Source organism: Olleya sp. AS48, assembly GCF_038900355.1.
In the GTDB taxonomy this organism is placed as follows: Bacteria; Bacteroidota; Bacteroidia; order Flavobacteriales; family Flavobacteriaceae; genus Olleya.
In genome coordinates this window covers 230,687-346,029 of the sequence record NZ_JBBMRD010000002.1, presented here as the reverse complement: position 1 = coordinate 346,029, position 115,343 = coordinate 230,687, and the positions used below count along the sequence as shown (strand labels likewise).

The window sequence follows — 115,343 nt, the reverse complement described above, 5'->3', positions numbered from 1 at the left end:
TCTTCTTTAAAACAAGAGGGAGAAACTATTGGTTTTGTGCCTACTATGGGAGCTTTACACCAAGGACATTTGTCATTGGTAAAGGAAGGATTGGCTAATAGCTCAAGGTTAGTTGTTAGTATTTTTGTTAACCCTACTCAATTTGATAATGCTGACGATTTAGCAAAATATCCACGAACTTTAGAGGACGATATTGCTCTTTTAAAGACCGTTTCTGACAAAATAATTGTGTATGCACCAACTGTAGATGATATTTATGATGGTAATACAAAAGCCCAACAATTTAGTTTTGATGGCTTGGAGTTTGAAATGGAAGGAAAATTTAGAGCTGGACATTTTGATGGTGTAGGTACTATTGTTAAACGATTATTTGAAATTGTAACACCTAATAACGCTTACTTTGGAGAGAAAGATTTCCAGCAATTGGCAATTATAAAAAAATTAGTAAGTAAATATCATCTGCCAGTAACAATTGTTGGTTGTGATATTTTTAGAGAAAGCTCAGGTTTAGCTATGAGTTCTAGAAATGTACGTTTAAAACCTGATTACAAACAAGCAGCACCTTTTATATACAAAACACTTAAAGAAGCTAAAGTTAAGTTTGGCACAAAAAGTGCTGATAAAACAACAAAGTGGGTTCAACAACAGTTTGATAAACATGAGTTATTGCAATTAGAATATTTTATTATAGCTGATGTTGACACTTTAAAAACCGTAAAAAGAAAAAATAAAACTAACACTTACAGAGCGTTTATTGCAGTTTATGCAGACGACATCAGATTAATAGATAATATCGCTCTAAATTAATTATCTTTGCCCTATGCAAATACAAGTAGTAAAATCTAAGATTCACAGAGTAAAAGTAACAGGAGCTGACCTAAATTATATAGGTAGTATAACCATTGACGAGGATTTAATGGACGCAGCAAATATTATTCAAGGTGAAAAAGTGCAAATTGTTAACAATAACAATGGTGCAAGACTAGAGACATATGCCATTCCTGGCCCAAGAAATAGTGGTGAAATCACATTAAATGGAGCTGCCTCAAGATTAGTTGCAAAAGACGACATCTTGATATTAATAACGTATGCGTTTATGGATATTGAAGAAGCTAAAGTATTTAAGCCTTCTTTAGTATTTCCTGACGAAGCGACCAACCTGTTAAAGTAAATGTCCAAAAGGCTTCTAATAAAAATATTAAAAATAACGCTCCCAATTTTATTGGGAGTTTTTTTAATATGGTATTCTCTATCGCAATTATCTTTTACGGATATAGTTCAGTTTGCTAAAAATGCAGATTATAAATACATTTTACTAGGTGTTTTTTTTGGCTTACTAAGTCATTTGTCTAGAGCCTATCGTTGGTTGTTAATGTTAGAACCTTTAGGTTATAAAATAAAATTAGGCAATAGTATAATGGCTGTATTTGCTACTTACTTAATTAATTACACAATCCCTAGAGCTGGAGAAGTAGCAAGAGCAACTATATTGACTAATTATGAAGGCGTCCCTTTTGAAAAAGGATTTGGTACAATAGTAGCAGAGCGTATAGCAGATATGATAGTCATGCTAGGTATAATAGCAATTACTTTGTTTTTGCAGTTTGACTTTATATATAGTTTTTTAGAGGATAAATTTGATTTTACTAAAATCCTAGTTGCAGGACTAATCTTAACTGTTTTAGCACTATTTTTTATTCTTTTTATAAAAAGAAGTCAGTCAAAAATAGCTTTAAAAATTAAAGGATTTGTAACTGGTTTGATTGAAGGGGCTCTTAGTATTTTTAAAATGAAAAAAAAGTGGGCCTTTATATTTCACACTTTATTTATTTGGACCATGTACGTGCTTATGTTTTATGTAACTACGCTAGCTTTTCCCGATTTAAACGCCATGCCATTTGGAGCTGTTTTAATAGGGTTTATTTTAGCAAGTTTTAGTATTGCAGCTACAAATGGAGGTATAGGGTCGTATCCAGAAGCTATTGTTATTGCTTTTACTTTATTTAATCTACCAGTGGACCCAAGTCGTGCATTTGGTTGGATTATGTGGAGCTCGCAAACAATTTTGGTTTTTGTCTTTGGAGGAATTTCGTTATTATACCTTCCCTTTTTTAACCGAAACAAATAATTTGTAACTTACACCCAAACTTAATCATCACACATCATGAAACATATTTTTTTTCTATTTGTAGGTTTATTTTTAACGTCTAACCTTAGCGCGCAAACTATATATAAAGAGCTTAACTCTGAAAGGCTAGGAGAAACTAGACAAATTAAAATCCAATTACCAAGAAACTACGATACATCAAGTAAAAAATATCCCGTTATATATGTTTTTGATGCAGATTACTTGTTTGAGCCTGTTGCAGGAAATGTGGACTATTATGCCTATTGGGAAGACATACCAGAAGCTATTGTTATCGGTGTTAATCAATACGGATTAAGAGAAAACGATTGTTATTATAGCGAACAAAACTCTCTGCCAATCGAAAGTGGTGCGGCCTTTTTTGAGTTTATTAGCATGGAGTTGGTTCCGTTTATAGATAAAACCTTCCGTACAGAAAACTTTAAAGTTGCTGTAGGACATGGTAAAACAGCAAATTTTATTAATTACTATCTGTTAAAAGGTATTCCTTTATTTCAATCTTATATTGTTTTAAGTCCAGAGTTAGCTCCAGATATGGCTAATTATTTAACAGAAGTATTTCCTAAACTAGAACAAAAAACGTTTTACTATTTAGCAAGTACTACCAATGATGCCTCAAATATTCATGAACAAACTGAAGCTTTGTCTAACGTATTAAAAGCAGTAGACAATAATAATGTTTTAAAAACATTTGAGACGTTTGATGGACCATCACACTATACCTTGCCCACTCACGCAATTCCTAAAGCATTAGAGAGTATCTTTTTAGTGTTTCAGCCAATTAGTAAAAAAGAGTACAAAGAAACAATTCTAAATCTAGAAGGCAATCCAGTGGATTACCTGACGGAAAAATACCAAATGATTGATGAGTTGTTTGGAATAGAAAAGCCAATTTTAATTAACGATTTTAAAGCAATTGAAGCAGCTATTAAAAAGAAAGAAAATTGGGAATATTTTGAAGATTTAGGAAAATTAGCTAGAAAAGAATATCCTGATACATTATTAGGAAATTATTATTTAGGACGCTTTTATGAAGAAACAGGAGAGCCTAAAAAAGCAATGAAAACATACCAGTCGGCTTATGTGCTATCAGAAATAGCAGGTATTACTAAAGATCACGTTTTAGAATTATCAGAACAGATTAAAGCAGATTTTGGATATTAACTTATGGCTAAAGTAAAAACTACCTTTTTTTGTCAAAATTGCGGTACGCAATATGCTAAATGGCAAGGACAATGTAATGCCTGTAAGGAGTGGAATACAATTGTTGAAGAGGTTGTGCAAAAACCAGAAAAAAGCGATTGGAAAACACCTACTAATAATACAAAACGAGCATCAAAACCATTAAGAATAAACGAAATTGATTCCTCTAAAGAAGCAAGATTAGATACGCTTGATGCGGAATTTAATCGTGTGTTGGGTGGTGGGATTGTACCAGGATCTTTAACGCTTTTGGGTGGAGAACCAGGTATTGGTAAAAGTACATTGTTACTTCAAATTTCATTAAAATTACCCTATAAAACCTTATACGTTTCTGGAGAAGAAAGTCAAAAGCAAATAAAAATGCGTGCCGAGCGTATAAACCCGGAAAACGAAAGTTGCTACATTCTTACTGAAACAAAAACACAAAATATTTTTAAGCAAATAGAAGCCTTAGAGCCAGATATTGTAATTATTGATTCTATTCAAACATTGCATTCTGATTATATAGAGTCCTCAAGTGGAAGTATCAGCCAGGTTAAAGAGTGTACGACAGAGCTTATTAAATTTGCTAAAGAAACCAATACACCAGTAATTTTGATTGGTCATATAACAAAAGATGGTAACATCGCTGGACCAAAAATATTAGAACACATGGTAGATACAGTGCTTCAGTTTGAAGGAGATCGTAACCATGTTTTTAGAATTTTACGTGCGCAAAAAAACCGATTCGGATCTACACACGAACTTGGAATATATGAAATGCAAGGTTCGGGATTAAGAGAGGTTTCCAATCCAAGCGAAATATTAATTTCAAAAAAAGATGACGAGTTGTCTGGTAACGCTATAGCAGCAACATTAGAAGGTATGCGTCCATTAATGATTGAGGTTCAGGCATTGGTTAGTACAGCAGTTTATGGTACGCCTCAACGTAGTGCAACTGGATTTAATGCTAAACGACTAAATATGTTGTTAGCAGTTTTAGAAAAACGTGCAGGCTTCAGGCTTGGCGCAAAGGATGTTTTTTTAAATATAACTGGAGGTATATCTGTGGATGATCCAGCAATAGATTTAGCAGTGGTAGCAGCAATATTATCCTCAAATGAGGACGAAGCTTTGCAAGCAAATTTTTGTTTTGCTGCAGAAGTTGGTTTATCTGGAGAAATCAGACCAGTACAGCGTGTGGAACAACGTATACTTGAGGCAGAAAAACTAGGTTTCTCCACTATTTTTGTGTCTAAATACAATAAAATTTCTTTAAAAAATACTGCAATTAAAATTCAATTAATCTCTAAAATTGAAGACTTGGTGGATTTGATAATTACTTAAGCTTCAATTGTAAATATAATTTTGAGATAGTTTTTTAATGAACAAAATAATGCTTTGTGTTTTTAAACGGATTAATATTACGTTCTAACGAAAATAAAAGGTAAATTGAAACCTACATATGATATTTGTCGTAGGTATCTTGCTTTACTGTAAATCCTTTCCCTCATAGCTTTTAAAAGAAAGTAAAATATATGCTATAAATCTATAAGTTAGTTTGTTATGAGTGTTTTTAAGGGTGAAAAAATATCGCTTTTATTTGATAAAATAGTTAGGTTGAAACACTTTTTAACTTGGTTATTTGTTTTTTATAGACAAAAACATTTTTCATACTAATTTATCTGAATTTTCTTTCAAACAACATTTTGATGTGCTCAATATCAATATATTATTCCTTAAACAAATGATTTTAAAACAAACTCTAGCAAATATTTGCTTAAAAGTAGTGGTGTTTATTTTGCTTTTAATCGGTAATCAAACGGTTAAAGCACAATGTATTCCTACAGGGATGCAATCATGGAGTTATTTTAATATTAGCAATGTGCAAATAAATGGAGATGGAGCAAGTCAACTAATTAATTTTTCAGGAGGTGATAATTCTGTATATAAAGATTTTACTTCTCAATCGGTAAATGTGACTGTCGGTAACACTTATAATGTGACTATTGATCATGTAAAGGAGACATGGGGAAATGTAAAAGTGAAAATGTGGATTGACTATGAGGGAAATGGAACTTATATAGAGGTTTATGATTCAGGTATAGCGGTAAATAATAATCTATCAACTTATACTACTAATGCATCTTTTACAGTAGATAATGTTTCGATTCCAGGGTCAGTTGTTTTAAGGGTTGCTGCAACGTACCATGGAGGAAGTATTACGGATGCCTGTACATTTATTGATAGAGCAGAGGTGGAAGATTACACATTAAATGTAACACCAATATCTGCTACACCAATTGCTGTAAATGAGGAATTGACTGTGACTAAAAACAGTACTGCTGGTTTGGATAATCAAGTAAATGTAGCTGCCAATGATTATATTGGAACTACAGGTGGTGACTCTGATGATTATGCTATATCTACATTGCCAAGTAATGGAGCGGTTTCAGAAATTTCGGATGGTACTTTCCAATATATTCCAAACGCTAATTTTTTAGGTGCAGATAGCTTTACTTATAATTTATGTAATAATATTAATCAATGTGTGCAAGGTACAGTATCTGTAACTGTCTTAAATAATTATTGTACACCATCAGGAGTAACAAATGGAATACGATACATTACTAATGTCACTTTACCAGGAGAAACCGTTACAATTGATAATGACTCAGGCGATGGAGGAGGTTACGAGGATTTTACTCATATTCCTGCTGCAGATTTATATTTAGGAAATAGTTATGACTTATCTATTTTAATAGATGGAAACACCACTTTAACTGCTAGTAATCATAGGTCTGGATGGGTCGCATTTATAGACTTTAATCAGGATGGTGTTTTTGATACAGGAAGTGAGAGGGTGTATCGTTCTGGTGGTAATACTGGAGGAGAGGAGTCTAATGTATCTTTTCCTTATGCTTCAAGGGAGTTTACTGTTCCTTTTACTGCAGTTCATGGTGCAACTACTATGCGTATTGGTATGAGACAATATTGGTCACCTGACAGTGGTTGCTCTACTGCTACAGTAATAGATTATGAAGATTATAAAGTCAATATAGGGTTAGATCCTAGTGCGCCTCAAGATATAACTGTAACAGGAAATAGTTCTGAAATTACAAATGGACAAACCCAAACTACGTATTCTAATTTTACCGACTTTGGAACTTATGATATTAATGGTGGTGCAAAAACAAGAGTTTTTGAAATAGTAAATAGTGGTTCTCAGCCCTTAGTTTTAGGAGCTGTTCCAGTCCAACTTCAAGCAGGTTCTAGTGCTGATTTTTCTATCTTAACACAGCCAGCAGCAGGAACAACACTTGCAGCGGGAGGCGTTGTATCTTTTTCAATTAGTTTTGATCCAAGTACTATAAATAATAATATTACAGCTGTCGTGTTGTTAAATAGTGACGATCCCGACGAGAACCCTTTTACATACGTAATTAAAGGGGATGGTCAAGAGTTGTATCCTGATACAGATGGAGATGGTGTGTCAAACAATATTGATATTGATGATGATAATGATGGTATAACTGATGGAGAAGAACAATTACAGTGTTTAATGTATAGTAATGCTTCTGTTGTTGAAACCGAATTTTTAAATGAAGATTTTGGATTTGGTTTAAATCGAGCAGCTATAAATGGAAATACAATTGGAGTAACTACTTCATATTGTTATGAAGATGGTGTTTCTGGATTATCTGCAGATGAGTGTGATGCAGATGTAAACCTAAATGATGGAGAGTACGTCGTACATTAGTCTGTCACAAATGGTGATGCGTTAAATAATAATGTCACTGCTACGGGAGAAAATATTGCAAATTTTGCTCATTATGCTTGGTATAAAGGAGAAGACCATACACCAGGAGATACAAACGGAAGGATGGCAATATTTAATGCAGCAACGGATCCAGGTGTTTTTTATGAAACAGCAATATCAGGGATTTTACCAAACGTACCTGTTAACTATAGTTTTTGGGCTATAAATATAGATAACGCAGATAATAGGTTTAGCTCAAGCGAGTTGCCTAGAATAAATCCAAACATCACAGTTAGGTTTTTATCATCTGATTACACAACAGAGTTAGCTTCATTTGATACTGGTGATATTACCAGATGTAATTCTGGAAATAGTTGTGTGGATTCTGTATGGAAAGAGTTTGGGACATCGATAATTATTAATCAATCAGAATTTGTTATTCAATTTATAAATAATTCACCTGGAGGTTTAGGTAACGATTTAGCTTTAGATGATATCAGAATAACGCAATCATTATGCGATTTAGATAACGATGGAGTAGCCGATGTTTTTGATTTAGATAATGATAATGATGGTATACCTAATATATATGAATTTGGAGCTTTTCCATTTGGTGGTGATTATGATAGAGATGGATTGGTTTTTTCTGGAGTTGCATGGTCAGATAGTAATGGTAATGGAATGCATGATGCATTTGAAGGCTTGACGGGTTTGGATACAGATGGAGATGGTACTCCAGATTATTTGGATTTAGATTCTGATAATGATTCTATTTTTGATGTTGTCGAAAATGATGGATTTGGCGACTTGGATATAGATGGAGATGGTATCGGAGATGGTAATGATGCTGGTACAGGTATAGCAAATGACGACTTTGATAATGATGGTCTTTTAGCATTAATAGATGGTAATGATAACGATGCGGACTCAGATGATCATGGAGCAGGATATAATGGATATAATTTTCCCGTAGATACTGATGGTGATGGTATTCCAGACTATTTAGATGTAGATAGTAATGATAATTTAGATGATATTTCAAATGGTAGTGATATTAGTAATACTATTTACTATTTTTTAGATGTGGATAACAATGGTGTTATAGATGGAAGCACTGATGCGGATAACGATGGTGTTTTGGATGCATTTGATTCTGATAATACACTATATGGGTCGCCAAGAGATATAGAAGATTCTTATAGTCTATATTTTGACGGTCGTAATGATTACGTTCAGGATAGTAATGTAATTTCAAGTGGAACTGCTTCATTAATGACTTGGATAAAATCAGAAGGAGATAATACGTTTAATTCAAATAGAATAGTGGCTGGCCAAAGTAATTTTTATTTAATGGTAAATGATTCCGATAATTCGGTTTCAGTTGTATTAAATGGTAATAATGTTTTAACCTCTACAGATATTGTCGAAGATGGTATATGGATGCATCTAGCAGTAACAATAAATGGGTCAGAAACAATTTTATATTTAAATGGTCAAGCTCAAGGTGATCCTGTAAATGTTGGAGTTATCAATGCGGATCCTTCTAACTTTACTATTGGTAGGTTGGCTAATTCAGATTCAAACTACTTCCATGGAGAAATTGACGAAGTCAGAGTTTTTGATGTAGCGCTCACAAAAGATGAGGTACAACGAACAGTATACCAAGAATTAAATGAAAACGAAAACTTTAATCAAGGAAAGATAATTCCTAAAAACATTTCCACAAATGATATAGGCAATAATCTAGTGCGCTATTATAAAATGGATGCTTACAAAGGTGACATCACAGATAATAAAGTAACACCAACAATAGATCAGTCAACAGGAGCTAAATTGTATAATATTAAAAATATTTATTTTCAAACAGCACCTTTACCTTATCAAACTAGTCAAGATGGATTGTGGACTACAGAAGCAAATTGGCAACATGGAGAGGTATGGGATATAAATGAAATAGCAAAAAATAAAGATTGGAGTATTGTTAAAATTAACAACAACATTTCTACTGCAACATCACATACTCTCTTAGGATTAATAATTCAGTCAGATAAAATATTTAACTTATCAGGTGATAATTATGTTGATAATTCATGGTATTTGGAGTTAAACGGTACCTTAGATCTTCCAGGTGATTCTCAATTAATACAATCTATTTCAAGTGATTTAGTGACAGGTTCTCAAGGTAAAATATTAAGACGACAAGAAGGGACAAATAATAAATATCGATACAACTATTGGGCGAGTCCAGTTGGAGCTTTAGGCGTGTCTTCCATCACAAATAATAATGGATTAACCTCTAACTTAAATAATACTCCGTTTACTTTAGATCTTTTAAAAGATGAATCTGGAGCAGCAATACCATTTACATCCAGTTATGACCAAGTAGGAAGCATAAGTACATATTGGACGCATACTTATCAAAATGGATATTCATATTATAATTGGTTAAATTTTGATGAAACAGATGTTATACCAACAGGATACGGTTACTCACAAAAAGGAGTAGGTGTAGGTACAACAGATTATCAATATTTATTTGAAGGAAAACCAAATAACGGAACAGTTGTTATTACTGCGTTAGATACAGGTGGTCCAGGTTCTATTGGTGGTTCGACAAGAACAATTTCGGTTTTAGGAAACCCATATCCTTCAGCATTAAATGTAACATCCTTTTTAGCAGATAATAGTAGCGTAATAAGTGGAGAGATTTATTTATGGGAACAATGGGCTGGAGATACACATATTTTAAATCAATATCAAGGAGGGTATGCAACTGTAAATAATCTGGCAGGTGTTAAAGCATATCAATTTATTGGATTAAATGGAGACTCAACTCAAAGTGGTGGTGGACCTGCAGAAGGTGTAAAAACACCAACTAAATTTTTACCAGTAGCTCAAGGTTTTGTAGTAGAAATTGTTAACGATGGTGATATTAAATTTTTAAACTCGCAACGTGTTTTTAAAACAGAAGCAACGGACGAAACAATATTTTTTAGACAAGTAGCATCCAATATTGAAGACGAAGCATCAAATACAGAAGATGTGATTAAAAAAATCAGATTGCAATTAACCACTTCTAATGGTTTGGGACGCGAAATAGTAATGGGTTTTAGTAGTGTAACAAGTGATGAATTTGACTATGGTTACGATGCAAAGGCATATGAGACTTTTAATAATGATTTATTAATGGTCTTAGAGGAAAATACTATGGTGCTTCAGGCGTATTCAGAGATTACATCAGATAAAGTAATTGACTTAACATTTAAAGCGGACGGTAATGGTATGTACAATATAAAAGCGACTCAATTTGTTGATTTTCCATTAGATCAGCCTGTTTTTTTATTAGATAATTTTACGGGTACTTATTATGACTTATCACAAGAGCAAGGTTATAATTTTACATCGCAGTCAGGTATATATACTAATAGATTTGATATTGTATTTCAAGGGTCAGAAACATTAAGTACAGACGGTTTTACTTTTAATAACGATTTTGGTATTTATTACAATTCAAACAGTAATAAATTGTTTGCAAAACAATCAAATCAAGATCTTAAGTCACTAACATTGTTTAATGCTTTAGGTCAGAAAATTTTTCAAATTCAAGATATCAAAGCTGAAGATTTGCAATCCGGTATTAGTCTAAAAAATGCTAGTACAGGTATGTATGTGGTAATATTAAAAACAGTTGAAGGTAAAATACTAAACAAAAAAATTATAATAGATTAATCTCACCACTCTTCCATAAAAACTAAAATGAAAAAAACTTTACAATTGATTGTTGTGCTTTTTGTGCTATCGCTTAAAGCTCAAGTTACTATGACGCCAAGTGCCACTGCAGTTACAGCAGGAGCTAACTGGACAACAACAAAAATAACAGCTAATAACGCGCTAAACTATCCTTGGGAAATAACTGTTGGACCTGATGGAGATTTATGGGTTACTGAGCGTGTTGGAGAAAAAATCTCAAGAATTAGCACAACAACAGCAACAAATACACCAATTACTATGTTAGATTTAAGTGCTAAAGTAACTTATTCTAAACAAGGAGGTTTAATGGGTATGGCAATACATCCAGATTTATATAATCCAATGGTGTCAATAAATAACTATGTTTTTGTATCATATACCTACAATGATGGTGGAGATTTAAAACTAAGGATAGCGCGATTAGTTTACAATAGTGTATCAGGAACTCTAACCGAGGATGTTGCGCTTTCTCCCAATGGAGCTATTTTGGAAGGTGTTCCAGCAAGTGGCGATCATAATTCTGGCAGATTAATTTTTGGGCCAGATAATAAGCTATATTATACCATAGGTGATCAAGGAGCAAATCAATTTGATTATGCTTGTAACCCTATTTTAGCACAAATTTTACCAACATCATCAACAGATTATGATAATTATCCAGGTAAAACGTTGCGAATTAATATTGATGGAAGTATTCCTAATGATAATCCAACTTTAAACGGAGTGAAAAGTCATGTCTATACCTATGGACATAGAAACGCTCAAGGAATTGTGTTTGCAGCAGATGGGACACTTTATGCTTCAGAGCATGGCGCTAAGGTAGATGACGAAATAAACATAATTAAATCTGGTAAAAATTATGGATGGCCTCAAATAGCAGGTTATTATGATAACATGGCATATACCTATTGTAATTGGTCCTCATTAAATGGGACTTGTAATGCTGGTGACTTTAGTGATCACAATTGTCCTGCAGGAGCAGAAACTGCAACAGAATTTGAATCTTATCCTACAAGTAATGATTTGCCAGTAGATTTTGAGCCACCAATCGGAACCTATGGTGGTACTGTAGCTACAGATCCTCCAGGAGGTTGGTTTACTTGGCCAAGTGTAGCTCCTTCAAGTATTGATATTCATGAAGCTAATACAATCCCTAATTGGGGAAGATCATTGTTAATTCCTACTTTAAAAAAAGGAACAATTTACAGAGCTAAATTAACTGCAAATGGAAGTGATATTATTGGTGATGATAACGTTGGGTCTATTGATGGTTATGAGGAATTTCATTCTTCAAACGATAGATATCGCGATATAGCAATTTCTCCAGATGGATTAACGATTTATGCTGTAACTGACAATGCAGGAGGGACCTCTGGTCCTTCATCTAATAGTGGTGTTTCAATATCTAATCCTGGAGTAATTATTAAAATTGAATATGTAGGGCCACAAATTACCAATGCACCTATTGCAAATTGTCAAGATATTACTATAGCATTAGATGCATTTGGACAAGCTACAATTACTCCAGCAGATATAGATAATGGGTCTACAAATGTGGATACTATGTTTATTAATCAGGATACATTTGATTGCTCACACATCGGAATACCTCAGGAGGTTTATTTAACAGTTATAAGTGCGGATGGAGGTGAAGATACTTGTGCTGCAATGGTCACTGTTAATAACACTTCAGAGCCTATAACAGCTCCTGTATTAGCGGATGTTTCTGGTTATTGTTTTGTTACAGCAATTGCACCAGTTTTAAACTATAATTGTGTGGATTACACTGGTGTTACATCAGATCCTACTAATTATACTTCAGAAGGTGCTTTTGTAGTGCAGTGGACATTTGATGCTGGATCAGAAGGAATTGTGGTTTCAAATCAAAATGTTATTGTAAACCCAATAGCCAATCCAGCTAATGTGATAGTGACAAGTGTTACTAATACTTCTGCGGAATTAGAATGGGATATTTTGCAAGGTACAACTTATCAAATTCGATATAGAGTTAGTGGCGCATCTGCATGGACAACTATAGCGTCCAACACAAATAGTGTTACATTAACCGGATTAGATTTTAATACTAATTATGAAGCACAAGTTAGGGCTGTTTGTGGAACAAGTTATTCCAATTATAGTAATCCATTAATAACATTTTCCACAACAGATATTACATATTGTGCATCACAGGGTGTTTCAAATGGTTATATTTCTAATGTTTCCATAAATGGTGAGAGTGCTACATTTATTAATAATTCATCATCAGGAAATTCATCATATACTAATTATACAGCTGTTTCACCTGTTACTTTAAAAGCTGATGGTGAGACTTCGTATTCGTTAAGTGTTAATACAAGTTTTAATGCTTCCGGAGTAGCTGTATGGATAGATTATAATCAAAACGGAAGTTTTAATGATGAAGGAGAAAAAGTTTGGGATGATGCAACTGGTATAACAGGTAATAGTCCAAGGGTTAATACATTTATCATACCTTTAAATACACCAAATGGTACTACAAGAATACGTATAGCTTCTAGGCAATATTGGACACCAAGCGTTAGTTGTGGAGACATTGTTGAAGCAGGTCAAGATTCAGAAGTAGAAGACTATATGGTCAATATTGTTGCGCCAACCTTATCTATTCAAAATTTTGATTTAGCTGTGTTTAGTGTTTATCCTAATCCTATTAAAGATGCGTTTTCTGTTAAACTATCAAATCTATCAAACAAAGAAACGCATGTAAAACTAATAGATTTACAAGGTCGAATAATTCAGCAAAAAATAATAAGTAAATCTCAAGATACAACTACATTTAATCAATTAAGTCAATTAAATAGTGGTGTCTATTTTATAACGATTGTGGAAGACAATAAAACTTTAGCTTCTAAAAAAATTATAAAAATTTAAATAATATTTTTTTATTAAACTCCAATGCATTTGCATTGGAGTTTTTTTATGCTCAATAATCAGAGTTTTAAACAGAATTCCTTAATTTCGCGACTCTATAACGAAATTAGAAAAAATGAGCGCAGGATTCACTGAATATAAAGGACTTAACTTACCAAACGTAGCAGAAGAAATTCTTAAATATTGGCAGGACAATAACATCTTTGAAAAAAGTGTAACAACTCGTGAAAACGCAGAGCCTTACGTGTTTTTTGAAGGACCACCTTCAGCTAACGGATTGCCAGGAGTACATCACGTTTTAGCACGAGCTATAAAAGATATTTTTCCACGTTACAAAACCATGAAAGGTTTTCAGGTTAAGCGTAAAGCTGGTTGGGATACTCACGGTTTACCAATAGAACTTGGTGTAGAGAAAGAACTGGGTATAACCAAAGAAGATATTGGTAAAACTATTTCGGTGGAAGACTATAATGCAGCCTGTCGTAAAGCGGTCATGCGTTATACTGATGTTTGGAACGACCTAACTCAAAAAATGGGATATTGGGTAGATATGGAAGATCCATATATCACCTACGAGCCTAAATATATGGAAACCGTTTGGTGGCTTTTAAAAGAGATTTACTCTAAAAAGTTAATGTACAAAGGGTATACTATTCAACCATATTCTCCAAAAGCAGGAACAGGTTTAAGCTCTCATGAGGTTAATCAACCTGGAGCATATCAAGATGTAACAGATACAACTATTGTTGCTCAGTTTAAAGCTATTGAAAGTACATTACCAGACTTTTTACAAAACGAAGGCGATATCCATTTTACAGCATGGACTACTACACCTTGGACATTGCCAAGTAATACAGCATTAACGGTTGGCCCAAAAATAGATTATGTTTTGGTGGAAACGTATAACCAATATACATTTAAGCCTATTAATGTAATTATGGCTAAGGCTTTAGTTGCTAAACAATTTGCAGGAAAATCGTTTAATCAAGTACAGACTAAACCAGAACTTTTAGACTATAAAGATGGTGATAAGCAAATCCCTTTTTATGTTGTAAAAGAATTTAAAGGAAAAGACCTTGTTGGTATCAAGTACGAACAATTATTACAATACGCATTACCAAATGATAATCCACAAGATGCCTTTAGAGTTATTGCTGGAGACTTTGTAACGACTGAAGATGGTACAGGTATCGTACATACAGCACCAACATTTGGAGCAGATGATGCCTTAGTAGCAAAACAAGCTTCACCAGAAATACCACCATTATTGGTAAAAGACGATAATGGAAACTTAGTGCCTCTTGTAGATTTACAAGGTAAGTTTAGACCAGAAATGGGAGAGTTTGGTGGTAAGTATGTTAAGAATGAATATTATAATGATGGCGAAGCTCCAGAACGATCAATAGATGTTGAGCTAGCGATTAAGTTAAAAGAAGAAAATAAAGCCTTTAAGGTTGAAAAATATAAGCACAGTTATCCACATTGCTGGCGTACAGATAAACCAATCCTATATTACCCATTAGATTCTTGGTTTATAAAAGTGACTGATGTTAAAGAAAAAATGGTAGCAAATAATGATACCATTAATTGGAAACCAAAATCAACAGGTACTGGACGTTTTGGTAATTGGTTAGCAAATGCAAACGATTGGAATTTATCTAGATCACGTTATTGGGGAATCCCTTTGCCAATCTGGAGAACAGAAGATGGTAAGGAAGAAATCTGTATTGGATCTGTTGAAGAGCTTAAGGCCGAAATGCAAAAAGCAGTTTCAGCTGGTGTTTTAGCTAAAGATATATTCGAAGATTTTGAGGTTGGAAACAATTCCGAAGAAAACTATGCTAAGCTAGATTTACATAAAAATATTGTAGATGGTATTGTATTAGTGTCACCTAGTGGACAGCCAATGCAACGTGAAAGCGACTTAATAGACGTTTGGTTTGATTCTGGATCAATGCCTTACGCACAATGGCATTATCCATTTGAAAACAAAGAAAAAATAGATAATAACGAAGCTTTTCCTGCAGATTTTATTGCAGAAGGAGTGGATCAAACTAGAGGTTGGTTTTATACCTTGCATGCAATTGCAACAATGGTATTTGACTCGGTTGCTTATAAAAACGTAGTGTCTAACGGATTAGTGTTAGATAAAAACGGACAAAAAATGTCTAAACGTTTAGGTAACGCAACAGATCCATTTGAAACTTTAGATACTTATGGAGCAGATGCAACACGCTGGTACATGATATCCAACGCAAATCCATGGGATAACTTAAAGTTTGATTTAGATGGTATTGAAGAAGTAAAACGTAAGTTTTTCGGTACACTTTACAACACTTATTCATTTTTTAGTTTATATACTAATTTAGATAAGTTTAGTTACGCTGAAGCGGAAATTCCATTAGCAGAGCGACCAGAATTGGATCGATGGATTTTATCAGAATTGCATACTTTAATTCAGAAAGTTGATGAGTATTATGCAGAATATGAACCAACCAAAGCTGCACGTGCTATTTCAGACTTTACACAGGATTATGTAAGTAACTGGTTTGTACGTTTAAGCAGAAGACGTTTCTGGAAAGGAGACTATCAAACAGATAAGATTTCGGCATATCAAACCTTGTACACTTGTATGGTTACCATAGCCAAGTTAGGAGCGCCAATTGCACCATTTTTTATGGATAAGCTGTATTTAGATTTAAACTCAGTAACCAATAAAGAGGCTTTTGAGAGTGTGCATTTAGCAGAGTTCCCTAAGTTTGACGCTAGTTATGTTGATAAATCATTAGAGCGTAAAATGGAAAATGCGCAAACCATCTCTTCTTTAGTGCTATCATTAAGAGCTAAAGAAAAAATAAAAGTGCGTCAACCGTTGCAAAAAATTATGATTCCGATAGATTCGGAACAACAAAAAGAAGAAATTCTAGCAGTTGCGGATTTAATTAAGCATGAGGTAAACATTAAGGAAATACAACTTTTAGAAGATGCATCAGATATATTAGTAAAACAAATCAAACCTAACTTTAAAACGTTAGGACCTCGTTTTGGTAAGGACATGAAAACTATCGCAGGAGCAATAAATAAAATGACTGCAGACGATATTAAAATTGTTGAACAAAAAGGAGAAATAGATGTTGATTGTAATGGAAAAATAGTTAAATTACAACGTGATGATGTCGAAATTACCTCTCAAGATATCGAAGGGTGGTTAGTTGCAAATGAAGGTAATATTACAGTAGCTTTAGACGTTACAATATCAGATGCTTTAAAAGAAGAAGGTATAGCTAGGGAGTTAGTAAACCGTATTCAAAATTTACGTAAAGACTCTGGATTTGAAGTAACAGATAAAATTAGTGTACAATTACAAGAAGATGTTAACATTACGCAAGCGGTAAAAACAAACTTAGATTATATTAAAGCGGAAACTTTAACTGATGATCTAAAAATTATTAATCAATTAAATAGTGGTATAGAAATTGCTTTTGATGACGTAAATACCAAACTGTTTATACAAAAAATTTAAAATTATGGCTTCAGATATTAATATTAGATACTCAGATAAAGAGTTAGCAGGATTTAAAGTGCTAATTCAAGATAAAATAAAACAAGCTAAACATGATTTAGAGCTCATTCAAAGTGCGTATATGAATGACCATAATAATGGTACAGATGATACGTCACCTACATTTAAAGCGTTTGACGAAGGAAGCGAAACAATGAGTAAAGAATCTAATTCAGCATTAGCGATTAGACAAGAAAAATTTATTCGTGATTTAAAAAATGCTTTAATCAGAATTGAAAACAAAACTTATGGTGTTTGTCGTGTAACTGGAAAGCTAATAAATGCCAAACGATTAGAATTAGTACCTCACGCAACATTAAGTATAGAGGCTAAAAATATGCAACAATAATAAAAGATATAGTCTTTAATTTTATAAACGCTTCAATATATTTTGAAGCGTTTTATATTTAAAATAGTTTGACCTTTTGAAACTTAAAACTACCATTTTATTACTATTAATAGCAATTACATCTGTATGTGCTCAAAAAAGTACTGAAAAAATATGGAATGCAGATGTGATTAATACAATAGTAATAGATGGAGAAAATGTGTTTAATATTACTGTTTCAAATAGTCCATCTAACACTATCTTATTAAAGGTGAAGATTGAAGGCGAACATGCTAATCAACTAGTAATGGTTGACAGTATTGTAAACAAGCAATTGTATATATCCTCATCATTTCAGCCATTATTTGTAAAAGACAACGACAAATTAAGTGCGCACAAGGTTATGTCCGTGGAGTATCAATTGTTGGTGCCCAAAAATATTAAATTAGAGATTAAAAGTAATATTGGATCTGTGGATTTGGTCGGGACGTATCCATCGGTTTTTATTGAATTAAATCAAGGGAATTGTAATCTTAAACAGTTTTTAGGAAATGCCTCCATTAATACAGTAAATGGTGATATTAATATAGAAACAGATCACGCAAAAGTAGAAGCTTTTACCAAAACAGGACAGATTACATTAACCCAATTTAAATTTTTAAAATATAATCTAAATTGTCATACTATTAATGGTGATATAAAGATTACTAAAACTGAAAAATAGCACTACTTTTGTTTAATTAGATTATGAATTTAAAAAAAGCCATAGCATTAATTTTTGTTATTTTACTTATTGATCAAATAAGTAAAATTTACGTAAAAACTCACTTTGTTTTAGGCGAAGATGTAACTGTTTTTAATTGGTTTAAAATTTATTTTATTGAAAATAGTGGAATGGCTTGGGGAACAAAACTAAGCGATATTTTACCATTTATGACTGATAGAACAGCAAAATTAAGCTTGACAGTATTTAGAGTTTTTGCTATTATTGGTATTGGATATTGGTTAGTTAATACTATTAAAAAGCAACAATCTAAAACTTTAATATTAGCATTAGTATTTATTTTTGCTGGTGCTTTAGGTAATATTTTAGACTCTGTGTTTTATGGTATTATGTTTGAAGACAGTATTAGTCAAGTTGCTTCTTTTTTACCTAGTCAAGGTTATGATAGTTTATTACATGGTAAGGTTGTAGATATGCTATACTTTCCGTTATGGAAAGGCTATTTACCTGAATGGATTCCTGGAATTGGTGGTGATTATTTTACGTTTTTTGAACCTGTATTTAATATTGCAGATGTTGCAATTAGTATTGGTTTTGGAATATTAATTTTCTTTAACGGAAAAGCATTTCCAAAAAACGAACAAGATTAAAATTTGTAAATCTTTTTTGGAGTTACGCAGTAATCCATAGGGATATCTCCATCAAAAACATCTTCAATTTCAGCTTCAGCTTCAAAAAAGGATAAGCCAACTTTAAGGGTGTTGGGTTTGCAAGACGCTAATAAATTATCATAAAATCCTTTACCATAACCTACACGATTTCCTTTTAAATCAAACGCTAAAAGCGGTAAAAATACGACGTCTATATTATGGTTTAAAATCTCAATGCCATCTATTGGCTCTGGGATATTATAATCACTTAGTTTTAATGTGGTAGCGTCTGTTAGTAAATAATTGGTTAATGTGTTGTTGGTAAAATTGCTTTTAGAAACAACTATGTTTTTATCCTTTCCTGATAAGATATTTAAAATATAATCGGTATTAACTTCATGTTGTGATGTGATAGTTAAAAATAAATGGTAAAAACTATAATCCCAAACAGGAAGGGTTAGTAACTGATTGGCAATAGTAATGCTTTGTGCTTCAATTTGATCTTGATTAAGTAAGCGTCTTAGTGATTTATATTTTTTTCGTAATTCAATCTTTTTCATCTTAAACTATTTTAAGACTTCTGTAGAGATATGAAACAATGCGTCACCTTGATAAACAATAGGTGATTGATTAATATTAATTATATATCCAGAGTGTTTTGCTTTAACAAAGTGATTAAATTTACCATAAGGATCTGTTATGTTTCCTATGTCATCACCTATTTTAACCTCTATACCAACTTTTATAGTTGCTTTAAACATACCAGAGTGTTTAGCACGCATCCAAGAGCTTTCGGTTATTTTAACACACTCTTTTTTAGGTTCTGTAACCTTAAATTGTCTGCGTAACATCCCAAAATGATTCATTATGCGTTTTGCACCATTAACACCTGTATTAGTAACCGTATTGTCTAAATCAAAAGATTTTCCACCTTCATAAAGTAAGATGGGTTTTCCTAATTTGTTGCACGCGTTTCTAAACGATTTATTAAGGTTTTTAGAATATAAAATAAATGGTGCTCCAAATATTTCGGCCATTACATCATCATCTTCGCTGCCTTTTTCAATACGTATTTGTGGTGCATTAAAACGATACGCACCTCCTGTATGAAAATCTACTATAAAATCTACATGTGGTACAACCTCATGTATCAACTCGTAAGCCACACGACTGGCTAATGACCCATTTTTTACTCCAGGAAACACACGGTTTAGATCACGACCATCAGGAAAAGCCCGAGCCATGTTTATAAAACCAAAAATGTTAAGTACTGGAATACAAATTGTGGTACCTATTTTAGGTTTATTTATCCCTTTAGAGATTAGTTGTCGTACAATTTCAATACCATTAATTTCGTCACCATGTATACCTGCTGTAAATAAAATAGTAGGACCAGGTTTTTTAGAGCGTTCTATAATAATAGGAACATCTACTGGAGTTCTTGTATGTAACTTAGCAACATTAAAACTGACCTCTGCACTTTGACCAGGTTTTATAGCTTCACCTAAAATTTCTAAAACGTCGTTTGTTTGCATCAATTATTTTTTGGTATTTCTTTCTATGTAATTAATAATGCTTTTAGCAATGTTTTTACCTGTAGCATTTTCAATACCTTCCAAACCAGGACTAGAGTTAACTTCTAGTAATAAAGGACCTCTGTCCGATTGTAGCATGTCAACACCACATACTGGTAGCTTCAATGCTTGTGACGCTTTCATTGCAACGCTTAATTCAGCTTCACTTAATTTAATAATTTGTGCATTTCCACCACGATGTAAATTAGATCTAAATTCACCTTCTTTACCTTGGCGTTTCATAGCTCCAACAACTTGACCGTCAACTACAAGTGCACGTAAATCAGCACCTTTAGCTTCTTTTATAAATTCTTGAACAATTACTCTAGCTTCCAAGCCATTAAAGGCTTCTAAAACAGATTCGGCAGCATTTTTGCTTTCTGCTAACACAACTCCTAAACCTTGTGTACCTTCTAGTAATTTAATAATTACTGGCACGCCACCTACATGTTCTATAACTTCTTCAACGTCTCTAGAGTAGTTTGTAAAAACCGTTTTTGGCATTCCAATTCCGGCTTTACTTAATCTTTGTAAACTTTTAAGCTTATCTCTAGATCTTAAAATAGCTTCAGAAGATGCTGTTGTAAAAACATTCATCATTTCAAATTGCCTTACCACAGCGCAACCATAAAAAGTTATTGAAGCACCAATACGTGGTATAATAGCATCTACATAATCTAAATAACGATCTTTGTAGTAGATGGTTGGTTTTTCTTTTTCAATAATAATATCACATTTTAAAGGATCTATTATTTCTATTTTGTGGCCTCTATTTTCGCCTTCTTCAACTAAACGGTCTGTGGAGTATAAGTTAGCGTTTCTAGATAAAATTACAATGTTCATTTATTTATTATAGTTAAAGGATTGGTTTTGTATATCGACATCTACTAAAAATTTTCGTTTTAAAAACTGTCTACCAATTAAAACCGGAAATCTCATATCGTCTCTTGTGCTTAAAGTTAAGTTAATCTTGTATGTTTTACCAAAAAAAACAACATCTGTTTTTATTTTATAACGGTTTTCTACAAAACCATTGCTGCTTTTTACATCAGTAAAAGTGTAATCTTTAAAAACTTTAGTTTTACTATTAAAATTAGGATGACCTTTGCTGTAAAATGTGCAATGTAAGCCATCTTCTTTAACTTCTACCAGAGAGCAGTGTATTGCAGACGTGTAAGCACCTGTATCTATTTTGCAGTCTATTTCAAAAAGATCTAACACTGGAAAGTTAATTTTGTCTGTTCTTCCTATGGTTTTTTTTGTCATTTGTAAAGTTTAAAAAGAGGTGCAAGGTACTAAATAACTAAGCGTGATTAATTTATTTTTAGGTTAAAATTTAGGCGATAAAGGTTAAGTTGTTTTTAAATAATTACCTTTGAATAACTATCAATTTTCTTCGATTTTAAAGTGTAAGATGAGTCAAACTTCTTTAGATGTACAACTTAAAACCCTTCCAGAATCACCTGGAGTTTATCAGTATTTTGATACAGAAGGTACAATAATATACATTGGTAAAGCAAAAAATTTAAAGAAGAGAGTAAGTTCGTATTTTACAAAAACTCACGAAAATGGTAAAACTAGAGTTTTAGTAAAACGTATTGCTAACATTAAACACATTGTTGTACAGACAGAAACAGATGCGCTTTTATTAGAAAACAACCTAATTAAAAAACATAGACCACGTTATAATGTTTTACTAAAAGACGATAAAAGCTACCCATGGATTTGTATTAAAAAAGAGCGTTTTCCAAGAGTATTTAGTACAAGACGCTATATAAAAGATGGAAGCGAATATTTTGGACCTTACACCAATATTAAAACGGTTTATACCTTATTAGATTTAATTAAAGGCTTGTATCAAATTAGAACATGTAATTATGATTTGGCTGAAAGCAAAATCGAGTCAGGAAAATATAAAGTATGCCTAGAGTATCATTTAGGGAACTGTAAAGGACCTTGCGAAGGTTATGAGGATGAGGAAAGTTATAACCAAAACATAAAGGCAATTAGAGAAATTTTAAAAGGAAATTTTAAAGAGTCTTTAGGCGAATTTAAAGCCCAAATGAGCCAATATGCGCAAGACATGCAATTTGAAGAAGCTCAAAAAATTAAAGAAAAAATTCAGGTTCTAGAAAACTATCAAGCCAAATCTACTATTGTAAATCCTAAGATTAGCAATGTGGATGTGTTTTCGATAGTTAGTGATGCAGGTCATGGCTATATTAACTTTTTGCAATTATCATATGGGTCAATTATTAGGTCACATACTTTAGAGATTAAAAAGAAGTTAGACGAAACTGATAAAACCTTACTAGAATTAGCAATTGTAGAAATCCGAGCACGTTTTAACTCAAGGTCTAAAGAAGTTTACGTACCTTTTAAAGTAGATTTAGGTCAAGATATAAAAGTAACTATTCCACAATTAGGAGATAAAAAACATATCTTAGACTTATCCGTTAGAAATGCCAAATATTACAGATTAGAGCGTTTTAAACAAGTAAAAATTACAGATCCAGATCGTCATGCTAATCGTGTCATGGCACAAATGAAGGTGGATTTGCGATTAGGTGAGGAGCCAAGACATATCGAGTGTTTTGATAACTCTAACATACAAGGGACAAATCCAGTAGCAGCTTGTGTTGTGTTTAAAAACGGAAAGCCTAGTAAAAAAGATTATCGTCACTTTAATATCAAAACAGTAGAAGGTCCTGATGATTTTGCCTCAATGGAAGAAGTGGTATTTAGACGCTACAAACGTTTGTTAGAAGAAAAACAACCTTTACCACAATTGATAATTATTGATGGAGGAAAAGGGCAATTATCTTCAGCTTTAAAAAGTTTAGATGCTTTAGGGTTAAGAGGAAAAATAGCCATTATAGGAATTGCAAAGCGATTAGAAGAATTATTCTATCCAGACGATCCAATTCCCTTATATTTAGATAAAAAATCAGAAACACTAAAAATAATACAACAATTACGTAATGAAGCCCATCGCTTTGGGATAGAGCATCATCGTAACAAACGAAGCAAACAAGCATTAAATACAGAAATGGAAACCATTCCTGGTATTGGAGAAAAAACAATTGTAGAATTATTAAAAGTATTTAAGTCTGCAAAGCGAATTTCAAATGCTAAAATTGACGAGCTAGAAGAGGTTGTCGGAAATTCTAGAGCAACAAAAATTTATAATTATTACCATAAAGAATGAAGCAGATATACATTATAATTATAACATTATTAGCGTTAAGTACAAATCTTAATGCGCAAGAAACACAAGCTGCAGAGCCAAAGGTTGGGCTAGTCCTAAGTGGTGGTGGTGCTAAAGGTTTTGCTCACATTGGTGTTTTAAAAGTTGTAGACAGTTTAGGGATTAGGGTAGACTATATTGCTGGGACAAGTATGGGAGCAATTATTGGGTCACTTTATGCTTCAGGATATTCAGGTAAACAATTAGATTCTATTTTTAAAGGCGTAAATTTTGATGACATTTTAAATGACAATATCCCAAGATCAGCTAAGTCAACCTATGAAAGAGAAATTTCAGAAAGATACGCAATAACACTACCCTTTGATCATCTTAAAGTAAAGCTGCCAACAGCATTATCCAAAGGGCAAAACACCTTTAATTTATTAACAAAATTGTTGCTTCATGTAAGTAGTGAGGATGACTTTTCTAAATTACCAATACCTTTTTTCTGTATTGCTACAGATGTAGAAACTGGTCAGCAAGTTATTTTAGATAAAGGTAATTTACCACAAGCAGTTAAAGCATCCGGAGCTTTTCCTTCATTATTTCAACCAGTGGATATTGATGGTAAATTGTTAATCGATGGTGGTGTTGTAAATAATTACCCAATAAAAGAGTTAAAAGCAAAAGGCATGGATATTATTATTGGTGTAGACGTGCAAGATGGATTAGCCAATAGAACAGATCTGTCTTCGGCACCACAAATTTTATTTCAGATAAATAATTTTAGAACCATTAATGACATGAAAATCAAGTCTAAAATGACTGATATTTATATTAAACCAGATATTTCTAAATTTAATGTCGTGTCTTTTGACGACGGAAATCAAATAATTCACAATGGAGAAGTTGCTGCAAAAAAAGAAATAGATATTTTAAAACAATTAAAAGCAAAGCAACATTACACACCAAGTAAAAAGCTAACAGACCTGTCTCCAGATAGTTTACAAATTAATTATATAGAAACTAACGGAATAGATAAATACACAAGATCTTACATCCTAGGAAAATTAAAAATCAGACCTTACAGCAAAATTTCATACAACGACCTATCAGAAGGCGCTAACAATATTGTAGCAACCAATAACTTTGATAGCTTTTTTTACGAGTTAAAACCAGAACAAGACAATACTTATAAGATAATTACCAATGTGTCTGAAACTAAAAAAACAACCTTTTTAAAATTAGGATTACACTACGATGATTTATATAAAAGTGCAATTTTGGCCAACATAACTAAAAAGCAATTTTTATTAAAAAACGATGTAGTGTCAATGGATTTTATAATAGGTGACCACGTTAGGTATAACTTGGATTACTTTATAGATAAAGGGATATATTGGAGTGTTGGTTTAAAATCAAGGTATAACGAGTTTAGTCAGGGCATTGTAGCTAACGCATTTTTAACACCAACACAAGTTAACACAACAGGTGTAAATAAAATAAATGCCGAGCTCTCAGACTTTAATAACCAAGTTTACCTTCAAACCCTTTTTAGAAATGATTTAGTATTATCACTAGGTGTTGAGCATAAAAAATTAAGAGTAAAAACCGAAACTATTTTATCCTCAGAAGATGAAAAAGAAACACTATTTGAAAACAGTAACTATGTCAGTCTTTTTGGAGAATTAAAATACGATACCTACGATAGTAAATACTTCCCAACAGAAGGCGTGCTTTTCTCTGCGCAAGGTAATCACTATGTGTATTCCTCAGATTTTTCAAGCACATTTTCTCCATTTACAATTCTAAAAGCAGAGTTAGGATATGCTTTCAAAGTATCAGATAAATTATCATTTAACTTAGTCACAGATGGAGGATTTAAAATAAACCCTAAAGCAAATCGCTTTTTAGACTTTGTACTAGGTGGTTATGGTAATAATTTTATCAATAATTTTAAACCCTTTTACGGATACGATTTTCTGTCCATAGCAGCAGATTCTTACATTAAAGGAGGCGTAAGTTTAGATTATCAGTTTTTACCTAAAAATCACATAATGGTAGCAGCAAACTATGCCAATGTAGAAGACAGGTTGTTTGATGGTACAGATTGGTTTTCATGGCCAGAATATTCAGGATACGCAGTAGGTTATTCGTTTGAATCGTTCTTGGGTCCCATAGAAGCTAAGTATACCATCTCTCCAGAGACTAAACAAAGCTATTGGTTTTTTAACTTAGGGTATTGGTTTTAATTGGGCGTTTTGTACTTAAACCTTTAAGGGTTTAAATACAATCAGGTCATCCATTATATCTTTTTTTGCCATATATGGCAGCAAAAAAAGGATGCCATTACTACCCTTAACGCAAGGTTAGACGCAACGGTCTTTTTTTCAATTTAAAAACACTTCCTAAACTCATAAAATTTTACGATATTTGTTACACTATGAAGACAATTTGGAGCGATTTACTATCACATTTAAAATTCTTGATTAAGCGTAATCCAGAGTGATCTTTCTTCCTTGTTAAGCATTTAGTAAAGCGTCACAAGTTTCTTAGACGTTATTTTTTTCAATTTAAAACTATAACAAAATGCCATTTTATCATAAACTAGGAAAAATACCACCAAAAAGACACACACAGTTTAGAAAAGCGGACGGTACATTGTACGCAGAACAGTTATTTGGTACCATAGGATTTGACGGTATGTCAACAAACTCCTATCACGAGCATAGACCAACACAGGTAAAGGAAATTAAAAAACAATACAGTGTTGCACCAAAAATTGCTAAAAAAAACCACATACAATCCTACCGTTTAAAAGGGTTTCAAGTCAAACCAGAAAACGATTATTTACAATCTCGTAAAACAGTACTTATAAACAGCGATTGTAGTATCATTTTAGCAGCACCAAAACAATCAACAACAGATTATTTTTATAAAAATACAGACGCAGACGAGCTTATTTTTGTCCACAAAGGTACCGGAAAACTGCGCACACACTTAGGTAACCTAGATTTTAAATACGGAGACTATCTTTTAGTACCAAGAGGTGTAATTTATAAAATGGATTTTGACACTGAGGATAATCGTTTGTTTATTGTTGAGTCTAAAAGACCAATTTACACACCCAAACGTTACCGTAATTGGTTTGGACAATTATTAGAGCATTCGCCATTTTGCGAACGTGATTTAAGACAACCACAAGAATTAGAAACACATGACCAAAAAGGAGACTTTTTAATAAAAGTTAAAAAGCAAGACGATATTTTTGAAATGGTTTATGCAACACATCCTTTTGATGTAGTGGGTTACGACGGTTACAACTATCCATATGCGTTTTCAATCCACGATTTCGAGCCCATAACAGGACGTATCCACCAACCACCACCAGTACATCAAACCTTTGAAACAGATGCATTTGTTGTTTGTAGTTTTGTGCCAAGACTGTACGATTATCATCCAGACAGTATTCCAGCACCTTACAATCATAGTAATATAGATAGTGATGAGGTATTGTATTACGTTGACGGAGATTTTATGTCTAGAAACGATATTGATGCAGGACACATATCCTTGCATCCAGCAGGAATACCACATGGTCCACACCCAGGAGCAACAGAGCGTAGCATTGGGAAAGTAAAAACAGACGAGCTAGCAGTAATGGTAGACACGTTTAAACCATTAATGGTCACTGAGGAAGCACTTAAAATAGCAGACGAAGACTATTACAAATCGTGGCTAGACCATTAAAATTAAAAAAGATTTCAAAACAATAATTAATTAAGATTGAATTAAAAATTCAAGAATTTTAAAAGACTACTAAAGTGTTATTTAATAACCACATAATCTTTCGTTCTTGTTGCTATATTCTTTCTTCTATATAAAGTATTATGAGTAAAAAAGAAGTAAAATCAGTAGACTACGGTTTAGAAAAAATATTTGAAGGTGCACAAGATTTCTTGCCACTTTTAGGAACAGATTATGTCGAGTTTTATGTAGGTAACGCAAAACAAGCAGCGCATTTTTATAAAACAGCATTTGGTTTTCAATCTCATGCATACAGAGGGTTGGAAACAGGATCAAAAGATTCAGTAAGTTATGTGTTAAAGCAAGACAAAATCCGTTTAGTATTAACAACACCATTAAATAGTAAGTCACCAATTAATGATCATATTGTAAAACATGGTGATGGTGTAAAAATTGTGGCATTATGGGTAGAAGATGCTAGAAAATCTTACGAAGAAACTACAAAACGTGGTGCAAAATCATACATGGAACCAGTCGTTGAAAAAGACGAATTTGGTGAAGTAATAAGAGCTGGAATTTATACTTACGGAGAAACAGTACACATGTTTGTAGAGCGTAAAAACTACAATGGACAATTTTTACCAGGATTTGTTGAGTGGAAAAGCGACTATAATCCAGAGCCAGTTGGATTAAAATACATTGACCACATGGTTGGTAATGTAGGTTGGGGAGAGATGAATACTTGGGTAAAATGGTACGAAGATGTTATGGGATTTGTTAATTTCTTATCTTTTGATGACAAGCAAATCCATACAGAATATTCTGCTTTAATGTCGAAAGTAATGAGTAATGGTAATGGACGTATCAAATTCCCTATTAACGAGCCTGCAAAAGCTGCAAAAAGATCTCAAATAGAGGAGTATTTAGACTTCTACGAAGGATCAGGAGTACAACACATTGCAGTAGCAACGGATGATATTATTAAAACAGTATCTCAGCTAAAAGCAAGAGGTATCGAGTTTTTACCACCACCACCACAAGCGTATTATGACGATATACCAAACCGTTTAGGTGTGCATATGGAAATGATGAAAGAAGATATCAGTGAGCTTCAAAAGTTATCAATTATGATTGATGCAGATGAGGAAGGCTATTTACTTCAAATTTTCACTAAGCCAGTAGAAGATAGACCAACCTTGTTTTTTGAAATCATACAACGTATGGGAGCACAAGGTTTTGGAGCAGGAAACTTTAAAGCATTGTTTGAATCAATTGAAAGAGAGCAAGCTAAACGAGGAACACTTTAACAAAATTTTATAGTTTAGTAACAAAAAAATGCCATCAAATACTCAGATGGCATTTTTTTGTTTTATACTTTTGGAATAGTAATTGTATTATAAGTTATAATATAATCTGTAACTTAAAAATTAAGTTATATAATTACAATAGTTATGAAAAAACAAATACTTATAATATTAGCAATATTTACCGCTAGCATGTCTTTTGCTTTCCAACAAGAACCTGCTTTTAAAGATGGCGAATGGTTTAAATTTAAAATGAGCTATAGTGGTTGGATGAAAGCTGGTAACGCTACCCTTCAAGTAAAAGAAACAACACTAAACGGTAAACCAGTATTTCATGTTGTTGGAAAAGGTTGGACAACCGGAATGATTAAATGGTTTTTTAAAGTAGAGGATCGTTACGAAAGCTATTTTGATAAAAACACAATTTTGCCTTACAAGTTTATCAGAGATATTGATGAAGGTGGTCACAAAAAAAATATCGAAATCGAGTTTGATCAAGCCAATAAAAAAGCGCTAGTTTATAACAAAAAACACGATACAAAAAAGACACTTACAACAAAGCCAAATGTACAAGATATGGTGTCTACGTTTTATTATTTAAGAAATAAATTAGATACAAGTACACTTAAAGTTGGTGACGAAATTAAATTGGATATGTTTTTTGACGAAGAGAACTATGGTTTTAAGCTAAAATTTTTAGGAAAAGAAAATCTAAGTACAAACTTTGGAACTGTTGAAACACTTATGTTTAGACCATATGTAATGGCTGGACGTGTTTTTAAAGAAGAAGAAAGTTTAACGCTTTGGGTGTCTAATGATAAAAATAAAATACCTTTACGTATTAAAGCAGATTTAGCTGTGGGATCGTTAAGAGCAGATTTAGAAGCCTATAAAGGATTAAAGCACAGCTTCAAAATTATTGTAGACTAATTAAAGCATGAGTGTAGACCAAAAAATAACCAACCAGTTAGAAGATAAATATAACGCATTAGACCAAAATGTAAATACACATTTAGAGGGTTTATTGCATAGTAAGCCTATCGATTATTGGGACTACATTCAAACAGATGCGCTTTTAAATTTACAAGTACAGCGTACAACCTTGCCAGACGAAATGGTTTTTTTGATGTACCATCAGGTAAATGAGTTGTTGTTTAAAATGATTTTGTGGGAGATTGACCAAGTCGCAAAAAAAGAAAATATAACAGCTTCTTTTTTTGAAACTAAAATCATGCGTATCAGTCGCTATTTTGATGTTTTAACGTCTTCGTTTACAGTAATGAAAGATGGAATGGATGTAGAGCAATACAATAAATTTCGTAATTCGTTAACACCTGCAAGTGGTTTTCAGTCTGCACAATATCGTAAAATTGAATTTGCTTCAACCGAGTTGATTAACCTTATTGACAATAGGTTTAGAGAAACTATAGATAGAAACACGTCTTTTGAGCATGCTTTTGAACATTTATATTGGCAAGCAGCAGGAAAGGATTATAAAACAGGCAAAAAAAGCTATACATTAACAGTTTTTGAAGCCAAATACAAAGACGAATTTATTAGATTTGCAGAATTCTATAACACACATAACTTGTGGACAATCTTCAAAAGTTTACCACAAGATGTTAAAGAAGATAAAGATTTAATCAAAGCAATGCGTCATTACGATTACACAGTAAATATTACTTGGGTAATGGCTCATTATAACACTGCAAATCACTATTTAAATATTGGTGGAAAAACTGCAGAAGCAACAGGAGGAAGTGAATGGGTAAAATATATGCATCCAAAGTATCAAAGACGAATATTTTTTCCGGATTTATGGAGCAAACAAGAATTACAAGATTGGGGCAAAAATGTTTAATATTACTAGCTTTTGCTTTAGTAATAATTAGTTGTAAAAAAGAAGATAAAACACCAATAGATACTGTTTCGGTTATTGAACCTGAAGAGGTTTATGAGTTTGGTTTTAAACTTAACGATTATGTTGTTAAGCGTGATACCATTAGAAAAGGTGATAGCTTTGGCGAAATCCTGCAACGCAACCAGATAGATTATTCTAAAATATTTCAAATAGCACAACAAACAAAGGATAGTTTTGATATTACACGATTGCAAATCGGAAAACCTTACACCTTGTTGTGTTCAAACGATTCGCTTCAACAACCAAAATGTTTTATATATCAACCTACTAAAACGGACTATGTTGTAATCAATTTTCAAGATTCAATTCATGCCTATTCAAGTACTAAGCCTATAAAATTTGTAGAAAAAGAAGTCTCAGGTGTTATCGAGTCTAATATATCTGAAGCTTTTGCAAAGCAAGGTAAAAGTGTATTATTAGCTTATAAAATGTCTGATATTTATGCTTGGACGATTGACTTTTTTAGACTTCAAAAAAACGATAAATTCAGATTAATTTATACCGAAAAATATATCGATGACAGTATTTATGCTGGAATTGATAATATTAAGGCAGCATACTTTCAGCACAACGGAGAAGATTTTTATGCATTCGAATTCGAAACAGATACAGTTAAAGGGCTTAAAGATTATTTTACCGAAGACGCAAAAAACTTAAGACGTGCCTTTTTAAAAGCACCTGTTGAGTATAAACGTATTTCTTCCAGATATAATTTAAACCGTAGAATTGCTTTGTATGGTAATCGCGTAAGACCACATAAAGGGACGGATTTTGCAGCTAATATTGGTACACCAATTAGAGCAACCGCAAATGGGACTGTAATTGAGTCTGCAAAACGTGGCGGAAATGGTAACTATGTAAAAATTAAACACAACTCAACCTACAGCACGCAATACTTGCACATGAGTAAGCGTAAAGCTAAAGTAGGCGATTTTGTTAAACAAGGAGATGTTATTGGTTATGTAGGTATGACAGGTAACACATCTGGACCACATGTCTGTTATCGTTTTTGGAAAAACGGAAAACAAGTAGATCCATTTAAACAAAAATTACCAGAAGCCGAAGCGATTTCGGATAGCTTAAAAGCTAAATATTTAAAATTTGTAAAACCACTTAAAACACAATTAGATGGGATTGAATTTATCCTTCCAATTGACGAAAATCAAATTTTAGATATCCAAGAAACGTCTAAAAACTCAATAACTTATACTAAGTAATGGCATTACCTTCAATCAACCCGACGACCACTAAAGCTTGGAAAAAATTACAAGCACATTTTGAAAACGTAAAAGGTTTAGAAATGAAAGATTTGTTTGCTCAAAATAATGATAGAGCAAACCAAATGGCCATTAATTGGGAAGATTTTTATGTAGACTATTCTAAAAACAGAATCACTTCTGAAACTATTAACTTACTACTAGAATTAGCAGAAGAAACAAAGTTAAAAGAAGCTATTCAGTCTCAGTTTTCTGGAGAAGTCATAAATAAAACGGAAGGTAGAGAGGTGTTGCACACTGCATTGCGTGCTAAAGCTACAGATACTATTTTAGTTGAAGGCAAAAACGTTATGCCTGAGATTTTTGAAGTAAAACAAAAAATTGAAACATTCTCTAATCAAGTAATTTCTGGAGCACTAAAAGGATATACAAATAAAGCCTTTACAGATATTGTAAATATTGGTATTGGAGGTAGTGATCTAGGACCAGCTATGGTTGTGGAGTCGCTTCAATTTTATAAAAATCATTTAACAACGCATTTTGTAAGTAACGTAGATGGTGATCATGTTAACCAGGTTTTAAAAACATTAAATCCAGAAACAACTTTATTTGTAATTGTATCTAAAACATTTACAACGCAAGAAACGTTATCTAATGCTAATACTATCAGAACTTGGTTTTTAGAGCATGCTAAACAAGAAGATGTTGCAAAACATTTTGTAGCAGTGTCGACTAATATTGAAAAGGTAAAGGCGTTTGGAATTGATCAAAATAATATCTTTCCAATGTGGAATTGGGTTGGTGGTCGTTTCTCGTTATGGAGTGCAGTTGGATTAACAATTAGCTTGTCGGTTGGCTACAAAAATTTTGATTCGCTTTTAGCTGGAGCAAATAAAATGGATACGCATTTTAAAAGCACAGACTTTGACCAAAACATTCCAGTAGTTTTAGCCTTATTAAGCATTTGGTATAATAATTTTTTTAATGCTGAAAGTGAAGCAGTAATACCGTACACACAATACTTAACTCAGTTTGCAACGTACTTGCAGCAAGGTATTATGGAAAGTAATGGTAAAAGTGTTGATCGTAATGGTGATCTTGTTAATTACCAAACAGGAACATTAATTTGGGGAGAACCAGGAACAAATTCGCAACATGCATTCTTTCAATTAATTCATCAAGGAACTAAATTAATTCCAGCAGATTTTATTGGTTTTGCACAGTCACTGCATGGTAATCAAGATCATCAGGATAAATTAATGTCTAATTATTTTGCGCAAACAGAAGCTTTATTAAATGGTAAAACAAAAGCAGAAGTTGAAGCAGAATTTGAAGGTCAAAACCTTTCAGTAGAAAAAATAAAAGAATTAACACCATTTAAAGTATTTGAAGGTAATAAGCCAACAAATACCATCTTCATTAAAAAGCTTACGCCAGAAAGCTTAGGTAAGTTAATAGCTATGTATGAGCATAAAATATTTGTACAAGGAATAATCTGGAATATATATAGTTATGATCAGTTTGGAGTTGAGTTAGGAAAGCAACTGGCAAATAAAATTTTAAACGAGTTTGATAATCAGGCTTTTGATAATCATGACGGTTCCACGTTAAATTTGCTTAATCTCTACAAAAAATTAAGGTAAGCATTGTTAAAAACTTTGTTTATTGTTTGATTTGATTTGTATTACGTAGTACTAAAAAGTATACGTAAATTGCATTGTGTAAATTTGTTAACATTAAGTTAATATTACAACTATAATTAGTCGTATTTTTGCACAAAATTTGAAACTAACAAATCATAATTAAACACAATGAAAAACACAATTAAAGTTATGTTTTTAGCAGTAACACTTATGTTTACTGCATTTACTATGGCTCAAAGTACTGTTACAGGAACAGTTATGGATGCCGATTTAAACTCACCACTACCTACTGCTAGTGTTGTAGAGAAGGGTACTACAAATGGAACTACTTCTGATTTTGATGGAAATTTTACTTTAAAAACTAAATCGCCTTCTGGAGTTATCGAAATTTCTTATGTTGGTTATGGTACAATTAGTATGCCATTCAACGGAGATACTAACTTAGGGAATGTATCTTTAAGTTCAGGTAATTCTTTGGATGAAATTATGATTATTGCATCTGTAGCAGTCGACAGAAAAACACCAGTTGCAGTGTCTACAATTAAAGCTAAAGATATTGAGCTAAAATTAGGAACTCAAGAATTTCCAGAAATATTAAAATCTACACCAGGAGTTTATGTAACTAAGCAAGGTGGTGGTTATGGAGATAGTAGAATTAACCTTAGAGGATTTAACTCAGAAAACGTTGCTGTAATGATTAACGGTGTTCCAGTTAACGATATGGAAAATGGAGCTGTTTATTGGAGTAACTGGGCAGGTTTAGGTGATGTAACATCTACTATGCAAGTACAAAGAGGTTTAGGAGCATCTAAAGTGGCAGTAGCTTCTGTTGGAGGTACAATTAATATTATTACTAAAACTACTGACGCTGAAGAAGGTGGAAGTTTTGGTACAAGTATCGCTAATGATGGATATTTCAAATACGGAATGACATATTCAACAGGTTTAAGCGATAAAGGTTTTGCAGCAACAGTTAGTGCTTCAAAAATTTCAGGTGATGGTTATGTTGACGGAACAGAGTTTTCAGGATATAATTATTTTCTTAGTTTATCACAACAAATAAACGAAGCTCACAGATTATCATTTACAGCTTTTGGTTCTCAACAAGAACACGGTCAACGTTTTAATCGTTCTACAATTGAAGAATTACAAGATACAGATTCAGGACCGCAAAAAGCAAATAGAGATTGGGGTTATAAAAACGGAGAAGTTTATCACCAATCGTATAACTTTTACCACAAACCACAAATGTCCATAAATCACTTATGGAATATAGATGATAATTCAGCTTTATCTACAGCAGTATATGCTTCTTTTGGTTCTGGTGGAGGACGTAGAGATGAAGGATCTAAAATTGGATCTGATGATTACAGAATTGGTACTTCAGGTTTACAACCTATCGATTTTGATAAAATAGTTGCAGAAAATCAAGCTAATGGAGTAAATGGTTCTAGTGATATTATTTCTTCTTCTAGAAACTCTCACGAATGGTATGGTATATTATCCACCTATAAAACATCTATCAATGATAAATTAACATTATCAGGAGGTTTAGACGCACGTTATTATGTTGGATCACACTGGTACCAAGTGGATGATTTATTAGGAGGTCAATTTTTCTTAGATAATGAGACGGATACATTTGCTTTTGGACAACCACTTAAAGTAGGAGATAGATATAATAAAGATTACGACGGTGTTGTTAATAGATATGGTTTGTTTGCACAAGCAGAATATCAAGTTTCTGAGAAATTAAATGTGTTTATGGCTGGAGATATTTCTAACAGTAACTATAAGCAAAGAGAATACATGAACAATACTATATTTGGTAGCAGAGAGTCTGATGCAGTTGATTTTTCTGGTTATGGTATTAAAGGAGGTGGTAACTATAACTTAGACATAAACAATAATGTTTTTGTAAATGTTGGTTATTTCTCTAAAGCGCCATTTTTAGATGATGTATTTTTAGATGAAGATGGAATTGTTCCAAATGGAGGAGCAGTAAACGAAAAAGTATTTAGTGCAGAGTTAGGTTACGGATTCCGTAGCGAGAAATTTAGTGCAAACGTAAACGTGTACCATACTAAATGGTTAGACAAATCTCTTAACGGTTCAATTGGTACTGGAGATAACTTATTTTTCTACAACTTACAAGGGATCGATGCTTTACACCAAGGTGTTGAGGTTGATTTTAGATATAAAGCAAATGATAATATTACTTTAACAGGTATGGCTTCTTTAGGAGATTGGCAATGGAAAAGTAATGTATCAGCAATTATTAGAGATCAAGCAGGAGATGCAATTGACGTTGTAGAAGTTGTTGCAGATGGAATTAAAGTAGGTGATGCTGCTCAAACTACATTCGCTTTAGGTTTAGATTATAAATTAGCTCAAAAATCTAATATTTATGTTGATTATAACTTTGCAGGTGACAACTATGCTTCTTATGATGTAACAAACAGAGGGAGTGCAGATTTACCAGATGTATGGGAAGTGCCTGATTTTGGATTATTTGATGTTGGTTTAAAACATGGTTTTGCAATCGGATCTTTTGATGCAACTTTAATAGGAAAAGTAAATAATGTTTTCAATACAGAGTATGTTTCTGATGCTAATGACATCGATGGTACTGCTTTAAAAGCTCAAGTATATTATGGAGCTGGTAGAACTTACAGTGTAGCATTAAAAGTTAATTTTTAAAAAATATTTAAAATGAAAAGAATAATTTATTGTTTAGCAATTTTAGGGATAACCTTAGTGGGTTGTAACCCTATTGAAGACATCTATAATGACTTAGATGCATCAGCAGATCCAATTCAAGGATCAGAATCTTACACACTTACAAGTGATGATTATGATGAGTTAGAATTAGGTTTTGGTAGTTTTAATTCTGTTGAGGAAGCTAAAGCGCTTTTGCCAGATTTTTTAGCTAATAAATATCCATTTTGGGGTCAAGGATCTTCAGTTTTAGTTGGATACCAATTATATGTTGGAAACGCTGAAGGTGTAAGTGATTTAACTAATTCTGATATTTACCAATTAACTAATTCTGATTATGCAACTACAGGTAGTGATGCTTTTGGATTTTACCCAAATGTAAATGCAACATCTCAAATTCCTGATGTATTAACTGCTCAAATCACTGCTCCTACTGAAGGACAAGTAGTTTTAGCAAAATACAAGCAGTATACTGAAAACCCAGTTGTTGGTTTAGCTAACTTAGTAGAGTATAACTTTGCAGGTAGTTTTGAAGGATGGACAATTGTTGAAGAAACTGGAGCAGACGATGTTTGGACATCTTCAACAGGATACCTTCAAGGAAATGGTTATTTTGGATCAGCAGTAACAAATGAAGAGTGGATTGTTTCTCCTTCAGTGGACTTAACTGACGAGAGTGATCTTAAATTTCAAATTACACAAGAACTTGATTTTGCAGATGATGCTTCACTAGTTAAAATTTTAGTGTCTACAGATTATACAGGAGATGTATTAACTGCTACGTGGGATGAGATTACATTAGCAAATCCTGCTACTGGTGATATGGCTGCTTCAGAAGATTACGATTTTTCTGCTTACGATGGTCAAGTTATTAATGTAGCTTTAAAATATGAGTCTATAGGTGATGATCCTGCAACGACTACAGTTGATGAAGGTGACGCTGGAAGATGGAGAATCTCTAACATAGCTATTAAAACTCTAGGTGCAACAGGTACAACAAATTCTAAAGGAGAATACTTTATGTACTCAGGTGGTACATGGGTAGCAATGGAAGGTGTTTATTACTTAAGTTCTGCAGATTATGACGCAATGGGTACAGCTTCTGGACAACCAGGTGAGTATAATAACTTTAGTAGTTCATTATCTCCAAACTCTTATTTACCAACGTTCTTAGATTTAAATTTCCCTTACGGTCAAGAGGATGAGGAGTTATTTATTGTTTACGATTATTTCTCTAGTTCTTCAGGAGCACAAAGAAGAGGTAACTTATACACTGTAGTTAATGGCGAGTTTGAAGCTCATCAATCTACTATATCTACAACGCTTCAGTTTGGATTTGATAACGGTCTTTGGGTACCAGATAATACAATTAGATATACTTTAGCTGCTGAAGATTACGTTACTATAGCATCTGCTTTAGAGGCGGATTATCCAACAGCAACTGCAAGTATGTTAAACTATGGGAATATGGACAGAAGAGTTGGTAACAGTGCAGAATGGACAAACCCAATGGTACTTGAAGCAGTAGCTGTGGTGTTAAACCAAATGGATCCTTCTGCTGCTGAAGAGCAAAAGTATGTTGTGACTATAGAAGTTTACAATGGTAGTAATACTACTGAAGACTTTGCAGTTATTAAAATGGGAGGAATTTGGGTATACCAATAGATTTCTAATTTATAACACATAATAAATTTAAAAGCCTCTTCAATTGAAGAGGCTTTTTTTATGTAATTAATTATTACCTTTATACCTTAATTAATAAACTAAAAATATATGTATTCAACATTAAAATGGTTACATCATTATTGGGCATATTTGGTGCTTTTTATGATTGTAGTGGCAACCTTTAACGCAGTGTATAAAACAGTGACAAAAAAGGAGTATGAAGCAAGAGATTTTAGAATGTCTCTTTTTACATTAATTGTATCTCATATACATTTGTTAATTGGTATTGTACTTTGGTTTGCTGGAGACTACTTCTCTGAAATGAGTATGGGCGAAATCATGAAAAATGCAACAATGCGATCAAATGTTGTAGAGCATCCTGTTGCTATGATTCTAGCTGTAGCCTTAATTACTATTGGATATTCTAAGCATAAAAAGAAACTAACATCTACTAACAAACTTAAGTCAATTGCAATCTTTTACAGCATTGCATTAGTTTTAGTGTTAGCTAAAATACCATGGAAAGCATGGTTAAATTTATAGTATAAAAAAAGCGACCTTAATTAAGGTCGCTTTTTTTTATTTATATAATTTAAAAATTAATTCTTCTTAACTTCTGTTTCAGATGTGGTGTCAGTGTCTTTTACCTCTTTAACTAAGTAGATGTAAACAGGGAAGTGATCACTAAACCCATTAGTAAATCCACCATCAGCAAAACTTCTTAAAGGATAACCTTTGTAACGACCCTTTTTGTTTACTAAATAGTATTTATTAAATATACCTGCTTTATAGTAGGTAAAGTTTGAATAATCCTTGTCTAAAAAAGGCTTAGTAATCATTATTTGATCAAATAAACTCCATGCATCTCTATAAGCAGTAGTACCTAATCCCTCTTTTTTAAACATGTCAATATAAGGATTGTAAATACCTTTAAAGTCAACTTTGTTTTTGTCGCTTTCAGCTTTTAAAACATCCTTAACACTAGAGTTTGTTGGGTCATCATTTAAATCTCCCATAGTAATAATTTTAGCATAAGGATCTATAGATTGTAAACTATCAATGATACTTTTGTTTAGCTTAGCAGCAGCAACACGTTTTGGTCTGCTTCTAGCTTCTCCACCACTTCTTGATGGCCAGTGGTTAACAATAATGTGCATTGTTTCTCCTTCTAGTTTTCCCGTAACTAATAGTTGGTCTCTTGTGTTAACGCGTTTACGTGTTTTATCATCGTAAATTTTTAAAGTATGCGTGCTTTTTGATACCACTTGAAATAATGATTTTTGATAAAGTAAACCAACATCAATACTTCTGTTATCAGGACCATCAAAATGTACAATACCATAATCCTTACCTAATAATAAAGGGTCGTTTACAACATCTTCAATTACATTAATGTTTTCAACCTCACAAATACCGATAAGTGCAGGTGTGTTATTAGTAACGTCACTTCCAACATCTGCGATAACACGTGCCATATTATGTACTTTTTTCTTGTACACTTCAGAGCGGTCTGCTTTAAGTTCCATCATCGGACTAGCCTCATCATATTTTGTTGGATCATTAATCGTGTCAAATAAATTTTCAAGATTATAAAAAGCAACAGTATGTACTTTAAACTTCTTCTTTTCTTGAGCATTTACAGAAAAAACAACCGTTAAACAAAACGCTGCAGCCCAGAATTTAAAATTTTTCATGTATTCTAATATTATGTTATAGTTATGTTAATACAAAACTCCTGCCAAAAGTAGATATTTATTATAAATAATGTAAATTTGCACGCCTTAAATAATGATTATTTAACGGTTAAGCATTTTTATTAACTATAATTTCTAGTATGAAAAAAAGTTTTTTAATTTTTTTATTCGGAATTTTCTCAACGTTTACGCTTGTTGCACAACAAACTACAGTTAAAGGTAGTGTTAAGGACGCAGTAACGGATGAGCCTATTCCAGATGTAACAGTATCCATTCAAAAAACAGTATTGACTGAAAAAACAGATGGGTTTGGTCAGTTTACTTTTAAGAATGAAGTCCCTTTAGGAGAGCAAATTCTTAAAATTGAAAAAGATGGATTTACTACAAAGTTTTATCCAATCATTATCAACGAAGGTAAGACGCTTGATATCCAAGATATGACTTTAGATCTAGCAGTTACAAACGAGCAAGATTTATTTACCATTACGTTGTCTGATGACGAGTTAAATGATGACACAAGTGGTTCTGATAATATTTCAGGATTATTATCTGCTTCTCAAGACATTTTTCAGCGTACAGCTGCTTTTGAGTTTAGTTCATCATTTTTCAGAATTAAAGGTTTAGATTCTGACAACGCCAAAGTATTAATTAATGGTGTTGAAATGAATAAGCAAGATACTGGTCGTCCACAATGGAGTAATTGGGGAGGATTAAACGACGTTATGCGTAACCAAGAGTTAAGTTTAGGGTTAACACCATCGGCTTACACATTTGGAGGTGTATTAGGATCTACAAATATTAATACTAGAGCTTCTAATTACAGAGAAGGTGGTCGTATTACTTACTCTTCTTCAAACAGAAGTTATACAAATCGTTTAATGGCTAGTTATGCTTCTGGATTAATGGAAGATGGTTGGGCATATACACTTATGATTGGTAGACGTTGGGGAGACGAAGGTTTTCAGGATGCATCATTATATGATTCAAATTCATTTTTTGCTTCTGTAGAAAAGAAAATAAACGATAAGCATAGCATTAACTTTACGTCTATATACGCACCAAACAGAAGAGGAAAATCTTCTGCAAATACACAAGAGGTTTATGATCTTAAAGGTATTAAGTATAATGAGTTTTGGGGAGATTTTGATGGAGAGCAAAAAAATTCTCGTATTAAAGAAGTGGAAGAGCCAATTTTAATGTTAAACCATTATTGGGATATCACTGAAAAAACAAGCTTAAATACAAACATAGGTTACCAATTTGGTAAAGTAGGAAACAGTCGTTTAGATTATGCTGGAGGAGAAAATCCAAGTCCTGCATACTACCAAAACCTACCAAGTTATTTTCTTGAAGATGACGATTTAGCTGGTGCATATGAAGCTGAACAAGAGTTTTTAAATGATGGTCAAATTGATTGGAACAGAATTTTAGATGCTAACTTAACTAATAATATAACAGGTGCAAATGCTGCCTACGTATTATATGAAGATAGAAACGATGATAAGCAATTAACGTTAAATACTATTTTTAATACTGAGATTAACCAAAACATTCTGTTTAATGCAGGTGTAAATTATAAAAAATTAGATTCTGAAAACTTTGCTGAAATTATTGATTTATTAGGAAGCACAACAGGAGCTTTAAATGTTGATTCTTTCAGTCAAAATCAATTTGATTTAAACAATCCTGACCAAGTTGCTTTTGTAGGAGATAAATTTAGATACAACTATAATTTATATGTTAACGAAATATCTGGTTTTGCTCAAGCACAATTCAAATACAACAAAGTTGATTTTTATTTAGCAGGAAGCGTAACAAAAACAGATTACCAAAGAGAAGGCTTATATAAAAACGAAAACCAAGTATATATCGAAAACGGTATTGAAAGAGACAACTCATTTGGTAAAGGAGATAAAATCGAATTTACAGGATATGGTGCAAAAGCAGGATTTACTTATAAAATATCCGGTAAACATTTATTAGATTTTAATGGAGCTTATATCGCAAAAGCACCTTCTATTAGAAACACGTATACAAACTCAAGAGAAAGTCATGATTATGTTGGTGTTATTAATGGTGTAAATAATACAGATATTAATATTACTGAAGAGAAAATTTCATCAGTAGATGCAAGTTATATCTTTAGATCTCCAATTATCAAAGCTAAATTAACAGGTTTTTATACTAAAATAGAAGATGCTAACGAAGTAGGTTTCTTCTTTACACAAGGTAGTACTACAGGATTTATTCAAGAGGTTTTATCAGGAGTAGAAAAACAACACATTGGTGGAGAGTTTGGTATAGAAGCACAAGTAACACCTACTATTAAATTAAAAGGTGCGGCATCAGTAGGACAATATACTTACAACAATAATCCAAACTTGTATGTAACATCAACTTCAGAGGATTTTATTGATGTACAAGGTGGAGATGTTGTTAACACATCTGGATTAGTTAGTACATCTAACTTAAAGGATTATAAAGTGGCAGGTGGACCACAAACAGCTTATTCAGTTGGATTTGAATACAGAGATCCAGATTACTGGTGGTTTGGTGCAACAGCTAACTTTTTTGATAATGCTTACATAGACGTAAGTCCATTATCTAGATCAACTGAGTTTTACACAGATGCAGATGGATTACCGTATAACGATTACGATCCAGCAATTGCAAAAGAGTTATTACAACAAGAAAAATTTGATAGCTACATGGTAGTAAATTTAGTTGGAGGTAAGTCTTGGAAGATTGGAGATAAATTTATTGGTTTTTTTGCAAGTGTAGGTAACCTTTTGGATAAAGAATACAAAACTGGAGGTTTTGAACAAGGTAGACGTGCGGATTACAGAGCTTTAAGAGATGATGTAAACCTTGAAAAAAGAGTTTTTGGACCTAAATACTGGTATGGTAGAGGTGCTAATTACTTTGTAAATGTGTATCTTAGATTTTAAAAAGAAAAAGAAAAATTATTAATAATTAACATTACAATTATGAAAACGAATAAATTTTTAACATTAGCATTTAGTTTTATGGCTTTATTGGCTGTAACTTCTTGTGTAGAAAATGACGATTATTCAGTTCCAGAATCTCAAGGAAATGAAGAGAATGCTACCTTAAATAAATTACTTTCAAAAATTGAATCAGGAGAAGTTGAGTTACAAACAATAACTCAAGTTAAATCTAACTTTGTACAATACGAAGCGACGCAATTTGTATCAGAAATAGCGGTTAAAGGTTATGTGTCTTCAAGTGACGAAACAGGAAACTTTTATAAAGAATTTTTTATCCAAGACAGTCCAACAGACCCAACACAAACTTTAAAGGTAGTGTTAAATCAAGCAGATACTTATAACCAATTTAATAAAGGTAGAGAGGTTTATATCTATCTTAAAGATTTATACATTGGTGAAACTAATACTGGTGATGATGTTGTAACTATTGGTGGTAAATTTGATACGTTTGATAACGATGTTTTAGAAATGACATCTAACCAAATACCTAACCACTTATTTAGATCTACAACTACAGAAACACTAATGCCTGTAGAATTAGAATTATCTGATGTAGGAGAAGAGCATATTGGTATGTTTGTTAAATTAGTTAACGTACAATTTCCTGCAGGTTTAGAAAACAAACCTTACGTAGATCCTACAGACGATTTTGATTCTCAAAGATCTATTGAAAGCTGTTCTGACGCTGGTTCTTTTACTTTAGAGTCTAGTACTTTTGCTGCTTTTAAAAATGAATTATTACCAACAGATGGAAAAGGTTCTATCTCTGGAATAGTAAACAAAACCTACGATGGTTACGACTTAATCATCAACTTAAATACTACAGATGATGTAGTAATGGATGGTTTTAGATGTGATCCTTTATTTCAAGATTCATTCTCTGCTGCCAACTTAGATAAGTGGACAACGTTTAGCGTTACAGGAGCACAAGAGTGGTATTATAACAGCTTTGGTAATCCAAGTGATAGTGCAACTATGAATGGTTTTGCTAGTGGAGCACAAACAAATGAAGATTGGTTAATCTCATTACCAATTGATTTATCTTCAGTACCATCTGCATTTTTATCTTTCCAAACAGTAAAACGTTATGGTGGTAATAACTTAGAAGTATTTTATGCTACAGATTATACAGGAGGAAATCCTAATACAGACGGAACATGGGTTGCATTAGCACCAACGTTAGATACTAACGAAGGTAGCTGGTCATCTTGGACAGATTCTGGTAGCTTAGATTTATCTGCTGCTGCTGGTGGAAATGTATTTATTGCTTTTAAATATACTTCAACAAGTTCTGCTGCTTCAACATGGGAAGTGGATAACGTGAAAATTTCTGCAGAATAATTTTTGCAAAAACTAATATCTAAAAAAAACCTGCTACATTGTAGCAGGTTTTTTTATTCAATTTATGACAACATTCGATCAACTTTTTTTTACTGTTTTTACTGCGTTTAAAGCGCGTTTTAAACAAAAGGCTAATACTATTGCTTTAGTTTATATCTCTGCGTTACAAATCGCCTTGTTCTTTTTATTAGGTGTTTTTACCGCAACATTTTTAACCAAAATGAATGCATCTACTATTTCAAGTCAAAAAGCATGGACCTTATTTGTACTTATTGCGATAGCAATACATATTAAAAACTGGTTAAAGTACAGTGGTAAAACTAGAAAGGTACTTAACGCAAAGTTTAATAGAAGTAAAGCAAGCAGTCACAATCTAACATTACTGTTAAGTTTGCCTTTAGTTAGTTTAATACTTGCAATAATTTTACTGCAAAGTGTGTAATCCTACTTAACGTATTAAAAAAAGCCTGCTATATAATAGCAGGCTTTTTTTATGTCTTATGATTTGATTATAACCTTTAATGGATTCAAAACGACCAATAGCCTATTTGGTCTTTATTTACAGGGTCTGACTCTAGACATTTGTGCTATAGCGACAACTCCCAATAAATTGATTAATGCAAATTTTAATAAAGAAGGGTAACAAAACTAAAGGCTTCTTTATATAAACGTGTATAACTAAAATTTAAAAATGCAAATCATGAAAACTCTATTAAAATTTTTATTAATCGTATTTGTATTTGCTTCGGCATTTACTACAAACGCACAACAGGATGACAATAACTATTTTCAATTGTCACCAAGAATTGGTTATGACTTTCCAAGTTATAACAATAACACACCTTTTATAGATTATAATGGTGGAATGGATTTAGGATTATCCTTAGATTATTACTGGAATTGGTTTGGTCTAGGGTTTGATTTTGATTATATCAAAAACCAACCAGAAAGCACCTATCCAACAGACAATCTTTTTTACGCAGGAGGAGGTCAAATTAATAATTTCATTTTGTCAGAAGATGATATTTCTAGAGTCTTCTTTGGTATAGGTCCAAATTTCCAATATCGTAGTCAGTCTAGACGTTTCTCTGCAGAGCTGAATACAAGAGTTGGTTTAGCGTCAATAAAAGGTGGAAGAACATTGTTAACAGACGATCCTGCTTCAACACTACTAAACTTTCATTCTGGTTATGACTTATCTAGTGTTTTTAGTTTTAAAGGACAATTGCGTTTTACCTATTACTTAAACGATAATTTTGGGATTAATGTAGGTGCATATTATTTAAAACATTTTAGTGCTACAGAGCAATTGGATCCAACATTAAATATAGCTGCAGGATACCATCCTTTTAACACGGTTAATGATGTAGACGTAAATTTTAATAGCCTAGATCAAAGTGGTCCAATGTTAAGAGAGGAACCTTGCGATTGTGATATATCTTCAGTAGGACTATTTGCAGGAGTAACTTTTAAATTTAATAAAAAAGAAAAAGTATCTGTATGCGAAGTATGTGGAGAAGACCACATGCCAAGATGTTGTGCGACTTGTGGTTGTGGTGTAACGATTACAGCTAGAGATAAATACACAGACGAAACATTACCTTTTACAGACGTAGTGTTAACAGACCTAAACGGAAATATTGTGCAGTCTGGTGTGACTAACGCATATGGAGTTGTAGTATTTAATGATGTTGCTGAAGCAGATTTAATAGTAAAAGGAAAACTATATGGTATAAACCTAGAAGAAACAAGTATTACTAAAGATGATTTTAAAGCGTGTAAGAAAGATGGTAATAGCATTCAAAAAGTTATTAGATATGGTGATTTAAACTTCATCCTAAAAGGAAACGTAGTAGAGTGTAATACAGACAAAGGTATCCAAGGGGTTGATATTCTTCTTAAAGATAAAGTTAAAGCTGGACAAAAAAACACCTTGTCTGACTTAGATGGTGGATTTGTTTTTCATTTAAAACAAGCGTCTACTTATGCGTTAAACGGAAATAAAAATGGGTATTTTTCTAATGAAGTAGAAGTGTCTACATCTGATATTGATCGTAATAAATCACTATTTATTGATTTTGAAATGTGTGTGAATCCTTGTGGTCAAGCCATTAAATTAGATAACATTATTTTTAATTTAGATAAATGGGATATTCTTCCAGCAGCAAGACCAGACTTAGATTATGTTGTCAAATTAATGCAAGATAATCCAACCATTAAAGTGGAAATGTCATCACACACAGACTCTAGAGGTAGTAACCAATACAACCAAGAGTTATCTCAAAAAAGAGCACAATCTACAGTAGATTATTTAATGACTAAAGGAATTTCTAGAGACCGTTTAATTGCTCGTGGAGCAGGAGAGTCAGAGTTATTAAATCGTTGTGCAGATGGCGTGCAATGCTCAGAAAATGAACACACTATTAATCGTAGAACAGAATTTAAAGTTGTGTGTATCAATTAAATTAAAAACTATAAATCAATGTCAAATTAAGGCAGTATATAAAACAAAAAGCTGCCTTAATTTATTAAAAATTATAATCATGAAAACAATATATAAAATGAAAAATAACGATTCAGAATCTAGATTTTTCACATCAATAAAATTAGTAGTAGTAACCGTTTTAACTTTATTTGCTTCTGCATGTAGTGATGACGAGGCTTGCGGTTATACCACACCATCAGACACCTTTCCATTTTCATGTGACTCTGGTATGGACGTAGCGTTTTTAATAGACTATACAGGTAGTATGGGAGAAGCTATTGAAGGTATTAAAAGTTCAATTTCATCAATAGCAACAAGTATTGTAACAGAGTCTGGTGGTGATTACCGATTGTCGTTATCAGTTTTTGACGAGGTTACTGCAGGTACTACTCCTAGTTACAATACTCAGGTTGGATATACTAATTTACCTACTGCGCAAAAACAAGTTATTACTACAGGTACAACTACTGACCAATACTTAACCATGATGGAGCCATTTGCTACTGCAAATCAAACAACTTTTAGCACGCAATTAGCTAATTTAAATAGTGCAAATATGTCATTGGGTTCTGGTAATGGTTTTGCAGAGCCTGGAGCATTATTACTAGATCAAATTTTAAATAATAATTTTTCGGGATCTTGGAGATCTGGTATAACTAAACTAGTATTTATAATTACAGATGCACCAGCAGGAGGAGATGATGATATTAATACTGCTATTGATGATACCTTTTTAAATGGATTGGCTACTCAAGCTAATTTAGATAACGTGCAATTAGTTTTAGTATCCACATTAGCATCGTCTAATTATGAGCTAGAGCTTATTAATAATAATATTTTAGGAGATAAAATGATTGTTCCTAACTTTAATAATATAGCAGAAAATATTATAACACTAATCGAAAATATTTGCGACGGAAACGAAGAATAATCATTACATAATTTCAAAATTAGTCTAACAAACTCAAGACTGTTAATACAAATAGTCTTGAGTTTTATTAAATTTTAAACAATGAAAAAACTCTTTACACTACTAATAATATCTCTTATTTTATCGTCATGTACAGATGCAAATAATGGTTTAACTAAAGCATTAGCTTTACAAAATATTAAAGCTTGCGATGCAGAAAATCCAGTGGAATTTATAAAAGGAATTTATGTTGGTAAAATGACCTATCAAAATGCAGGAACAAGTCTAGTAGAGTTAGGTTACATTAAAAAATTAGCAAAATCTGGGATTATAGTCTTGGATTCATTATCCTCTAGCAATCAACAAATGTCAGATCATATCAGGATAAATACCGTTTATAATGTTTCCATTAAACCAGAATATAAAAAGCATATTACCAAACAGAAGGACAATATTGCTTATGTTAGATTAGTCTCTAGAGAAGTACAAGAAGTAACATCTATTACATTAAAAAACGATGTTAGAGCAGATGTGATGGCAACTTTTAAAAAGATAAAAACACCATTTTATGACATTCAATTTGATCAATCAACCAGGTTAAAAACAAGACAAGATGTGTTTACAGAAGTCATTGGTTTTAATAAGTCAAATAAAGATGGTTGGACAAGTTGCTTTTTAAAAGAAAACAAACAGTAATAAAATATATTAAAAAGTAAAATACTAACTTAGTAATCTAGCTATTAATTTAAACCACCAACCAATGAAAAATTTAACATCAAAGTCATTACTAATCATTTGTTTAGTACTAGGGTTTTTACTCTTTCAAGAGTGTCAAAAAAACAACGATTCTTACAAAGAACCAACAGGTTTAATCTCATTAAAAAAAGCAGAAATGTATGAGAAAAACTATCTTGAAAACCAATATAAATTTATAAACGAAAAATTAAATCAGCCATTAGTGGATACCATAGAAGGTGTCGACATGCAGGATAGTGATTATATTAAAGACTCTAGAGCGATTCGTTTTAGTCTTGAAGAATTAGAAAACTACATAAAATACGTTAAAGCTTATACTGATAAAGAATATGCAAAAGACGAAATTAGTTTAAGAGTATATTTTGGAGCCAAAAATGTAAAATTTGAAAAAGACAAGGATAGCGTCATGCGCTCCACCTTATTTTTTATTCCAACGGTTAAAGAAGTTACTAGAAACACTGAAGCACCACATCAAAACATTAACCAGTTAAACCCACTTAACTATGGTAGTGCAGGAGATCCTGATAGTATAGAATATAAAACTAAAGGATAATCTAAATTATGCTTAGCCAAGATATTATATTAAGATTAATAATGTGGTTACCACAAATTGCAGCTTTTGTATTTGCAATTGTAATGTGGCCAAAGTATAAAAATACTACACAGCGTAATTTTATATACTTTTTAGGTTTTGTGTTGGTTATTGAGTGTTTTGGCTACTTATTACCTATTTTATATGGTGTTAAAAGTGGCTATGTATATAATGTTTATACTATAATATCCGGATTGTTTTTACTTACTTGGTTTAAGTCCATATTACAAACAAAAAAACTGGTCATCGTCTTTATTTTTGTATTCATTGCATCAATTAGTTATTGTCTTTTTTTTCAAGCGTTTGGTGTATTATGGAAAATCCCCTTAGTCGTTTTAGCAATTACAATACTAATTTGTAGCACAGTATTTTTTTCTGATTTATTAACCAAAAATGAGGTTGTCAATTTTAAAACCGACCAAAAATTTTGGATTGTTACAGGGTGTTTAGTGTTTTATATTAGCTATTTACCATTAGTATTGTTGCAAAAATATTTTGGATTGTCAGGTATTTATTATCGTATTCCAATTACGATTAACATCATTTTAATGTTTGGATTTATAATAAAAAGCTTTTTATGTCTGAAAAAGAATTAATTTTCATAGCATTATTTTCAGTTGCTTTATTAGTGGTTTTATCACTAATATTTCTGTTTATGACGTTCAATAACCGTAAAAACAAACTCATCCAAGAACAATTAGAAACTAAACTAAACAACCAAAAACGTCAACACGAGCTGGAACTTAATGCGCTTAGAGCGCAAATGAATCCACATTTTGTGCACAATTCGCTTAACGCCATTCAATATTATATTCAGTTAAATCAAGTCGAAAAAAGTGAAGATTACCTCTCTAAATTTTCAAAATTAATGCGACAATTTTTTGAGTATTCTCGAAAAGAACGCATTTCGGTTGAACACGAAATTTCGTTATTAAAAAATTATTTAGATATAGAAAAGCTTCGTTTTGAAGACGATTTTGACTTTCAATTAAATATAGATAAAGCATTGGATACACAAGATTTATTTTTGCCTCCAATGATTTTACAGCCTATTGTAGAAAACGCCATTAACCATGGTATCTTTCATAAAAAAGGAAAAGGAGAAGTTGTTATTGACTTTGTAAGTATCAATGATTATAGTTTTAAAGTTGAAATTACAGATGACGGAATAGGTATTAATAAGTCTAAACTTATGAATGCCAAAAAGAAACAATCGCATACAGAACATTCTAGTTTTGTGTTAGAAGAACGTTTGGCTTTATTAAAAGTAAGTAAACATTGGGATGTCGCGTTTACAATTCAGGATCGTGCAGATACATCCGATAAAACAGGAACCAAAGTCACCTTGATTTTTAAGGAAGGCTTAAATAAAGACGATTATGACCATTAAAACCATATTAATAGACGATGAGCGTAAAGCGTTAGCTATTTTAAAAAATAAGCTACAACGTTTATGTCCTAATGTTCAAATAATAGCAGAAAGCCAAAGCCCAAAAGAAGGGATTGAATTAATTAAAAGCCTAAAACCAGACTTGGTGTTTTTAGATATTGCAATGCCAGAATTAAGTGGGTTTGATGTATTAAAGCAATTTGAAAATCCTGATTTTGAAATCATTTTTGCAACAGCTTTTGATAATTATGCTATTGAGGCTATAAAACATTGTGCAATTGGTTACTTAGTTAAACCTGTAGATAATAAAGACCTGGTAGAAGCTGTGGCTAATGCCGAAAAAAATATTGGTGATAAATCTGCGCTTCAAAAAAACAAACAGTTAATTGAAAACTTAGGTGTACAAACGTTTCAAAAAAAGAAAATTATAATTCCGTCTGTGGAAGGCTTAGAGTTTATTAAAATTGAAAACATTGTGCATTGCGAAGGCGAAGCGGGTTATACTAAAATTCATTTAAAAGAGGGTAAGCCATTATTAAGCTCCAATAGTATTGGGCATTTTAATAAGTTATTAGAAAATAGTGACTTTTATTTAGTACATAAATCACATTTAATAAATTTAAGTTACATAGAAAAATACCTGAATGAAGGTTATGTAATCTTAACCGGAAATGCAAAAATTCCTGTCTCGCGTAATCGCAGACAGGAATTTTTAGATCAACTTAAAAGCTGATATGTTACTGTACAGTTAATGTGTACTGTGGTGTTTTATTTAATGGGCAAAAGTATGTGTATTCTCCTTTTGCTAATGTTGTTGCGCTAGACGTTTGCGTTTCTCCATCCTTAACAACACTAGTTACGTAAGCAGTTTTAATGTGGTTTTCTGGGTTAGAAGCATCAGCACCTTTTTTAATTAGTACAAATCCAACATCTGTTCCAACAGCGTTATTTGCTATTTCAAAAATATAAGTCCCTTCACTTATAGTTAATCCTTTTTGAGTAAACTCACCTGTAGTTTGCTCTAATGCTACTGTTTTAACAGTATCATGTTTCATCATTTTGTCTTGTGCATTAACAGATACTAAAAGTGTTAATGTCAATACTAAAGTTGCGATTAATTTTTTCATTGTTATTTATTTTTAAGGTTATAATTAATTAAGATATTACTGTTTCTAATGGTTGTGCTACTGGAAAATCTACAGGGACTTGTGTTGTATTGTGGATGTAGTTAGAGATTGTTTTATCACCAACTAAAGCAATAACATCAATTAAGTTTCCGTGGCTATAACCAGCGTCTAAAAAGTTGTTTAAAATTGTAGCGTCTGTTTTTCCTCTGGTTTCTGTAATGTTTTTAGCTAAAGCAGCTAAAGCATTAAACTTAGTGTCAAAAGAGGCTTTTCCTGCTCTTAATTCTAAAATTTGGTTGTCTGTAAAACCATTCATTTTACCAATTGCAGTGTGTGCAGATAAACAGTAAATGCAACTGTTTACTTCACTTACAGCAAGATTTACTACTTCTTTTTCTTTAGCTTTTAAAGAGGTCTTTGCATTTGCAAAATTCAAGTAGTTTTCTAAAGCAGTTTCGCTATTAGCATACGTTGCATATAAATTTGGTACAAATCCTACAGCTTTTTCTAATTGGTCAAAAATAGCTTGATTGGTTGCGTTTACTTCGTCTCTTTTAAGTGCTTTAATAGGTGTCATAATCTTATGTTTTTAATGTTGTGTTTTTATATAATTGAATTGTCAATAATTCCTTTGTTTATTTCTGCATCACAATAGTAATCGTGTAATTGTTTATGCTCACAATGTTCTTGTGGATTGATAGATTTGGTTAGCTTTCTTTTTGCTTTTGTAAATATTTCAATTAAATTGAATATAGATATGGTCGTTTTCATAATGCTGTTGTTTTTATATTACAGTGCAAAGATGCGACGCGAAAGCGGGTTTTAAAACGACGATATTACCTTAGTAGTTGTCGATTTTTCCTAAATTGTATTTTTATGAAGAAATAAAGGCCTTAAATAAAGTTTATAAACCTTTTTTAAAGTCCGAAAGGGTAATGCTGGTTTGTTTTTTAAATAATCTGCTTAAGTGTGAAGCATCGTCAAAACCAATATCAAAAGCAATTTGCTTAGCAGTTTTGTCAGTATACATTAATTGGCGTTTGGTTTCTAATACTAAACGCTCATGAATAATCTTTAAAGGACTTTGTCCCGATTTAGCAAAGCTATTGGATAATGTTTTTGGAGACTTAAATAATTTTTCTGCGTAAAAACTAACTTGATGGGCTTCTTTAAAATGGGTTTCTACTAATAAGTTATACTGTCTTAATGTTTCGTCAGTAGCTTTATTAAGTGGCGTAGATGGTGTTTCGTTTTTAAGTAAACGTGTGGTCTTTATTATAAATCGTGCTAATAACATTCTAAGCATTTCGGCCTGAATAGTATCTTCCGTTTCAATTTCATCTAAAAACATATCATGAAGCACATTAAATTTGTGTTGCTCATTTTCGTTTAAAGAAATCACCGGAATAGTATCATTCCCAAAAAATAAAACACCAGCACAACCCACCTCTTTGTCATGGTCTTTTATGCAATAAAACTCTTGGTTAAATTGATAGACTACGCTATCGTCCCCATCAATGTATTTAAAATTTTGGATAGGCGTTAAGGATAATATTTGATGCGGTTTTAAAACTAAAGGGACGCCATCCACTTCTGCGGTAATGGTATTGCTACCCGTAAGAATAAAGGTGTAAAGCCCAATTTGCTTTGCGGTTGTAAACTGTTTTAAAAGACTTTGGTCAGAGATTTTTAATGTTCCGTTAGTGGAAAACTCTGTAAATGTTTTTAGCATAAGTATTTAGTCTGATAAAGTAAGGCTACATTACATTTAAAAATAAATTTCTTGAGCCAATCTAAACGTATTTGCATGTGCCTCTACAATGGTTTTAATGTTAGGACTATAACCACCACCCATGCTGCACATAATTGGAATGTTGTTAGTTTTACAGGTTTCTAAAACAAATTGATCACGTGCTTTACAGCCTGTCACGGTTAGTCCTAATTTGCCTAGTTTGTCTGTAGCAATAACGTCTACACCGCATAAATAATAAATGAAGTCGGGTTGGAAGTCTTTAATTAGTTTGGGTAATGTGTTATGTAAAATGGAAAGATATTCGGTGTCTCCAACATTATTTTCTAAAGCAATGTCTAAATCGCTTTGTTCTTTTTTAAACGGGTAATTATGTTTTCCGTGCATAGAAAAAGTAAATACCGAAGGATCATCCTTAAATATTTCAGCAGTTCCGTTACCTTGATGTACGTCCAGATCTACGATTAAAATACGTTTTGCTAATCCTTTTTTTTGAAGAAATCGCGCACCAATCGCTTGGTCATTTAACATGCAAAAGGCTTCGCCACGATTAGTATAGGCATGATGTGTTCCGCCAGCAATATTCATGGCAATACCATGTTTTATTGCATATTCACTTGCTTTTATGGTGCCATCTGCAATCACAATTTCACGTTCAATTAAAACCTCACTTAACGGAAAGCCTATTTTACGTGCAGCACGTGGATCCAATGTAATATTAAGTAAGTCGTAAAAATACTCAGGATCGTGTACTGCCAATATTGGAGCCTCGTTTAGCATTCTATTCGGTTCAAAAAAATTATCCAAAGTGCAAGTGCCTTCATGGATTAATTGCTCAGGAAGCAACTCGTATTTTAACATCGGAAAACGATGTCCTTCAGGCAATGGATGACAGTAAATAGGATGATAAGCTATTTTAAGCATAGGTAGATTAACGGTTCAAGTTTTAAATTTAATACTAACTCTTTTCAAAAAAAAATTATCGAAGTTTTATAATTTAGCATCTTCTTAACAACTTATCGTATACCTTTGTACTTATAAATTAAAGTATAACATGGCAAGACTTAACTTTTTAGTTATTTCTCTTTTTATAGGGTTGTCTACCTGCTTCTCTTCTGAAGTAGAGGTCGCATCTGTCGTACAAAATACTTTTCCGCAACATACAGTACAGTCTAGTGCAGCCTTACACTCTCAAGGTATAATTGTAAATTCTCAAATTGATCTTACAGTTAACGTACAGCCAGAAGACAGTATTACTTTTTTTAAGCAACTCGCTTTTATAAATGCAGTTAGTAAAGAGCAACAAGAAAATTTCTTGGTGTATCAAAAAACTAACACGTCTATAGATGTTGGACTGTCTAAAACACAAATTATCTATCCTTTTCATTGGTTTACATAAGCGCAATACGTTTTTATTAACTATTGCAATACATGTCTTTTACGTAAAGATAATGTGTTGATTTCTTATACATTAAATCAAAATATTAAAACAATGAAAATTTCATTCACACTACTAGCTATTCTAGTATCATTAAGCGTATTCGTGCCTTTTTTTATATTCATCTTTAAAGGTTTAAATAACACTACAAAAACAAAGCATAAAGCAGAAAATTTATTAAAATCCAACGGGTTTAAATACAATTTAAAAGAGGTTTGGAACAATAAATTTATCGGTTTAACCGAAGATAAAAAAGTACTGTCCTATATTGCTTTTAAGGAAGATGAAAACCAAGTGTTTAATTTAGAACTGTCTGAAATCAAGGCATGCGAAGTGCTTTCTGACTATAAAAAAGACATAGATAAAGTCACACGATTAAAACATTTGGATTTAAAAATCTGGTTTTATACACCTAATAAAGAAGCTGTCGTGATCAGTTTTTTTGACACAGATGAAGCTTTTACAGAAGATTATGAAGTACGAAGAATAGAAAACTGGAAAGATATTATTGACAATAACTTAAAGGTTACAGTCAAAGCTAAAATGGCATCTTAACGCTATTAAATTAGTTTTATTTAAAGCATCAATCTAACCTATAGATTGATGCTTTTTTTATTTGTGTAGTTTTAATTGGATGCGCTTTCGCGGAACATCAACCTCTAAAACTTTAACAATAACCTGTTGGTGTAAATGGACATGCTCATTAACATCTTTTACAAAACTATCCGATAAGTTAGAGACATGTATTAAACCACTTTCTTTAATTCCGACGTCCACAAAGCACCCAAAATTAGTGATGTTATTGACTATTCCTGGTAATAATTGACCAGCAACTAAATCGTTTATTGTTTTAATATTTTGATTAAAAGTAAATACTTTAGCTTCTTCTCTAATATCTAATCCTGGCTTTTCAAGTTCTTTAATAATATCTTCTAAGGTTAATAAACCTACAGTATCAGTACAGTATTTTTTTAAATCTATTTTTTTAAGCAACTCTTGATTGCCAATCAAATCGTTTAAAGTAACCTTTAAATCTTTGGCCATTTTCTCGACTATATTATAACTCTCAGGATGTACTGCCGAGTCGTCTAACGGGTTTTTAGCTTCTCTAATTCTTAAAAAAGCAGCGCCTTGTTCAAACGCTTTTCCGCCTAAGCGTGGTACTTTTTTTATTGCATTTCTACTAGTAAAAACACCATTTTCGTTTCTGTAATTAAAAATGTTTTCGGCTAGTTTTGGACCAATTCCGGATACGTAGCTCAGTAAAGAGGTGCTTGCGGTATTAATGTTTACACCAACACTATTTACACAGTTTTCTACCACAACATCCAGTTCTTTCTGTAGTTTGTTTTGATCTACATCATGCTGGTATTGTCCAACACCAATAGATTTAGCATCAATTTTCACCAATTCTGCCAATGGATCTTGTAGACGGCGCCCAATAGAAACACTACCTCTAACGGTAACATCGTAATTAGGAAACTCGTCTCTTGCAATTTTTGAAGCCGAGTAAATACTTGCTCCAGCCTCGCTAACCACAAAGACTTGCATGTCGTTTTTAAATTTAATTTTTTTTACTAACGCTTCCGTTTCTCTTGACGCTGTTCCGTTACCAATCGCAATTGCGTCTATTTTATATGCTTCCGTTAAAGTGGATAGTTTTTTAATGGCTCCAATACTATCACTTTTTGGAGGATGCGGATAAATATTTTCGTTATGCAGTAAAACTCCTTGGGCATCTAAGCAGACTATTTTACAGCCTGATCTAAAACCAGGGTCAATTGCTAGTACTCGTTTTTCGCCTAAAGGCGAACCTAATAATAGTTGTTTTAAGTTTTTTGCAAATACCGAAATAGCAGATGCATCAGCCTTCTCTTTTGCTTTTTGTAACGCTTCATTGCTTAAAGATGGGAATAATAGTCGTTTGTACGCGTCGCTAATGGCTAACTCAATCTGATCTGCGCAGGCGTTTTCGCTTTTAATAATGCGTCTGTCAATGTTTTCTAACGCCTTTATTTTATCTATTTCAATTTTAACACGAATAAAACCCTCTTTTTCTGCTCTTAAAATGGCTAATAATCTATGCGACGGAATACGACTTAACGCTTCTTCCCATTCAAAGTAGTCTCTGAACTTTTGAGCATTCTCATCCTCTTTTTTTGTTTTTACCACTTTCGTGGAAATCATAGCATGACGCTCCAATTGGTTACGTAAATTATTACGAATATCTGTGCGCTCGTTTATCCACTCAGCAATAATATGTCTTGCACCTTCTAAAGCGTCGTCCACTGTTTTAACGTCGCCTTTTACGTATTTAAATGCGATAGACTCCACATCATTTGCATTTTGCGACATGATGATTTTAGCTAAAGGTTCTAATCCATTTTTTCTTGCAGTTTCTGCCTTAGTTTTTCTGCTTTTTTTATACGGTAAGTATAAATCCTCAAGCGTTGTTAAGTCAGTACATGCTGTAACCTTGTCTTGCAAAGCATCAGTTAAAACGTCTTGCTCTTCAAGTGCTTTTAAGATTGCTATTTTTCGTTTTTCTAAGGCTTCAAATTCTTCTTTATATTTTACAATATCTCCAATTTGGACTTCATCTAAATTTCCAGTTGCTTCTTTTCTGTATCTTGAAATAAACGGAATAGTTGCGTCCTGATTTAATAGGTCAATCGTATTTTTTACTGATGTTTCAGGTAATTTAGTCTTAGAAATTATATAGTTTAAAAGCATAAAAAAAGACCTTATTTTTTTATAATAAATAAGGTCTTGTAATATATTTAACTCTGATTAATTTTCCGAGTAAAATCGGACAAAATTCTAGTTTTCTCCAGACTCCATTTTAGCGTCATTAATCATTTTTTCATTTGGTAGAATGGCTACGTTTACACGTCTGTTTTTTGCTCTGCCTTCTGCAGTTGTATTATCATTAGTAGGTTGTGTCTCTCCAAACCAATTTGTTGTAAATCTACCGCTACTTAAGCCTTGATTTGTTAAGTAATTGGTAACAGCATTAGCTCTGTTTTTAGATAATGTCATGTTGTTTTCTTCGCTACCAACACTGTCTGTATGTCCAACAACTAAAATATTAGTATCTGGATACTCTTTAAATACAGCTACAAGTTTGTTAAGTGTCTCTTGCGACGCACCATTTACGTTATATTTTGCTGTGTCAAAATACACACCACTATTTTCGTCAAAAGTTACGACAATACCTTCGTCAACACGCTCCACTGTAGCACCAGGGATTTCTTCCTCTATTTTTTGTGCTTGTTTATCCATTTTGTTTCCAATAAGGATTCCGGCTCCACCACCAACAACTCCTCCAATAACAGCACCTAATTCTCCGTTACCACCTTTACCAACATTGTTACCAATTATGGCTCCTAAAATGGCTCCTCCAGTAGCACCAATGACACCACCTTTTTGTTTATTATTTGCATTTTTTACACTGCTACAATTAGTAAAGCTAAAAGCCATAGCAACTGTTAATGCACTTATTGATATTTTTTTTAATATAGATTTCATAGTTTTTATAATTTAGAAAAGTTCATGTTAATTGTAAATGGTTTACCATCAACTGTAAGGGTTTGTTCCCATCTCATGTTAGTTTCTGATAATTGGGCTAATTTTAATCTAAACCCTTGATTGGTTTCACTTTTCCCTTTAGCATCGGTTGGCTTTAATAAGAAGTTGTATAAACCTGTAGTTTCGTCTACCTCCTGAATAGTAAAGTTAAAGTTTCTTTCTCCTGTATTACAATTTGGAGTGTTTATGGTATAAATACCTGTATTATTATTTGGTATAAACTGCCAAGTACTTTGCTCAAAACATTCCTTAGATGTGTCATTTAATAATGATACATTATAAGTGCCTGATTGATTGTAATTAATGGTGTTTAAAACCCATTGACCTTTAATGGTTTTTTCTGATTGTCTTACTGTTTTTGAAGATCCACAGCTAAATAGTAGACTTAAAAACAAAACGGTTATTATTTGCTTCATGATTGTTTAATTTATTTGATACAAAGGTGCAATATTACTTGATATTTGATATTACACGATTATTAATATAGGTTATATAATTACCATTTTTAAAATTGTAATTGGTAAGGTAGAGAAGGTATATGCTTGCGATTAGAAGAATTAATTGTCAAATTTAGTAAGTGTATATTCTCCAGTCCTTTTATTATAGTTTCCTAAAAAGTAGCTAGATTGATACTTAAATAAGGTTTGCAAATGTGCATTATTGTACGTTCTGTTAGCGTCTTGAAAGTTTTTGATTTGATCAAATTCGTTTAACGGAATGTCACCTGTTTTGTGATTTAAATCTTTGTCAAATAAACAACTTATTCTAGTAGATTTTGTTCTAGTGTAGCTATTAAAGCTGTCTAATATTAGACCATATGCAATTACACCAAAAGCGCCAAAATTGACCATAGCAAAACCACCTCTATCAATTTCTACACTGGCACCTAATGTTATAATTAAGTCCTCATTTTTTGAATAAGCAGTAATACCTATTTTAGACTGTGTTATTTTTCTTAAAAATTTAGAGGTTTTTTCTAGTTCTCTGTAATCATCAAATGCACCACCTTCCTGAATTATTGGTGTGTTTTTAAACGTGATTTCTTCTTTGTCGTTAATATTAAACGTTTTTATTAACCCAAAATCATCTAAATTATAGGCACTAAAACTTAAGTGATCTAATGTAGAATAGATGGTTAACAGTTTATCTTTATGAATAAAGGAATTAGAATTTGCGCCATGATGATTATTAGTATAACCTGTATTGATAATGCTATTAAAGTTAGAAGAGTCACTTTCTAGATCTAAACTAATAACGTAAGTATACTTGTTAAAAAGATTATTGGTAATTGTAAGTTTATTATTGTCTACATATAATTTTGTGAACGCATTAGTTTGTTCTAAACTATTAGGAACATTACTATTAACAACCTCAATAGCTGCGTAGTTAGGGTTACCAAATAGCAAAGGGTATAATGGGTAATCTCTGTCTATGTTATTAACTATTGCTTGCGATGATAAATCGTAATGAGTAGTCTTAATAAGGCCTTTATCAGTTAATATTCTAGATATTAAAACATCTTCTTTCCTGCTAACAGATAAAATATGAAGCTTATTTTTTAAGACTAGATATTCGACTATTTTTTCTTTTTTAAATTCAATGTTTAAGTCTTCGGTTATTTTAAAATTTCCTGTTTTAAAACTTAACGAAACCGAACTAAAATGAGATTTGTTATTATTACTAAAAAACAGCGTATAAGTTTCTTGGTCATATATTGCACCAATTAAAATCTTACCCTTTTTAGGAATTATTACATTATTTATTGAGCCGATTAATTGTTTATTTTGATCATGAAGATTTCCAAAAATCACCTTTCTGTTTGTAAAAAACATGGCGATTTGGTTAGTATCTTCATTAACCACAGGGATGACGTCCTTAGGGTACAGTTGTTTTGTTTCTTCTTCAATATTAAATCCAACCCATTCTTCTTGAGCAGAAGTTAAGGTGCTAAAAACAAATGCAAATAGTATTAAGGCGTACTTCATAAACTTATTTTACAATAATAATTTTGGTTAACTAATGTGTAATCCATTACTAACGTTAGCATCATCGGGATTTACAAATACTAATTTGCCTTCCGCATTTTCTGTCATTAAAATCATACCTTGACTCTCTACACCACGTAATGCTCTTGGTGCTAAATTAACTAAAACAGTCACTTTTTTACCAACAACTTCTTCTGCAGTAAAGCTTTCTGCTATTCCAGAGACTATTGTGCGTACATCAATACCTGTATCCACTTTTAAGATTAAAAGTTTTTTAGCTTTAGGCATTTTTGTAGCTTCTAAAATGGTTCCAACACGTATGTCTAACTTAGTAAAATCATCAAAAGTGATTTCATCTTTTTGAGGCTCAACGACTTTGTTAGCAGCTTCATTAGCTTTTTTACTTGCTTCTAGCTTATCTATTTGCTTTTGGATTGTTTCGTCTTCTATTTTACTAAATAACAATTCACCTTTACCTATTTGGTGCAAAGCAGGAAGTAATGTGTCTTTAGTAGATATATCGTTCCAAGAGTTTTCTGTTGTATTAAGAATGTTTTTTAATTTGGTAGAAGTAAATGGTAAAAATGGTTCTGATAATGTTGCTAAAGCGCTTGCTATTTGCAATGCGACAAACATAATTGTTTTTGTTCTAGCTTCATCTGTTTTAACTAGTTTCCAAGGTTCTTCATCTGCTAAATACTTGTTTCCAAGTCTTGCTAAGTTCATTAACTCCTGACCAGCTTCTCTAAAACGGTAACGCTCTAAAGAGCTTTCAATAACTGCAGGATATGCTTTGACAGTCGCTAAAGTTTCTTCGTCTATAGCAGAAAAATCAGATGGTGTCGGTACAATACCTTCGTAGTACTTATTAGTTAAAACTACAACGCGATTAATAAAGTTTCCGAAGATTGCTACTAGCTCGTTATTGTTTCTTGCCTGAAAATCTTTCCAAGTAAAATCATTGTCTTTAGTTTCTGGCGCATTAGCAGTTAAAGCATAACGTAACACATCCTGTTGGTTAGGAAAATCTTGTAAATAATCTGGCAACCAAACAGCCCAATTTTTAGACGTCGATAATTTGTTGCCTTCTAAGTTTAAAAACTCGTTAGCTGGAACATTATCAGGCAAAATATAGCTGCCTTCTGCTTTAAGCATAGCAGGAAATATAATACAATGAAATACTATATTATCCTTACCAATAAAGTGTACTAATTTAGTGTCTTCATCCTTCCAGTATGGCTCCCAATCTTTACCTTCTCTTGCAGCCCATTCTTTGGTTGATGATATGTAACCAATTGGTGCATCAAACCATACGTAAAGCACTTTGCCTTCTCCTCCAGGAACCGGAACCGGAATTCCCCAATCTAAATCTCTAGTTACAGCACGAGGTCTTAATCCATCATCAATCCAAGATTTAACTTGACCATAAACGTTAGGTTTCCAATCTTTTTTATGACCTTCCAAGATCCATTCACGTAAAAACGCTTCGTGTTTATTTAAAGGTAAAAACCAATGTTTTGTTTCTTTTAAAGTGGGAATATTACCAGTTATAGCCGATTTAGGATTAATTAAATCTGTTGCATTATGTGACGTTCCACATTTTTCGCATTGGTCACCATAACTTTCTTCGTTACCGCATTTTGGACACGTACCAATTACAAAACGGTCTGCTAAAAATTGGTTAGCCTCTGCATCATATAATTGTTCTGACACTTCTTCAACAAATTCATTTTTATCATACAAAGTTTTAAAAAACTCAGAAGCAGTATCGTGGTGAATTTTGGCAGACGTACGTGAGTAGTTATCAAACGTAATTCCAAATTCTTCAAAAGAATCTTTAATTATTTTATGATAGCGATCTACAATTTCCTGAGGTGTAACACCTTCCTTTTTTGCTTTAATAGTAATTGGCACACCATGCTCATCACTACCACAAATAAAGGCTACATCGTTACCAGTTAGTCTTTTATATCTAGCGTAAATATCTGCTGGAACATAAACACCTGCTAAATGTCCAATATGTATTGGTCCATTAGTATAAGGTAATGCTGCAGTAATTGTATATCTTTTTGACATCTTTGTTATCTTTTGAAGTTGTAAAAATACGTAATTTGACAGCCATTTAGAAAAAAAATGTAATTTTACATTATGTCAAAGAAGAGATTATTATTGTTAGTGTGTTGTGCTGTTTTTTTCTTAGGAAATACAACAGGATTTGCGCAAAATAAAACCGAAACTAAATTGATACAGCCACCTTATTTAAAAGCAGGAGACACTGTTGCTATTGTTGCGCCTTCTGGTGTTTTAAAAAATAGATTTGATGAAGTAAATCGTGCGAAGCAGCTTTTAGAAAGTTGGAAGTTACATGTCGTTATTGGTAAGCATGTTTTTAATCAGGCAAACCACTTTGCAGGTACAGATCAAGAGCGTTGCGAAGACTTTCAGATGGCTTTAGATGACCCTAAAATTAAGGCTATATGGTCTGCTCGTGGTGGTTACGGAACCGTTAGGATTTTGGATAGCTTAGATTATACCAAATTTTTAAAGCAGCCTAAATGGATTATTGGTTACAGTGATATTACAGCGTTACATAACCAAATACATAATTTAGGAGTGCAATCGCTACATGCAATAATGGGAGTGAGTTTACCTGAAAATTTAGAGGACATTGCAGATAGTATTGCCACTTTTAAAAATACGCTTTTTGGACAACCTTTACGTTATGCATTAAAGGGATCAAAATATAATAAATCTGGAGATGCTAATGGTATTTTAGTAGGTGGAAACCTAACTATTTTACACACTATGTTAGGCTCTAAAGATAGTATAGATACGGATGGTAAAATTTTATTTATTGAAGAAATAGGAGAGTACAAGTACCATATAGATCGTATGTTACAAAGTTTAAAACGTGCTGGTTATTTTGATAATTGTAAAGGTGTTATAGTTGGTGACATGAGCAGAATGCGAAAAAACACAACATTATGGGGAACTTCAATTGAGCAATTAATTTTGGATGCGTTGTCTGATTATAATTTTCCTATTGCGTTTAATATGCCTGCAGGACATGAAAAAGATAACAGAGCTTTAATTTTAGGACGTCAAGTAGTATTAAAAGTAGATAAAAGTAAATCGACTTTAATTTTTGAAGAATAATGGCTAGTCACAATGAACTTGGTAAAAAAGGAGAGCAACTAGCTGTAGATTTTTTAATTGAAAACAAGTACGATATAATAGAACAAAATTATCGTTTTGATAAAGCTGAGGTGGATATTATTGCTCAAAAAGCTGATGTTTTAGCCATAATTGAAGTCAAAACAAGATCTACAGATACTTTTGGTAACCCTCAAGACTTTGTAAAACCTAAACAAATCCAACGTTTAGTAAAAGCTGTGGATGAGTATGTTACAGTAAATGGATTAGATGTTGAAGTCCGTTTTGACATTATCGCAATAGTCAAACAGAATAATCAATTTAATATCAAACATTTAGAAAATGCCTTTTATCATTTTTAATTTGTCGTGATTGCTAAAAAAAGGTGTCCTAATAAAAATTAGTATTTTGATGTTTAACTTTTTAGTTACCTATTCTTCTTTTTTTGGTTGAGGTAATGTTTTAAAATAAGCTTCAAAAGCTTTAAAATCGTATGGTTTTTTGATTATTTTTTTATCACTATCTAATACAAAATAACTTGGTGTAGATTTTACGTTATAGTTGTTTCCAATCTCATTATCCCATTTTCCTTCACCAAAAACATGGTAAAATTCAGGATAGTCATAGGTCATGTCTTTCCATCTGTAACGGTCTTCATCTAAAGCAATCGCAATAACCTTTAATTGTTTATTGTCTAAAGTTTTTACATACTTACGTAGTTCTGGAATCTCTTCTAAACAGTGTGAGCATGTTGTGCTCCAAAACACGATTAGGTAATTATTAGACTCATCTAATTGATATAGGTTTTTTACAGTTGCCTCGCCTTCTTCATCATAGATTACTATTTCAAAATCTTGTCCAATATTACCAACAGATGCATTTTTAAAATAAGTTAAATCTTCTATTAATTGCGTGTCGTTTTCCGCTTTAGATAAAGCTAATAAATGGGTGTCTGTAATATGGTTAGCAACAGGTTCAACTTCTTCTAAAGCAAATTGATTCCATAAAATTTCTAACATTACTTTTTTAATCTTAGGATTGTTACCAATAGCTTTTACTACAGTATCTATGTTATTTTTGTAGGAAGTAATTTGGTCATTGCTATCACTAAAATTAAAAACATAATTTAATGTTGCTTCAATTAAAAAATTTGAATTTTGAAGTACTGGATTTCCAAAATTGATATGTTTAAAGTAGCTGGTTTTAGCATTTTCTGTAAACGTTTTGGCGTCAATTAAATATTCAGGAATGTAAGGTTGACTGGCAGTTATAAAATTAAGCACTAATTTACCTTCCGATGCCTTTTCAAACTCTGACTGTGTTGTTTTTAATATGTCAATAATGTTTTTAAAATCTTTTTCTTTTTTACCTCCAGAAGAATAAAAAGCATTTAAGCTCTGTCCAATCATAGACATGCTATTATTGTAAGAAATCCAAAGTTTGTTTTCTTCAGAAGTTACAAATTCTAGACCTTTTTCTAAATCAAACGTTAACTCAATATCCTCGTTGTTATACAAAAAATCGAAGTTATATTCGTCTTGTGGTTGTGCATAAACAATACGATACGTGCCAGGAGCTTGTGTTTTTTTAAGATTAAAAATAAAGCTTCCGTCTGCTGCAATATCTGCATTGTCTACAAAAATTGAAGTGTCTGCAGTAACTTGGTATAGAAATGCAAATTTAAATTGATCTGCTGGAGTAAAAGTTCCTTTAATTGTGTTTTGAGCCATCAAAAAGGTTGGCAATATGGCAAATAAAAACAGTATTTTTTTATTCATTTTTTGTGATTTTCTTTTATAATTTCAAAAACTATTCCAATATTGGTTGTAAGGCAGTTAAAGCTTTTTTAACCGTTTTTATATTGTCAAAGGTAAGTAATAAACGTAAGCCATTTCTGGTTTGTTTTTCTTTCATTTTACAAGCCTGAGAATGTGTTTGTACATACTGTAGTAATTTTGTAAAATTTGGACTTTGATAAAAACTGCTTTGTTGATCATTAATAAAGTAACAAATTAGCTTTCCTTGTTTCATTATTACTTTTTCAATACCTAATTTGGTAGCTACCCATTTGATGCGTACGCTATTTATTAAATCTACAACCTGTGTTGGTAACTCTCCAAAACGATCAATAAGTTGTGTCTCAAATTCGGTTAATTCAGTTTCGGTTTTAAAATTGTTTAATTGGGTGTAAAGACTTAATCTTTCGGCAATATTGTTAACATAGTCGTCAGGGAATAAAAGTTCCATGTCTGTGTCAATAGTAATGTCTTTAACGTATTCTTTATTTTCTAAAGGTTCATCATATAACTCTTTAAACTCATTTTCTTTAAGTTCTTCAATTGCTTCATTTAGTATTTTTTGATAGGTATCAAAACCAATTTCATTTATAAATCCGCTTTGTTCACCTCCTAATAAATCTCCTGCTCCTCTTATTTCTAGGTCTTTCATAGCAATATTAAAACCACTACCTAACTCAGTAAACTGCTCTAAAGCTTGTATGCGTTTTCTGGCATCGTCTGTCATTGCAGAGTATTCTGGAGTTATAAAATAACAAAATGCTTTTTTATTACTACGTCCAACACGACCACGCATTTGATGCAAATCACTTAATCCAAAATTATTGGCGTTGTTAATAAAAATGGTGTTGGCATTTGGTACATCCAAACCGCTTTCAATAATTGTTGTACTGACAAGCACGTCAAATTCGCCATCCATAAAACCAAGCATCAAGCTTTCTAGTTTTTTACCTTCAAGTTGTCCATGACCAATACCAATTTTAGCATCAGGTACAAGTCTTTGGATCATCCCTGCAACCTCTTTAATGTTTTCAATACGGTTGTGAATAAAAAAGATTTGTCCACCACGTTCTATCTCGTAGCTTACAGCATCTCTAATAGACTCTTCTGTAAATCTAATCACGTTACTTTCTATTGGATAACGATTTGGTGGAGGTGTAGTAATGACTGATAAATCTCTTGCTGCCATTAAACTAAATTGCAACGTCCTAGGTATTGGAGTTGCTGTTAACGTTAATACGTCTACATTATCCTTTAAAGTTTTTAATTTTTCTTTTACAGCTACGCCAAATTTTTGTTCTTCGTCAACAATAAGCAATCCTAGATCTTTAAACTTAACATTTTTACTTGCTAGTTGATGCGTGCCTATAATGATATCAACGTGACCTTTTTCTAATTTTTCTAAGGTTTCCTTTTTTTGTTTTGCAGTCCTAAAACGGTTAACGTAATCCACAGTTACCGGAAAGTCTTTTAAACGTTCTGTAAAGGTTTTATGGTGTTGAAAGGCTAATACTGTTGTTGGTACTAAAACTGCAACTTGTTTACCATTATCCACTGCTTTAAAAGCTGCACGAATGGCTACTTCGGTTTTACCAAAACCAACATCTCCACATATTAAACGGTCCATTGGACGCTCGCTTTCCATGTCTGCTTTTATATCTGCAGTTGCAGTGATTTGATCTGGTGTGTCTTCGTATAAAAAAGAAGCTTCTAGCTCGTGTTGTAAATAGCTATCAGGTTTGTATTGGTACCCTTTTTCTAGCTTACGTTTTGCGTATAATTTAATTAAGTTAAAAGCGACATGCTTAACTCTAGATTTGGTTTTTTCTTTAAGAACTTTCCAAGCTTTACTTCCTAATTTGTATACTTTAGGAGGTTTACCATCTTTACCATTAAACTTAGTTATTTTGTGTAATGAGTGAATGCTTAGATATAGGACATCACGTTCTCCATACACTAATTTAATAGCTTCCTGTTTTTTACCTTCGACATCAATTTTTTGAAGTCCTCCAAATTTTCCTATTCCATGATCAATGTGTGTTACATAATCACCAATGTCAAGGTTTGTAAGTTCTTTTAAGGTTATGGCTTGCTTTTTAGCATATCCATTTTTAAGATGAAATTTATGATAACGTTCAAAAATCTGGTGATCTGTATAAACGACTATTTTAAGGTCGTGATCTATAAACCCTTGATATAGTGATTGGGTAATGGTTTGGTAATGGACGTCTTGCTCAACATCGTCAAATATATCATGAAAACGTTTTGCTTGTTGCTCACTGACACAAGCTATATAGTTTGTGTAATCGTTATTATGATTGCTATTTAGGTTATCTATTAATATGTTAAACTGCTTATTAAATGTAGGTTGCGGTGTGGTATTATGTTGTATGACTTGTGTCGCACTAAAAATTGAGTCTGTACCTAGCTCTACGATGCTAAACTCTAATAGTTGTTTTTTTAGCTCGGCAGCATTACAGAATAACTCTAGTGGTTCTGCGTGTTTGATGTCTTTGTTTAATTTAACAAAAGCAGCAATTGCTTTGTCAAAAAAGTCGTCCACACGATCAAAGGTTAAGTCAAAATTTTTGCCAAAAACGACTGTTTTTTGAGCAATGTATTTTAAAAAACTTTGTCTGGACTCATCCATTAATTTATTAGCAACATTTGGTATGATACTAATTTTTTTAATTTGCTCTGTAGATAATTGTGTTTCTACATCAAAAGTCCTGATACTATCTACTTCGTCTCCAAAAAACTCGATTCGGTAGGGTTCGTCATGACTAAATGAAAACACATCTACAATTCCTCCACGTACTGAAAACTCTCCAGGTTCTGTTACAAAATCAACACGTTTAAATTTATACTCAAATAAGACTTCGTTAACAAAGTCTATTGATAGGCTATCATTAACGGTTATTTTAAGTGTATTACGTTCTAGCTCTTTTCTGGTGACTACTTTTTCAAACAGTGCGTCAGGATAGGTAACGATTATAGCGGGTTTTTTACGTGAGTTAATACGGTTTAAAACTTCGGCACGTAGAAGTACGTTTGCGTTATCAGTTTCTTCTATTTGATAGGGTCTACGATAGCTTCCTGGATAAAATAGGACGTCTGTTTTGTTAATGAGTTGTTCTAAATCGTTTAGGTAAAAAGCAGCTTCTTCTTTGTCATTAAAAATAAGTAAAAAGGGCAGCTGTGTTTGTTTAAAAGATTGTGCTACAACGTAGGATAATGATGAGCCTACAAGTCCTTTTAAATGTGTTTTACTTTGGGTTTGGGCAATAGCAGTTTGCAGTTTTTGCAATTGCAAAGACTGTAAATAGGTTTGCGAGATTAAGGTTTTACTCACTATAACTTTAGTTTGTGCAAATATAAGCAATGCATAAATTATTAGCTTTTAGATTTACAAAATTTAACTTTTTAGAAATATCCATGGGTAAGTGCGTTAAGGATGGAGTGGTTTGTCTGAGCTCCTCGCAGAGAGCGAGCCACGAGAGCCTGGTTTTTTACACCTATTAAAGGGTGTAAAATAAACGCCCAAAAAAATAGAAACTTTTAATTTTAAAAGGTGTACGGTTTGACTATATTTGTAGTCTAAAATTAAACAAAAAAGTATGTCATTTTCAGATTTATTCGATAGTGGATTTAAAAAGCGTAATGAGGATCATTTTGCTGCAATTGTACGTGTAGCAATGAGTGATGGTGTGATTAGTGAGTCAGAAAAAGCGTTTTTAGATCGTTTAGCACGTAATTTAGATATTAGTGAAGGCGAGTATAAGCAGATATTAATTGATTATAAAGAGCATCCAATTAACCCTCCAACATCTTATGATCAACGTTTAGAGCGTCTGTATGATTTGTCAAGAATGGTTTGGGCTGATCATATTGAAGGTCCTAAGCAAACAGCTGTATTGGAGCGTTTATGTGTTGGTTTAGGTTTTAAATCTAGCAATGCAAAATATATTACGCATAAGGCTTTAGAGCTAGTGCATGAAGGCGTTGATTTAGATACTTTTGCTGAAGAAATTAAAACGATGAACAGATAATCCTGTTTGATAATTATAAAAAAAAGCGAACTTTAAAGTTCGCTTTTTTTTATTTTAAATATTCTTCTATTTTGGTAATTAAGGCGTTTTCGTCAAATGGTTTTTGGATAACATCGTTAATTCCTGCTTTTTTATAGCGTTTTAAATCGTCTTTCATAACACGAGCGGTTAGTGCTATTACTGGGATTTTTTTATGTTCGCGTTCTGGCATTTTTCTAATTAGTTTGGTAATCTCGTCACCATAACTATTAGGTAATTTTATATCCATAAGTATTAGGTCAAACTCAGAGTTTTCTATTCTTGGAATAACGTCTTCTCCTTTTGTTACTATGTCTAAAAAGTAATTACCTCTAGAGGCTAATATTTTTAGTATGGATAATTGAGTAATTTCTGAATCTTCAACTAATAGAATACTGTATTTTTTATTTGATCGTGGTGAAGTTACAGCGTCTTTCTTTTTAGTTTTTAGTTTATGGTTTTTATCTAAGCTAAAATTGATATTGGTAGAAAACGTGCTACCTTCCCCTTCTGTACTGTCTACACTAATTTTGCTATGTGTTAAGCTTACTAAATGCTTGGCAATTGCTAATCCTAATCCTGCACCTTTGTAGGCTTGAGAGTTATTTAATTGTGTAAAACTTGTGAAGACATCTTCTATTTTGTCTTGAGGGATTCCTATTCCTGTATCTATTATTTGGAAGTGTATGCTTGCTTTTTGAGCTCTGATTTGGTTTAAAGACACATTAAAGGTAATAGTACCTTCTTCTGTAAATTTTATAGCGTTTTCTAGAAGGTTGCTTAATACCTGTCTTAATCTTAAAGGGTCACCACCAACAACTGCTGGTAGGTTATCATTAAAATTAGTGATTAACTCTAATCCTTTTTGTTGCGCTTTAATTTCAAAAATACTTTTTATGTCTTCTAGTAATTGTTTAATGTCAAAAGGACTAATAACAAGGTCTAACTTTCCTGCTTCAATTTTAGAGATGTCTAAAATATCTTCTATTAATTGTTTTAGGTAAGTAGATGACGAATCTATTACTTTTAAGTAATTTAATTGCTCGTCACTTAAATGGGTCTTTTTTAAGATATCAGAAAACGTTAAGATTCCTGTTAAAGGGTCTCTTAATTCATGACTAAAGTTTGCAATAAATGCATTTTTAAATGCTTCTTTTTCTTGTAGGTATTCGTTTTTTAACTCTAAAATTTGAGAGTTTATAACAGACTCATTTCTAACCTGAGCTGTTGTTTGGTAATTGTCATAATGCGTAGTAAGATCTAAAACAACTACTAAAGGCGGTTGTTTACCGTCAAAAGTTTTTACAATAATGTCTGTTATTATTGTTTGATTTTCAGGATTTGTTAAATGAATACAAGAAAATACGTGTCTTTGGTTTGGTTCTAGAAGTGTACTATGTATACTTTCAAAAAAAGGATGAATTGTGGAAATGTTTTTTCCAACTACCTTAGTAAATATAACATCGTCAGACTCTAATATTTTACCATCTAAGTCTACAACTATGTATTGATTTGTGGATTGCGAATATTCTTTTTTGTATTGTTCTAGCATTATTTTTTCGCTTGTTAAATTACAGCTTCTGCTAAATTAATAAAAACATCGTCAACGTTAGTCCCAGATTTTGCACTTGTATAAAAATCGACAAAGCGTCCAAAAATGTCTTTATTCTGTTTAATAAACTCGTTAGTAACCAAATCTTTTTTGTTACCAATAACTTTAATTGGTGTTTTTGGGTAACGGTCTTTGATGTAATCTAAATCCGCTTCTATGTTTTGATAGGTTGCAGGTCTAGTCATGTCAAAAACATATAAAAAACCATTAGTACCTATAAGGTATGATGGTCTAGTATTTGTAATGTCATCGTTTCCTTCTAAGTCCCAAATAACAAGTGTTATATCTTTATCTGATTTTGGTATTGATACTTCTTTTTTTAAAATGTGTACACCAATAGTTACTTTGTAGTCTTCTGTAAACGTGTCTTCTACAAATCGTCTTATTAAAGAGGATTTACCAACTCCAAAGTGGCCTATTAAAACTATTTTTTTAGATATTTTCATTGTCAAAGTAATCTTTTAGTTTAGTGTTAAAAATATCACTGTTTTCTAAATCTGTTTTGTTTATAATATTTTGTGCAAAGTCTAGAAGCTTGTCTTCAAGTTTGCTTCTAAAGGTAGCTGTAAATGCACCTGAAATTACAACAGCAATATAATAATTAGAAAAATTTTGAAGATGAATGTGGTAGTTTTCATATTCTATATATTCTAAATTTTGAATTTGAGTTGTAAACGCATCTTGCGCAAAACTTTTTATGGCTGTTAACATACCAGCAACTGTGTCTTGGTCTATTCCTTGGGTTTTTGAGTATTCTGATACAATTAGTCCAGAGCCACTTTCAATAACCATTATTTGCTCTATCTTAGATTTAAATTGATCGTGAATAATTATTTCTCCTTCTGATACTCCTGATTTTTTTGATCTAAATTTTCTTTTTATCGAAGCCCAAGAAAAGGTATTGTTTAAACTTTTGTTTATGTTTTCAGATAGGATTTGTATTTCTTTCTGTACATATTTTTTAATCATTTTACCCATTATTGGGTACAAGGCTTCAACTACTTCGTCCTGAGAGTTTTTAATTTCTTCTTTTAACGTTTGCGTAATCGTTGGTCCTAATGTTTTAGGCATTTCCTTGATAAACGCTTCTAGTTTCTCTTCTAGAATAGGGTCTATATGTTTAGATAAATTATTTTGCTTGTTAATTAAATCTTCAAGTTTTTTAAGCTTTTCTTCAATTGACAAGGCGTACTCATGCTCATCTTTAAGCAAGATGTCCTTAAGAATTTTTAATTTATCTTCTTGGTTCATGCTGAAGTCAATTTGTTATTGACTTATTTTTTCGCCTAATTTGGTAAATAGTTCACCTAAAAGTTTACGATCCACTTTTTTCTCGTTTAAATCGTCAACTTTATCTTCTAAATTGTTTTCTAGCTCTGTGATTCTAATATTAATATCAGTGCTTAGGTTATCAATGTTTTGAAGCAACTCAGACTTGACTTCGTCCATCAAAGCTTCTAATTCTTTTTTCTTAGCAAGGATATCTTTTTTTAGTGTTTCAAACTCACTATCGTAAGCTTGCATGTTTTCACCAAAAATAAGTTGCTTAATCGCATCTATTTTTGAAGTTGCTTCAGAAGATGCTTGCATGTTGTCTTCGTTGATTTTGTCTGTATTTGCCATCAGGATAATTTATGTTTCAAAAGTAGCAAAAAAATAAACACAATGTTAATTAATCAGCGTTTTGCATGAATTCTTCAGCTTTAAGTACCATGTTTTTGCTTCCGCAGAAAAAAGGAACACGTTGGTGTAGTGCTGTTGGCTCAATATCCATAATTCTTTTATAACCATTACTTGCCTTTCCGTTAGCTTGTTCTGCTAAAAAAGCCATAGGATTACATTCATACAATAATCTTAATTTACCGTCTTCATTTTTTGAGCTTTTAGGATACATATAAATACCACCTTTAATCATGTTTCTATGAAAGTCAGAAACCAATGACCCAATGTACCTAGATGTGTAAGGTCTATCTCCTTCTTCCATTTGACAGTATTTAATATAGTTTTTTACACCCTGTGGGAAGTGTGTATAATTACCTTCGTTTACAGAGTATATGTTTCCGTTTTCCGGAAACTGCATATCTGGATGTGATAAATAAAAAGTACCGATTGCTGGATTTAATGTAAATCCATTAACACCATGACCAGTGGTGTATACTAGCATTGTAGATGTACCATAAACCACATAACCTGCAGCAACTTGTTGGTTTCCTGGTTGTAAAAAATCTTCGATAGTTACAGGTGTTCCAACTGGCGTAACACGTCTATAAATTGAAAAAATAGTTCCTACAGACACGTTAACATCAATATTAGAAGAGCCATCCAAAGGGTCAATTAATACAATGTATTTATTTTGATTGTTATCATCTTGACTATTTATTGTAATAAAATCATCTTCTTCTTCACTTGCAATACCACAAACAATATTACGATTTGTAAGGGTTTGGATAAATTTATCATTTGCATAAACATCTAGCTTTTGCTGGTCCTCACCTTGTATGTTTGTATCTCCTGCAGCACCAATAATATCTACTAGTCCAGCTTTGTTAACTTCATGATTTACAACCTTGGCAGCAAGACGTATAGAGTTTATTAATCTAGAGAGTTCTCCAGATGTGTATTTAAACGAAGCTTGGTTTTCAATAATAAATTCTCCTAACGTTTGATTTTTTTTAGACATGTGTTTAGATGTAGTTGTTTGCACAAATATCGTATATTTTAACAATTATAACGTTGTAGTTGTCCATAATTTGGTATTATAAACATTCTTAAACTATATTTGATTAAATTAAAATTTTATGGAGTTTACAATTCGTTTTGCCGAAAAAAGAGATGTTCCGGCTATGCTTGACTTGATAAAAACACTTGCTGTTTTTGAAAAACAACCTGAAGCAGTCATTGTTACAGAAGCAGATTTATTGGAACAAGGTTTTGGAAAACATCCCTTATTTACAACTTTTGTGGCTGAAAAAAATGATGAAGTTGTAGCTATGGCTTTAATATATATCCGTTTTTCTACCTGGAAAGGTAAGACAGTACATTTAGAAGATTTAATTGTTAAAGAAAACTATAGAGGAGAAGGTCTTGGTACTTTACTTCTTGACGAGGTTATCAAATACGGTTATAGTTTAGGTGTTAAACGTATATGTTGGGAAGTTTTAGATTGGAATGAACCTGCAATAAAATTTTATGAAAGTAAAGGAGCCACTTTATTAAAAGATTGGTTTTTAGTACAAATGGATCAATCAAGTATTGAAAATTACATCCAAAAATTATAAATGAGAGTATTTAAATTTGGAGGTGCGTCTGTTAAAGATGCCAAAGGTGTTAAAAATCTAATTTCGGTTTTAGATCAAGTAGGACATGATAATACGTTAATTATTGTGTCTGCAATGGGTAAAACCACTAATGCTTTAGAGCAGGTTATAGGTAACTATTTTGATAACAAACCAGAATTACAGCAAGCTATACAAGCAGTTGTGACTTATCATAATGATATTATATCAGAGCTTTTTGAAAATAAAAATCATCCTGTTTTTGATATTACAAATGCGCTTTTTGAAGAGCTTACCACTTTTTTGAAAACAAATAAATCTCCGGATTATAATTTTGTTTACGATCAAGTGATAGGATTTGGAGAGTTAGTATCTACCACTATAATTAGCCAATTTTTAAACTTAAAAGGATTTACTAATAATTGGATAGATGTTAGACAATTAATTAAAACAGATGACTATTATAGACGCGCAAATGTTAATTGGGACCTGACACAGCAGTTAATTACTAAACATGTTGATACTAGTAAGCTTAATATAACTCAAGGGTTTTTAGGAAGCGATAAAAATAATTTTACAACAACTTTAGGTCGCGAAGGTAGTGATTATACAGCAGCCATTTTGGCTTATTGCCTAAGTGCAGATAGTGTTACCATCTGGAAAGATGTACCAGGTGTTTTAAATGCCGACCCTAGACACTTTAAAAATGCACAATTATTAAACGCCATATCATATACAGAAGCTATTGAGCTGGCTTTTTATGGTGCTTCAGTAATACATCCTAAAACATTACAACCACTGCAACGTAAAGAAATACCGTTGTACGTTAAATCGTTTTTACAACCAAATGAAGATGGAACAATAGTTAGTAAAATTAAAGGAATTGAACCAAAAGTACCCTGTTTTATAGTAAAGCAAAACCAAGTCTTATTATCATTATCTACTTTAGACTTTTCCTATATTGTAGAAGATAATATTAGCGAAATATTTAATTTGCTATCAAAATATAAAATGAAAGTTGATGTTATCCAAAACTCTGCGATTAGTTTTTCTGTTTGTTTTGATAATAATTACAATAATTTAGAACCTTTATTGTTACATTTAAAAGCTAAATTTAAAGTGACATGTAATGATAACGTATCTTTGTACACGATTAGGCATTACAATCAAAAAGCAATTGCCGATTTAGAAGTCGGAAAAACAGTTTTATTAAAACAAATGTTTCAAGAAACACTACAAATAGTAACTAAATAAATCTATTGATTACATTTGTAAACTCTAATATGAATAAAATTAAATGGGATTAGTCACTGCAAAAGAAGTTTCAAAAGCTATAAAACTTGATAAATACGGGTTTTTAGGGACTTTTGTTGGTTGGTTATTAATGAAAGTTTTAAAGATATCTACTTTAAATAAAATCTATAATCGTAATAAACATTTATCACATTTAGAATTTTTAAACGGAATTTTAGATGAATTTCAAATTAAATTTGAAATACCTGAAGAAGATTTAAAGCGTTTACCTAAAGATGGAGCATACATTACAGTTTCTAATCATCCTTTAGGCGGAATTGATGGTATATTACTTTTAAAATTAATGCTAGAACAACGCGAAGATTTTAAAATAATTGCTAACTTTTTATTACATCGTATAGAACCGATGAAGCCATATATAATGCCTGTTAATCCTTTTGAAGACAGAAAAGATGCAAAATCTAGCATAGCAGGTTTTAAAAGCGCAATTTCACACTTACGCGATGGTCACCCATTAGGTATATTTCCTGCTGGAGAAGTGTCTACTTACAGAGACGGTAAATTGGTAGTAGATAGACCATGGGAAGAAGCAGCTATGAAGTTAGTACAAAAAGCGAAAGTACCTGTAGTACCAATATACTTTCATGCTAATAATAGTAAGTTGTTTTATAAGCTATCTAAAATTAGCGATATTTTTAGAACCGCAAAATTACCATCAGAGTTGTTGACTCAAAAAAGACGAGTGATAAAGGTTAGAATAGGAAAGCCAATCTCTGTGAACGATCAAGCCGAGCATGAGTCGCTTTCAGATTTTTCTGAATTTATAAGAAGAAAAACCTATATGCTATCCAATGCATTTGAACCAAAAGAAAAAATAATAGATACCATTTCCTCTAGCTTAAAATCTCCAAAATCTGTAAAAGCACCTAAACAAATTGTGACACCTGTTAGTCAGCAGGCTATGATTACTGAGGTTGATGCTTTAAGACAGCAGGATTGCAAATTGTTAACTAGTAAAAATTACGAAGTCTTTTTGGCTACTGCCGAAAACATGCCAAACCTGCTTCGTGAAATTGGTCGTTTAAGAGAAATAACTTTTAGAGAAGTAGGAGAAGGAACAAACGAACCTATAGATCTAGATCAATTTGATAACTATTACCACCATTTATTTTTGTGGGATAGTGAGGCTAATGTTTTAGCAGGAGCCTACAGGATGGGATTAGGATCTCAGATTTTTGCCAACTATGGTATTAACGGATTCTATTTACAAGATTTATTTGGTTTTGAACCGGAATTATATAAAATGATGAGTGAGTCTATTGAAATGGGACGAGCTTTTATTATTAAAGAGTATCAGCAAAAACCAATGCCTTTATTTTTATTATGGAAAGGTATTGTACACACTACGTTACGTCATCCTGAGCATAAGTTTTTAATTGGTGGTGTTAGTATCAGTAATCAGTTTTCAGAATTTTCTAAATCGTTAATGATTGAGTTTATGAAGTCTCATTATTACGATCCTTATGTAGCTCAATATGTACATCCTAAAAAAGAATTTAAAGTAAAACTTAAAGATGCAGATAAGGACTTTGTATTTGATGCAACAGAAGCTGACTTAAACAAGTTTGATAAAATTATAGACGAGATTGAACCAGGAGCATTAAGGCTTCCTGTACTACTTAAAAAGTACATCAAACAAAATGCACGTTTAGTGGCTTTTAATGTTGATCCACTATTTAATAATGCAGTAGATGGTTTAATGTATATTAAAATTGAGGATTTACCAGAAAGTACAGTAAGACCTGTTATGGAAGAGTTTCAAGCAGAATTAGAGCGTAAAGTTACTGAGCAAAATGAGTAACAGAATAGTAATCTTTATTGCTTTTTTTGTTAGCACATTAACATTTGCGCAAACCTATTCTGGTACTGTCCAAGACGCAGATACAAATCAACTGTTATCTAATGTTACCGTTTATTTTGATGGCACAACCATTGGAGTAATCACAGATCTTGATGGTAATTTTTCTATCACAACACAAAAAACTATAAACGCGCCATTAGTAATTAGTTATATTGGGTACGAGACGTTAATAATTGATAAAAAAACACTTCAAAATAATCCTATAATAAAGCTTAAACCTCAAGCTACAGATTTGGACGAGATAGTCTTAACTGATGATGACTGGTCAAGAGAAAAAAAAATAGGATATTTTAAACGAGAGTTTTTAGGACAGTCAATCCATAGTGAAGATTGTAAGATCAAAAACCTAGATGACATTAGATTTAGATATAGTAAAGTAGATCAAACTATGTACGCTATTGCAGATCAACCCATAGTTGTAATCAATAAGTATTTAGGTTATAAAGTCGAGTATAACTTAGTTGATTTTGAAATCATGTTCCATACATCAGCAGCAGGATTTGATTATGTTAAAGAAGTATTTTACAGTGGGACTAGTATTTTTACCGAATTAAATACAAAAGTAAAGAAACGTTATCTCAAAAATCGAAGCTTTGTTTACAAGACCTCATTACTATATTTTATGAGAAGTCTAGCAGCAAGTAATCTTAGGGAAAATGGATTTAAGTTATTTAAAAAGGAGGATGAAGCGTCGTCCGATCCATTATTTGAAACTATTCAAGATGCGGTTTTTAAAACTGAAAAAACAGAACATAATACTACAAAAGTCTCCTTTTTAGGCACTAACAAAGTCGTTGTTAGTTTTGACAACTTAGAGCAAGCCTTTTTATTGCCAAACTCAAAAGATCTGACTTTTTATATAGACAGCTTTGGTATACACTTTCCTATTAACAATGTTTTGTTTGGAGGTCTGTTTGGACAAGATAGATTGGTAAATATGTTACCATCTGATTATAATTTACAATAACTATTACTTATTGCAATTTACCTGAGTTTTTACAAAAAAGTCATTGACAACACGTCTACTTTCGTTTAATTGATCTAAATCAATCGTGTAAAATAGGTTTTTCCCTTTTACTTTTTGTTTAAGTAAACCAATTTTTCTAATCTCGCCAAGATGTTGAGAGATAGTTGGTTGTGACAATCCAGTGCTTTCCACAAGCGCATTGCAATTGCAGTCTTTGTTTTCGCTTATGTACTGTATCATGGCTATTCTAGCAGGATGACCCAAGACTTTAGTAATACTTGCTACTTGATTTTGCGATGTATTAAATAGCTGTTTTTTTGAAAAACCCATAGTTATTATATGATTAATATAAGTATAAAAGTTATATTGCAATATCACAATGATAAATTTAATTAAAAAACCAAAATCAAGCAAGACTTTGGTTTTAAATTTCTAATCTTTTTGTTATTTACCAAATAAACGTTGGAAAAAAGACTTCGTTTTTTTAGTAGTTTCTTCAATAACTTCTTTAGCATCTTCAGCTAAATCTTCTAATTTATCGCCAGCTTCGTCTGCAAATTTAGAGGCCTTCTCTTTGGCGTCATCTAGCATTTCTTTAGCATCTTCATTTATAAATTCGGTTGCTTTTGCTTTAGCCTTTTGATACGTTTCTTTAGCATCATCAGATAGCTCGTCAAATTTTTCTCCTGCCTCTTTGGCTATTTTAGATGCTTTGTCTTTAGCATCGTCCATAAACTCTTTAGCATCTTCGTTTATAAACTCGGTAGCTTTAGCTTTTGCTTTTTCAAACGTTTCTTTAGCATCCTCTTTAAGATCTTCAAACTTAGACTCTGCTTTATCAACAACTTCTGATGTCTTTTCTTTAACAGCTTCTAGGGTTTCTTCGGATGTTTCTTTGACGTCTTCAGTTACATTATTTGCAGTGTCTTCTAAACTGTTTAAAGTTTTCTCTGCTTCACTTTCAATATTTTTGTGCTCTTCGTTCATGATTTATAGATGTTATTTTTCTGAAAGCTAATATATTACAATAATAAATGATTATTCTAAAAATGTTTTATCTATAGGTTCCCAAAGTTCAATTTTATTACCATCATTATCTAAAATCCAACCAAATTTTCCATAGCTATATTCTTCAATTTCTCCAAGTACAGTAACGCCTTCTTCTTTCAAAACAGTTATTAATTCTGTTAAGTTTTCTACACGATAATTAAACATAAAGTCTTTTTTTGAAGGTTCAAAATGCTTACTGTCTTCTTTAAATGGACTCCATTGTGTGGAGCAGTCATTACCATCTTTGTCTTTCCACCAAAAGGTTGAACCATAATCATCTGTATTAAAGCCTAAATGCTTTTGGTACCAATCCTTTGATGCTTTTGGGTCTTTGGTTTTAAAAAATAGACCTCCAATTCCTGTGACGCGTTTTTTCATTTTTTTAATTTTAATACAGATTCATAAATTGTTATCCATTCCTGAACACTCATTTTACCTAATAACTCCTCAATTAAATCATAAGGGATGTCATCCATTTTTTTAAATCTGATACAACTTTTACCCATGTCTAATTTGTATTTACAATGTTTTGGGTATTCTGTAACAAACCAATCGTATAATTCCTTTTTTGCATATAAACCAGAATGATATATTGCTATAAAGTTTTTTTGAGAAGCTACATTAATAAAAGGTAAAGGCGGAAACGGTTTGCAATGGTAACCAGCTGGATATATAGATTTTGGTACATAATAAGCCAACATACTATAACCCATGCCTGCTTCTAAACCTTTTGGCATGTGTTGTATTATTAAATTATGCAGTTTAGTAATAGGTGCTTTTCTTTCTTCTGGAAGTTGATTGATGTAGTCTTCTGGTGTTTTTGCGGTTGAGGTCATTAGGTTTAATTTTATTTTTAGAGAATTAGCTAAACTGTGATTTAATTTTATCTACTATTGTTTGTGCTAGTTTTTCTTTACTTTCTAGGGTCCATCCAGCTACGTGTGGAGATAAAATAACATTAGATGCTTTTATTAAATATTTGAAGGCTTCTGGCATTTTATTATCCGTAAAAAGGTTTTCGAAGGATGATTTTTCATATTCTAAAACATCTAAACCTGCACCTAATATTTTTCCCGTTTTTAGGGCATTAACTAAATCTGAAGTTACTACACTTTTGCCTCTTGCTGTATTTATTAACCAAAAGTCTTTTTTAAAACCGTTAATAAATTTAGCATCAATCATATTAATGGTGGATGGTGTCTCTGGAGTATGTAAACTTAATATGTCTGCTTGGTCTTGTAACTCAGATAAAGGTACTTGTGTAGCGTTAGCATCTGCTACATTTGGTTTAAGGTCATAACATAATACCTTAACGTCAAAGCCACGTAGTTTTTTTGCAAAGGCTTTTCCCATATTACCGTAACCAATTAAGCCAACGGTTTTACCATCTAGTTCTAATCCACGATTATCTTCACGCAACCATTTGCCTTCTCTAACTTCTTTATCACCTTTATTGAGTTTATTAAATAGACTTAATAGCATGGCTAAACTATGTTCTCCTACAGCATTACGATTACCTTCTGGAGCTGCAATTAAAGCGATGCCTTTACTTTGTGCGTAGTCACAATCTATGTTTTCTAGACCTGCACCAACACGTCCTATAAATTTAAGATTGGTTGCTGCATCTAAAAAAGTTTTGTCAATACTAAATCGGCTTCGTATTATAAAACCGTCATATTGGTTTATTTTTTGTTGGATGTCTATTTTGGAAGAGGTATAATCTTCGTGATTTGTAAAGCCTAAATCGTTAAGCTGATTGATTAGCAATGGATGGTTGGCGTCTAGGTGTAATATTTTCATTTATTAGAGACTGTCTATTGTGTTAAACAATTTTAATAAAAGTAATGTTTTTATGCGTTAGTGGTAGTAGTGGCATCCTTTTTTTTGCTGCCATATATGGCAAAAAAAAGATATAACGGATGACACGACCTTTAGGTAACGCCCAAATTATTTAAAATCCTAAGATTGATTTTGCAATAAGAAAATATAGTAATATACCAAATACATCATTACTGGTTGTAATAAATGGTCCTGTTGCAACAGCTGGATCAATACCTCTTTTATCTAAAAATATTGGAATAAAGGTTCCTATTAATGCTGCCATAATTATAACTGCAACTAATGCTATTGCTATAGTTATTGATATTATATATGGTGTTTTAAATGCAAAATGTGTTACTGCTATGGCTACTAATGCTAGTGCTAAACCGTTAACTAATCCTAAGATAGACTCTTTAAACAGTCGTTTTATTATGTTACCATCTATACTGTTGTTGGCTAATCCTTGTACTACAATTGCAGAGGATTGTACTCCAACATTACCAGCTGTTGCTTGTATTAGTGGGACAAAACTTAGTAGGATTATAAACTCACCCATGGAGCCATTAAATCCTTCGATTATACTGGCTGCACCAAGTCCACCAAACATACCAATTAGTAACCATGGTAATCGTGCTTTGGTTAATTTAAGGATGCTATCATCTGCTTCTACATCTTGCGATATACCTGCTGCCATTTGATAATCTTTGTCTGCTTCTTCACGAATAACATCAACGATATCATCAATAGTAATACGACCTAATAGTGTTTTGTTTTGATCAACAACAGGAATCGCTTCTAGGTCATACTTTTGCATGATTTTTGCGACTTCCTCTACGTCTTCTTCTACGTACACATAGTCCACATTGCTGTTGGCTAATTCTGCTATTTTTTGATCACTTTTTGCTGTTAATAGGTCTTTTAAAGATAGTCGACCTAACAGTTTTTCTTGTTTGTCTACAACGTAAATAGAGTGTACGCGACTGACGTGTTGTGCTTGACCACGAATACGACGCAGACAGCCTGCAACTGTCCAAGTTTCGTAAACCTTGACAAGCTCTTTTGCCATTAAACCACCTGCTGTATCCTCGTCGTATGCTAATAGTTCTTGGATTTCGGCTTTGTGCTCTTGGTCTTCTATTTGAGATATTACTTCTGCTTGACGTTCTTCTGGAAGCTCTGCAATAATATCTGCAGCATCATCTGTGTCAAGTTCTTCTATTTCTTCTGCAATTTCTTTAGCAGATAGATTTTTTAAAACCTTTTCACGATTGTCCTCATCTAATTCCATTAGGACATCAGATGTGGTCTCAGAGTCTAGAAGCTTGATAACATACATAGCCTCGTCTAGATTTACTTCATCTAAGATTTCGGCAATATCTGCATAGTGAAACTCCTCTAAAAGCGTTTTAAGTGCTTTATCGTTTTTTTGTTCGATAAGTAACTCTACTTGCTCAATAAGTGCGTCTGTAAGCTGAAATTGTATGTTTTGATTGTCTTCCACCAAATAATTATTTGTCGTTTTCGATTAGGCTAGTTAACTCTAAAAATTGGGCAACGCTTAGTTGCTCTGGTCGTTTGTCAAAGATAGGGTTTGCTTTTAAATTATCTGACAATTCCATTGTTTTTAAACTGTTACGAATGGTTTTGCGTCGTTGCTGAAAAGCTTGTTTTACTACTCTGAAAAATAATTTTTCGTCACACGGTAAACTATAATCTGCTTTACGTGTTAAACGTAATACTCCAGAATCTACTCTTGGAGGTGGATTAAATACGGTTGGAGGTACTGTAAATAAGTACTCGGCATCATAAAACGCTTGTGTAAGCACAGATAATATACCGTAAACTTTACTACCTTCTTTGGAGCAAATACGTTGTGCTACTTCTTTTTGAAACATGCCAGAAAATTCTGGAATTTGATCACGAAGCTCTAATGTTTTAAATACAATTTGAGTTGAAATATTATAAGGGAAGTTACCAATTATTGCAAAAGGTTGGTCCTTAAAAGTTTGGCTTAAGTCGTATTTTAAAAAATCTTTTTCAATGATTCTTGGCGCTAAGTTTAGATAGTTGTTTTGTAGATATTCTACACTTTCTGTATCTATTTCTATAACGTATGTTGTAATAGGTTTTTGTAGTAAGTATTTGGTTAAAACACCCATTCCTGGTCCAATCTCTAAGACGTTTTTGTAACCATTTAAAGTTAATGCGTCTGCAATGTCTTTAGCAATACCTTCATCTTCTAAAAAGTGTTGACCAAGAAATTTTTTAGCTTTAACTTGATGGTTGTTATGTTTTTGATGTGCCATAAAATAGGTTGTTTTTCAGCTTAAGCTGAATTATTTAAACGATACCGAATACTCGTCCACAATTTGAAGCTCTGTTCTAAAAGCTAACATTTTGTCGGCAAATTTTTTAAGACCTTCATTTCTAAGGTTGTCAGCGTCTTCTTTATAATAGGCATCCAAAGCTTCTCTGGAATACGATTTATATTGAATGGAGTAGGTTTGTCCTCCCATTTCTTCATCTACTAAAACCTTTGTAAGTGTTGCTTTTTCAAACTTACCAGTTGCTAACACAGTTGGTATGTGTTGTTTTATCCAGATTAACCACTCGTCATGAGCACTATCATCTATATTTACTGTGACGTTATATATGTACATGGTCTATAAGTTTTTTGCAAATAACATAAGTTCTGAGTCGTCCTCAAAGGGTTTTACCATTTTTATGAAGTTAAAACCTAATTTTTCTATTAATTTAATGGATGCAACGTTATTATCTTTAGTTATTGCTCCAATTTTTTTTAGATCAAAGCTGTTTTTTGCTAATTCTAATATCGCTAAAGACGATTCTAATCCATAGCCTTTACCTTCATATTCTGGTAACATTGCAAAGCCAATGTCAGGTAATTCTAAATTTGCTCGTTTTGTTAAACCGTTTGTGCCAATTGGTTTGTTGTTTTCTGCTTTTAAATGCAATTTGTAAAACCCATAACCATGCGTTTTGTAGTCATTTAAATGACCCTTTTTAATGCGTGCTTTGGCTTGGTCAATAGTGTTTACTGTACGGTCACCAATAAATAATTTAAATTTTGGAGTGTTAACTAAATCTATAAAAAATTGAGCATCATCCAATGTAAACTTAGTAATTATAAGTCGTTCTGTTTCTGCTACTACCATAATGTTAGTTTAAGGTGTCACCACGAAGCGCTCTAAATTTTTTACGAGCATCGACTGCGTATATGCTATCCGAATGATTGAATAATAATTGTTCGTATAATTTTTTAGCTTCTTCTGGTTGATTTAAGTGATTTACTAATAGTTCTGCCAAATTGTATAGTGCGTTATCTAATAAAATACTGTCTTTAAAGTCTGTTATAATACGTTGGTAATTTGACTTTGCGTTTTCAAATTCATTTTTAATTTCGAATAATGCTGCTTGTTTTAGTAAGGCTTGAGGTACAATAACTTCTGTTTTATGATCCGTTAAAACGCTATTTAGGATACTAATGGCTTGGTCATTTTTATTTTGAAACGCTAATAAATCTGCTTTAGCATATTTAGTTAAAGCTACTTGTAGTGAGTCTTCTGCTCTGTTATCGCTAATTAGTAATTTTAAATCTAATGCATCATTAGCGGTTAATTGAGAGGTTGAGGATTTTAATATTTTTAGCTGTGATTCTGCCCATTTAAAATCGCCTTTATAATAACTAGCTTTTGCAATCTTAAATCTTGCTTCTTGTGCTATGGTACTGTTTTTTAGGTTGCGTTCTATTTGGGTGTAGTATATTAAGGCTTCGTTAAATTTTTCTTTTAATATTAATATGTCTCCTAATTCTAATTTAACTGGAGCTAAATCATATTCTGAAATTTTAAATTTTAATGCGTTTTTTAATATTGAAATGGCTTGATCTTGCTGGTTAAAATTAAAGGCTAAAAAGTGCGCGTAGTTAATTTGTAAATTTAAGGTTTGTGGTGTTTTACCATAGGTTTCAAAAAGCGTTTCATAGTCTTTCTGGATGTTGGGATAGTCGTTAGCAGTGGCTATTTTAGTTTTAATTAATAGCACTTTTAAGTTGCCAACAAGTTTGGTGTCAATGTCCTGAGTATTTTGAATTATGAAATTAAATACAGCTATGGCATCGTCGTATTGTTTTTGGTTTTCTGCAATTAGACCCAATTCAACCAGACGATCTAAGCTTTGCATTTGTCTTTTGTAAATTGCTTTTTCTTGTGCAAAAGCTTTATTGTAATCTTTTTGCTGAATGAATAACCAACTAAGCATCTCATTCCAGATTAAATCTTGTGATTGTTGAATTTTTTTTAAAAGTATTTTTTTTAAAAATATATTATTTTGATTGGAGGCATCATCCGAAATAAACTCGCTAATACTTCTTTTAATAGTGTTTAAATAACTGTAGCTAGTTTCTACTAACTCTATATAGCTTTCAAACATTTTTTCTACTTCACCTTGTGCACCATAAATACGTGCTAATTGCATATTAAACTCTAACCTAGGATTAAGTTGCATAGCCTTTTTATATGTAGCTATGGCTTGGTTTAAAAGTGATAGATTTTCAAAAGTCCTACCAACGCGATAGGCATTATTTGTGTTTTCGTCTAAGGATTTAATTGCTTGATCATAATATTTATTAGCATTTATACTGTCGTTTTGTAGGTTGTAGTTGTAACCTAGTTCTACTAATAATTCTGGATATTTATTGGTGTCAAGTACTTCTAGTAGTCTTGCTTCTGCATCTTTATATAGCTCTAATTGTTGCTCTACTTTTACTAATTGTAATAAGTAGTTGGTGTTATTTGTGTTTTTGTTGTATAATTTTTTATAGCTGGTTAAGGCTTTTTCAAACTCACCATTTGTAAAATATTCGCGTGCTACTAAGTCTTCCTGTGCATTTAATGTCACAGAAATTATCAAGAGTATTATTAAAATGTAGCGTTTAATTATCATTGTTGTAAATATAAAAATACGAAAGCTAGTAAATGTAAATAATGTGCAAAAAAAATGCCCGAACTAAGTTCAGGCATTTAGCCAATCTAATAAATGTGCTATTAATCATATATATATTCAATATAAGATTCAATTACTTGATTGGGGTTTATCTATGTAATTTTACTTTTTATTGTTTTACTAGTGCTATTTTATCTTTGTCCTTCCTTTGGTCGTTAGTTTTGTTTAAAACTTTCACCATAACAGCTAAAAGAAGCATGAAAAGCAGCAATCTTGCAACGTTTTTCATAATTAGTAGGTTGTATAGGGTGTATCAAAGAAAACTTATTTTTTGTTAACCACAAAACAAATCGTACTAAAACCGACAAAACAACGTGTTTTTTAACGTTTAATCGATTAAATTAATTTTAAAAATAAGAAAAAACCTACAAAACTAATTAATATATTCAAAACCTGTATAAGGGACTAATACGTCTGGAATCTTAATTCCGTCTGCTGTTTGGTAGTTTTCTAATATTCCTGCTAAAACTCTAGGTAGTGCTAAAGAGCTTCCGTTTAATGTATGTGCTAACTCATTTTTACCTTCGCTATTTTTAAAACGAAGTTTTAAGCGGTTGGCTTGAAACGTTTCAAAATTAGAAACGCTAGATATTTCTAACCAACGGTCTTGTGCTGTAGAAAAGACTTCGAAGTCATAAGTTAATGCAGAAGTAAACCCTGTGTCACCACCACATAATCTTAGGATTCTGAATGGTAAATTAAGTTCGTTTAATATTGCTTTAACGTGGTCAACCATACCGTCTAATGCTTTGTAAGAATTATCAGGATGCTCTACACGTAAAATTTCAACCTTATCAAATTGATGTAAACGGTTTAATCCACGCACGTGTGCACCATAACTTCCTGCTTCAACTCTAAAACATGGTGTGTAAGTGGTTAGGCACTTTGGTAAATCTTTTTCGTCTAATAAATCGTTTCTGTAAATATTTGTTGCTGGAACTTCTCCTGTAGGAATTAAGTATAGGCTTGGGCTAACATTGGTAGCATGATACATTTGTCCATCTTTATCTGGTAACTGTCCTGTTGCTAAAGCTGAAGCTTCGTTTACAAGATGTGGTACTTGTACTTCCTCATAGCCAGCTGCTGTATTTTTATCTAAAAAATAGGCAATTAATGCACGTTGCAACTTAGCGCCTTTACCTTTGTATACTGGAAAACCTGCTCCAGCTATTTTTGTACCTAATTCAAAATCTATGATGTCATATTTTTTTGCTAGTTCCCAATGTGGTAAAGCACCATCATGTAATTTAGGGATTTCACCTTGGGCGTAAACTTCTTCGTTATCCTCTTCGCTATTACCTTTTGGTACAGAAGCGTGTGGAATGTTTGGAATTTTGTATAATAGTTGATTTAAAGCTTCGGCTGTAGTAGTAAGCTTGTCGTTTAACTCTTTAGATTCGTCTTTAAAATCTGCTGTTTTAGCTTTTAAAGCATTTGCTTTTTCGGCTTGACCGGATTTATATAAAATACCAATTTCTTTAGAGATAGCATTGGATTCTGCTAAAACTGCATCTAATTTAGTTTGTAAAGCACGACGCTCTTCATCTAAATTTATTACCTCTTCAATCAATGTAGAAGCATCTATGTTTCTAACTGCTAATCTATTGATAACTAAATCTTTGTTTTCTCTGATAAATGGTACTTGTAACATATGTTTTGTTTTGGGTGTTACTTCATGCTTTGGCACACTATAATTGATGTGCTAGGTGACAATTTGTAACTTCAAATTATATGTTGTAAAAGTAGTAAGATTTTGGTTGCTTTAAAATAAATTATTTATCTAATTGCGAAGGTAATACCCAATCACTGTGCTTAAAGGGTTGCCACTTGACACTAGCTAAATCTGTTTTAGTATTAATTAACGTTTTATGAGGTCTTCCATTAACGCTTACTTTTGCACTTACGTACACAGCAATATCTTGACCTTTTGACTTATAGTCCTTTTTTAAATGCTGTGCAAATTGCCATATTACGTCAGGTCTTGTAGTGACCAAGCGTTGTTGTTTTTTGGTTAAATAATCGTTTAAATTTATTAAGGTTTCTTGATTGGTGTTTTTATCGACTACTTTATAGGTTGCGTATCCAGATTTTGATCTAAGCATCATTCGCCAAGATAATCTATGACCTTCTTCTGTCCATAAAACATTATCGTTTATAAAATGATGACGTAAAGGTAGAATGATTTGAATTATAAAATATATGGTTGTAGCTCCTATTAAGATTGGTTTGTAATTAGGGATAATAACTTGGTTGTCCTTATATAAGGGCTTGTTTTTAAGAAATATTTTTTTAACTAATTCTGGAGCAAAAAAGAATAAGCTAAATGCCAACGCTAAATAAGGGAAAATGCCTACTTGAAATACAACAGAATTAAATAAATGGAATATTATAGAGCTGTAAAAGGCTAGTTTTCTGGTTGGTTTATAAAGTAATAAAGGAATTATTAATCCATCATATAAAATACCTCCATAAGCTACAAAAAAAGGTAAGTATTGATTTTGTAATAGTTGTCCAATAATAGGATAGTTAATTTTGTTTTCTAACAGCTGTCTAGGTACGCTTAGGTCTAACCAATCAGGATACATTTTGGCAATGGATGCGTAAGTATATAATATTAATAATTGCACTACAAAAATCCATTTACACCAGCTAGGCATACTTATTTTTTTTATTTCAGGATTGAGTTTGGCGTCAATTGATGCGTATCTATTAGCAGGCAAAAACACCATAATTCCGCTTAGTAAGCATAATAAGTAATAGTGGTTGTTGTACGATGATTTTTGCATTAAATATGTAGTTGTCCACATAACAGTAAATGCAATCATGCTTAATCTGTATTTGTAACCAACCATGATTAGCAGTCCAAAACAACCCATTATCAAGTAATATACATACATTCCATTACCAGGTAGTGGCTGTAAAAAATCAAAACCAATAAAGTTGAACGTAAATTTTGGTTCTATTAACGTAGTTTTAATCCATCCAGTAAAAATGGCTCCTACGGATTCTAGAAAACACAACAGACCAAAAATAATTCTGAAAACTATTAAGGCGCTATTGTCAATATGTTTAAATAGAAATTTATTTATCATACGACTTTAAAAATTCTGATGCATTATGGTTGTCAATCTCTAATTGTTTTTTTAGTAAGTCTAGGCTTTCAAACTTTTGCTCTTCTCTTAGCCTGTGTAGTAGCTCAATTGATAAGGTTTTGTTATATAAAGATTTATTTAAGTTAAAAAAATGAATCTCGATACTTTGGGTAGTACCACTTACTGTTGGATTTGTGCCAATATTCATCATTCCAAATTCAAGTACATTATCTATTATGGCTTGAACGACGTAAACGCCTTGTTTAGGAATAAGTTTATAAGTTTCTTCAATTTTAAGATTTGCAGTAGGATAGCTTATTGTTTTACCAATGCCTTTGCCTTTAATAATTGTTCCTGTCAGCATAAAATTATAGCCTAAGTACGTGTTAGCTGTTTTGATGTCTCCTTCATTTAAAGCAGCTCTGATTTTTGTAGAACTTATGGCAACATCATCTATATCTTGCATAGAAATCTCTTCAACATCAAAATTAAATTGCTCTCCAAATAGTCTTAGGTCATTGATGTTAGCATTTCTGTTACGACCAAAATGATGATCATAACCTATAATTACGTGCTTTGCTTTTAATTGATCGACTAAAATGTCCTCCACAAATGACTCAGCGGTTAATCTAGAAAAGTCTTTGGTGAATTTTTTTACAACCAAATTGGTAATTCCAAAACGTTTTAATAATAACTCTTTTTCACTTATTGTATTAATTAGCTTAATGTTAGCGTCTTTTTGAAGTACCATCCTTGGATGCGGGAAAAATGTTAATAAAGAAGGTTGAAGTCCTTTATTATTTGCAACCTCAACTAACTGTTTGATTATTTTTTGATGTCCAATATGAACGCCATCAAATGTACCAATAGTTAATACAGTGTTTTGTGTTTGATTTGTTTTCAACTTTCTAATATTATACTACAAAAGTAAAAAAGCCAATTGGATTAAATCCAATTGGCTTTTAAGATTATTGTATTTATCTTTTTATTTCTTGATAAAAGGGAATGTTACAGCATTTCCAGCTTTAGATATTTTAATAAAATACATTCCATTACTAAATGGAGTAGTATCTATAGTAAGATCTTGAGCGTTGGTAATGTTGTTTTCAGTGATTAACTGACCAAGCATGTTGTATACTTTGTAAGCATTTGGTAAATCATTGTCATTAGCTGCTTTTATAGTTAATACACCAACAGATGGGTTAGGGTATATAGATAATGTACTAGCTAATTCAAAATTATTAACCGATAAGAATGCTAATTGTGATCCAAAGTAATAAGTATCTGCGATACCTGTAGTAAATGATGCAGATAATATTAAGTCAGTACCAAACGCACTAATTGTAACAGGTACAACTTCGTTAGTACCTTCTTTTTTAACTTGTAATGCACTTCTGTTATTTCCAGTAGCAGTTTCCCAAGCAGCTATTTCAGCTTCAGTAAAGTAGAAGTTAATTGAAGATGCGTCACTCGTACTAGCATTTGTGGTTGTGATATCAAAAGTTTTAGCAGTTACAAAACCAGCAGCATCAGTTGCGCCAGCATACGATACAGCTGCAGCTCCAGCAGTTGTTGCATCTCTAGATACAGCTACTGTTGTACAGCCATGAGCAAATCCTCCTGTGTTATCAATATCTAGCATGATATTTCCAGTTGAAACATCTGTCGAGTAAGCTTGACCAGCAGCAGTTAAGTTGATCTGGTCAGGTGTAGTAGTGTTAACATCTGTTTGTACTAATGTGTTAACGTTTGATGTCACAGCAACATTATCTATAGCTAAAAAGTCTTGATCTGTACAATCCCAATGTCTAAAAGCAATATAAACATTTGATTGACCAGCAAATGCCGAAATATCAAACGTATGAGATATAATTGCTCCTGTATTTCCAACATCACCTAGTATTTCTGTCATTGAGGTCGCAGAATTTACTAAGGTTGCAATATTGTTTGTGTTACCTACATGGATGCTATATTTTTCTTCATCCCAACTTGCTGCAGCCACTTGAGTAGTCCAGCTCATTGTAACTGTTCCAGAAGCAGCAGATAAATCTATTGCTGGAGTTACAGCCCAATTATCAGGAGTTAATGGTACTTGAATCCATGAACGTGACATTAAACTAGGACTTAAAACAACGCCTACTGTAAATTGATCTCCAAATGAATTACCATCACCATCGGCATCTGTTGTTGTCCAATCAGAAATATCTTCATCTTCAAAGTCATCACTAAAATATGTAACATTTGCAGTGTTTGAAACTACAGCGTCATCATTTAATATGGTAACATTGTAAGGTACTGTTGATACCGTAGCATCACCTGTAGTTGTTAAATTTAAGGTTAATTCAATAGTTTCATCAGCTTCAACAAAGCTATCATTAAATACTCTTAAAGTAACAGCATTACTAGGTGTAGTTGATCCAGCAGGAAATGTTACAGAGTTATTCATTAACATAAAATCTTCATTTTCTGTAGCTGTTCCACTGTTTGATAATGTTACAGTTGAAGCAGCAGTACCACCTAAAGAGATTGTAAAATCAATTGTATAATCTTGGAAATTACAATCACTACCTTCAGCTATTTGTCCAGGAGAAGGTGTTCCAGAAGACGTGTTGATAAATGGAATTGTTGAAGAGTTACATGCATTAGAGCTAGCTAATTCCATTCTTCGAGGCGAATTAGCCATTACAATTAACATTCTGTCTTTTTGATTTTGAGTAAAGTTATTCATACAGATATCGTTTGAATAATCCATATAATTGGTAGTTAAATCAGCAACACCATCACAAGTTGTCGTTGCTGGACAGTTACCACCACTAGATGTTTGTTGCGTTGGTGTATCTGCACAAAAATCATCTCCACAGTTAGCATCACCCCAAATATGTCTTAAACCTAGGTAGTGACCTACTTCATGAGTCATTGTTCTACCTCTATCATAAGGTGCGTTTAATAAAAAGCTACCATCATTGCTACCAATATCTCCAAAAGTACTATATGCAGCTACAACACCATCCGAGTTAGCACCACCATTATTTGCGTTTAAACCTTGTAATCCTGAAGCATTAGGAAATTGTGCATAACCTAAAAGCGTCTGATCAGTAAATTGAACAGACCACATGTTCATGTATTGTGTAGGATCCCAAATTGTAGCAGGTTTAAGTACTGTATCTGTACTACCTCCTGGTCCAGACCATGTTGTACCTAAAGCAGTAGAGTCAAAACGATTAATACCATTAGTTGGATTACCATTTTCATCTTGTTGAGCAAGACAAAATTCTATCTCAACATCAACTCCAGTTCCATCACCAGGTGTACCTGTTAATTTTCTAAAATCCTCATTCATTGCATCAATTTGAGAAATTACTTGTGCGTCAGTAATATTTGGTGCTACACCAATTGCTTGTCCTGAGTGAACAACGTGTACTACTACAGGAATTGAAATAACAACCATACTTCTGCTATCTGGATTTGCAAGGCGTTGTTGTTTAGCTTCTTCAATTTTGGTAGCCATCCAATCTTCAAATTGACCATCTGTAGCTCTTTCAGGAAATTGTTGAGCTAAGTAAGCTTCATATTCTGTGCTTGAACATTTTACATAACCCGTGTCCTCTAGACTACGTGCATTTTCAGGGGTTACGTTTTTTGGACCGTTATTTCTCTTTTCCTCTTGAGCTGTTAAGCTTAAAGTGAATAGTATAGAAAAAAGATAAAGTGTAATTTTTTTCATCAAAGGGTTTTTTAGTTTAATCCGATAAATTTATGGAAAAATTGCTAATTAGGGTGTTAAATTTTAAAAGGAATATTATTTTTTTACACATTTTATTAAGAATTCTCATTATTTTAGTCTAATAATTCAACTAAAACCAGCTGTCATGAAAACAAGATTACTCAATTTATCTAAAATACTTATGATGCTTTCATTTGTATTTTCCTATGGTCAACAGGACTATTGGATTAAATCTACCGAAGCTAAAACTTCTAATTTAGAAAAAGTTAGACGTGCTTCTTTTCCAGATGATTATCAAGTATTTTCCTTAAACGTTGCTAAATTTAGATTAGCAATTAAAGACGCTCCTTTAAGAGGTGAAAATATAGGTAAGTCTAATGTTATAGCTTACTTTCCTGACGCTACAGGTAAGTTAGAACGCTTTAGTGTTTCTGAATCTCCAATTATGGAGTCAGAATTAGCAGCAAAAAACCCGATGATTAAAACGTATAAAGCTGTAGGTATTGATGATCCAACAGCTACAATGCGGTTTAGTTTAACTCAATTTGGATTACATACAATGTCATTGTCAGGAAAAAGAGGGTCATTATTTATCGATCCTTACACTATTACTAATGACTTTTATATTGTGTATCAAAGAAGTGCTTTAGGTCAAGATTTACAAGGTTTTGAGTGTTTGACAGATGAAAACATAGAGCTTAGGTCGCTTACTAATGAAACAGCAAGAGCTTTAGCTGATACCGACGATATGCAACTTAGAACCTATCGATTAGCTCAAACCTGTAATGGTGAGTATGGAGCATTATTTGCTGGAACAGGAACAGATGCGCAGAAGAAGCAAAATATTCAGGCTCAAATGGCAATTACTATTAATAGAGTAAATGAAGTTTATGAAAGAGATTTGGCTATAACACTGGTGTTTATTAATCAAAATGACCAATTGATTTATTATAACGCAGCGACAGATCCTTGGACAGGAGAGTTTAATACAAAAACACAACAAGTGATTTCTACAACATTAAATGATGAAAGCTTGTATGATATAGGACATAATTTTAATACCTCTGGAGGAGGTAGTGCAGGTTGTTTAGGTTGCGTGTGTCTTGATGGTGCACCACCTTATACAGGAAATCAAAAGGGTAGAGGTTATACTGGACGACCAAATCCTACAGGAGACGCATTTGATATTGATTATGTTGCGCATGAAATGGGCCATCAATTTGATGGATGGCATAGTATGAATACTTGCAGTCGTTCAGGAAATGGTATGACAGAAGTAGAGCCAGCTTCTGGTAGTTCTATTATGGGTTATGCTGGTATTTGTGCTACTAACGTACAATCTAATAGTGATGCTCATTTTAACTATGTAAATATTAGAGATATATCTGCTAATATCCAACCAGGAGGAACTAGTGATTGTGGTGTGACTATGGCACTAACTAATCAACCTCCAGTTGCAGATGCAGGTTCTGATTATTCAATTCCACCAAGTACAGCTTTTGTTTTAAGAGGGTCCGCAACAGATCCTGATGGATTAGCAAGTTTAACGTATAATTGGAGTCCTAATGATCCGTCTCAGGCACCAACAAACGGAGCGCCACAACCAAATTGGACTACAGGTCCAATGTATAGATCTATATTGCCAACAGATTCTCCAGATAGATATATGCCAAGTTATAGTGATGTGGTAGCTGGTAATTTAACACCAACTTGGGAAGTGACTCCTGCTGTTGCAAGAACCATGAATTTTTCCTTTATAGTAAGGGATAATGCTAGTGGTTTTGCTAATGGTATTGGACAAACTGATGCAGATTTAATGGTGGTTGACGTTGTAGGTACGCAGCCATTTACTGTTGTTACTCCACCAGCTTGGGGTTCAGGAAGTGATCAAACTTTAATATGGAATGTTGGAGATACTGATGGAACAGTTATTAATTGCCAATCGGTAAATATTAAATTTTCGACAGATGGAGGTTTAACTTACCCAATAACTTTAGCATCTGGTACTGCTAATGATGGGACAGAAGTTGTGACTATACCTGCAATTGCAGATACGGATAATGCTAGAGTAATGGTTGAGGCTGCGGATAATATATTTTATGCTATGTCTAGCGTGTTTTCAATAAGTAATACGCCTTCTTTTGTGCTTAATAATGCTACAGGAGCTCAAGTTGCTTGTAGTATAGATGCGGTGGATTATAATGTAGATATGATTACTGTTAATGGTTTTTCAGAGACAACTAACTTCACGTCTTCAATCAGTCCAGCATTACCAAGTGCAAATGTGATATTTACACCTTCAAGTTTAAATACTGATGGAACAACTTTAGTAAGCGTATCTGGTTTACTAAGCGCTGCAGCTGGTGACTATACAATTACTATTACAGGTACGTCTGCTACACAAACTAAAGCAGTGGATTTACCTTTAACTATTATTGATGGTATCTGTGCATCTGTTGCTAATACAAGTTATCAAACTAGTACGACTTTAGTTCAATTTGCAGATATAAACAATACTTCTGGTAAACCTTCTGGTTATAGTGATTATACAGGCTCTACTATTGCAACTCAAACAACGGATGTTAATAGAGGCTCTACTTATCCATTAGTAACACACCAAAATACAGATGGTAACTATACTTGTGTAACTAATGTTTGGATAGATTGGAATCAAAATTGTTTATTTGAAGCAAATGAAACTTATGACTTGGGCTCTGCTATTAATGTAACAAATGGACCTTCAGGAAATTCTGGACTAATGGTTACCGTTCCTTCTGATGCACTTATTGGAGCGACAACTATGCGTGTAACTACAAAGTATGCATCTGCTTCAAACTCTTGCGAAAATGGTCATGATGCTGAGGTGGAAGATTACCGTATTAATGTAATGGCACCTTTATCTGTTACAGAATTTACTGATTTTAGTAGTTTTAATGTGTATCCTAATCCTAATAATGGAGAGTTTGTTATCCAAATGAATAATAATAATTTGTCTAGTGATGTTAATGTTGTTGTTTATGATGTTAGAGGACGACGTGTTTTTAACGAGTCTTTTCAAAATTCTACTGAATTTAATCAAACTATAAAATTAAATAATGTAGAATCCGGACTGTATTTATTAAGTATTACAGACGGAAAGTCTACTGCAACTAAGAAGTTAATTGTAAAGTAATTTACTACTCAATATTTATAAATAAAAAAAGGAAGCTACTTAGCTTCCTTTTTTTATTTTCCATTAAAATTATTCATTGTATTATTGATTCCAGCAGTACCAAAAGATTTTACTATTTCTGCACTTTTTTCATAGCGTTCCGGAAGTTTTTTGTTTTCATCATCTTCCCATTCGCCTAATACATAATCAACCTGTCTTCCTTTGCTAAAAGCATCGCTTATACCAAATCTAAAACGATTATATTTTGAGGTGTTTAATTTATCTTGAATGTCTTTTAGTCCATTATGTCCTCCATCACTACCTTTAGTTTTAATCCTGAGACTTCCAAACGGTAGGTTTAAGTCATCTGTAATAACAAGTAAATTATCTAAAGGAATTTTTTCTTTAGTTAACCAATATAATACAGACTTACCACTTAAATTCATATAGGTACTTGGTTTTAGTAAAATAAATGTTCGGCCTTTATATCTAAAGGTTGCAACATCTCCTAATTTTTGAGTTTCAAATGTAATGTCCTCTTTTGTAGCTAAAAAGTCTAATATTTTAAAGCCTATATTATGGCGTGTATTCTCATACTTTTCACCAATATTACCTAAGCCTACGATTAAAAATTTTTTCATGGGATCTAATTCTTCAATAAAATTTGAGGATTTATTGTTTGTAAACAGTTTAAAAATCCATTTAAGCATAATGTCTGTTTTTGTAAAAATAAAAAAAGCATCCTAAATTAAAAGGATGCTTTTTGGTATTTAATTTTAAAAGAAACTTAATCTTTTACTGCAGCTACATCATCTGTTTCAGTTGCTGGTACATCATCTGCATCTTCATCTTCATCTTCATCGTCTACAGTTACTGCAGCTCTAGAACGTCTTACTAGACACACAACAGTATTGTCTGGGTGCATAAAAGTGTAAGCTTCGTTTTCTAACTTAGTAATGTATAATTTGTTACCGATTTTAAGATCTTCGATATTTGCATCGATAAAATCAGGTAAGTTTCCTGGTAAAGCTTTAACACGTAAACTACGTTTGTTTTTACGTAAAACACCACCATTTCTTACACCTCTTGGGTTACCAATAAAGTTAAGTGGAATATCCATTGTAATTTCTTTGTCTTCAAATACTTGGTAGAAATCTACGTGTAAAATATTATCTGTTACAGGGTGAAATTGAATGTCTTGTAAAATAGCATTAAAAACTGTTCCACCTTCTAATTCGATTACAACTGTGTGCGCATTTGGTGTGTATACCAATTTAGAGAATGCTAACTCAGCTGCTGAAAAATGAACTGGTTTGTCTCCTCCGTATAGTACGCAAGGAACCTGACCAGCATTACGTAAGGCTTTTGTTGCTTTCTTGCCCACGCTTTCTCTTTGAGATCCGTTGATTGTAATTGACTTCATTTTATTATTTATGTTTAATTATTAAATACGTTGTTGATGTAGTTATACGTTACTACATTAAAAATTTTGAGCTAATTGATTTATTGTAATGTACATTTTGCATGACTTCGGCAAATAAATCAGCACAGCTTAAAACTTTTATTTTTTTACTTTCTTGCTTTAATGGGATAGAGTCTGTAACGATTAATTCTTCTAATTTAGAGTTCTCTATTCTTTCGTAAGCATTACCTGACAATATTGGATGTGTACAAATAGCTCTTACACTTAATGCGCCACGTTCCATCATTAAATCTGCTGCTTTTGTAAGTGTACCAGCAGTATCTACCATGTCATCTACCAATACTACATTTTTACCAGTAACATCTCCAATTAATTCCATGTGTGAAATTACATTGGCTTTAGCACGTTGCTTGTAGCAAATAACCACATCACTTTGTAATGCTTTTGAATAAGCATAAGCACGTTTTGATCCTCCCATATCTGGAGAAGCTATAGTTAAATTGTCTAGCTTTAAATCTTTTAAATAAGGTAAAAAGATGGTTGAAGCAAACAAATGATCTACAGGTTTTTCAAAAAATCCTTGTATTTGGTCAGCGTGCAAATCCATAGTAATAATTCTAGTAGCTCCTGCTGCTTCCAACATTTTTGCTACTAATTTAGCAGCAATAGGTACTCTAGGTTTATCTTTACGGTCTTGTCTTGCCCAACCAAAGTAAGGCAATACAGCTGTAATGTGTCTTGCAGACGCACGTTTTGCTGCATCAATCATTAATAACATTTCCATTAAGTTTTCTGAGCTTGGATTTGTTGATCCAATGATGAAAATACGAGTTCCTCTGATAGATTCCTCGTATGATGGTTGAAACTCGCCATCACTATAAGTTGATGTTATTACTTTGCCTAAATCTGATCCGTAAGCATGAGCGATTTTCTCTGCTAACGCTTTACTTTGCGTAATGGAAAATATTTTAGCTTCTGGCTTTGTGTTTGGCATTGTTAATCTGTTGTTTGGTAGGTTTTTAGGCTACATGATTTTTAATGAGGTGCAAATTTAGTATAATTTTTGAGCTTTAAAAGATATTAGACGCTATTTTTAAGGGATATTTCTAAAATATATTTATTTTTGTCATCTCAAATTGCTCAAGTGGCGGAATTGGTAGACGCGTCGGATTCAAAATCCGATTCTTCGGAGTGTGGGTTCGATTCCCACCTTGAGTACGTTTAAAGCCTTTATAATACTAAAATATAGTTTTATAAAGGCTTTTTTGTTGGTTGTAATTAGCTAGTTGTTAGCTTGTTGTTTGTTTAATCTTATTTTGAAGAGTCTCTAAATACAATATCAGTTTCTATAGTTTCAATGGTTGTATTTGTTATTTTCTTTTCTAGTTTATTGATTAAAAGTGTGGCTGCTCTTTCGCCAATAATCTCTCCATGTTGACTTATTGTACTTAATCTAGGATTGGAGTGTCTTGCTAAAATTCCGTTAGAAAACGCTAAAACAGATAATTCTGTAGGTATTTTAATGCCTTTTTCATGGGCTATTTTCATTGCAGCAATTGCTACGGACTCGTCAGAAGCAATAAGTGCATCAAAAGTATGTTCAAATAATGGTTTTACGACAGCTTCATGTTTTTTGTAATATATTTCATGAGTTGTTATTATAATGTCGTCGTCTTTTTCTAAATTATTATTTTTTAAACCAGCTAAATAGCCTTCGTGTCTTAGTTTTCCTATGCTTAAGTCCATATTTGCGCCAGCAAAAGCTATTTTTTTACAGCCTTTATTTTTTAAGTAATTTACAGCGTTTACAGATGCCATAAAGTCGTTAGTGATTACTTTGTCACAATCTATGTCTTCAACAACGCGATCAAACATGACTAAAGGAATTTCTTTAGCAATACAAGATTTAAAATGATCAAAAGATGCTTCGGTTTCTGTTTCTTCAGCTACAGATAAAATAAAACCATCTACAACACCTGTGGATAACATTTCTATCGTTTCAATTTCTTTGTTAAGCGAGTCATTGGATATACAAGTAATTATTTTGTAACCTTTTTTTGTAGCTGTTTTTTCTATTCCTTTTAATACTTGTGCAAAGTAATAGTTAAGCATGTTTGGAATGATAATCCCAATGGTTTTAGTGCGTTGATTTTTTAAGCTTAAGGCATTAAAGTTTGGTGTGTAATTTTTTTCTTTAGCGTAAGCTTTTATGTCTTCTGAAGTAGATTTACTAATCTCTGGGCTATCATTTAAAGCTTTTGAAACTGTCGAAATTGAAACACTAAAATGATTAGCTATATCTTTTAAAGTAATTTTTTTCATAGTAATTGTTATAAATAAACTTCTAGTAACTCACAAGATGTTGAAGATAAAGAAATGTTTTTAATACTAGCAGGAAGTAATACTGTTTCACCTTTTTTTAAGGTAAAAACATCCTTTTTCCACTCAATTTCTACGTTTCCTTCAACACATATGTATATTATAAACGAATCTATATTGCTGTAATCTTTATTTAGTGTACCATCAATTTTAATAAAATTGCTTTTAAAATAGGCTGAATGAACTAAATCATTAGATTGGTTAGTCGTTTTGTTATAGTGTGTTTTGTAGGTGTCGTGTACGGAAAAATCTATGACATCCTTAGCTAAATCGTTATGTAATTCTCTTTTTTCACCTGTACTATTATCAACTCTGTCGTAGTCGTAAATTCTGTATGTAATGTCAGATGTTTGTTGTATTTCGGCTAACAACACACCTGCTCCAATAGCATGGACACGTCCTGTTGGAATATAAAAAGTATCTCCTTTACTTACAACTTCATGGTTCATTACGTCTAATAGCTTACCATCCTTTAAATGTTGTTCATATTGTTCTGGAGATAAGTTTTCTTTAAATCCAATGATTAATTCAGCCTCTTTTTCGGCTTGCATAACATACCACATTTCGTTTTTACCAAAAGAATTGTGTCGTGATTTAGCGACTTCGTTACTTGGATGAACTTGTATTGATAAAGGCGTTTTTGCATCAATAAATTTAATTAACAAAGGGAAGTTGTTTCCAAATGTAGTATAAACGGTTTCGCCTAAAAAATCGCCTTTATATTTTTGGATTAATTGTTTTAAAGTCAACCCTTGAAGTGGACCTTCTAATACAGTCGTTTCGTCATTATTAACGTCAGATACTTCCCAAGACTCACCTATCATGTTTTTGGAATAGTTTTTACCAAGCTCAGTTTTTAGTTTTTCGCCTCCCCAAATTCTGTATTTATAAAGCGGTTGAAATTTTAAAGGATATAATTCCATAGGTATAAAAGGTGATGTTTTGAGTTCAAATTTACCAAACTATCGCTATATTTTATAGTTTTTTACTAAAGTCTTTTTTTTAATCTGTATCGTGCTTATAATTTGGCTAGCGTTTTTGTTTTTATGTATATTTACCACAACCCTAAAACCTAATTTATATGTTCCAAGAATTTTGGATAAATGTACAGTATGGTATTAACCATGTATTAGATATCAACGCTTATGACCATGTTTTATTTTTAATTGTTTTGGCAGTGCCATATCTTTTTAAAGATTGGAAACGCGTATTGTGGCTAGTTACAATGTTTACTGTTGGTCACACTATCTCTTTGATTTTGGCTAGTTACGGAAAAGTAAAAATAGATGGTGATTTAATTGAGTTTTTGATTCCTGTTACTATATTAATTGTAGCTGTTTACAATGTCTTTACAGCAGGTAAGATTGCTAAAAGCCAAAAAATTGGACTTTTGTTTGTGTCTACCTTGTTTTTTGGTTTAGTACATGGTTTTGGTTTTGCTAGAGAGTTTAGGATGAGTTTAGATCAAGGCGATAGTAAGTTATTGCGACTTGTAGAGTTTGCATTAGGTATAGAGATTGCTCAAATTATAATTGTTTTTGTAGTCTTGTTTTTAAGTTACATTTTTCAAACTGTATTTAGATTTTCTAAGCGTGATTGGGTTATGGTAATCTCTGCAATTGTTGTTGGATTAGTAATTCCTATGTTGTTAAACAGTCCGTTTTTAGGTTAATTATCATTAAAATTTTCATAAACTTCATATTTAAAATTGTGATTAAAATATGAAGCGAGTATCTTCGTTTATATCTAAGCGCATCTTTTTATGCGTTATAATTTCTATTACTTAATTATGTCAGACTTAAAACAACTCAAATACGATAAAGCTTATTTAAGAATAGCTACAGAATGGGGTAAGCTATCCTATTGCAAGCGTAAACAAGTAGGAGCTGTTATAGTTAAAGATAGAATGATTATTTCAGATGGTTATAATGGTACACCAAGTGGGTTTGAAAATTTTTGCGAGGACGAAGAGGGTTACACAAAGTGGTATGTTTTACATGCAGAAGCTAATGCAATTTTAAAAGTAGCGTCTTCTACACAATCTTGTAAAGGTGCAACATTGTACATTACAATGTCACCATGTAAAGATTGTAGTAAGCTAATACATCAAGCTGGCATAATACGTGTAGTATATAATCAAGGATACAAAGATAATTCAGGCTTAAAATTTTTAGAAAAAGCTGGAATAGATATCCAATTAATCGAACAATTAGAAGACTAATGTCCAAATCCAAAATATATTTTCCTTTAATTATAGGTGTTGCAATTGCAACAGGAATCTTTATTGGTGGAAAATTAAATTTTGGTGATTCATCAGACAGGTTGTTTACATCTAATAGTAAAAAGGATAAACTTAATAGGTTAATAGATTATATTGATTATGAGTATGTTGAAGATGTAAATACCGATAGTATTGTAGACGTTACCGTTAATGGAATTTTGGGGAATCTAGATCCTCATTCAGTTTATATTCCAAAAGAAAATATGCAAAAAGTTGCCGAAAACATGAAAGGTAACTTTGTAGGTATTGGTATTAACTTTTACACATTTAAAGATACCATAACGGTTATCAAAACTATTGAAAATGGTCCAAGCGCAAGAGTAGGTATTGTTGGAGGAGATAGGATTATATCTGCAAATGGCGAGTCGCTTTTAGGTGGTGGCTATGATAATGATACCTTGATTGATAAATTAAAAGGTGAACGTTACACACAGTTGCTTTTAGAGGTTTTTAGAAAAGGAGAGCCTAAGCTGTTAACTTTTAATGTGACTAGAGATGAGGTGTCAATTAAAAGCGTAGATGCAGCATATATGCTAACAGATAAGTTGGGTTACATTAAAATTAACCGATTTGCAGAAAGTACTTTTACAGAATTTAAAAAAGCATTACTAAATTTAAAGAAGCAAGGAGCGACCAGTTTAGCTTTAGATTTAAGAGGTAATCCAGGTGGTTTTTTAGAAGTAGCTGTAAATATTGTTGACGAGTTTTTGGAAGATGATAAGTTAATAGTTTACACTAAAAATAAAAAAGGAAAAGAAGATAGGAGCTATGCTACCAAACGTGGTGACTTTGAAAAAGGACAGGTGTATGTAATGATAGATGAAAGCTCTGCTTCTGCCTCAGAGATTATTGCAGGTGCTTTGCAAGATAATGATAAAGGGACTATTGTAGGTAGACGTTCTTATGGTAAAGGATTGGTGCAACGCGAAATGAAATTAGGAGACGGAAGTGCAGTAAGATTAACAGTGTCTAAATATTATACACCAACTGGTCGATCTATACAACGATCTTACGACAATGGTAACCGAGATTATTATGACGATTATTCTGATCGCCTAAACAGTGGAGAGCTTTTAGATGAAAGTAAAATTGAAGTAGCAGACTCCTTGAAGTATACAACACCTAAGGGAAATATCGTTTATGGTGGAGGTGGAATAATACCTGATGTTTTTGTTCCGTATGACACTAAAATGCTAAACGAAACCTTGACTTTTTTGGAAAAAAGAGGATTGTTAAATAATTTTATTTTTGAAGAGCTAGAAAAAGAACGTGACGTTTATAAAAACATGTCTAGGCAAGACTTTTTTAATAACTTTAAAATTACGGACGAAGTTGTAAAATCTTTCGAAGATTTTTTAAAAATCAAAACACGCTCTAACATCGTATTTGTAGCTTATAAGGAAGAGGTTAAACATTATTTAAAAGCTACTCTAGCAGAACAGTTATATGGTTTTGGTGCTTACTTTAAAATATTGAACAAGCATGATATAATGATTGATAAAGTTATTGACTTATCTAATAGTGCAAATTAAATTTTATCGTGCACCTTAGTGTGTTTGCCATTATTCCATAAAGTTAAAATATCGGTTCCTACATGTGCTCCACTTCCGGAAGCAATAGCAAACTGACTTCTCCAACCAGCTAAAGTTCCAGCAACATAAAGGTTGTGTTTTATTAGATGGTCTATGTTTTCTAGCCAAATCCTATCTTTTTCAATCGCAGCTTTTGGATGTGGTTTAACGTAGTTTTCTAATCCAGATATGGTTAATAAATTAGTGTAGCCAACAGCAATAACAACACGTTTTGTTGTGTAAGTCTTTTTGTTTGTAACAATGCTATAGCCAGATTCTGTTTCAATAACTTGCTCTGCTTTTTCCTTGTCAATTTGTATAACTTCAGGATATAATTGCGATAATTGTAATATACCTTCTTCAAGTAAGTCCTTTCCTAAAGTGCCTGGTTTTAGTCCTAAAACATTATTAAACAATGCATTTTGTAAATGCGAATTTTTTTGATGCGTAATTAATGCAACTTTTTTTCCTTCAGCAAAAGGTTTTTTAAGTCCAGAACCTAAAATTAATGCGCAAGACAATCCTGCAGCTCCAGCACCAATTATTATCGTATCAAAATCCATTAGCTTTTACTTTTAACTTCTATTTTTTTAGAGATACGTAAAATGTGTACTAAGCAAATAGCGCATAACGAGGCTAGTATGGTGATTATTGCAACAATGCTTTTTCCTTCAAATAATGCAGAAAAATTAAGGTTTGTAGCATTATATATTATTAAAACAACAGATATTATAGTTGTGATGTATGTAAATAGTTTCATTAAAATAAATTTTTATAAAAATACAACAATTAGGTTAAAAGTACTTTGATATTGTCGGTAAACAGTTTGACAGCAATTGCTAATAAGATGACTCCAAAAACTTTTCTAATAATGCTAATTCCGTTTTGACCAATAAGTCGCTCAATGCGTTTAGATGTTTTTAAAACAATGTAAATTACAATCACGTTTAAAATTACAGCTATTATTATGTTTTTAATATCATACTCAGCACGTAAAGACAGTAATGTAGTTAAACTACCTGGTCCGGCAATTAGTGGGAAAGCTAACGGAAATACAGACGCAGTTAAAGGGTTAGTGTCTTCTTCTTTGTATAGGGTTATTCCTAAAATCATTTCCAAAGCAATAAAAAATAATATAAATGATCCTGCTACAGCAAATGAGCTGACATTAATACCAATAAGATTTAATATGCTTTTTCCTAAAAATAAAAATGAGATTAATATAATTCCAGCTATAATTGACGCTTTTTCACTTTGTATATGACCAACTTTTTTACGCAAATCAATAATTATTGGAATGTTACCTACAATATCAATTACAGCAAAAAGCACCATAAATACAGTAAATATTTCTTTAAAATTTATTGGCATAACGTATAATTTTAATTATTTAATTTTTTTGCAAAAGTAGTCTTAATTCATTGAATTTTAGTGATAAACAATGAATAAGTTTCTAGTTTTAAAATTATAGCGCTTACTTTATTTAGATGCTTTATATTTGTAAAAAAATAAGTTAAGTTATTTTATGTTTCAATTAGGTAAAACTATAGTGTCTGAGGCTATAATAGAAAAGGATTTTATGTGTAATCTTTCTGCATGTAAAGGCGCATGTTGTATTGATGGAGATGCTGGTGCACCTTTGTCTAAAGATGAAGCTCAAATATTAAAAGACATTTACCCAAAAGTAAAACCCTATTTACGTAAAGAAGGTATTGCTGCAATTGAAGCTCAGGGAACGTCTATTGTTACCGATTTTGGAGATATAGAAACCCCTTTAATTAATGGTGCAGATTGTGCTTATGTTATTTTTGATAAGAAAAAAACTGCGCTTTGTGGTATTGAGGAAGCCTATAATCAAGGCGATGTAGATTGGAAAAAACCAGTCTCTTGTCATTTGTATCCAATAAGAGTTAAGGATTATACCGAGTTTTCTGCTGTTAACTATGATAAATGGGATATTTGTGATGATGCTTGTACCTTAGGTAAAGAATTACAAGTACCAGTTTATAAATTTGTTAAAGAAGCACTTATTAGAAAATTTGGAGAAGATTGGTATACAGAACTTGAAAAAGTTGCCGAAAAAATGTCTAAATAATTCGGCTCTGCCAATAGCATTAATTAAACTATAAAAATTATACTTTAATTCTCTTAAAGAAAAGTAAAAAAAGCTTTACTATTTAAGACTAAAATCTCATCTCTTTTTAACCTAATTTAAAAAGAAAAATTGAGATAATTTTGTAATGCTCTATTCAAATAAAAACAATCTTTTTTTAACACTATTTATATCAAGTTTTGATACTAATTAGCGTTTGTTGTAAAATACGTTTTGTGTGCTTTTAGTGTTAACGTTTTTGTGGTATTAATTGTAATAATTTACAAAGTAATAATAATCTCAATTTCATTTTTTTTATGCCATTTACGTATTTTATTTTTAATAATGCAAACAAAACAAATCTTTTAGGTTTAGTTGTATGTCGCTGATAAATAAGATGCTACAAAAGTATTTTTTGTTAAAGGTTGCATAGTGACTAGAGTGTTAGTCAGTTAGAAGTTTAGTATGTATTTTAAATTTGATGTAAAAAAAATGACCATTAAATTACAACTTATTTTTGTTTGTTTATGTGTTTTAAGCGTTTAATTTCAATGTTAAAAAAATATTAAAATGTTAAAAAATCCGAAACATCAACAACAGCCACTTGTAGACCTACATTTCAACAATCGATGTTAAAAACTTTGAAAACATTTAGCTTAAACAAGCTTTTTAAATCATAGATTATTTCCAATCTTTGTTAGTCCCAAGTCAAAGCAAATAATCGCATATTATAATCACAGAAAAACATAGTACAATGTCGCAAGAAGTAGAGCCAATTTTAGCAGAAAATAAAGATAGATTCGTAATTTTTCCTATTCAACACCATGATTTATGGGAGTGGTATAAAAAATCTATGGCTAGTATTTGGACAGCAGAAGAGATTGATTTACACCAAGACATTTCAGATTGGAAAGAAAAATTAAATGACGATGAGCGTTACTTTATCAAACATGTTTTAGCATTTTTTGCAGCCAGCGATGGTATTGTTAACGAAAATTTAGCTGAAAACTTTGTAAACGAAGTACAGTATAGTGAGGCAAAATTCTTTTATGGTTTCCAAATTATGATGGAAAACATACATAGTGAAACGTATTCATTACTAATTGATACTTATGTTAAAGATGAAACTGAAAAAAATGGCTTATTTAATGCTATTGAAACGTTTCCGGCTATTAAGAAAAAAGCAGATTGGGCACTAAAATGGATAGAATCTCCTAGCTTTGCAGAACGTTTAATTGCGTTTGCAGCAGTAGAAGGGATTTTCTTCTCAGGTTCATTTTGTGCTATATTTTGGTTGAAAAAACGTGGTATAATGCCAGGTTTAACGTTTTCTAACGAGTTGATTTCTCGTGACGAAGGAATGCACTGTGATTTTGCAGTACACCTTCATGAAAACCACTTAGTCAATAAAGTGCCAAAAGAACGTATTAAAGAAATTATAGTAGATGCCTTAAACATTGAAAGAGAATTTATAACAGAATCTCTACCAGTAAGTTTAATTGGTATGAATGCTAATTTAATGACTCAGTATCTTGAGTTTGTAACCGATAGTTTATTAGAAGACTTAGGTTGCGATAAGGTATATAATACCGCTAATCCATTTGACTTTATGGAAATGATATCACTACAAGGAAAAACTAACTTTTTTGAAAAAAGAGTTGGTGATTACCAAAAGGCTGGTGTTATGAACAAAGAAGTTGATGAGGATAAATACAATATGGATTTCGACTTTTAATACCGAAATCTAATCGTAGATAATTTTTATTGGATTATTTAGTTGTTATAGCATTGCATGCAACGCTTGACAAACTTTTTATACCCAACCCAAAAAAAATAATTAATACTTAAATAACTAACCTATTGAAAAACAGGTTGGTCTATATTTAGGTCAAGAAGTTAACCCCTTTTCTGAAAGGCAAACCAGAAAAGAATAATAAACAGTGTAAAGTATGTATGTAATTAAAAGAGACGGAAGAAAAGAGCAAATAATGTTCGATAAAATAACTGCCAGAGTGCGTAAATTGTGCTATGGTTTAAACGAACTTGTAGATCCATTAAAAGTTGCTATGCGTGTAATTGAAGGATTATATGACGGAGTTACTACTAGTGAACTAGATAATCTAGCTGCAGAGGTATCTGCAACAATGACAACATCTCATCCAGATTATGCACGTTTAGCTGCTCGTATATCAGTATCTAACTTACACAAAAACACTAAAAAGACATTTAGTGAAGTCATGCATGATTTATACATGTACGTAAACCCAAGAACAGGTAAAGAAGCTCCTTTATTGTCAGATGAGGTGTATAACGTGATCATGGAGAATAAAGATAGATTAGACTCGACTATTATATATAATCGTGATTTTAGTTATGATTATTTTGGGTTTAAAACTTTAGAGCGTTCATATTTATTAAAACTAAATGGGAAAATTGCCGAAAGACCACAGCATATGTTAATGCGTGTTTCTATAGGTATCCATTTAAACGATTTAGAAGCAGCTATCGAAACATACGAGCTGATGTCTAAAAAATACTTTACACACGCCACACCAACACTTTTTAATTCTGGTACGCCAAAACCACAAATGTCTTCATGCTTTTTATTAGCTATGCAAGACGATAGTATAGATGGTATTTACGACACATTAAAACAAACCGCTAAAATATCACAATCTGCAGGAGGTATTGGATTGTCAATCCATAATGTACGTGCTACAGGTAGCTATATTGCAGGTACAAATGGTACTAGTAATGGTATTGTACCAATGTTAAAGGTATTTAATGACACTGCGCGTTACGTGGATCAAGGTGGAGGAAAACGTAAAGGTAGTTTTGCAATGTATATAGAGCCTTGGCATGCAGACATCTTTAGTTTTTTAGATTTAAAGAAAAATACAGGAGCGGAAGAGTTACGTGCGCGTGATTTATTTTACGCCATGTGGATGCCAGATTTATTTATGGCACGTGTCCAAGATAATGCAGAGTGGACATTAATGTGTCCAAACGAATGTCCTGGATTATCTGATGTACATAGCGAAGAGTTTGAAGCACTATATACTAAGTATGAAGCAGAAGGTAAAGGACGTAAGTCTATAAAAGCACGTGAGCTTTGGGAGAAAATTTTAGAATCTCAAATCGAAACAGGTACTCCTTATATGTTGTATAAAGATGCAGCAAACCGTAAGTCAAACCAGAAAAATTTAGGGACTATTAAGTCATCTAACTTATGTACAGAGATTATGGAGTATACTTCTAAGGATGAAGTTGCTGTATGTAATCTAGCGTCAATAGCGTTACCAATGTTTATTAAAAACGGAGAGTTTGACCATAAAGAGTTATTCCGTATTACTAAGCGTGTTACTAAAAACTTAAATAAAGTAATTGATCGTAATTACTACCCTGTTAAAGAAGCAGAAAATTCAAACTTCCGTCATAGACCAGTTGGTTTAGGTGTGCAAGGATTGGCAGATGCGTTTATTAAATTGCGTATGCCTTTTACTAGTGATGCAGCAAAAGCATTAAACCAAGATATTTTTGAAACCCTTTACTATGCTGCTTTAACAGCAAGTATGGAAGAAGCAAAAGTAGATGGACCATACCAAACCTATGAAGGATCACCAATTAGTCAAGGACAATTCCAACACAATTTATGGAATATCCAAGAGGACACTTTGAGTGGACGTTGGGATTGGGATAAATTAAGAAGCGATGTTAAAAAACATGGTGTGCGTAACTCATTATTAGTAGCACCAATGCCAACAGCATCTACAAGTCAAATATTAGGTAATAACGAATGTTTTGAACCTTACACCTCTAATATTTACACACGTCGTGTATTATCAGGAGAGTTTATTGTCGTAAACAAGCATTTACTAGAAGATTTAGTAGACTTAGGATTATGGGATGATAATCTTAAAAACGAAATCATGAGAGCTAACGGTTCTGTTCAAAATGTAGATATTATTCCTCAGGACATAAAGGATTTATATAAAACCGTTTGGGAGTTAAGCATGAAAGACATTATTGATATGTCTAGACAACGTGGTTATTTTATTGATCAATCACAATCGCTTAACTTGTTTTTAGAAGGTGCAACTATGGCTAAACTAACATCTATGCATTTTTACGCATGGAAAAGCGGTTTAAAAACAGGAATGTACTACTTAAGATCTAAGAGTGCAGTTGATGCTAAAAAAATGACGGTTACAAAAATAAAGAAGGCAGAACCAGTAGAAGTAAAAGCTACGGTTGAGGTTGCAGAAAATGATAGTGTAGCTCAAAAACAACAAAAAGCAGCTAATACAGCAGCTAAGTTTGCAAATACATCTAGTGCAGAAGCAGAACCAATGACACCAGAAGAAATGAAAGCTTTAATCGCTCAAGCTAAAGATGCTGAAGGTGATGATTGCTTAATGTGTGGTTCTTAAATAAAAAAGCAGGTATATAAACTTGCTAGTATTAAGTGTTATGATAAAAAAAGCATCCACATTCGGATGCTTTTTTTTGTTCAAAAACTACAATAAATACTATATTACTAAACCAAAGTAAAGTGTTAATGGAAATACCGCAAAGTATAATATTACAATCAGAATGTAAACATTGTGAAACGCCAGCAAAGGAAGAAGCCTCTTTTTGTTCTGAATGTGGATATCCAATAAAGGGTAGCGATCAGGACATTGCTAAGTTTTATGCTAAACGCGTAATGGATAAGCGTAAAACGGACAATGCTTACGAGAAAATAAAATCGGCCAGAAAAACCTTATTCATAATTGCAGGTATTATTACTGTGTTTGGTTTTTTTATCTATTATAAAACTGAAGATATAGTACCTTTAAGCATTAACTTGGTAGTTAGTATTGTTTACGTCATTTTGGGTTTTTGGTCTAAACAAAGACCTTTAATAGCCTTGATTTTAGGATTATTGTTATATCTAACTTTAATAATTATTACAGCTATTGCAGATCCTTTAACATTAGTAGCAGGAATAATCTGGAAAATATTAATCATTGGATATCTAGCCAAAGGGATTTACTCGGCATCCTCAATTAATAAAGCTGCGTAATGTCTATTTTCTGTAAAAATTGCAATTATATTTTTGAAACAGAAGTTAAATTTTGTTCGCAATGCGGACAGTCTGTTGTAAAAAATGTATCTACTAATAAGCTTAAAAAGGTGTCTACCATTATTGGTTTTTATATAGCAATGTTGGTTTATATGTTGTTAGTTTATTACATAGATATCACGTTTCCTAATAATTTAGAGGCCGAAATTATTACAGTCCTAGGCTTTGCGTGCATTGTGATTGGTTTTGCGTCGTTTGATTTACAACCCGTTTTACAGTTATACAACTACAAAGATTTAAAACTTAAGCATCTTGCTTTTGCGATTGTTACACCAATATTAACAAGCACTTTTGTTTACTTTTTTATTGGGTTTATTAATAGTTTTGTTGCGGATGGTGCATCTGTAAACTATTTTCAGGAGTATTTGTACTTGGATTATCCTTTATTGTGGGCAACACTATTTATTGCCTTAATGCCATCAGTTATAGAGGAGTTGGCTTTTAGAGGCGTCTTGTTTAATGCCTTAAAAGAGGTGACAAGTACTAGGCTTACTATAATAGCGACAGCGTTTTTATTTGCGGTAATTCACTTTTCAATATTTTCTTTTTTATGGATTTTTCCTTTTGGATTATTGTTAGGGTTTTTAAGAAGTCGCTATAACACACTTTGGTTAGGCATGATTATTCACTTTATCCATAATTTTATAATCTTAATGATTGATTATTACAATTTTTATAACTTTTAGACACAAAAAAAGCATCCAAAATTGAATGCTTTTTTTAAAATATATGTTGTGTCTAACTAATTTTGTTGTGCCATTAAAGCAAAAAACTTATCAATGTTAGGTAGTATTAAAATACGTGTACGTCTATTTCTAGAACGTCCTTCGCTAGTGTCGTTATCTGTAACTGGTTTATAGCTGCTTCTACCAGATGCAATTAATTTTTCTGGTGCAACACCAAAGTCTTTTTGGAGTTTTCTAACTACAGAAGTGGCACGTAATACACTTAAATCCCAGTTGTCAGCTACTTTATCTGTACTGATTGTTCTAGAGTCTGTATGACCTTCAATCATAACATCTAAGCTTGGCTCAGAGTTTATAACGTCAGCTAATTTTTTTAATATTTTGTCTGCTTTTTTGCTAATTCTGTAGCTTCCGCTATTAAAAAGCATTTTATCAGAAATAGATATCATAACTACAGTTTCCTCGATGCTAATCGCGATATCATCACTTTCATCTAAATCTGTAGTGTCAACAAAACGTTTTAAGTTTAATGATAAAGCCATGTTCATTGAGTCTTCTAATGTCGTAACATATTTCATTACTTCTGGACTAACACGACTTAAAGTTTCGCGCATACCAACTTTAGCTTTTTCTGAAATAACAGCTTTGTTTCCAACTGCGTCAAATTTAGTCTGATTTTCTTCAGTTAAAACACCTACTTCATCAGTCAGATTATTGATTTTAGAATTATACTCGTTTACTCTAGCTTCAATTTTTGCAAATTTAGCTTCTAATTCTTCTTTTTCAACCTGAGTCTTTTGTAGCTCGCTAGTTATTTGTCCTTTTTCTTGTTCTAATGCGACAAATTTCTTTTTAGAAACGCATGATGACAATATTACTAAAGCGAATAAGGCTATTGATGTTTTTTTCATAAATACATTAATTTTTTAGTTATTCTATTTACGAATGCTAAGCTGTTTTGGATGTTTTAATCTTGGGTTTATTGAAAACGATGTGTGCTTTCAGTTTAGTTTTTGGGCTGTAAACACTTGTTTATTATGGTTTTAATTAGGTCAGGCTAAGTCTTTGTTTTTTTAAATTTTGAATTCCATAAAGTGGTATGGACTATACTTAAAGTATTTGCTATTGATATATAGACATAAAAAAAGCTACCTGATTAAGGGTAGCTTTTTATTATAAATGGTATTTAATTTATTCCTCTTCTAAAGTTGCAGGAGTTACAGATGCATCATGAGCATTATGGTACTCTTCTAAAAGATTCATAGTAGCACTAAGTAAATCTTTAGTTTCTGATAATAAATTAAAATATAAGGTTGTATTTTTTGGACTAGACTCTTCAGTTCTTGTACGCTCTACTTGTTTAATGATTTTAGAGGAAACAAGTTCCATTATTTCATTCTTTCTTCCTAAAATATCTCCTATTTGTTCAAATGAGCGTGAATTAAAGGCGTTTTGTGTATTATTGAAAAACAAATCAAAACGTGCATCAATTTCTTTAAGCTCTTTTATTTGACTAAACTTTAATTTTTTATGATTGTTGTTTACGTGTTTATGACTCATTTTAGTAATGTAGTCTAACGACTGCGTCATGTCTTGTAAATAACCTAAAATATTGATGTAAAAGTTACTTGCGTTTAAGCTAGATTCATCTAAATTTTTAATAAAATAAAAGATATTGTCTCTAAGTGCATCTACTTCTGTAGACAGTTTAATAACTTGTTTTTTATTCTTTTTAAGTAATGCGCTATCCTGTATAGCTAAACCATTAATAGCGTTAGTGTAAATTTTGTTTCCTCTTTTTACAACGTTAGCAATGTTTTTGGCGCTTTCGTGAATAACACCTTGTACAGAGCTGCTTTCTGAATCTGTTAAGCTATCCTCTGGAGCAGTTTTGTTAGACGTCTCTTTGTGTGATAAATAATTTCTAACTAGTAAAATAGCAGTTAATAATAATAATATTGGTGTCATCACTTTAGGATTCCACTTTATTAAAAACACGACTGTACCTGCAGCAAAAAAGGCTCCAATAGCAGTTCCAAACCAACCACCAATTACATTTAATACACCAGCGACTCTATATACAGCACTTTCGCGTCCCCAGGCACGATCCGCAAAGGATGTACCCATTGCGACCATAAACGTTACGTAGGTTGTAGATAAAGGCAGTTTCATAGATGTTGCAATTGCAATTAATACACCAGCCACCATAAGGTTAACAGATGCTCTAATCATATCAAAAGCTGGTAAATCTTTACTTTGTGTTTTAGTTAAAGCTTTAGCAGTAGGCTTTTGAAAGCTTTTGTCAATTTTTGCTTGCGTTGATTTTGGTACAATTGCACTAAAGTAATCAGATAAAGCTGAGGTTCCTTTTACAATACCTCTAGATAACATGTTAGGTTCAAATTTTTCATGCGTATCGCCTTGGCTAGATAAGTTAATTTCAGTTTCGGCTACTGTTTTAGCTTTTTTAGAAAACCATAACGTTAATACCATTATAGCTCCAGAAACAAACAATAATAAAGGCTCGGCTGGTACTTTTTTCTCTAAAATTGCCATAGAGAAATCTGCTGGTAATGTTCCTGAAGTAGCAAAGGCTGTTTGCATCGCCTCAAACGAGTGGTAAGCTGCCATAGGGACACCAATAAAATTTACCAAGTCATTTCCAGAAAAGGCTAATGCTAATCCAAATGTACCAACTGCTATTACTATAATTAGAACACTTTTTTTAGTTATTTTTTGAAAAATATAAGAAAATAAAGTCCAGAAAATAACGCTTCCTATTAGTATGTATAATTCGTTTCCTTCTACAACACTATTAATGCTTTTGTAAAAAGGAGTCCCTTTAAGACCTTTTAAAAAGATAAAGTAAGTTATTGAAGCTAATGATATACCGCCAAAAATAGCTCCAAAAAATTTAGATTTTTTTTCGTATTGAAAAGTGAAAATTAAACGCGATACCCATTGTACTAATGAACCAACAGTAAATGCTATAAAGACAGACATTACAATTCCTGTAATAATTTCGACAGCTTTTTTAGTGTTAATATAGTTGCCTAAATCAGCAAATGTTTGCGTGTCTGAAGCACTAATTTTAATTAATGACATTACAACTGCTGCACCAAGTAGGTTAAATACTATGGATACAGTAGTGGATGTTGGTAAACCTAATGTATTAAAAAAGTCAAGTAGTAAAATATCAGTAATCATTACTGCCATAAATATATACATGATCTCCTCAAAACTAAACATAGCAGGTACAAATATACCTTTACGTGCTACTTCCATCATTCCGCTAGAAAATACAGCACCAATAAAGATACCTAAACTAGCAACTATCATGATAGTTCGCATAGAAATAGCTTTGGAGCCTATAGCTGAGTTTAGGAAGTTGATGGCGTCATTACTAACACCTACAACAATATCAACGATTGCTAATACTGTTATGGCAATCAACATAAATAAATAAATATTATCCATAGTTTTTAATTAAAATAAGTTTGCAAATATCTTTACTGTTTTTGAGTGCAATGTTATGACAATGTTATGTTTTATTGTTAAAAATGAAGGTCAAATCCAAGTCTAAAGGTAATGTTATCTTCGTTACCGCTTACAGTTGTGTAACTTAAATCTGTTTGTACTTTTAGTTTGTGTCCAACAATGTATCTAGATCCTCCTAAAGTGTACTGATCTGTCGGTAAGTTTCCGGTTACAGCATCATAAGTTAATGTAGTGTATCTAGCTGCAATTTCATAATTACTTTTAAATAAATAGCCTGCTTGTAAATTTAGGGCTTTACCAGTTAAAACAATATCTCCAGTTGGTGTTGTAC

The 115,343-nt window shown here is 32.3% G+C and carries 97 protein-coding genes, 1 tRNA gene and 1 pseudogene (2 of these 99 running past the window's edge); 52 read left to right on the top strand and 47 right to left on the bottom strand.

All coding sequences use genetic code 11. The annotated features are described in order from the left end of the window. The 12 genes from panC to WNY60_RS04520 form a co-directional block, all read left to right on the top strand. Nucleotides 1-807, top strand: partial view of a pantoate--beta-alanine ligase gene (gene panC / locus WNY60_RS04575; RefSeq protein WP_342861637.1) — the 3' portion only. It extends 42 nt beyond the left edge of the window; 807 of the gene's 849 nt are visible here — the last part of the coding sequence; its start codon lies beyond the left edge, outside the window; its stop codon occupies nucleotides 805-807. A gap of 13 nt (nucleotides 808-820) precedes the next feature. Next, nucleotides 821-1,171 carry an aspartate 1-decarboxylase gene (gene panD / locus WNY60_RS04570; RefSeq protein ID WP_028284112.1) on the top strand — a complete coding sequence of 117 codons (351 nt, stop codon included), beginning with the start codon at nucleotides 821-823 and terminating at the stop codon, nucleotides 1,169-1,171. Then, nucleotides 1,172-2,128, top strand: a complete 957-nt coding sequence (locus tag WNY60_RS04565) for a lysylphosphatidylglycerol synthase transmembrane domain-containing protein (protein WP_342861636.1) — start codon at nucleotides 1,172-1,174, stop codon at nucleotides 2,126-2,128. A 36-nt stretch (nucleotides 2,129-2,164) separates the two neighbouring features. Beyond that, on the top strand, nucleotides 2,165-3,310 hold the full coding sequence (locus tag WNY60_RS04560; RefSeq protein WP_339808073.1) for an alpha/beta hydrolase-fold protein: 1,146 nt from the start codon (nucleotides 2,165-2,167) through the stop codon (nucleotides 3,308-3,310). 3 nt (nucleotides 3,311-3,313) lie between these two features. Beyond that, entirely contained in the window at nucleotides 3,314-4,675 is a 1,362-nt protein-coding gene (gene radA, locus WNY60_RS04555) for a DNA repair protein RadA (RefSeq protein ID WP_145005610.1), read from the top strand. Nucleotides 4,676-5,075: 400 nt separating this feature from the next. Next, entirely contained in the window at nucleotides 5,076-7,088 is a 2,013-nt protein-coding gene (locus WNY60_RS04550; protein ID WP_342861634.1) for a GEVED domain-containing protein, read from the top strand. A 123-nt stretch (nucleotides 7,089-7,211) separates the two neighbouring features. Further along, the gene (locus tag WNY60_RS04545; protein WP_342861633.1) at nucleotides 7,212-10,817 is read left to right on the top strand and encodes a LamG-like jellyroll fold domain-containing protein; all 3,606 of its coding nucleotides are present in this window, start codon (nucleotides 7,212-7,214) and stop codon (nucleotides 10,815-10,817) included. A 27-nt stretch (nucleotides 10,818-10,844) separates the two neighbouring features. Beyond that, nucleotides 10,845-13,745, top strand: coding sequence for a PQQ-dependent sugar dehydrogenase (locus WNY60_RS04540; protein WP_342861632.1), 2,901 nt, complete (start codon nucleotides 10,845-10,847; stop codon nucleotides 13,743-13,745). Nucleotides 13,746-13,860: 115 nt separating this feature from the next. Continuing rightward, nucleotides 13,861-17,268, top strand: coding sequence for an isoleucine--tRNA ligase (gene ileS, locus WNY60_RS04535; RefSeq protein ID WP_145005620.1), 3,408 nt, complete (start codon nucleotides 13,861-13,863; stop codon nucleotides 17,266-17,268). 4 nt (nucleotides 17,269-17,272) lie between these two features. After that, nucleotides 17,273-17,656 (top strand): TraR/DksA C4-type zinc finger protein, encoded by a 384-nt coding sequence (locus WNY60_RS04530; RefSeq protein ID WP_145005623.1) that lies wholly within the window; start codon nucleotides 17,273-17,275, stop codon nucleotides 17,654-17,656. Between the two features lie 76 nt (nucleotides 17,657-17,732). Beyond that, nucleotides 17,733-18,359, top strand: coding sequence for a DUF4097 family beta strand repeat-containing protein (locus WNY60_RS04525; RefSeq protein WP_342861631.1), 627 nt, complete (start codon nucleotides 17,733-17,735; stop codon nucleotides 18,357-18,359). Between the two features lie 23 nt (nucleotides 18,360-18,382). Beyond that, the gene (locus WNY60_RS04520) at nucleotides 18,383-19,009 is read left to right on the top strand and encodes a lipoprotein signal peptidase (protein ID WP_339808070.1); all 627 of its coding nucleotides are present in this window, start codon (nucleotides 18,383-18,385) and stop codon (nucleotides 19,007-19,009) included. Here WNY60_RS04520 and WNY60_RS04515 read toward each other — a convergent pair. Genes WNY60_RS04515 through WNY60_RS04500 form a run of 4 tightly spaced genes read right to left on the bottom strand, consistent with a single transcriptional unit; the run spans nucleotide 19,006 to nucleotide 21,849 of the window. Then, complete coding sequence (locus WNY60_RS04515) at nucleotides 19,006-19,569, bottom strand: 5-formyltetrahydrofolate cyclo-ligase (protein WP_342861630.1); 564 nt, start codon at nucleotides 19,567-19,569, stop codon at nucleotides 19,006-19,008. The genes WNY60_RS04520 and WNY60_RS04515 overlap by 4 nt on opposite strands. A 6-nt stretch (nucleotides 19,570-19,575) precedes the next feature. After that, complete coding sequence (locus WNY60_RS04510) at nucleotides 19,576-20,544, bottom strand: succinylglutamate desuccinylase/aspartoacylase family protein (protein ID WP_145005637.1); 969 nt, start codon at nucleotides 20,542-20,544, stop codon at nucleotides 19,576-19,578. 3 nt (nucleotides 20,545-20,547) lie between these two features. Beyond that, the gene (rimK, locus tag WNY60_RS04505) at nucleotides 20,548-21,426 is read right to left on the bottom strand and encodes a 30S ribosomal protein S6--L-glutamate ligase (protein ID WP_145005641.1); all 879 of its coding nucleotides are present in this window, start codon (nucleotides 21,424-21,426) and stop codon (nucleotides 20,548-20,550) included. Then, complete coding sequence (locus WNY60_RS04500; protein ID WP_145005644.1) at nucleotides 21,427-21,849, bottom strand: RimK/LysX family protein; 423 nt, start codon at nucleotides 21,847-21,849, stop codon at nucleotides 21,427-21,429. It abuts the gene before it with no gap. Nucleotides 21,850-21,997: 148 nt separating this feature from the next. Between WNY60_RS04500 and uvrC the strand changes: the two genes are divergently transcribed. The 11 genes from uvrC to WNY60_RS04445 all read left to right on the top strand — a co-directional run bounded on the left by uvrC (nucleotide 21,998) and on the right by WNY60_RS04445 (nucleotide 38,528). After that, nucleotides 21,998-23,791, top strand: a complete 1,794-nt coding sequence (uvrC, locus tag WNY60_RS04495; protein ID WP_342861629.1) for an excinuclease ABC subunit UvrC — start codon at nucleotides 21,998-22,000, stop codon at nucleotides 23,789-23,791. Continuing rightward, nucleotides 23,788-26,022, top strand: coding sequence for a patatin-like phospholipase family protein (locus WNY60_RS04490; RefSeq protein WP_342861628.1), 2,235 nt, complete (start codon nucleotides 23,788-23,790; stop codon nucleotides 26,020-26,022). Before uvrC ends, WNY60_RS04490 begins: the two co-directional genes overlap by 4 nt. A 337-nt stretch (nucleotides 26,023-26,359) precedes the next feature. Next, nucleotides 26,360-27,520, top strand: coding sequence for a homogentisate 1,2-dioxygenase (locus tag WNY60_RS04485; protein ID WP_145005653.1), 1,161 nt, complete (start codon nucleotides 26,360-26,362; stop codon nucleotides 27,518-27,520). Between the two features lie 140 nt (nucleotides 27,521-27,660). Then, entirely contained in the window at nucleotides 27,661-28,824 is a 1,164-nt protein-coding gene (hppD, locus tag WNY60_RS04480; RefSeq protein ID WP_145005656.1) for a 4-hydroxyphenylpyruvate dioxygenase, read from the top strand. Nucleotides 28,825-28,968: 144 nt separating this feature from the next. Then, nucleotides 28,969-29,751 (top strand): DUF3108 domain-containing protein, encoded by a 783-nt coding sequence (locus WNY60_RS04475; RefSeq protein ID WP_145005659.1) that lies wholly within the window; start codon nucleotides 28,969-28,971, stop codon nucleotides 29,749-29,751. Between the two features lie 7 nt (nucleotides 29,752-29,758). Further along, nucleotides 29,759-30,682, top strand: a complete 924-nt coding sequence (locus WNY60_RS04470; protein ID WP_145005662.1) for a tryptophan 2,3-dioxygenase family protein — start codon at nucleotides 29,759-29,761, stop codon at nucleotides 30,680-30,682. Further along, nucleotides 30,640-31,959, top strand: a complete 1,320-nt coding sequence (locus tag WNY60_RS04465) for a peptidoglycan DD-metalloendopeptidase family protein (protein WP_145005665.1) — start codon at nucleotides 30,640-30,642, stop codon at nucleotides 31,957-31,959. Before WNY60_RS04470 ends, WNY60_RS04465 begins: the two co-directional genes overlap by 43 nt. After that, nucleotides 31,959-33,602 (top strand): glucose-6-phosphate isomerase, encoded by a 1,644-nt coding sequence (pgi, locus tag WNY60_RS04460; protein WP_342861627.1) that lies wholly within the window; start codon nucleotides 31,959-31,961, stop codon nucleotides 33,600-33,602. Before WNY60_RS04465 ends, pgi begins: the two co-directional genes overlap by 1 nt. A gap of 168 nt (nucleotides 33,603-33,770) precedes the next feature. Beyond that, complete coding sequence (locus WNY60_RS04455) at nucleotides 33,771-36,302, top strand: TonB-dependent receptor (protein ID WP_342861626.1); 2,532 nt, start codon at nucleotides 33,771-33,773, stop codon at nucleotides 36,300-36,302. 12 nt (nucleotides 36,303-36,314) lie between these two features. Further along, nucleotides 36,315-37,985: a choice-of-anchor J domain-containing protein gene (locus WNY60_RS04450; RefSeq protein ID WP_145005674.1), complete on the top strand. Its 1,671-nt coding sequence runs from the start codon at nucleotides 36,315-36,317 to the stop codon at nucleotides 37,983-37,985. A 108-nt stretch (nucleotides 37,986-38,093) separates the two neighbouring features. Further along, a complete protein-coding gene (locus tag WNY60_RS04445) occupies nucleotides 38,094-38,528 on the top strand; it encodes a hypothetical protein (protein ID WP_342861625.1) in 435 nt (144 codons plus the stop codon). Between the two features lie 56 nt (nucleotides 38,529-38,584). On the opposite strand, the gene WNY60_RS04440 is transcribed toward WNY60_RS04445, so the two are convergent. Then, nucleotides 38,585-39,679, bottom strand: a complete 1,095-nt coding sequence (locus tag WNY60_RS04440) for an endonuclease/exonuclease/phosphatase family protein (protein WP_145005680.1) — start codon at nucleotides 39,677-39,679, stop codon at nucleotides 38,585-38,587. Nucleotides 39,680-39,819: 140 nt separating this feature from the next. On the opposite strand from WNY60_RS04440, the gene WNY60_RS04435 reads away from it, so the two are divergent. The 10 genes from WNY60_RS04435 to WNY60_RS04390 all read left to right on the top strand — a co-directional run bounded on the left by WNY60_RS04435 (nucleotide 39,820) and on the right by WNY60_RS04390 (nucleotide 50,894). Next, nucleotides 39,820-42,627, top strand: a complete 2,808-nt coding sequence (locus WNY60_RS04435) for a TonB-dependent receptor (RefSeq protein WP_145005683.1) — start codon at nucleotides 39,820-39,822, stop codon at nucleotides 42,625-42,627. Between the two features lie 39 nt (nucleotides 42,628-42,666). Continuing rightward, the gene (locus WNY60_RS04430; protein WP_342861624.1) at nucleotides 42,667-44,028 is read left to right on the top strand and encodes a DUF5689 domain-containing protein; all 1,362 of its coding nucleotides are present in this window, start codon (nucleotides 42,667-42,669) and stop codon (nucleotides 44,026-44,028) included. A 64-nt stretch (nucleotides 44,029-44,092) separates the two neighbouring features. Beyond that, the gene (locus WNY60_RS04425; protein ID WP_342861623.1) at nucleotides 44,093-44,470 is read left to right on the top strand and encodes a hypothetical protein; all 378 of its coding nucleotides are present in this window, start codon (nucleotides 44,093-44,095) and stop codon (nucleotides 44,468-44,470) included. 258 nt (nucleotides 44,471-44,728) lie between these two features. After that, nucleotides 44,729-46,492, top strand: a complete 1,764-nt coding sequence (locus WNY60_RS04420; protein ID WP_342861622.1) for an OmpA family protein — start codon at nucleotides 44,729-44,731, stop codon at nucleotides 46,490-46,492. Nucleotides 46,493-46,571: 79 nt separating this feature from the next. After that, the gene (locus tag WNY60_RS04415) at nucleotides 46,572-47,444 is read left to right on the top strand and encodes a hypothetical protein (RefSeq protein ID WP_342861621.1); all 873 of its coding nucleotides are present in this window, start codon (nucleotides 46,572-46,574) and stop codon (nucleotides 47,442-47,444) included. Nucleotides 47,445-47,525: 81 nt separating this feature from the next. Then, nucleotides 47,526-48,119: a hypothetical protein gene (locus tag WNY60_RS04410; RefSeq protein ID WP_342861620.1), complete on the top strand. Its 594-nt coding sequence runs from the start codon at nucleotides 47,526-47,528 to the stop codon at nucleotides 48,117-48,119. 64 nt (nucleotides 48,120-48,183) lie between these two features. Then, nucleotides 48,184-48,732 (top strand): hypothetical protein, encoded by a 549-nt coding sequence (locus tag WNY60_RS04405; RefSeq protein ID WP_145005701.1) that lies wholly within the window; start codon nucleotides 48,184-48,186, stop codon nucleotides 48,730-48,732. A gap of 8 nt (nucleotides 48,733-48,740) precedes the next feature. After that, nucleotides 48,741-49,367 (top strand): hypothetical protein, encoded by a 627-nt coding sequence (locus WNY60_RS04400; protein WP_342861618.1) that lies wholly within the window; start codon nucleotides 48,741-48,743, stop codon nucleotides 49,365-49,367. Further along, entirely contained in the window at nucleotides 49,349-50,161 is an 813-nt protein-coding gene (locus WNY60_RS04395; RefSeq protein WP_342861617.1) for a histidine kinase, read from the top strand. Before WNY60_RS04400 ends, WNY60_RS04395 begins: the two co-directional genes overlap by 19 nt. Then, nucleotides 50,151-50,894, top strand: coding sequence for a LytTR family DNA-binding domain-containing protein (locus tag WNY60_RS04390; protein ID WP_342861616.1), 744 nt, complete (start codon nucleotides 50,151-50,153; stop codon nucleotides 50,892-50,894). Before WNY60_RS04395 ends, WNY60_RS04390 begins: the two co-directional genes overlap by 11 nt. A 4-nt stretch (nucleotides 50,895-50,898) precedes the next feature. Here WNY60_RS04390 and WNY60_RS04385 read toward each other — a convergent pair whose 3' ends face one another. The 5 genes from WNY60_RS04385 to WNY60_RS04365 form a co-directional block, all read right to left on the bottom strand. After that, nucleotides 50,899-51,288: a plastocyanin/azurin family copper-binding protein gene (locus WNY60_RS04385; protein ID WP_342861615.1), complete on the bottom strand. Its 390-nt coding sequence runs from the start codon at nucleotides 51,286-51,288 to the stop codon at nucleotides 50,899-50,901. A 28-nt stretch (nucleotides 51,289-51,316) separates the two neighbouring features. Then, on the bottom strand, nucleotides 51,317-51,865 hold the full coding sequence (locus tag WNY60_RS04380; protein ID WP_342861614.1) for a carboxymuconolactone decarboxylase family protein: 549 nt from the start codon (nucleotides 51,863-51,865) through the stop codon (nucleotides 51,317-51,319). A gap of 26 nt (nucleotides 51,866-51,891) precedes the next feature. Beyond that, complete coding sequence (locus WNY60_RS04375; RefSeq protein WP_157814064.1) at nucleotides 51,892-52,059, bottom strand: hypothetical protein; 168 nt, start codon at nucleotides 52,057-52,059, stop codon at nucleotides 51,892-51,894. A gap of 133 nt (nucleotides 52,060-52,192) precedes the next feature. Next, the gene (locus tag WNY60_RS04370) at nucleotides 52,193-53,020 is read right to left on the bottom strand and encodes an AraC family transcriptional regulator (RefSeq protein WP_342861613.1); all 828 of its coding nucleotides are present in this window, start codon (nucleotides 53,018-53,020) and stop codon (nucleotides 52,193-52,195) included. A gap of 36 nt (nucleotides 53,021-53,056) precedes the next feature. After that, the gene (locus tag WNY60_RS04365; protein ID WP_342861612.1) at nucleotides 53,057-53,962 is read right to left on the bottom strand and encodes a histone deacetylase; all 906 of its coding nucleotides are present in this window, start codon (nucleotides 53,960-53,962) and stop codon (nucleotides 53,057-53,059) included. A gap of 130 nt (nucleotides 53,963-54,092) precedes the next feature. On the opposite strand from WNY60_RS04365, the gene WNY60_RS04360 reads away from it, so the two are divergent. Next, nucleotides 54,093-54,437: a hypothetical protein gene (locus WNY60_RS04360; protein ID WP_342861611.1), complete on the top strand. Its 345-nt coding sequence runs from the start codon at nucleotides 54,093-54,095 to the stop codon at nucleotides 54,435-54,437. Between the two features lie 93 nt (nucleotides 54,438-54,530). Further along, nucleotides 54,531-55,031: a hypothetical protein gene (locus tag WNY60_RS04355; RefSeq protein ID WP_342861610.1), complete on the top strand. Its 501-nt coding sequence runs from the start codon at nucleotides 54,531-54,533 to the stop codon at nucleotides 55,029-55,031. Nucleotides 55,032-55,088: 57 nt separating this feature from the next. On the opposite strand, the gene WNY60_RS04350 is transcribed toward WNY60_RS04355, so the two are convergent. The 5 genes and pseudogenes from WNY60_RS04350 to metG all read right to left on the bottom strand — a co-directional run. Continuing rightward, entirely contained in the window at nucleotides 55,089-57,209 is a 2,121-nt protein-coding gene (locus tag WNY60_RS04350; RefSeq protein WP_342861609.1) for a Tex family protein, read from the bottom strand. An 87-nt stretch (nucleotides 57,210-57,296) separates the two neighbouring features. After that, nucleotides 57,297-58,004 (bottom strand): OmpA family protein, encoded by a 708-nt coding sequence (locus tag WNY60_RS04345; RefSeq protein ID WP_145005732.1) that lies wholly within the window; start codon nucleotides 58,002-58,004, stop codon nucleotides 57,297-57,299. 5 nt (nucleotides 58,005-58,009) lie between these two features. Next, the gene (locus WNY60_RS04340) at nucleotides 58,010-58,480 is read right to left on the bottom strand and encodes a lipocalin family protein (protein WP_292943365.1); all 471 of its coding nucleotides are present in this window, start codon (nucleotides 58,478-58,480) and stop codon (nucleotides 58,010-58,012) included. A gap of 141 nt (nucleotides 58,481-58,621) precedes the next feature. Then, nucleotides 58,622-60,049, bottom strand: coding sequence for a hypothetical protein (locus WNY60_RS04335; RefSeq protein WP_342861608.1), 1,428 nt, complete (start codon nucleotides 60,047-60,049; stop codon nucleotides 58,622-58,624). 27 nt (nucleotides 60,050-60,076) lie between these two features. Beyond that, nucleotides 60,077-62,170, bottom strand: a pseudogene (gene metG, locus WNY60_RS04330) (methionine--tRNA ligase); the annotation flags it as partial. 27 nt (nucleotides 62,171-62,197) lie between these two features. On the opposite strand from metG, the gene WNY60_RS04325 reads away from it, so the two are divergent. Then, a complete protein-coding gene (locus WNY60_RS04325; protein WP_145005744.1) occupies nucleotides 62,198-63,205 on the top strand; it encodes an LD-carboxypeptidase in 1,008 nt (335 codons plus the stop codon). Then, nucleotides 63,205-63,564 (top strand): YraN family protein, encoded by a 360-nt coding sequence (locus tag WNY60_RS04320; RefSeq protein WP_339808049.1) that lies wholly within the window; start codon nucleotides 63,205-63,207, stop codon nucleotides 63,562-63,564. The genes WNY60_RS04325 and WNY60_RS04320 overlap by 1 nt, the downstream gene beginning before the upstream one ends. Nucleotides 63,565-63,633: 69 nt before the next feature. Here the strand turns inward: WNY60_RS04320 and WNY60_RS04315 are convergent, their stop codons facing one another. Both WNY60_RS04315 and mfd read right to left on the bottom strand, forming a co-directional pair. Next, the gene (locus WNY60_RS04315) at nucleotides 63,634-64,980 is read right to left on the bottom strand and encodes a TlpA disulfide reductase family protein (RefSeq protein ID WP_342861607.1); all 1,347 of its coding nucleotides are present in this window, start codon (nucleotides 64,978-64,980) and stop codon (nucleotides 63,634-63,636) included. A gap of 31 nt (nucleotides 64,981-65,011) precedes the next feature. After that, nucleotides 65,012-68,350, bottom strand: coding sequence for a transcription-repair coupling factor (gene mfd / locus WNY60_RS04310; protein WP_342861606.1), 3,339 nt, complete (start codon nucleotides 68,348-68,350; stop codon nucleotides 65,012-65,014). A 265-nt stretch (nucleotides 68,351-68,615) separates the two neighbouring features. Here mfd and WNY60_RS04305 point away from each other — a divergent pair, with 265 nt between their 5' ends. Further along, nucleotides 68,616-69,047 carry a TerB family tellurite resistance protein gene (locus tag WNY60_RS04305; RefSeq protein WP_145005756.1) on the top strand — a complete coding sequence of 144 codons (432 nt, stop codon included), beginning with the start codon at nucleotides 68,616-68,618 and terminating at the stop codon, nucleotides 69,045-69,047. Nucleotides 69,048-69,096: 49 nt separating this feature from the next. Here WNY60_RS04305 and WNY60_RS04300 read toward each other — a convergent pair whose 3' ends face one another. The 5 genes from WNY60_RS04300 to fbp are packed head-to-tail and all read right to left on the bottom strand — an operon-like array spanning nucleotide 69,097 to nucleotide 73,357. Further along, the gene (locus WNY60_RS04300) at nucleotides 69,097-70,617 is read right to left on the bottom strand and encodes an ATP-binding protein (protein WP_342861605.1); all 1,521 of its coding nucleotides are present in this window, start codon (nucleotides 70,615-70,617) and stop codon (nucleotides 69,097-69,099) included. A 14-nt stretch (nucleotides 70,618-70,631) separates the two neighbouring features. After that, nucleotides 70,632-71,123 carry a Rab family GTPase gene (locus WNY60_RS04295; RefSeq protein WP_145005762.1) on the bottom strand — a complete coding sequence of 164 codons (492 nt, stop codon included), beginning with the start codon at nucleotides 71,121-71,123 and terminating at the stop codon, nucleotides 70,632-70,634. Next, a complete protein-coding gene (locus WNY60_RS04290; RefSeq protein ID WP_339808045.1) occupies nucleotides 71,110-71,928 on the bottom strand; it encodes a cell envelope biogenesis protein OmpA in 819 nt (272 codons plus the stop codon). The genes WNY60_RS04295 and WNY60_RS04290 overlap by 14 nt, the downstream gene beginning before the upstream one ends. A 15-nt stretch (nucleotides 71,929-71,943) precedes the next feature. Then, nucleotides 71,944-72,300 carry a fructose 1,6-bisphosphatase gene (locus WNY60_RS04285; RefSeq protein ID WP_145005768.1) on the bottom strand — a complete coding sequence of 119 codons (357 nt, stop codon included), beginning with the start codon at nucleotides 72,298-72,300 and terminating at the stop codon, nucleotides 71,944-71,946. A gap of 49 nt (nucleotides 72,301-72,349) precedes the next feature. Further along, entirely contained in the window at nucleotides 72,350-73,357 is a 1,008-nt protein-coding gene (gene fbp / locus WNY60_RS04280) for a class 1 fructose-bisphosphatase (protein WP_342861604.1), read from the bottom strand. Nucleotides 73,358-73,475: 118 nt separating this feature from the next. On the opposite strand from fbp, the gene WNY60_RS04275 reads away from it, so the two are divergent. From WNY60_RS04275 to WNY60_RS04260, 4 genes are read left to right on the top strand one after another with little or no spacing between them, the layout of a single operon-like run. Further along, nucleotides 73,476-73,955 carry a GNAT family N-acetyltransferase gene (locus WNY60_RS04275; RefSeq protein ID WP_145005774.1) on the top strand — a complete coding sequence of 160 codons (480 nt, stop codon included), beginning with the start codon at nucleotides 73,476-73,478 and terminating at the stop codon, nucleotides 73,953-73,955. After that, nucleotides 73,956-75,206 (top strand): aspartate kinase, encoded by a 1,251-nt coding sequence (locus tag WNY60_RS04270; protein WP_339808043.1) that lies wholly within the window; start codon nucleotides 73,956-73,958, stop codon nucleotides 75,204-75,206. A gap of 43 nt (nucleotides 75,207-75,249) precedes the next feature. Further along, nucleotides 75,250-77,067: a lysophospholipid acyltransferase family protein gene (locus tag WNY60_RS04265; RefSeq protein WP_145005780.1), complete on the top strand. Its 1,818-nt coding sequence runs from the start codon at nucleotides 75,250-75,252 to the stop codon at nucleotides 77,065-77,067. Continuing rightward, on the top strand, nucleotides 77,060-78,094 hold the full coding sequence (locus WNY60_RS04260; protein WP_145005783.1) for a carboxypeptidase-like regulatory domain-containing protein: 1,035 nt from the start codon (nucleotides 77,060-77,062) through the stop codon (nucleotides 78,092-78,094). Before WNY60_RS04265 ends, WNY60_RS04260 begins: the two co-directional genes overlap by 8 nt. A gap of 3 nt (nucleotides 78,095-78,097) precedes the next feature. Here WNY60_RS04260 and WNY60_RS04255 read toward each other — a convergent pair whose 3' ends face one another. The 14 genes from WNY60_RS04255 to WNY60_RS04190 all read right to left on the bottom strand — a co-directional run bounded on the left by WNY60_RS04255 (nucleotide 78,098) and on the right by WNY60_RS04190 (nucleotide 92,806). Then, the gene (locus tag WNY60_RS04255) at nucleotides 78,098-78,424 is read right to left on the bottom strand and encodes a metalloregulator ArsR/SmtB family transcription factor (protein WP_145005786.1); all 327 of its coding nucleotides are present in this window, start codon (nucleotides 78,422-78,424) and stop codon (nucleotides 78,098-78,100) included. A 114-nt stretch (nucleotides 78,425-78,538) separates the two neighbouring features. Further along, entirely contained in the window at nucleotides 78,539-79,081 is a 543-nt protein-coding gene (locus WNY60_RS04250; RefSeq protein WP_342861603.1) for a hypothetical protein, read from the bottom strand. Nucleotides 79,082-79,132: 51 nt separating this feature from the next. After that, entirely contained in the window at nucleotides 79,133-79,522 is a 390-nt protein-coding gene (locus WNY60_RS04245; protein ID WP_028284167.1) for a VOC family protein, read from the bottom strand. Then, a complete protein-coding gene (locus tag WNY60_RS04240; RefSeq protein ID WP_342861602.1) occupies nucleotides 79,519-79,980 on the bottom strand; it encodes a DUF1801 domain-containing protein in 462 nt (153 codons plus the stop codon). The genes WNY60_RS04245 and WNY60_RS04240 overlap by 4 nt, the downstream gene beginning before the upstream one ends. 25 nt (nucleotides 79,981-80,005) lie before the next feature. Then, the gene (locus WNY60_RS04235; RefSeq protein WP_339808036.1) at nucleotides 80,006-80,944 is read right to left on the bottom strand and encodes a 2-hydroxyacid dehydrogenase; all 939 of its coding nucleotides are present in this window, start codon (nucleotides 80,942-80,944) and stop codon (nucleotides 80,006-80,008) included. Between the two features lie 151 nt (nucleotides 80,945-81,095). Continuing rightward, entirely contained in the window at nucleotides 81,096-82,469 is a 1,374-nt protein-coding gene (mgtE, locus tag WNY60_RS04230; RefSeq protein ID WP_339808035.1) for a magnesium transporter, read from the bottom strand. Between the two features lie 4 nt (nucleotides 82,470-82,473). Beyond that, nucleotides 82,474-83,271, bottom strand: a complete 798-nt coding sequence (gene rsmA, locus WNY60_RS04225; protein ID WP_028284171.1) for a 16S rRNA (adenine(1518)-N(6)/adenine(1519)-N(6))-dimethyltransferase RsmA — start codon at nucleotides 83,269-83,271, stop codon at nucleotides 82,474-82,476. A gap of 30 nt (nucleotides 83,272-83,301) precedes the next feature. Then, nucleotides 83,302-83,625, bottom strand: a complete 324-nt coding sequence (locus tag WNY60_RS04220; RefSeq protein WP_145005798.1) for a DUF4286 family protein — start codon at nucleotides 83,623-83,625, stop codon at nucleotides 83,302-83,304. Nucleotides 83,626-83,628: 3 nt separating this feature from the next. Then, nucleotides 83,629-84,141, bottom strand: a complete 513-nt coding sequence (locus WNY60_RS04215) for a GNAT family N-acetyltransferase (RefSeq protein ID WP_342861601.1) — start codon at nucleotides 84,139-84,141, stop codon at nucleotides 83,629-83,631. Nucleotides 84,142-84,145: 4 nt separating this feature from the next. Further along, a complete protein-coding gene (locus WNY60_RS04210) occupies nucleotides 84,146-85,930 on the bottom strand; it encodes a tetratricopeptide repeat protein (RefSeq protein ID WP_342861600.1) in 1,785 nt (594 codons plus the stop codon). Between the two features lie 433 nt (nucleotides 85,931-86,363). After that, entirely contained in the window at nucleotides 86,364-87,641 is a 1,278-nt protein-coding gene (gene serS, locus WNY60_RS04205) for a serine--tRNA ligase (protein ID WP_342861599.1), read from the bottom strand. Between the two features lie 121 nt (nucleotides 87,642-87,762). Beyond that, the gene (locus WNY60_RS04200) at nucleotides 87,763-89,082 is read right to left on the bottom strand and encodes an HTTM domain-containing protein (RefSeq protein WP_339808030.1); all 1,320 of its coding nucleotides are present in this window, start codon (nucleotides 89,080-89,082) and stop codon (nucleotides 87,763-87,765) included. After that, nucleotides 89,072-89,986: a bifunctional riboflavin kinase/FAD synthetase gene (locus WNY60_RS04195; RefSeq protein ID WP_145005813.1), complete on the bottom strand. Its 915-nt coding sequence runs from the start codon at nucleotides 89,984-89,986 to the stop codon at nucleotides 89,072-89,074. The genes WNY60_RS04200 and WNY60_RS04195 overlap by 11 nt, the downstream gene beginning before the upstream one ends. An 81-nt stretch (nucleotides 89,987-90,067) precedes the next feature. Next, a complete protein-coding gene (locus WNY60_RS04190; RefSeq protein ID WP_342861598.1) occupies nucleotides 90,068-92,806 on the bottom strand; it encodes a M43 family zinc metalloprotease in 2,739 nt (912 codons plus the stop codon). A 145-nt stretch (nucleotides 92,807-92,951) separates the two neighbouring features. Between WNY60_RS04190 and WNY60_RS04185 the strand changes: the two genes are divergently transcribed. Beyond that, the gene (locus WNY60_RS04185; RefSeq protein ID WP_342861597.1) at nucleotides 92,952-95,978 is read left to right on the top strand and encodes a reprolysin-like metallopeptidase; all 3,027 of its coding nucleotides are present in this window, start codon (nucleotides 92,952-92,954) and stop codon (nucleotides 95,976-95,978) included. Between the two features lie 53 nt (nucleotides 95,979-96,031). Here the strand turns inward: WNY60_RS04185 and pth are convergent, their stop codons facing one another. The 3 genes from pth to WNY60_RS04170 form a co-directional block, all read right to left on the bottom strand. Further along, nucleotides 96,032-96,667 (bottom strand): aminoacyl-tRNA hydrolase, encoded by a 636-nt coding sequence (gene pth, locus WNY60_RS04180; protein ID WP_342861596.1) that lies wholly within the window; start codon nucleotides 96,665-96,667, stop codon nucleotides 96,032-96,034. Nucleotides 96,668-96,744: 77 nt separating this feature from the next. Then, nucleotides 96,745-97,380 carry a 50S ribosomal protein L25/general stress protein Ctc gene (locus tag WNY60_RS04175; protein WP_145005825.1) on the bottom strand — a complete coding sequence of 212 codons (636 nt, stop codon included), beginning with the start codon at nucleotides 97,378-97,380 and terminating at the stop codon, nucleotides 96,745-96,747. Between the two features lie 52 nt (nucleotides 97,381-97,432). Next, nucleotides 97,433-98,374 carry a ribose-phosphate pyrophosphokinase gene (locus WNY60_RS04170; RefSeq protein WP_145005828.1) on the bottom strand — a complete coding sequence of 314 codons (942 nt, stop codon included), beginning with the start codon at nucleotides 98,372-98,374 and terminating at the stop codon, nucleotides 97,433-97,435. A 144-nt stretch (nucleotides 98,375-98,518) separates the two neighbouring features. Here WNY60_RS04170 and WNY60_RS04165 point away from each other — a divergent pair. Then, nucleotides 98,519-98,598, top strand: a tRNA-Leu gene (locus WNY60_RS04165). Nucleotides 98,599-98,691: 93 nt separating this feature from the next. Here the strand turns inward: WNY60_RS04165 and WNY60_RS04160 are convergent. Together WNY60_RS04160 and WNY60_RS04155 are read right to left on the bottom strand one after the other, a co-directional pair. Continuing rightward, complete coding sequence (locus WNY60_RS04160; protein WP_342861595.1) at nucleotides 98,692-99,702, bottom strand: LacI family DNA-binding transcriptional regulator; 1,011 nt, start codon at nucleotides 99,700-99,702, stop codon at nucleotides 98,692-98,694. Between the two features lie 8 nt (nucleotides 99,703-99,710). Further along, complete coding sequence (locus WNY60_RS04155) at nucleotides 99,711-100,682, bottom strand: type I phosphomannose isomerase catalytic subunit (RefSeq protein ID WP_145005834.1); 972 nt, start codon at nucleotides 100,680-100,682, stop codon at nucleotides 99,711-99,713. Nucleotides 100,683-100,840: 158 nt separating this feature from the next. Here WNY60_RS04155 and WNY60_RS04150 point away from each other — a divergent pair, with 158 nt between their 5' ends. The 3 genes from WNY60_RS04150 (at nucleotide 100,841) to WNY60_RS04140 (ending at nucleotide 103,572) form a co-directional block, all read left to right on the top strand. After that, on the top strand, nucleotides 100,841-101,431 hold the full coding sequence (locus WNY60_RS04150) for a HupE/UreJ family protein (RefSeq protein WP_145005836.1): 591 nt from the start codon (nucleotides 100,841-100,843) through the stop codon (nucleotides 101,429-101,431). A 117-nt stretch (nucleotides 101,432-101,548) separates the two neighbouring features. Then, complete coding sequence (locus WNY60_RS04145) at nucleotides 101,549-101,980, top strand: dCMP deaminase family protein (RefSeq protein ID WP_028284186.1); 432 nt, start codon at nucleotides 101,549-101,551, stop codon at nucleotides 101,978-101,980. Beyond that, the gene (locus WNY60_RS04140; RefSeq protein ID WP_339808026.1) at nucleotides 101,980-103,572 is read left to right on the top strand and encodes a S41 family peptidase; all 1,593 of its coding nucleotides are present in this window, start codon (nucleotides 101,980-101,982) and stop codon (nucleotides 103,570-103,572) included. Before WNY60_RS04145 ends, WNY60_RS04140 begins: the two co-directional genes overlap by 1 nt. Here WNY60_RS04140 and WNY60_RS04135 read toward each other — a convergent pair. The 3 genes from WNY60_RS04135 to WNY60_RS04125 are packed head-to-tail and all read right to left on the bottom strand — an operon-like array spanning nucleotide 103,569 to nucleotide 104,982. After that, on the bottom strand, nucleotides 103,569-104,174 hold the full coding sequence (locus tag WNY60_RS04135; protein WP_145005842.1) for an FAD-dependent oxidoreductase: 606 nt from the start codon (nucleotides 104,172-104,174) through the stop codon (nucleotides 103,569-103,571). The genes WNY60_RS04140 and WNY60_RS04135 overlap by 4 nt on opposite strands. Continuing rightward, nucleotides 104,174-104,371 (bottom strand): hypothetical protein, encoded by a 198-nt coding sequence (locus WNY60_RS04130; RefSeq protein ID WP_145005845.1) that lies wholly within the window; start codon nucleotides 104,369-104,371, stop codon nucleotides 104,174-104,176. Before WNY60_RS04130 ends, WNY60_RS04135 begins: the two co-directional genes overlap by 1 nt. Before the next feature lie 29 nt (nucleotides 104,372-104,400). Next, nucleotides 104,401-104,982, bottom strand: a complete 582-nt coding sequence (locus WNY60_RS04125) for a MarC family protein (protein ID WP_145005848.1) — start codon at nucleotides 104,980-104,982, stop codon at nucleotides 104,401-104,403. 154 nt (nucleotides 104,983-105,136) lie between these two features. On the opposite strand from WNY60_RS04125, the gene WNY60_RS04120 reads away from it, so the two are divergent. The 5 genes from WNY60_RS04120 to WNY60_RS04100 all read left to right on the top strand — a co-directional run bounded on the left by WNY60_RS04120 (nucleotide 105,137) and on the right by WNY60_RS04100 (nucleotide 111,514). Beyond that, nucleotides 105,137-105,706, top strand: a complete 570-nt coding sequence (locus WNY60_RS04120; protein WP_145005851.1) for a DUF3109 family protein — start codon at nucleotides 105,137-105,139, stop codon at nucleotides 105,704-105,706. A 751-nt stretch (nucleotides 105,707-106,457) separates the two neighbouring features. Beyond that, nucleotides 106,458-107,438, top strand: a complete 981-nt coding sequence (locus tag WNY60_RS04115; protein WP_342861594.1) for a ribonucleotide-diphosphate reductase subunit beta — start codon at nucleotides 106,458-106,460, stop codon at nucleotides 107,436-107,438. Nucleotides 107,439-107,652: 214 nt separating this feature from the next. Beyond that, entirely contained in the window at nucleotides 107,653-110,133 is a 2,481-nt protein-coding gene (locus WNY60_RS04110; protein WP_342861593.1) for a ribonucleoside-diphosphate reductase subunit alpha, read from the top strand. A 128-nt stretch (nucleotides 110,134-110,261) separates the two neighbouring features. Then, nucleotides 110,262-110,768 carry a zinc ribbon domain-containing protein gene (locus tag WNY60_RS04105; RefSeq protein ID WP_145005862.1) on the top strand — a complete coding sequence of 169 codons (507 nt, stop codon included), beginning with the start codon at nucleotides 110,262-110,264 and terminating at the stop codon, nucleotides 110,766-110,768. Continuing rightward, nucleotides 110,768-111,514, top strand: coding sequence for a type II CAAX endopeptidase family protein (locus tag WNY60_RS04100; protein ID WP_145005866.1), 747 nt, complete (start codon nucleotides 110,768-110,770; stop codon nucleotides 111,512-111,514). Before WNY60_RS04105 ends, WNY60_RS04100 begins: the two co-directional genes overlap by 1 nt. Before the next feature lie 56 nt (nucleotides 111,515-111,570). Here WNY60_RS04100 and WNY60_RS04095 read toward each other — a convergent pair whose 3' ends face one another. From WNY60_RS04095 to WNY60_RS04085, 3 genes are all read right to left on the bottom strand, one after another. Further along, entirely contained in the window at nucleotides 111,571-112,425 is an 855-nt protein-coding gene (locus WNY60_RS04095) for an OmpA family protein (protein ID WP_145005869.1), read from the bottom strand. 280 nt (nucleotides 112,426-112,705) lie between these two features. Next, entirely contained in the window at nucleotides 112,706-114,991 is a 2,286-nt protein-coding gene (locus WNY60_RS04090) for an inorganic phosphate transporter (protein ID WP_342861592.1), read from the bottom strand. Nucleotides 114,992-115,068: 77 nt separating this feature from the next. Next, nucleotides 115,069-115,343, bottom strand: the end of a protein-coding gene (locus tag WNY60_RS04085) for a porin (protein WP_342861591.1). It continues 928 nt past the right edge of the window; only the last 275 of its 1,203 coding nucleotides appear in the window; its start codon lies beyond the right edge, outside the window; it ends in the stop codon at nucleotides 115,069-115,071.

Excerpts from the sequence above, each read along its gene's own strand:
- WNY60_RS04485 (WP_145005653.1), top strand. The coding sequence starts at position 26,360 with ATGCCATTTTATCATAAACTAGGAAAAATACCACCAAAAAGACACACA.
- WNY60_RS04125 (WP_145005848.1), bottom strand. The coding sequence starts at position 104,982 with ATGCCAATAAATTTTAAAGAAATATTTACTGTATTTATGGTGCTTTTT.
- WNY60_RS04255 (WP_145005786.1), bottom strand. The coding sequence starts at position 78,424 with ATGGGTTTTTCAAAAAAACAGCTATTTAATACATCGCAAAATCAAGTA.
- WNY60_RS04150 (WP_145005836.1), top strand. The coding sequence starts at position 100,841 with ATGTTCCAAGAATTTTGGATAAATGTACAGTATGGTATTAACCATGTA.
- WNY60_RS04130 (WP_145005845.1), bottom strand. The coding sequence starts at position 104,371 with ATGAAACTATTTACATACATCACAACTATAATATCTGTTGTTTTAATA.
- WNY60_RS04090 (WP_342861592.1), bottom strand. The coding sequence starts at position 114,991 with ATGGATAATATTTATTTATTTATGTTGATTGCCATAACAGTATTAGCA.
- WNY60_RS04170 (WP_145005828.1), bottom strand. The coding sequence starts at position 98,374 with ATGCCAAACACAAAGCCAGAAGCTAAAATATTTTCCATTACGCAAAGT.
- WNY60_RS04105 (WP_145005862.1), top strand. The coding sequence starts at position 110,262 with ATGGAAATACCGCAAAGTATAATATTACAATCAGAATGTAAACATTGT.
- WNY60_RS04345 (WP_145005732.1), bottom strand. The coding sequence starts at position 58,004 with ATGAAATCTATATTAAAAAAAATATCAATAAGTGCATTAACAGTTGCT.
- WNY60_RS04375 (WP_157814064.1), bottom strand. The coding sequence starts at position 52,059 with ATGAAAACGACCATATCTATATTCAATTTAATTGAAATATTTACAAAA.
- WNY60_RS04215 (WP_342861601.1), bottom strand. The coding sequence starts at position 84,141 with ATGGTAGTAGCAGAAACAGAACGACTTATAATTACTAAGTTTACATTG.
- WNY60_RS04420 (WP_342861622.1), top strand. The coding sequence starts at position 44,729 with ATGAAAACTCTATTAAAATTTTTATTAATCGTATTTGTATTTGCTTCG.
- WNY60_RS04270 (WP_339808043.1), top strand. The coding sequence starts at position 73,956 with ATGAGAGTATTTAAATTTGGAGGTGCGTCTGTTAAAGATGCCAAAGGT.
- WNY60_RS04520 (WP_339808070.1), top strand. The coding sequence starts at position 18,383 with ATGAATTTAAAAAAAGCCATAGCATTAATTTTTGTTATTTTACTTATT.
- WNY60_RS04360 (WP_342861611.1), top strand. The coding sequence starts at position 54,093 with ATGGCAAGACTTAACTTTTTAGTTATTTCTCTTTTTATAGGGTTGTCT.
- WNY60_RS04100 (WP_145005866.1), top strand. The coding sequence starts at position 110,768 with ATGTCTATTTTCTGTAAAAATTGCAATTATATTTTTGAAACAGAAGTT.
- WNY60_RS04435 (WP_145005683.1), top strand. The coding sequence starts at position 39,820 with ATGAAAAAAAGTTTTTTAATTTTTTTATTCGGAATTTTCTCAACGTTT.
- WNY60_RS04145 (WP_028284186.1), top strand. The coding sequence starts at position 101,549 with ATGTCAGACTTAAAACAACTCAAATACGATAAAGCTTATTTAAGAATA.
- WNY60_RS04240 (WP_342861602.1), bottom strand. The coding sequence starts at position 79,980 with ATGACCTCAACCGCAAAAACACCAGAAGACTACATCAATCAACTTCCA.
- WNY60_RS04155 (WP_145005834.1), bottom strand. The coding sequence starts at position 100,682 with ATGGAATTATATCCTTTAAAATTTCAACCGCTTTATAAATACAGAATT.
- rimK (WP_145005641.1), bottom strand. The coding sequence starts at position 21,426 with ATGAACATTGTAATTTTATCTAGAAACGCTAACTTATACTCCACAGAC.
- WNY60_RS04410 (WP_342861620.1), top strand. The coding sequence starts at position 47,526 with ATGAAAAAACTCTTTACACTACTAATAATATCTCTTATTTTATCGTCA.
- WNY60_RS04550 (WP_342861634.1), top strand. The coding sequence starts at position 5,076 with ATGATTTTAAAACAAACTCTAGCAAATATTTGCTTAAAAGTAGTGGTG.
- WNY60_RS04320 (WP_339808049.1), top strand. The coding sequence starts at position 63,205 with ATGGCTAGTCACAATGAACTTGGTAAAAAAGGAGAGCAACTAGCTGTA.
- WNY60_RS04140 (WP_339808026.1), top strand. The coding sequence starts at position 101,980 with ATGTCCAAATCCAAAATATATTTTCCTTTAATTATAGGTGTTGCAATT.
- WNY60_RS04465 (WP_145005665.1), top strand. The coding sequence starts at position 30,640 with ATGGAGCAAACAAGAATTACAAGATTGGGGCAAAAATGTTTAATATTA.
- WNY60_RS04365 (WP_342861612.1), bottom strand. The coding sequence starts at position 53,962 with ATGCTTAAAATAGCTTATCATCCTATTTACTGTCATCCATTGCCTGAA.
- WNY60_RS04245 (WP_028284167.1), bottom strand. The coding sequence starts at position 79,522 with ATGAAAAAACGCGTCACAGGAATTGGAGGTCTATTTTTTAAAACCAAA.
- WNY60_RS04260 (WP_145005783.1), top strand. The coding sequence starts at position 77,060 with ATGAGTAACAGAATAGTAATCTTTATTGCTTTTTTTGTTAGCACATTA.
- WNY60_RS04200 (WP_339808030.1), bottom strand. The coding sequence starts at position 89,082 with ATGATAAATAAATTTCTATTTAAACATATTGACAATAGCGCCTTAATA.
- WNY60_RS04445 (WP_342861625.1), top strand. The coding sequence starts at position 38,094 with ATGTATTCAACATTAAAATGGTTACATCATTATTGGGCATATTTGGTG.
- WNY60_RS04335 (WP_342861608.1), bottom strand. The coding sequence starts at position 60,049 with ATGAAGTACGCCTTAATACTATTTGCATTTGTTTTTAGCACCTTAACT.
- WNY60_RS04275 (WP_145005774.1), top strand. The coding sequence starts at position 73,476 with ATGGAGTTTACAATTCGTTTTGCCGAAAAAAGAGATGTTCCGGCTATG.
- WNY60_RS04220 (WP_145005798.1), bottom strand. The coding sequence starts at position 83,625 with ATGTACATATATAACGTCACAGTAAATATAGATGATAGTGCTCATGAC.
- rsmA (WP_028284171.1), bottom strand. The coding sequence starts at position 83,271 with ATGGCACATCAAAAACATAACAACCATCAAGTTAAAGCTAAAAAATTT.
- WNY60_RS04315 (WP_342861607.1), bottom strand. The coding sequence starts at position 64,980 with ATGAATAAAAAAATACTGTTTTTATTTGCCATATTGCCAACCTTTTTG.
- hppD (WP_145005656.1), top strand. The coding sequence starts at position 27,661 with ATGAGTAAAAAAGAAGTAAAATCAGTAGACTACGGTTTAGAAAAAATA.
- WNY60_RS04500 (WP_145005644.1), bottom strand. The coding sequence starts at position 21,849 with ATGACAAAAAAAACCATAGGAAGAACAGACAAAATTAACTTTCCAGTG.
- WNY60_RS04490 (WP_342861628.1), top strand. The coding sequence starts at position 23,788 with ATGAAGCAGATATACATTATAATTATAACATTATTAGCGTTAAGTACA.
- WNY60_RS04455 (WP_342861626.1), top strand. The coding sequence starts at position 33,771 with ATGAAAAACACAATTAAAGTTATGTTTTTAGCAGTAACACTTATGTTT.
- WNY60_RS04545 (WP_342861633.1), top strand. The coding sequence starts at position 7,212 with ATGGCAATATTTAATGCAGCAACGGATCCAGGTGTTTTTTATGAAACA.
- WNY60_RS04390 (WP_342861616.1), top strand. The coding sequence starts at position 50,151 with ATGACCATTAAAACCATATTAATAGACGATGAGCGTAAAGCGTTAGCT.
- WNY60_RS04395 (WP_342861617.1), top strand. The coding sequence starts at position 49,349 with ATGTCTGAAAAAGAATTAATTTTCATAGCATTATTTTCAGTTGCTTTA.
- WNY60_RS04355 (WP_342861610.1), top strand. The coding sequence starts at position 54,531 with ATGAAAATTTCATTCACACTACTAGCTATTCTAGTATCATTAAGCGTA.
- WNY60_RS04235 (WP_339808036.1), bottom strand. The coding sequence starts at position 80,944 with ATGAAAATATTACACCTAGACGCCAACCATCCATTGCTAATCAATCAG.
- WNY60_RS04515 (WP_342861630.1), bottom strand. The coding sequence starts at position 19,569 with ATGAAAAAGATTGAATTACGAAAAAAATATAAATCACTAAGACGCTTA.
- WNY60_RS04425 (WP_342861623.1), top strand. The coding sequence starts at position 44,093 with ATGACAACATTCGATCAACTTTTTTTTACTGTTTTTACTGCGTTTAAA.
- WNY60_RS04510 (WP_145005637.1), bottom strand. The coding sequence starts at position 20,544 with ATGCAAACAAACGACGTTTTAGAAATTTTAGGTGAAGCTATAAAACCT.
- WNY60_RS04370 (WP_342861613.1), bottom strand. The coding sequence starts at position 53,020 with ATGCTAAAAACATTTACAGAGTTTTCCACTAACGGAACATTAAAAATC.
- WNY60_RS04115 (WP_342861594.1), top strand. The coding sequence starts at position 106,458 with ATGTCGCAAGAAGTAGAGCCAATTTTAGCAGAAAATAAAGATAGATTC.
- WNY60_RS04475 (WP_145005659.1), top strand. The coding sequence starts at position 28,969 with ATGAAAAAACAAATACTTATAATATTAGCAATATTTACCGCTAGCATG.
- WNY60_RS04095 (WP_145005869.1), bottom strand. The coding sequence starts at position 112,425 with ATGAAAAAAACATCAATAGCCTTATTCGCTTTAGTAATATTGTCATCA.
- WNY60_RS04415 (WP_342861621.1), top strand. The coding sequence starts at position 46,572 with ATGAAAACAATATATAAAATGAAAAATAACGATTCAGAATCTAGATTT.
- WNY60_RS04110 (WP_342861593.1), top strand. The coding sequence starts at position 107,653 with ATGTATGTAATTAAAAGAGACGGAAGAAAAGAGCAAATAATGTTCGAT.
- WNY60_RS04405 (WP_145005701.1), top strand. The coding sequence starts at position 48,184 with ATGAAAAATTTAACATCAAAGTCATTACTAATCATTTGTTTAGTACTA.
- uvrC (WP_342861629.1), top strand. The coding sequence starts at position 21,998 with ATGAGTCAAACTTCTTTAGATGTACAACTTAAAACCCTTCCAGAATCA.
- WNY60_RS04190 (WP_342861598.1), bottom strand. The coding sequence starts at position 92,806 with ATGAAAAAAATTACACTTTATCTTTTTTCTATACTATTCACTTTAAGC.
- WNY60_RS04300 (WP_342861605.1), bottom strand. The coding sequence starts at position 70,617 with ATGCTAGAACAATACAAAAAAGAATATTCGCAATCCACAAATCAATAC.
- WNY60_RS04210 (WP_342861600.1), bottom strand. The coding sequence starts at position 85,930 with ATGATAATTAAACGCTACATTTTAATAATACTCTTGATAATTTCTGTG.
- pgi (WP_342861627.1), top strand. The coding sequence starts at position 31,959 with ATGGCATTACCTTCAATCAACCCGACGACCACTAAAGCTTGGAAAAAA.
- radA (WP_145005610.1), top strand. The coding sequence starts at position 3,314 with ATGGCTAAAGTAAAAACTACCTTTTTTTGTCAAAATTGCGGTACGCAA.
- WNY60_RS04430 (WP_342861624.1), top strand. The coding sequence starts at position 42,667 with ATGAAAACGAATAAATTTTTAACATTAGCATTTAGTTTTATGGCTTTA.
- WNY60_RS04290 (WP_339808045.1), bottom strand. The coding sequence starts at position 71,928 with ATGAACCAAGAAGATAAATTAAAAATTCTTAAGGACATCTTGCTTAAA.
- panD (WP_028284112.1), top strand. The coding sequence starts at position 821 with ATGCAAATACAAGTAGTAAAATCTAAGATTCACAGAGTAAAAGTAACA.
- WNY60_RS04120 (WP_145005851.1), top strand. The coding sequence starts at position 105,137 with ATGTTTCAATTAGGTAAAACTATAGTGTCTGAGGCTATAATAGAAAAG.
- WNY60_RS04540 (WP_342861632.1), top strand. The coding sequence starts at position 10,845 with ATGAAAAAAACTTTACAATTGATTGTTGTGCTTTTTGTGCTATCGCTT.
- WNY60_RS04400 (WP_342861618.1), top strand. The coding sequence starts at position 48,741 with ATGCTTAGCCAAGATATTATATTAAGATTAATAATGTGGTTACCACAA.
- fbp (WP_342861604.1), bottom strand. The coding sequence starts at position 73,357 with ATGTCTAAAAAAAATCAAACGTTAGGAGAATTTATTATTGAAAACCAA.
- WNY60_RS04440 (WP_145005680.1), bottom strand. The coding sequence starts at position 39,679 with ATGAAAAATTTTAAATTCTGGGCTGCAGCGTTTTGTTTAACGGTTGTT.
- WNY60_RS04450 (WP_145005674.1), top strand. The coding sequence starts at position 36,315 with ATGAAAAGAATAATTTATTGTTTAGCAATTTTAGGGATAACCTTAGTG.
- WNY60_RS04295 (WP_145005762.1), bottom strand. The coding sequence starts at position 71,123 with ATGAAAATATCTAAAAAAATAGTTTTAATAGGCCACTTTGGAGTTGGT.
- WNY60_RS04350 (WP_342861609.1), bottom strand. The coding sequence starts at position 57,209 with ATGCTTTTAAACTATATAATTTCTAAGACTAAATTACCTGAAACATCA.
- WNY60_RS04560 (WP_339808073.1), top strand. The coding sequence starts at position 2,165 with ATGAAACATATTTTTTTTCTATTTGTAGGTTTATTTTTAACGTCTAAC.
- WNY60_RS04285 (WP_145005768.1), bottom strand. The coding sequence starts at position 72,300 with ATGGCAAATACAGACAAAATCAACGAAGACAACATGCAAGCATCTTCT.
- WNY60_RS04470 (WP_145005662.1), top strand. The coding sequence starts at position 29,759 with ATGAGTGTAGACCAAAAAATAACCAACCAGTTAGAAGATAAATATAAC.
- WNY60_RS04250 (WP_342861603.1), bottom strand. The coding sequence starts at position 79,081 with ATGAACGAAGAGCACAAAAATATTGAAAGTGAAGCAGAGAAAACTTTA.
- WNY60_RS04185 (WP_342861597.1), top strand. The coding sequence starts at position 92,952 with ATGAAAACAAGATTACTCAATTTATCTAAAATACTTATGATGCTTTCA.
- WNY60_RS04305 (WP_145005756.1), top strand. The coding sequence starts at position 68,616 with ATGTCATTTTCAGATTTATTCGATAGTGGATTTAAAAAGCGTAATGAG.
- WNY60_RS04160 (WP_342861595.1), bottom strand. The coding sequence starts at position 99,702 with ATGAAAAAAATTACTTTAAAAGATATAGCTAATCATTTTAGTGTTTCA.
- ileS (WP_145005620.1), top strand. The coding sequence starts at position 13,861 with ATGAGCGCAGGATTCACTGAATATAAAGGACTTAACTTACCAAACGTA.
- WNY60_RS04135 (WP_145005842.1), bottom strand. The coding sequence starts at position 104,174 with ATGGATTTTGATACGATAATAATTGGTGCTGGAGCTGCAGGATTGTCT.
- pth (WP_342861596.1), bottom strand. The coding sequence starts at position 96,667 with ATGCTTAAATGGATTTTTAAACTGTTTACAAACAATAAATCCTCAAAT.
- WNY60_RS04530 (WP_145005623.1), top strand. The coding sequence starts at position 17,273 with ATGGCTTCAGATATTAATATTAGATACTCAGATAAAGAGTTAGCAGGA.
- WNY60_RS04565 (WP_342861636.1), top strand. The coding sequence starts at position 1,172 with ATGTCCAAAAGGCTTCTAATAAAAATATTAAAAATAACGCTCCCAATT.
- WNY60_RS04385 (WP_342861615.1), bottom strand. The coding sequence starts at position 51,288 with ATGAAAAAATTAATCGCAACTTTAGTATTGACATTAACACTTTTAGTA.
- WNY60_RS04175 (WP_145005825.1), bottom strand. The coding sequence starts at position 97,380 with ATGAAGTCAATTACAATCAACGGATCTCAAAGAGAAAGCGTGGGCAAG.
- WNY60_RS04380 (WP_342861614.1), bottom strand. The coding sequence starts at position 51,865 with ATGACACCTATTAAAGCACTTAAAAGAGACGAAGTAAACGCAACCAAT.
- WNY60_RS04265 (WP_145005780.1), top strand. The coding sequence starts at position 75,250 with ATGGGATTAGTCACTGCAAAAGAAGTTTCAAAAGCTATAAAACTTGAT.
- WNY60_RS04340 (WP_292943365.1), bottom strand. The coding sequence starts at position 58,480 with ATGAAGCAAATAATAACCGTTTTGTTTTTAAGTCTACTATTTAGCTGT.
- serS (WP_342861599.1), bottom strand. The coding sequence starts at position 87,641 with ATGTTACAAGTACCATTTATCAGAGAAAACAAAGATTTAGTTATCAAT.
- WNY60_RS04325 (WP_145005744.1), top strand. The coding sequence starts at position 62,198 with ATGTCAAAGAAGAGATTATTATTGTTAGTGTGTTGTGCTGTTTTTTTC.